General features: G+C 66.7%; 95 protein-coding genes, 2 pseudogenes and 1 riboswitch (2 of these 98 only partly in view). Of the genes and pseudogenes, 48 read left to right on the top strand and 49 right to left on the bottom strand.

Translation table 11 applies throughout. The annotated features are described in order from the left end of the window. The 6 genes from ACIBGM_RS15160 to ACIBGM_RS15135 all read right to left on the bottom strand — a co-directional run. On the bottom strand, nucleotides 1-818 hold the start of the coding sequence (locus tag ACIBGM_RS15160; RefSeq protein ID WP_396385825.1) for a hypothetical protein. 1846 nt of this gene lie to the left of the window's left edge; 818 of the gene's 2664 nt are visible here — the first part of the coding sequence; its start codon is at nucleotides 816-818; its stop codon lies off the left edge, out of view. Between the two features lie 65 nt (nucleotides 819-883). After that, nucleotides 884-2305: a hypothetical protein gene (locus tag ACIBGM_RS15155; RefSeq protein ID WP_396385824.1), complete on the bottom strand. Its 1422-nt coding sequence runs from the start codon at nucleotides 2303-2305 to the stop codon at nucleotides 884-886. A gap of 547 nt (nucleotides 2306-2852) precedes the next feature. Further along, nucleotides 2853-3326, bottom strand: a complete 474-nt coding sequence (locus ACIBGM_RS15150) for a hypothetical protein (protein WP_396385823.1) — start codon at nucleotides 3324-3326, stop codon at nucleotides 2853-2855. Between the two features lie 280 nt (nucleotides 3327-3606). Next, a complete protein-coding gene (locus tag ACIBGM_RS15145) occupies nucleotides 3607-3972 on the bottom strand; it encodes a hypothetical protein (RefSeq protein WP_396385822.1) in 366 nt (121 codons plus the stop codon). A gap of 103 nt (nucleotides 3973-4075) precedes the next feature. Beyond that, a complete protein-coding gene (locus tag ACIBGM_RS15140; RefSeq protein WP_396385821.1) occupies nucleotides 4076-4516 on the bottom strand; it encodes an Imm1 family immunity protein in 441 nt (146 codons plus the stop codon). Next, nucleotides 4513-4803 (bottom strand): DddA-like double-stranded DNA deaminase toxin, encoded by a 291-nt coding sequence (locus tag ACIBGM_RS15135; RefSeq protein WP_396385841.1) that lies wholly within the window; start codon nucleotides 4801-4803, stop codon nucleotides 4513-4515. Before ACIBGM_RS15135 ends, ACIBGM_RS15140 begins: the two co-directional genes overlap by 4 nt. Before the next feature lie 217 nt (nucleotides 4804-5020). Between ACIBGM_RS15135 and ACIBGM_RS15130 the strand changes: the two genes are divergently transcribed. Then, entirely contained in the window at nucleotides 5021-5401 is a 381-nt protein-coding gene (locus ACIBGM_RS15130; protein WP_396385820.1) for a hypothetical protein, read from the top strand. Here ACIBGM_RS15130 and ACIBGM_RS15125 read toward each other — a convergent pair. Then, nucleotides 5398-5658, bottom strand: coding sequence for a hypothetical protein (locus tag ACIBGM_RS15125; RefSeq protein ID WP_319043645.1), 261 nt, complete (start codon nucleotides 5656-5658; stop codon nucleotides 5398-5400). The genes ACIBGM_RS15130 and ACIBGM_RS15125 overlap by 4 nt on opposite strands. A 107-nt stretch (nucleotides 5659-5765) precedes the next feature. Here ACIBGM_RS15125 and ACIBGM_RS15120 point away from each other — a divergent pair, with 107 nt between their 5' ends. Further along, the gene (locus ACIBGM_RS15120) at nucleotides 5766-6290 is read left to right on the top strand and encodes a hypothetical protein (RefSeq protein ID WP_396385819.1); all 525 of its coding nucleotides are present in this window, start codon (nucleotides 5766-5768) and stop codon (nucleotides 6288-6290) included. A gap of 33 nt (nucleotides 6291-6323) precedes the next feature. Here the strand turns inward: ACIBGM_RS15120 and ACIBGM_RS15115 are convergent, their stop codons facing one another. The 3 genes from ACIBGM_RS15115 to ACIBGM_RS15105 all read right to left on the bottom strand — a co-directional run bounded on the left by ACIBGM_RS15115 (nucleotide 6324) and on the right by ACIBGM_RS15105 (nucleotide 8135). Beyond that, complete coding sequence (locus tag ACIBGM_RS15115) at nucleotides 6324-7166, bottom strand: class I SAM-dependent methyltransferase (RefSeq protein ID WP_396385818.1); 843 nt, start codon at nucleotides 7164-7166, stop codon at nucleotides 6324-6326. Nucleotides 7167-7525: 359 nt separating this feature from the next. Beyond that, on the bottom strand, nucleotides 7526-7852 hold the full coding sequence (locus ACIBGM_RS15110; protein WP_396385817.1) for a hypothetical protein: 327 nt from the start codon (nucleotides 7850-7852) through the stop codon (nucleotides 7526-7528). 82 nt (nucleotides 7853-7934) lie between these two features. Beyond that, entirely contained in the window at nucleotides 7935-8135 is a 201-nt protein-coding gene (locus ACIBGM_RS15105) for a hypothetical protein (protein ID WP_396385816.1), read from the bottom strand. A gap of 216 nt (nucleotides 8136-8351) precedes the next feature. On the opposite strand from ACIBGM_RS15105, the gene ACIBGM_RS15100 reads away from it, so the two are divergent. The 5 genes from ACIBGM_RS15100 (at nucleotide 8352) to ACIBGM_RS15080 (ending at nucleotide 12773) form a co-directional block, all read left to right on the top strand. Then, entirely contained in the window at nucleotides 8352-9671 is a 1320-nt protein-coding gene (locus ACIBGM_RS15100) for an XRE family transcriptional regulator (protein WP_396385815.1), read from the top strand. Between the two features lie 17 nt (nucleotides 9672-9688). Continuing rightward, complete coding sequence (locus ACIBGM_RS15095) at nucleotides 9689-10555, top strand: phosphotransferase family protein (RefSeq protein ID WP_396385813.1); 867 nt, start codon at nucleotides 9689-9691, stop codon at nucleotides 10553-10555. A 104-nt stretch (nucleotides 10556-10659) separates the two neighbouring features. After that, nucleotides 10660-11058 (top strand): Imm1 family immunity protein, encoded by a 399-nt coding sequence (locus ACIBGM_RS15090; protein WP_396385812.1) that lies wholly within the window; start codon nucleotides 10660-10662, stop codon nucleotides 11056-11058. A 182-nt stretch (nucleotides 11059-11240) separates the two neighbouring features. Next, entirely contained in the window at nucleotides 11241-11810 is a 570-nt protein-coding gene (locus ACIBGM_RS15085) for a GNAT family N-acetyltransferase (protein ID WP_396385811.1), read from the top strand. A 189-nt stretch (nucleotides 11811-11999) separates the two neighbouring features. Continuing rightward, a complete protein-coding gene (locus tag ACIBGM_RS15080; RefSeq protein ID WP_396385810.1) occupies nucleotides 12000-12773 on the top strand; it encodes a DUF5131 family protein in 774 nt (257 codons plus the stop codon). On the opposite strand, the gene ACIBGM_RS15075 is transcribed toward ACIBGM_RS15080, so the two are convergent. Next, nucleotides 12774-13895: a three-Cys-motif partner protein TcmP gene (locus tag ACIBGM_RS15075; protein WP_396385809.1), complete on the bottom strand. Its 1122-nt coding sequence runs from the start codon at nucleotides 13893-13895 to the stop codon at nucleotides 12774-12776. A 77-nt stretch (nucleotides 13896-13972) separates the two neighbouring features. Between ACIBGM_RS15075 and ACIBGM_RS15070 the strand changes: the two genes are divergently transcribed. Both ACIBGM_RS15070 and ACIBGM_RS15065 read left to right on the top strand, forming a co-directional pair. After that, complete coding sequence (locus tag ACIBGM_RS15070; protein WP_396385808.1) at nucleotides 13973-14242, top strand: hypothetical protein; 270 nt, start codon at nucleotides 13973-13975, stop codon at nucleotides 14240-14242. 220 nt (nucleotides 14243-14462) lie between these two features. After that, nucleotides 14463-15773, top strand: coding sequence for a hypothetical protein (locus ACIBGM_RS15065; RefSeq protein WP_396385807.1), 1311 nt, complete (start codon nucleotides 14463-14465; stop codon nucleotides 15771-15773). A 392-nt stretch (nucleotides 15774-16165) separates the two neighbouring features. On the opposite strand, the gene ACIBGM_RS15060 is transcribed toward ACIBGM_RS15065, so the two are convergent. From ACIBGM_RS15060 to ACIBGM_RS15000, 13 genes and pseudogenes are all read right to left on the bottom strand, one after another. After that, on the bottom strand, nucleotides 16166-20881 hold the full coding sequence (locus tag ACIBGM_RS15060) for a DEAD/DEAH box helicase (protein WP_396385806.1): 4716 nt from the start codon (nucleotides 20879-20881) through the stop codon (nucleotides 16166-16168). Then, entirely contained in the window at nucleotides 20878-24114 is a 3237-nt protein-coding gene (locus ACIBGM_RS15055) for a hypothetical protein (protein WP_396385805.1), read from the bottom strand. Before ACIBGM_RS15055 ends, ACIBGM_RS15060 begins: the two co-directional genes overlap by 4 nt. A 758-nt stretch (nucleotides 24115-24872) precedes the next feature. Then, nucleotides 24873-27011: a DEAD/DEAH box helicase gene (locus ACIBGM_RS15050; RefSeq protein WP_396385804.1), complete on the bottom strand. Its 2139-nt coding sequence runs from the start codon at nucleotides 27009-27011 to the stop codon at nucleotides 24873-24875. Between the two features lie 5 nt (nucleotides 27012-27016). Beyond that, nucleotides 27017-28366 carry a BREX system ATP-binding protein BrxD gene (brxD, locus tag ACIBGM_RS15045; RefSeq protein WP_396385803.1) on the bottom strand — a complete coding sequence of 450 codons (1350 nt, stop codon included), beginning with the start codon at nucleotides 28364-28366 and terminating at the stop codon, nucleotides 27017-27019. Then, the gene (pglZ, locus tag ACIBGM_RS15040; RefSeq protein ID WP_396385802.1) at nucleotides 28366-31119 is read right to left on the bottom strand and encodes a BREX-2 system phosphatase PglZ; all 2754 of its coding nucleotides are present in this window, start codon (nucleotides 31117-31119) and stop codon (nucleotides 28366-28368) included. Before pglZ ends, brxD begins: the two co-directional genes overlap by 1 nt. Continuing rightward, nucleotides 31116-34847: a DUF6079 family protein gene (locus tag ACIBGM_RS15035; protein WP_396385800.1), complete on the bottom strand. Its 3732-nt coding sequence runs from the start codon at nucleotides 34845-34847 to the stop codon at nucleotides 31116-31118. The genes pglZ and ACIBGM_RS15035 overlap by 4 nt, the downstream gene beginning before the upstream one ends. Before the next feature lie 34 nt (nucleotides 34848-34881). Continuing rightward, nucleotides 34882-38436 (bottom strand): BREX-2 system adenine-specific DNA-methyltransferase PglX, encoded by a 3555-nt coding sequence (gene pglX, locus ACIBGM_RS15030; RefSeq protein WP_396385798.1) that lies wholly within the window; start codon nucleotides 38434-38436, stop codon nucleotides 34882-34884. Nucleotides 38437-38438: 2 nt separating this feature from the next. Next, nucleotides 38439-42698, bottom strand: a complete 4260-nt coding sequence (gene pglW / locus ACIBGM_RS15025; RefSeq protein WP_396385796.1) for a BREX system serine/threonine kinase PglW — start codon at nucleotides 42696-42698, stop codon at nucleotides 38439-38441. A 491-nt stretch (nucleotides 42699-43189) separates the two neighbouring features. After that, nucleotides 43190-44804 (bottom strand): annotated as a pseudogene (locus tag ACIBGM_RS15020) (IS1634 family transposase); the annotation flags it as partial. Nucleotides 44805-45040: 236 nt separating this feature from the next. Beyond that, nucleotides 45041-46990, bottom strand: a complete 1950-nt coding sequence (locus ACIBGM_RS15015) for a helix-hairpin-helix domain-containing protein (protein ID WP_396385795.1) — start codon at nucleotides 46988-46990, stop codon at nucleotides 45041-45043. Then, nucleotides 46981-47802: a PP2C family serine/threonine-protein phosphatase gene (locus ACIBGM_RS15010; RefSeq protein WP_396385793.1), complete on the bottom strand. Its 822-nt coding sequence runs from the start codon at nucleotides 47800-47802 to the stop codon at nucleotides 46981-46983. Before ACIBGM_RS15010 ends, ACIBGM_RS15015 begins: the two co-directional genes overlap by 10 nt. Then, on the bottom strand, nucleotides 47787-48467 hold the full coding sequence (locus tag ACIBGM_RS15005; protein WP_396385791.1) for a VWA domain-containing protein: 681 nt from the start codon (nucleotides 48465-48467) through the stop codon (nucleotides 47787-47789). The genes ACIBGM_RS15010 and ACIBGM_RS15005 overlap by 16 nt, the downstream gene beginning before the upstream one ends. A 1085-nt stretch (nucleotides 48468-49552) precedes the next feature. Next, nucleotides 49553-51715 (bottom strand): DUF262 domain-containing protein, encoded by a 2163-nt coding sequence (locus tag ACIBGM_RS15000; RefSeq protein WP_396385789.1) that lies wholly within the window; start codon nucleotides 51713-51715, stop codon nucleotides 49553-49555. A gap of 321 nt (nucleotides 51716-52036) precedes the next feature. Between ACIBGM_RS15000 and ACIBGM_RS14995 the strand changes: the two genes are divergently transcribed. The 5 genes from ACIBGM_RS14995 to ACIBGM_RS14975 all read left to right on the top strand — a co-directional run bounded on the left by ACIBGM_RS14995 (nucleotide 52037) and on the right by ACIBGM_RS14975 (nucleotide 56039). Beyond that, nucleotides 52037-52300 carry a hypothetical protein gene (locus ACIBGM_RS14995; RefSeq protein WP_396385788.1) on the top strand — a complete coding sequence of 88 codons (264 nt, stop codon included), beginning with the start codon at nucleotides 52037-52039 and terminating at the stop codon, nucleotides 52298-52300. Continuing rightward, nucleotides 52297-53472 (top strand): hypothetical protein, encoded by a 1176-nt coding sequence (locus ACIBGM_RS14990; RefSeq protein ID WP_396385787.1) that lies wholly within the window; start codon nucleotides 52297-52299, stop codon nucleotides 53470-53472. The genes ACIBGM_RS14995 and ACIBGM_RS14990 overlap by 4 nt, the downstream gene beginning before the upstream one ends. Nucleotides 53473-54471: 999 nt before the next feature. Next, nucleotides 54472-54615 carry a hypothetical protein gene (locus ACIBGM_RS14985; protein WP_396385786.1) on the top strand — a complete coding sequence of 48 codons (144 nt, stop codon included), beginning with the start codon at nucleotides 54472-54474 and terminating at the stop codon, nucleotides 54613-54615. A 277-nt stretch (nucleotides 54616-54892) separates the two neighbouring features. Further along, the gene (locus ACIBGM_RS14980) at nucleotides 54893-55774 is read left to right on the top strand and encodes a universal stress protein (RefSeq protein ID WP_396385785.1); all 882 of its coding nucleotides are present in this window, start codon (nucleotides 54893-54895) and stop codon (nucleotides 55772-55774) included. Nucleotides 55775-55853: 79 nt separating this feature from the next. Next, on the top strand, nucleotides 55854-56039 hold the full coding sequence (locus ACIBGM_RS14975; RefSeq protein ID WP_396385783.1) for a hypothetical protein: 186 nt from the start codon (nucleotides 55854-55856) through the stop codon (nucleotides 56037-56039). 133 nt (nucleotides 56040-56172) lie between these two features. Here the strand turns inward: ACIBGM_RS14975 and ACIBGM_RS14970 are convergent, their stop codons facing one another. From ACIBGM_RS14970 to ACIBGM_RS14950, 5 genes are all read right to left on the bottom strand, one after another. Further along, a complete protein-coding gene (locus ACIBGM_RS14970; RefSeq protein WP_396385782.1) occupies nucleotides 56173-56412 on the bottom strand; it encodes a hypothetical protein in 240 nt (79 codons plus the stop codon). 322 nt (nucleotides 56413-56734) lie between these two features. Further along, entirely contained in the window at nucleotides 56735-57463 is a 729-nt protein-coding gene (locus ACIBGM_RS14965; protein ID WP_360518493.1) for a DivIVA domain-containing protein, read from the bottom strand. Continuing rightward, nucleotides 57460-58671: a globin domain-containing protein gene (locus ACIBGM_RS14960; RefSeq protein WP_396385780.1), complete on the bottom strand. Its 1212-nt coding sequence runs from the start codon at nucleotides 58669-58671 to the stop codon at nucleotides 57460-57462. Before ACIBGM_RS14960 ends, ACIBGM_RS14965 begins: the two co-directional genes overlap by 4 nt. Nucleotides 58672-58673: 2 nt before the next feature. Next, nucleotides 58674-59150 (bottom strand): group 1 truncated hemoglobin, encoded by a 477-nt coding sequence (locus tag ACIBGM_RS14955; RefSeq protein WP_396385779.1) that lies wholly within the window; start codon nucleotides 59148-59150, stop codon nucleotides 58674-58676. A gap of 726 nt (nucleotides 59151-59876) precedes the next feature. Beyond that, the gene (locus ACIBGM_RS14950) at nucleotides 59877-60587 is read right to left on the bottom strand and encodes an alpha/beta fold hydrolase (protein ID WP_396385778.1); all 711 of its coding nucleotides are present in this window, start codon (nucleotides 60585-60587) and stop codon (nucleotides 59877-59879) included. 153 nt (nucleotides 60588-60740) lie between these two features. Here ACIBGM_RS14950 and ACIBGM_RS14945 point away from each other — a divergent pair, with 153 nt between their 5' ends. From ACIBGM_RS14945 to ACIBGM_RS14925, 5 genes are all read left to right on the top strand, one after another. After that, nucleotides 60741-61493 (top strand): class I SAM-dependent methyltransferase, encoded by a 753-nt coding sequence (locus ACIBGM_RS14945; RefSeq protein WP_396385777.1) that lies wholly within the window; start codon nucleotides 60741-60743, stop codon nucleotides 61491-61493. After that, nucleotides 61490-63196 (top strand): ferritin-like domain-containing protein, encoded by a 1707-nt coding sequence (locus ACIBGM_RS14940; protein WP_396385776.1) that lies wholly within the window; start codon nucleotides 61490-61492, stop codon nucleotides 63194-63196. Before ACIBGM_RS14945 ends, ACIBGM_RS14940 begins: the two co-directional genes overlap by 4 nt. Further along, a complete protein-coding gene (locus ACIBGM_RS14935) occupies nucleotides 63193-64068 on the top strand; it encodes an RNA polymerase sigma-70 factor (RefSeq protein WP_396385775.1) in 876 nt (291 codons plus the stop codon). The genes ACIBGM_RS14940 and ACIBGM_RS14935 overlap by 4 nt, the downstream gene beginning before the upstream one ends. A 199-nt stretch (nucleotides 64069-64267) precedes the next feature. Beyond that, nucleotides 64268-64384: riboswitch (TPP riboswitch) on the top strand. After that, complete coding sequence (gene thiS / locus ACIBGM_RS14930) at nucleotides 64375-64581, top strand: sulfur carrier protein ThiS (protein WP_360518472.1); 207 nt, start codon at nucleotides 64375-64377, stop codon at nucleotides 64579-64581. It overlaps the preceding riboswitch by 10 nt. A gap of 4 nt (nucleotides 64582-64585) precedes the next feature. Continuing rightward, entirely contained in the window at nucleotides 64586-65371 is a 786-nt protein-coding gene (locus tag ACIBGM_RS14925; RefSeq protein WP_396385774.1) for a thiazole synthase, read from the top strand. Here the strand turns inward: ACIBGM_RS14925 and ACIBGM_RS14920 are convergent. Then, the gene (locus tag ACIBGM_RS14920; RefSeq protein ID WP_396385773.1) at nucleotides 65368-67275 is read right to left on the bottom strand and encodes a DUF6807 family protein; all 1908 of its coding nucleotides are present in this window, start codon (nucleotides 67273-67275) and stop codon (nucleotides 65368-65370) included. The two genes, ACIBGM_RS14925 and ACIBGM_RS14920, sit on opposite strands and share 4 nt — an antisense overlap. Further along, the gene (locus ACIBGM_RS14915) at nucleotides 67275-68747 is read right to left on the bottom strand and encodes a family 43 glycosylhydrolase (protein ID WP_396385772.1); all 1473 of its coding nucleotides are present in this window, start codon (nucleotides 68745-68747) and stop codon (nucleotides 67275-67277) included. The genes ACIBGM_RS14920 and ACIBGM_RS14915 overlap by 1 nt, the downstream gene beginning before the upstream one ends. Nucleotides 68748-68868: 121 nt before the next feature. Between ACIBGM_RS14915 and ACIBGM_RS14910 the strand changes: the two genes are divergently transcribed. The 6 genes from ACIBGM_RS14910 (at nucleotide 68869) to ACIBGM_RS14885 (ending at nucleotide 76831) form a co-directional block, all read left to right on the top strand. Beyond that, the gene (locus ACIBGM_RS14910) at nucleotides 68869-70215 is read left to right on the top strand and encodes a sugar ABC transporter substrate-binding protein (protein ID WP_360518460.1); all 1347 of its coding nucleotides are present in this window, start codon (nucleotides 68869-68871) and stop codon (nucleotides 70213-70215) included. 258 nt (nucleotides 70216-70473) lie between these two features. Then, the gene (locus tag ACIBGM_RS14905; protein WP_396385771.1) at nucleotides 70474-73464 is read left to right on the top strand and encodes a pectinesterase family protein; all 2991 of its coding nucleotides are present in this window, start codon (nucleotides 70474-70476) and stop codon (nucleotides 73462-73464) included. Nucleotides 73465-73491: 27 nt separating this feature from the next. Then, nucleotides 73492-74421 (top strand): sugar ABC transporter permease, encoded by a 930-nt coding sequence (locus tag ACIBGM_RS14900; protein WP_360518454.1) that lies wholly within the window; start codon nucleotides 73492-73494, stop codon nucleotides 74419-74421. Nucleotides 74422-74516: 95 nt separating this feature from the next. Next, nucleotides 74517-75305, top strand: coding sequence for a carbohydrate ABC transporter permease (locus ACIBGM_RS14895; protein WP_396359329.1), 789 nt, complete (start codon nucleotides 74517-74519; stop codon nucleotides 75303-75305). Continuing rightward, on the top strand, nucleotides 75302-76411 hold the full coding sequence (locus tag ACIBGM_RS14890) for a hypothetical protein (protein ID WP_396385770.1): 1110 nt from the start codon (nucleotides 75302-75304) through the stop codon (nucleotides 76409-76411). Before ACIBGM_RS14895 ends, ACIBGM_RS14890 begins: the two co-directional genes overlap by 4 nt. 30 nt (nucleotides 76412-76441) lie before the next feature. After that, nucleotides 76442-76831: a RidA family protein gene (locus ACIBGM_RS14885; protein ID WP_396385768.1), complete on the top strand. Its 390-nt coding sequence runs from the start codon at nucleotides 76442-76444 to the stop codon at nucleotides 76829-76831. Nucleotides 76832-76983: 152 nt separating this feature from the next. On the opposite strand, the gene ACIBGM_RS14880 is transcribed toward ACIBGM_RS14885, so the two are convergent. Both ACIBGM_RS14880 and ACIBGM_RS14875 read right to left on the bottom strand, forming a co-directional pair. Beyond that, on the bottom strand, nucleotides 76984-77856 hold the full coding sequence (locus ACIBGM_RS14880) for a serine hydrolase (protein WP_396385767.1): 873 nt from the start codon (nucleotides 77854-77856) through the stop codon (nucleotides 76984-76986). After that, the gene (locus ACIBGM_RS14875) at nucleotides 77853-78734 is read right to left on the bottom strand and encodes a LysR family transcriptional regulator (protein ID WP_396385766.1); all 882 of its coding nucleotides are present in this window, start codon (nucleotides 78732-78734) and stop codon (nucleotides 77853-77855) included. Before ACIBGM_RS14875 ends, ACIBGM_RS14880 begins: the two co-directional genes overlap by 4 nt. A 117-nt stretch (nucleotides 78735-78851) precedes the next feature. On the opposite strand from ACIBGM_RS14875, the gene ACIBGM_RS14870 reads away from it, so the two are divergent. Next, nucleotides 78852-79826 (top strand): MBL fold metallo-hydrolase, encoded by a 975-nt coding sequence (locus ACIBGM_RS14870; RefSeq protein ID WP_396385765.1) that lies wholly within the window; start codon nucleotides 78852-78854, stop codon nucleotides 79824-79826. Here the strand turns inward: ACIBGM_RS14870 and ACIBGM_RS14865 are convergent. Beyond that, nucleotides 79816-80562 (bottom strand): GNAT family N-acetyltransferase, encoded by a 747-nt coding sequence (locus ACIBGM_RS14865; RefSeq protein WP_396385764.1) that lies wholly within the window; start codon nucleotides 80560-80562, stop codon nucleotides 79816-79818. The genes ACIBGM_RS14870 and ACIBGM_RS14865 overlap by 11 nt on opposite strands. Nucleotides 80563-80610: 48 nt before the next feature. Beyond that, entirely contained in the window at nucleotides 80611-82017 is a 1407-nt protein-coding gene (locus ACIBGM_RS14860) for a PLP-dependent aminotransferase family protein (RefSeq protein WP_396385763.1), read from the bottom strand. Between the two features lie 71 nt (nucleotides 82018-82088). Here ACIBGM_RS14860 and ACIBGM_RS14855 point away from each other — a divergent pair, with 71 nt between their 5' ends. From ACIBGM_RS14855 to ACIBGM_RS14845, 3 genes are read left to right on the top strand one after another with little or no spacing between them, the layout of a single operon-like run. After that, nucleotides 82089-83375 (top strand): FAD-binding oxidoreductase, encoded by a 1287-nt coding sequence (locus ACIBGM_RS14855; RefSeq protein ID WP_396385762.1) that lies wholly within the window; start codon nucleotides 82089-82091, stop codon nucleotides 83373-83375. A 16-nt stretch (nucleotides 83376-83391) separates the two neighbouring features. Further along, nucleotides 83392-83736: a DUF1622 domain-containing protein gene (locus ACIBGM_RS14850; RefSeq protein ID WP_396385761.1), complete on the top strand. Its 345-nt coding sequence runs from the start codon at nucleotides 83392-83394 to the stop codon at nucleotides 83734-83736. A gap of 16 nt (nucleotides 83737-83752) precedes the next feature. Further along, nucleotides 83753-84253: a tetratricopeptide repeat protein gene (locus tag ACIBGM_RS14845; RefSeq protein ID WP_360518424.1), complete on the top strand. Its 501-nt coding sequence runs from the start codon at nucleotides 83753-83755 to the stop codon at nucleotides 84251-84253. Nucleotides 84254-84256: 3 nt separating this feature from the next. Here the strand turns inward: ACIBGM_RS14845 and ACIBGM_RS14840 are convergent, their stop codons facing one another. Both ACIBGM_RS14840 and nhaA read right to left on the bottom strand, forming a co-directional pair. Continuing rightward, complete coding sequence (locus ACIBGM_RS14840) at nucleotides 84257-84730, bottom strand: rhodanese-like domain-containing protein (RefSeq protein WP_360518421.1); 474 nt, start codon at nucleotides 84728-84730, stop codon at nucleotides 84257-84259. Nucleotides 84731-84823: 93 nt separating this feature from the next. Then, nucleotides 84824-86701, bottom strand: coding sequence for a Na+/H+ antiporter NhaA (nhaA, locus tag ACIBGM_RS14835; protein WP_396385760.1), 1878 nt, complete (start codon nucleotides 86699-86701; stop codon nucleotides 84824-84826). A gap of 134 nt (nucleotides 86702-86835) precedes the next feature. On the opposite strand from nhaA, the gene ACIBGM_RS14830 reads away from it, so the two are divergent. After that, entirely contained in the window at nucleotides 86836-87552 is a 717-nt protein-coding gene (locus tag ACIBGM_RS14830; RefSeq protein ID WP_360518415.1) for a GAF and ANTAR domain-containing protein, read from the top strand. 22 nt (nucleotides 87553-87574) lie between these two features. Here the strand turns inward: ACIBGM_RS14830 and ACIBGM_RS14825 are convergent, their stop codons facing one another. Continuing rightward, nucleotides 87575-88402 carry an oxidoreductase gene (locus ACIBGM_RS14825; protein WP_396385759.1) on the bottom strand — a complete coding sequence of 276 codons (828 nt, stop codon included), beginning with the start codon at nucleotides 88400-88402 and terminating at the stop codon, nucleotides 87575-87577. A 78-nt stretch (nucleotides 88403-88480) separates the two neighbouring features. Between ACIBGM_RS14825 and ACIBGM_RS14820 the strand changes: the two genes are divergently transcribed. Then, nucleotides 88481-89041: a TetR/AcrR family transcriptional regulator gene (locus ACIBGM_RS14820; protein WP_396385757.1), complete on the top strand. Its 561-nt coding sequence runs from the start codon at nucleotides 88481-88483 to the stop codon at nucleotides 89039-89041. 231 nt (nucleotides 89042-89272) lie between these two features. Beyond that, nucleotides 89273-90415 carry an ROK family transcriptional regulator gene (locus ACIBGM_RS14815; protein WP_360518406.1) on the top strand — a complete coding sequence of 381 codons (1143 nt, stop codon included), beginning with the start codon at nucleotides 89273-89275 and terminating at the stop codon, nucleotides 90413-90415. Here ACIBGM_RS14815 and ACIBGM_RS14810 read toward each other — a convergent pair. The 3 genes from ACIBGM_RS14810 to alr are packed head-to-tail and all read right to left on the bottom strand — an operon-like array spanning nucleotide 90412 to nucleotide 93127. Further along, nucleotides 90412-91026: a M15 family metallopeptidase gene (locus ACIBGM_RS14810; RefSeq protein ID WP_396385755.1), complete on the bottom strand. Its 615-nt coding sequence runs from the start codon at nucleotides 91024-91026 to the stop codon at nucleotides 90412-90414. The two genes, ACIBGM_RS14815 and ACIBGM_RS14810, sit on opposite strands and share 4 nt — an antisense overlap. Further along, the gene (locus ACIBGM_RS14805) at nucleotides 91023-91988 is read right to left on the bottom strand and encodes a D-alanine--D-alanine ligase (RefSeq protein ID WP_396385754.1); all 966 of its coding nucleotides are present in this window, start codon (nucleotides 91986-91988) and stop codon (nucleotides 91023-91025) included. The genes ACIBGM_RS14810 and ACIBGM_RS14805 overlap by 4 nt, the downstream gene beginning before the upstream one ends. Continuing rightward, nucleotides 91985-93127: an alanine racemase gene (gene alr / locus ACIBGM_RS14800; RefSeq protein WP_396385753.1), complete on the bottom strand. Its 1143-nt coding sequence runs from the start codon at nucleotides 93125-93127 to the stop codon at nucleotides 91985-91987. Before alr ends, ACIBGM_RS14805 begins: the two co-directional genes overlap by 4 nt. 148 nt (nucleotides 93128-93275) lie before the next feature. On the opposite strand from alr, the gene ACIBGM_RS14795 reads away from it, so the two are divergent. Then, entirely contained in the window at nucleotides 93276-93818 is a 543-nt protein-coding gene (locus ACIBGM_RS14795; RefSeq protein ID WP_396385751.1) for a CGNR zinc finger domain-containing protein, read from the top strand. On the opposite strand, the gene ACIBGM_RS14790 is transcribed toward ACIBGM_RS14795, so the two are convergent. Next, the gene (locus tag ACIBGM_RS14790; protein WP_396385750.1) at nucleotides 93762-94439 is read right to left on the bottom strand and encodes a GNAT family N-acetyltransferase; all 678 of its coding nucleotides are present in this window, start codon (nucleotides 94437-94439) and stop codon (nucleotides 93762-93764) included. The two genes, ACIBGM_RS14795 and ACIBGM_RS14790, sit on opposite strands and share 57 nt — an antisense overlap. 1117 nt (nucleotides 94440-95556) lie before the next feature. Further along, nucleotides 95557-96426 carry an SDR family oxidoreductase gene (locus ACIBGM_RS14785; protein ID WP_396385749.1) on the bottom strand — a complete coding sequence of 290 codons (870 nt, stop codon included), beginning with the start codon at nucleotides 96424-96426 and terminating at the stop codon, nucleotides 95557-95559. Between the two features lie 122 nt (nucleotides 96427-96548). On the opposite strand from ACIBGM_RS14785, the gene ACIBGM_RS14780 reads away from it, so the two are divergent. The 7 genes from ACIBGM_RS14780 (at nucleotide 96549) to fdhD (ending at nucleotide 104291) form a co-directional block, all read left to right on the top strand. Then, nucleotides 96549-97157: a TetR/AcrR family transcriptional regulator gene (locus tag ACIBGM_RS14780; protein WP_396385748.1), complete on the top strand. Its 609-nt coding sequence runs from the start codon at nucleotides 96549-96551 to the stop codon at nucleotides 97155-97157. Between the two features lie 71 nt (nucleotides 97158-97228). Then, complete coding sequence (locus ACIBGM_RS14775) at nucleotides 97229-97723, top strand: NAD(P)H-dependent oxidoreductase subunit E (RefSeq protein ID WP_360518382.1); 495 nt, start codon at nucleotides 97229-97231, stop codon at nucleotides 97721-97723. Beyond that, nucleotides 97720-99240 carry a formate dehydrogenase beta subunit gene (locus ACIBGM_RS14770; protein WP_396385747.1) on the top strand — a complete coding sequence of 507 codons (1521 nt, stop codon included), beginning with the start codon at nucleotides 97720-97722 and terminating at the stop codon, nucleotides 99238-99240. The genes ACIBGM_RS14775 and ACIBGM_RS14770 overlap by 4 nt, the downstream gene beginning before the upstream one ends. After that, a complete protein-coding gene (gene fdhF, locus ACIBGM_RS14765) occupies nucleotides 99237-102050 on the top strand; it encodes a formate dehydrogenase subunit alpha (protein WP_396385746.1) in 2814 nt (937 codons plus the stop codon). The genes ACIBGM_RS14770 and fdhF overlap by 4 nt, the downstream gene beginning before the upstream one ends. Then, nucleotides 102047-102265 (top strand): formate dehydrogenase subunit delta, encoded by a 219-nt coding sequence (locus ACIBGM_RS14760; RefSeq protein ID WP_396385745.1) that lies wholly within the window; start codon nucleotides 102047-102049, stop codon nucleotides 102263-102265. The genes fdhF and ACIBGM_RS14760 overlap by 4 nt, the downstream gene beginning before the upstream one ends. Beyond that, entirely contained in the window at nucleotides 102262-103476 is a 1215-nt protein-coding gene (locus ACIBGM_RS14755) for a molybdopterin molybdotransferase MoeA (RefSeq protein ID WP_396385743.1), read from the top strand. Before ACIBGM_RS14760 ends, ACIBGM_RS14755 begins: the two co-directional genes overlap by 4 nt. Continuing rightward, entirely contained in the window at nucleotides 103464-104291 is an 828-nt protein-coding gene (gene fdhD, locus ACIBGM_RS14750; protein WP_360518367.1) for a formate dehydrogenase accessory sulfurtransferase FdhD, read from the top strand. The genes ACIBGM_RS14755 and fdhD overlap by 13 nt, the downstream gene beginning before the upstream one ends. Here fdhD and ACIBGM_RS14745 read toward each other — a convergent pair. Together ACIBGM_RS14745 and ACIBGM_RS14740 are read right to left on the bottom strand one after the other, a co-directional pair. Then, complete coding sequence (locus ACIBGM_RS14745; RefSeq protein WP_360518364.1) at nucleotides 104288-104716, bottom strand: MerR family transcriptional regulator; 429 nt, start codon at nucleotides 104714-104716, stop codon at nucleotides 104288-104290. The two genes, fdhD and ACIBGM_RS14745, sit on opposite strands and share 4 nt — an antisense overlap. A 43-nt stretch (nucleotides 104717-104759) precedes the next feature. Continuing rightward, nucleotides 104760-105794 carry an aminotransferase class V-fold PLP-dependent enzyme gene (locus tag ACIBGM_RS14740; RefSeq protein WP_396385742.1) on the bottom strand — a complete coding sequence of 345 codons (1035 nt, stop codon included), beginning with the start codon at nucleotides 105792-105794 and terminating at the stop codon, nucleotides 104760-104762. 148 nt (nucleotides 105795-105942) lie between these two features. Between ACIBGM_RS14740 and ACIBGM_RS14735 the strand changes: the two genes are divergently transcribed. Further along, on the top strand, nucleotides 105943-106986 hold the full coding sequence (locus ACIBGM_RS14735) for an aldo/keto reductase (protein ID WP_360518358.1): 1044 nt from the start codon (nucleotides 105943-105945) through the stop codon (nucleotides 106984-106986). Between the two features lies 1 nt (nucleotide 106987). Here ACIBGM_RS14735 and ACIBGM_RS14730 read toward each other — a convergent pair. Then, nucleotides 106988-107158, bottom strand: a pseudogene (locus ACIBGM_RS14730) (peptidoglycan-binding protein); the annotation flags it as partial. 108 nt (nucleotides 107159-107266) lie between these two features. On the opposite strand from ACIBGM_RS14730, the gene ACIBGM_RS14725 reads away from it, so the two are divergent. Beyond that, nucleotides 107267-107470 (top strand): hypothetical protein, encoded by a 204-nt coding sequence (locus ACIBGM_RS14725; RefSeq protein ID WP_360518355.1) that lies wholly within the window; start codon nucleotides 107267-107269, stop codon nucleotides 107468-107470. Here the strand turns inward: ACIBGM_RS14725 and ACIBGM_RS14720 are convergent. Then, a complete protein-coding gene (locus ACIBGM_RS14720) occupies nucleotides 107467-108288 on the bottom strand; it encodes a hypothetical protein (RefSeq protein WP_396385741.1) in 822 nt (273 codons plus the stop codon). The genes ACIBGM_RS14725 and ACIBGM_RS14720 overlap by 4 nt on opposite strands. Nucleotides 108289-108362: 74 nt before the next feature. On the opposite strand from ACIBGM_RS14720, the gene ACIBGM_RS14715 reads away from it, so the two are divergent. The 5 genes from ACIBGM_RS14715 to ACIBGM_RS14695 all read left to right on the top strand — a co-directional run bounded on the left by ACIBGM_RS14715 (nucleotide 108363) and on the right by ACIBGM_RS14695 (nucleotide 114086). Further along, nucleotides 108363-109367, top strand: a complete 1005-nt coding sequence (locus tag ACIBGM_RS14715) for a LacI family DNA-binding transcriptional regulator (protein WP_396385740.1) — start codon at nucleotides 108363-108365, stop codon at nucleotides 109365-109367. A gap of 124 nt (nucleotides 109368-109491) precedes the next feature. Beyond that, nucleotides 109492-110772 carry an extracellular solute-binding protein gene (locus tag ACIBGM_RS14710; protein WP_360518346.1) on the top strand — a complete coding sequence of 427 codons (1281 nt, stop codon included), beginning with the start codon at nucleotides 109492-109494 and terminating at the stop codon, nucleotides 110770-110772. A 15-nt stretch (nucleotides 110773-110787) separates the two neighbouring features. Further along, nucleotides 110788-111735 (top strand): sugar ABC transporter permease, encoded by a 948-nt coding sequence (locus ACIBGM_RS14705; protein ID WP_360518343.1) that lies wholly within the window; start codon nucleotides 110788-110790, stop codon nucleotides 111733-111735. Then, nucleotides 111732-112559 (top strand): carbohydrate ABC transporter permease, encoded by an 828-nt coding sequence (locus ACIBGM_RS14700; RefSeq protein ID WP_396385739.1) that lies wholly within the window; start codon nucleotides 111732-111734, stop codon nucleotides 112557-112559. Before ACIBGM_RS14705 ends, ACIBGM_RS14700 begins: the two co-directional genes overlap by 4 nt. Nucleotides 112560-112589: 30 nt before the next feature. Then, a complete protein-coding gene (locus ACIBGM_RS14695; protein WP_396385738.1) occupies nucleotides 112590-114086 on the top strand; it encodes an alpha-N-arabinofuranosidase in 1497 nt (498 codons plus the stop codon). Here the strand turns inward: ACIBGM_RS14695 and ACIBGM_RS14690 are convergent. Together ACIBGM_RS14690 and ACIBGM_RS14685 are read right to left on the bottom strand one after the other, a co-directional pair. After that, a complete protein-coding gene (locus ACIBGM_RS14690; protein WP_396385736.1) occupies nucleotides 114070-114522 on the bottom strand; it encodes a GNAT family N-acetyltransferase in 453 nt (150 codons plus the stop codon). The two genes, ACIBGM_RS14695 and ACIBGM_RS14690, sit on opposite strands and share 17 nt — an antisense overlap. Nucleotides 114523-114538: 16 nt before the next feature. Further along, entirely contained in the window at nucleotides 114539-115252 is a 714-nt protein-coding gene (locus ACIBGM_RS14685; protein ID WP_360518331.1) for a siderophore-interacting protein, read from the bottom strand. An 89-nt stretch (nucleotides 115253-115341) separates the two neighbouring features. On the opposite strand from ACIBGM_RS14685, the gene ACIBGM_RS14680 reads away from it, so the two are divergent. Beyond that, on the top strand, nucleotides 115342-115343 hold a 2-nt sliver of the coding sequence (locus ACIBGM_RS14680; RefSeq protein WP_396385735.1) for a GNAT family N-acetyltransferase. 2584 nt of this gene lie beyond the right edge of the window; a 2-nt sliver of its 2586-nt coding sequence is all that appears in the window; its start codon straddles the right edge of the window (only 2 of its three bases are visible, at nucleotides 115342-115343); its stop codon lies off the right edge, out of view.

Genomic DNA, 115343 nt, shown 5'->3' with positions numbered 1-115343 from the left:
CGGGAGAGGTTCGCCGAGCCGGTGAGTAAGGTCTCCGATCTCGACTGAATGAGGTGCACCCACTTGGCGTGGATGTATGCCGCCGGCTCGTCCTTGACGTGGATTCGTTCCACGACCCCGCTTATCGCGGCGCTGAGCACTCGCTGGATGGCGACCGGATCGGCCGAGGTCGCGTCTGTTACCAGGAGTCGGACCTGCTTGGGGCTGAAGGTCGCGATGAGTTGCTGCAGGGCGACACAGTCTGAATCGTGGAAGGGAGCATGCGCGATCAGCTCGTTCACCGGTCCGGTTACGGTCGAGCGCAGTCGCTCGAGGACCGGTCGTGTGAGGTTCGCGCCGATGGCTGTCGGCGCGCTCGGCGATGCTGGTAGCCAGGTTGAGCTGCCCCATGCTGTTTGCAGAAGCTCGACAACTGGGGGGTCCACCAGTTGACGAGTAGAGAGACTGTCTACCAACGACCGAGCCGCTGCGAACTCGTCGGTGTGCTGAGGTTGCTCGTCGCTGTACGCGAAGACATGCCACAGCTCACCTGGTGACGCGTAGCCGTCATAGCCGAGGTTGCCGGAACCGACGATGAGCCGGCCGCTGGCAGGACCAAGTAAAAGGATCATCTTCCCGTGTGCGGCACCCGTGTGGCGGACTGGCGCGGCAACGTATGCCTTGTTGGCCAAACGGTGCCGCTGACCGGTGCGCGCAGCCTCCCTGAGGCTATTCGCCAGCTGGTGACCGTCCGCGAGGATGATCCGAAGAGGTACTTGGGCTAGTTGGCTCATCAGCCGGGTCTCAAAGAACGTCAGGTTGGCGCCGAACGTGCACACGAGCGCTGTCGTCCACTGCCCCTGCAGTAGTTCAGGGACAACGAGACGTGGACGAGGAGCGGTGCTCACGCGGTGCCTGGTCCCGAGATCTCGTAGACGGCGGCCGCCTCTTCCAGTGCGCCCGATGGCAAGTCGCCGTTCTCCAGCAGCGCTCGACCAGTGGCCGTGAGCGAGCGATTGGGCTCTCGGAATGTGGTGACCCAGCCAAGCTCGTGAACAGTGGTGCTAAGCGCCAGGAACCTGCTGTCGTTGAAGACCGCGGGTACTTCCTGGGCGCAGAAGCGGAGACTGTCTCCGACCCTCCTGACCCGATATGTGTCGTCGGGGAGCTTGGCTGTGGCAACGCGCTCGTGCTGGACGACCACGAAATCCTCGATCAGCCATTCTGCAAGCTCGACGAGTGTGGGTTGCCGGAGCAATCGTTGGTTGAGAGCGTGCATGAAGCGGGCCATGCCGTTGCGTAACGCGCCACCCTCGGAGAGCATTTCCTGCTCCTGTGTGTATTCCGCGGTCCGCGCCGGAAGCCCGAACCTCTCCCGCACCAGTAGGACCAGGGCTATGAGCGCTAGGAGCGTTTGTCCGTCGTCGGCGTCGTGGTCGCGGCACGCGACGTAGAGTGCGTGCTCGTCGAGGGCCTCGTTCCGGGGCCAGATCTCGTCGCCTGACGCATCAAGCGCGACTTCGCCTTTGAGGTGGGCGACGAAGTCAGACACTGCGGTCTCCGCCTCGGCTTCCGGGAGGTTCAGTCCGAGGTCGTCATCGTTCACGCTGTCATTCAGCGATTCAGACAGAAGTTCTCGCAGTCTGATTCGCGGCAGGAGCGTGAGGCCCGCATCGGTTTCAAGTAGCCCGCGTCGCGTTATCCAGCGAAGCAGCCGGTTGAACACGTATCCGAAGTATTCGCGGCCTTGATAGACCCGCCATCGCCGGGCCACGTCGAATAGCCCGGTGCGCGGTGTGTAGCTGGAGCCGTCAAGATCTCGGAAGTAGATGAGCTGGCGGAAGTCCTCCTGATTGATCGCCTCGTTGGGTGTGCACTGGCTGAGATCGAGCAACAAGCGCAACGTCTCGCCGCGAGAAGCGATCTCAGCTGGAGTGCCTGAATGGAGGAAGAGGTCCTGCAAGAGGGGAAGGTCGTAGTTGTCGGCGACACTGAGCTGGCACAGGCACGCCCTGCGGGCAAACTCGACTAGGACATCGCGTGTGACTGGGGTGGTGAGGTCGCCGTCATCGAGCCTGGAAGCGAGTTGCGTGTCCGTCACGGCATCACGGAATGCCCCCGCCAGGGCTCGCCCGATCGGCGTTGGCGCGTCGAGGGGAAACCCGTTGGCGGGGCCTGCCACGATTAGCGCGCCGGTGAGTTCCATCGCGGATCGGTAATAGAGGCCGTATCCGCCGAGGGCTTCCTTGATGTAGTCGAACTGCGGATCGAACTCGGTGTCGTCGGCTCTTGAGCTGACCCTTCTGGTGCCAACGATGTTGGCCACCAGAGTTTTGTGTTCTGGAGCGTCGCAGACGTGGCAGGCCATGGCGAAAAGAGCTTCGCGCGGTCGGTAGAAGTCTTGGAACCCCTGACGCGTGCGCAGATGCTCCGTTGCCCAGAAGTCGTCTAAGATCCATGAGTAGAACGACCAGTAGCGTGGGTGGATCGTCAGCACGTTGATTCCGGGTGACAAGCTCGGGAGAATGCGATCCGAACTAACCGAACCGAGACCGAGGTGATCCTGCCCCGACTTTGGAGCGAACGCGCGCGCTCCCCAGACTGGGCCAGTCTCGGCCCAGCCCCAGTCTGCGCTCCTAGGCTTACGCGTCGTCATCTAGATGTCCCGATTGTCTTGCAGCATCTGAACCGGCCAATCCACTATGTCATCGTCGTCAGTGCACCTGATACCGCTCCGGTCCGTCCAGTGCTGGGGTCGTTGTGCCCCATACTGCTGGGCAGTTGGTTGCCAGACCTCCGCGATCGGGCTTCCAGACCGGCTATCGCGAATGCGACGTGAGTCGTTACGGAGCTCCTCGCGTATGAAGCGAATCTCAGCTGCGGGAGAGGACGAAGACGCTTGCCCGTTTCTCGAGGGCCACGAGCTCGAGGATGAGCCGGAACGGATCTACTTCCGTGGCGAGGTTCCGGCTCGCCGCCCAGCCACATGATCGAGCTGAGGCTGGGCAGGGCAAAGTGCTCATATGCAGGTCCTCGCGAAATGCCGTCTCTAGGCGGGATCGCCCACGCGGCCAATCCGGTGCATGCGCGACGAATTCACGGCTGTTGTAGATGGTGGTCCGGATGAATCGCTCGGCTACCAGTCGCGTCGGCTTGCCGTCCCGCGTCAGCAATAGACCGAGCTCCGGCGTCAGCGGCATGTTGATACGGGCGCAGGTCTCGACGCCGACCCCGATGCCGTGTCGAGCCCGTGCCTCGTTGTATTGCGGGTTGTGCCCCGGCGCGGTTCCAGAGAGACAGACAGTGGTGTCGCCGATGATGAGCGAACCTGGTCTGTAGCGGAGCAACCGCCATTTGAATTGTCACAGCATGGAGACGATGTGGTTCCACCGCTCCTTCGGCCTCACAGTGGCACCGTTGGGCGCGGCCCACGCGCTGAGGAGCGGAAGGAATGCGACCCGCAGGAGGTCCCATCGGCGGATCTGCGGGAGGTGGTGCGGGAGACGTGCATCGCAGAGGCGTTGATCAGGCTGGTTGGGTCGTTCAGTGTGACTCGCAAGTCGAATACCAGACGGCACTGGGGAGGCGATGCTGCTCCTGGAGCCTCCCGGTGGGACGTCGACCGAGTTAGCTCACGCCTTCAATTCGTTCAAAGATGTCGGAGTCAGTTTCTCGCTGCCAGGCCGGCAGGTCGTCCCAGTCAGCTACATAGCTGGGCTTGGGGTTGGGGATGTGGCGGTAGATCTGAGCGATCCAGCACAGCGCCACAAACCGGCCCTTCTGCTCGCGGCTGAGCCTGCTCGTGCTCCCTTCCGAGACCTTGACAAACGCTCGCACCTGTTCATACACGGCTGCGGCACTCTCCCGCTCCCAGTCAGGCGTGTCTTCCCACGGCGCGACGTACCCCGGCTTTGGCGCGCCGGGGTAGTGCTTCGTAACACCCGCAATCCATGCCTCACGGAAGATGCGGCCTTGTTCGTTCGACAACAGCATTGCTCCTTAGTGAGAGGGACGTACAGCGGCGAACGCGAGACTGCGCACGCCCAGTACTCACATTCCCAAATGGAGTCGCCGCACCTGATCTGCGATAGAACCCTCAGTTGACGCCATCGGGCCACTCGCGCCACTCGAACGACTCAGGACGCGCGCCGTCGCCTTCAATGAACTCCCGTACTGCTTGACGAACCTGCCCGATGCTGACCTCGGAATCCTGCGGCCAGGCTTCGCCATGCGTTGCGTAGACATAGAACATCTCGTCACGCTGGCTGATGGCACCGGGTACATAGGTCACGTCCTGATCGTCACCACCGGCGTAGCGAATCCCGCCCACGTCAGCCTTGGCGTTCACCGCTATACGCATCTCATGGTCGGGCAGCCCGGCCATGAGCGGACGTCCGTCCGCGTACAGCGTGGCGACGGAGTAGTCGAACGATTCGCTCAGTAGTGCATCCACTAATGCATCGGCATCGCCCGCGTTGGTGAGCACGACAGGATCGTCGTCGTGCTCGTGCCGGAAGAACGCTTCCACCCTGCTCATGGCTGCTCCTGTTCTGATGGTGGCTGGGGATAGGTCTTCTTGAATCCGTCAGGACCGAATACTGTCAACGTTGATCCTCGCGGAAGGATCAAACCAATCAATGCCCGACATCCCCACTTACCTGGGCATGGCAATTTGTTGACCATGATCGTTTCGTGCTTCAGGCCTTGGATTCGCATTCGCATGGCGAACTTTGTTTCCACGTGACGGCGTGGTGATGCTATCACCGTGCCTCGGCGGAATTCCCCGTCCCCGGAGGAAGTCCGTCGCCTTCTGGAACCACTCATCATGCTGGCCGCTGACCAACTCCTCCTCGTTGCCATCTTTATCAACCCACAGACCGCGGGTCTTCGGCTGAGTCAGCTCGGACTCTTCCCGGCGGGGTAGCTTCTGCTGCAAGCGGTGGCCCTCCTCGTCGCTGATCCGTCGCCCCGGCGATGCTTCCTCCGGGCTCGTCTCATCGCCGGCGCCTGTCATCCGGTCAGGCTTGTCCGCTCCAGGCTCATGGTCCTCGTCCTGGCGGCGTTCCGCGGGTCGCGTGCTGCCACCTGGACCGACCGGCTGGCCAGCCTTCGAGCCGCCGCTTGGCTCGGCGGTTCGGGTGCCGCTGACCATCTGCTCGACCCACTGCTTTGCCCGAGCCTCAGCCTGAGACAAGTAGTGAGCAGCTTCCTCGCAGCGTCGCGCTGCGTCGTCGAGCTGCATGGCGGCCATGCGGGCATTCGGGTTGTTGCTCTGGTTGCCGATCCATGCCGCGGCTTCGCGGCACTTCCTGGCTCGGTCATGCAGATGGCCGACCGCCCGCGGTGCCTCGTTCAGGCAGGCGAGCAGCTGTTCAGCGACCAGCTGCATCTCGGAAGGCATGCGACGGCCTCGGCCGGCTAAATCTGGTCGGCGTAGCTGCGGCAGCCGGCTTCGGCGATCTGTAGCGATTGGACGGCTTGGTCGACCGACTTGGCGGCAGCGTCGAGCATGGTCGCGATGTCCTGGTCGGCCCGTGTCGCTGTTCCGCGGATCAGCATCTGTACTTGTTGGCTGGACTGTTCGAAGCGCTGCTTGAACCCGGCCAAGCTGGCGGCACCTTGGCGTGACTGATCGGCCAGGCCGTGCAGCTGCATCTTCATCTGTTCGACTTGGGACATCGAGAGCTCCTCACTTGGTTGGACTTCAGCGGTCTGCTGGGGACGGATTGACAAGCCTCTCGGTAGCGAGGCAATGATGTTCCCGATACGGGAGGACGATCAGGCAGATGATTCGACGCAAGAACGCCTTGTTGGACACGGCTCTCGCCTGCGTGGAGCGCGGCATTCCGGTGCAGGCAGCAACCATTTCCGGTACGCCGGACGGCGACTGGATCACGGATGCCGACGTAGCCCGCGCGGCCTGGGGCGTCGACGAGCCGCCGAACTTGGCGATCACGTCGTGTCCGACCGTCGCGATCTGGCGCCTGCCGCGGATCGCTGGCGCTTATGGCAAGCGCCTCTACGAGCAGGAGCGACCTGGCATCTGGCCGCCGACGATGAAGCTGCCGAACGGCGACTGGATCACCTGCACGTTGCAGCCCGACACCGACCTCGGCCCACTGGCCACCGGTGTCGAGTACATCGAGCCCGGTACGCCCGTGGTCATCCCGCCTTCGACGACCCTGGATGACCGGCTGCGGTGGGACGGGTCGAAGTTCCCGCTGCATCCACTCCCGAGCGCAGAGGCTGTGTTGTCTAAGGTGCTCCGTGCCGAAGAGGAGTACGTCGAGCTGCACGGCCGGCCCGGCTGAGGTCTGACCAGCCGTGCAGCTGGGCGCCACGATTCAGCCCTTTTGACCTACGGCCAGGAACAGCGAGCTTGCCGCCACCAGCTCCGGCAGGCGGTCGGCCAGGCGGGAGCACTCCAGTGCCGTGTCGAGCGGGTCGTGTTCGGCAAGCTTGTCGGTGTAGGGCTGGTTCTTGAAGTGGGCGTCGATCATGACGGTCAGCCAGCCACCGGGACCAGTGAGGCCGAAGATGTTGACCGGCCGTAGCCCGGCGCTGACGAGTTCGCTGCGTAGCTCGCTCTCGCGGTGGTAGTAGCAGTGCGCCATGCGCTCGTTGTTGGCGCTGTGGCCGGTCTCCAGGATGTCGCGCACGATGCCGTGCCGTGTCAGGAGCGTGTTGGCGAGCGTCGAGCCGATCAGGTTCGCAGCCCGGTTGATAGCGACGGTTGCGAGTACGCCGCCCGGTCGCAACACTCGCAGCGCCTCACGAAGCGCCAAGCGCCGATCGCTGGCGTCAGGCAGGTGATACAGCGGCCCCGCCATCAGCACGGCATCGAATGACTCGTTAGGCCACGGCAGCCGGCGCCCGTCGCCGAGCTCGGCGGTGATGCCTGCTGCGTTGGCCTGGTCGACGTGACGCTGGACCGGATCGAGCAGCACAACGTCGTGCCCTTGGTCGCGGAGCCAGCCAGCGTGCACACCGGGACCGCCGCCGATGTCGGCGATGCGGGCCGGAGCCGACGGGAACCACTGGCCGAGGAAATCGTAGAGCCGGGCTTGCTCCAGTCGGCCTTTGACAGTCGAGTTCAACCGGGCGGCCTCGTCCCAGCGGCTCGAATAGTGTCTCTCGATCGCTGGATCGACGCGCGGCCGATCTAGCGGGATTACGGGCGTATCCACTGCGCTCCCATCGTCGAGGTGGAACAGCGGGTGGGCGTCCGCTCTGCAGGCTGTGCGCCCGCCCGCTGGTCTTGAACGGCGCGGGCCGGGTGGTCGCTCGCCCCGGGCGCGGAGGCCCAAACCACCCAGCCAGCTGTGACCGAGGCACCCGTCCGGGCCTCGGTGCCTGAGCGGCTGACTCGGAGCGGACTCGCATTCACGTCCCGTGCCAGCCGGCATCTGAGCGGGCCCTGGCCGAGCCCTCCACAGGGGAGAGGAGGACTCGGACAAGGACCGCGGTACGACGGAGTCGATGGGTGTGCAGCGATCTTCTGCACGTGAGGGGCTGAGGACGACGACTCCCCACCGACTCCGCCAGTTCATGGGGTGACCTCATGCAGCACGATGCGAGCCCCCGTGACCCGCTCGAACTGCGCACGCACCTCTGCCGGATCTCCCACCAGTGCCAGGTGGCGCAGACTCGGCAGTACAACCGCCGTGATCTCGTAGCGATTGACCGAAGCGACCAGCGCCTCGAAGGCTTGCGGGGCAGTTTCAGGGTCTTCGACGTACACCGAGCCCATGAGAAAGCCTTCGAGCTGGCCGAACTCGCCGAGTTCACGCTTGAGGTCGTCGACGTGTCGGCCGGACAAGTACAGGTCACGCCGGGCGTATCCGAGCAGCAATGGCCGGCTGTAGTCGGTCACCGGTCCTCGTCCATCCAGCGACGGAAGGCCGGGATCAAGCGCTCCCAGAGCCGGGACCACCAGCCACGTCGGTGCTGGCCGTTCACGAGTCAGCAGCACTCGGTTTCACCGCCGCGGTCGCCGGCTCGATGGTCACGCGAAGGCTCGCGAAGCGTCGCGTCATGCCCGCCTGGTACTTCATGGCCGTTGCTGGCTCGGCGGTGTAGTCCGCGATGACATGGTCACCGAACCAGACGCGGACGCGGCGTTCGGTTGGTTGCGGGACATCAGCAAGCATCGTCATTCGCCGCGTACCTCCTCGATGATGTCGCGGATCATGAAGCCGTAGAGCACTACTGCGATGAGCGTGAGGACCCATGTACTCGCTGTCATGGCGACCACCTTCCCGTTCGGGAGGGATCCCGGGAAGGGAGGTTGGGAGGGATGCGAGAGGGAGGAATTGGGGAGGAATCGTCGCCGTTAGGTGCCCGATGGTCACAGCCTGTGGCACCATCGATGAGTGACGGAGGCGAATGATCAGCTTCGCCACGCGCGCGAGCGCGTGGAGTCGCCTCACGCTCCGGGCCAGCCGGCGTCCCGCCAGGATCTCGCTGAAATGGTCAATGAGTGGATCTGGCAGCACCGTGGCCGCCGGACCGACATCGACGCCAACTACATCGGCAAGCTCGAACGGGGACTAATTCGAAGCCCTCAGGCCGACTATCGGGCGGCCCTGAGGGCTATCACTGGCGTACGCACTGATCCTGACCTGGGGTTCCGAGTGCGCCGCCACTCATCCCCACCGGTGGAGAACGTGGATCGAAAAGAGTTCCTCCGAGCAGTCATCGGCGTAGGTGCTGCCGCAGTGTCCTCGGCACCACTCTTGGAATTGTTAGCGCCTGATCAGGCAACACCGGTACCGAACATCGTCACGCAGGCCGACATCGATGGCGTCCGTACGGCGGCGCGAGTCTTCGGCTCGTGGGACAACCACTACGGCGGCGGGCTGGCACGCGAAGCGGTCATCGCCCAGCTCCGTCACTCGGCCGAGATGTTGGACTCTCGTTGCCCCGAGAACCTACGCGGCGAGCTGTTCTCATCGGTTGGCTTCCTCGGTCACGTCTGCGCCATGATGGCTTTCGACGCCTACGCCCACGACGACGCACGGCGGATGTTCCGCTTCACGCAGGCCTGCGCCGACGAAGCCGGCGACTGGAATCTGCGCGCGAAGACCCTCTCTTCAATGGCGCGCCAAGCCATCTGGTGCGGTGACCCAGATCAGGGCTTCACGCTTACTGAGATGGCGCTGGTGCGGGCCGACCGCCTGACGGCAACGGAACGAGCCATGCTGTTGGCTGCGCGAGCTCGGGCGTTGGCCAAGCTCGGCCATGTGCAGGAGACGCTGCGGACAGTTGGCCTGGCGGATGAGCAGTTTGCCCAAGCCGATCCCGCTAACGATCCCGACTGGATGCGCTACTACGACCAGGCGCAGCACCTTGGCGACACCGGGCATGCCTTGTGGGATCTCGCCGTTCGTCAGGGCGAAGCTGAACAGGAAGCAGCTGCCAGACTGGCTAGCGCCGTCGCCGGCCACACCGAGACCTACGTGCGTTCGCGCGCCATGAGCGGCATCAAGCTGGCATCGCTGACCATGACAGTCGGCGATCCCCAGGAGGCGGCTGTCATCGGCGCGCAGGCACTGAAGGACGCTCGGTCCTTGCGTTCACGTCGGGCAGCTGACGACCTGCGTGACCTGGCGCGCCGGGCGACGGTGTTCGAGCGGGTCGATGAAGTCGACGAGCTGCGCCACGACATCCGTAATGTGCTGGCCGCCTCGTGACACTGCCACCTTCAGAGGTGCTGCTCGAGCGGGCGTGCAGTCAGGTTGGCCTGTCCTCGTCGGGCGCCGAGCCAGTTCGGCTGGGCGAGAATGCCATCTACCGTCTCCCCGGCGAGGTGGTGGTGCGCATCGGACGAAGCGGGCAGGTTGACGCCGCTAGTAATGAGGTCGCTGTCGCACGATGGCTCGCGTCTGTAGAGGTGCGAGCAGTTGAGACCGTCGCCCACATTGACCAGCCGGTCGTCATCGATGGCTCGCCGGTGACCTTCTGGCGTGAGCTCCCCGAGCACCGTCATGGCACCCCGACCGAGGTCGCCGCCGTGCTCAAACGCCTGCACGCCAGTCCACTACCGAACGACGACTTCGATCTTCCACCGCTTGCCCCGTTCGTTCGCCTGGCCGAACGTATCGACGGAGCGACGACCTTGAGCGAAGACGATCGAGACTGGCTGCGTGGGCAACTCGCCCGACTCAGGGAGGCGTTCGATGACCTTCCAGCTGGCCTGCCACGGAGCGCGATCCACGGCGATGCCTGGGCTGGCAACGTCGTGGTCACAGTCAATGGCCCGGTGCTCCTGGACCTCGAACGTTTCTCGCTCGGACCACCTGAGTGGGATCTGGTCAGCACCGCGGTTCGGTTGAGCACGTTCGGCACAATGACGGCCGAGGAGTACCAAGCCTTTGCACAGGCTTACGGACATGACGTGATCAAGTGGGACGGCTTCGATGTGCTGCGCGACATCCGTGAGTTGCGCGTCACCTGTTACGCGGCCCAGCGTGCGAGCGAAGAGCCTTCACTCGGTGTGCAGGCCGATCTGCGACTCGCCAGTATTCGCGGCCTACGCGGACCGAGACCGTGGCCCGACTGGAAGCCACTGAGCTGAGGCCAAAGAACGAGATTGTGCTGGTCCGAGGAGGCGTGTGCCAAGCTGACGATCTATTGGCCAGGCGGCTATAAGGTCTACATCGGTGATGGGAGAGGACTCGCATGAACGACTTCTTGACGGCCCATTACGACGATGACGCGGGGCAGCAGCGCATCGGCAGCCAGGCCGAGCTCGACGAGCTGCTCGACCGAGTCGCAAGTCTGCCCCGGCCGACCTGGATCGAACTGGTCAGCGCGGACGAGCTCGCCACGTTGAACATTGGGCTAGGCGCGGCCTTCAGTTCCTTGACGCTCTACGATGACGTCGACGGCTCTGCAAAGTACCGCTCAGCTGGCACGCTCGACGAGCCACAGGAAGCCACCTTCGACTATGGCGGCGTGCCGACGACCATGGGCAAAGGCAGCGCAATCACCGTGAAGGAGGCGCGTGCGGCGGGCTCCGAATTCCTCGCCACTGGCAGACGTCCTGAGCTGGTGGCCTGGGAGCTGGCGGTCGACTAAGCGCCCACGTCGCGACGATCGAGCATGTGTGTTCTGTGCTGTGGCCGGTCGGGGCTTCGTCCTCTCGAACGGTCGCCACTCGCTACCAACGATAGGCTGATCGCTCGGGACAATCTGACTTCCGGTCCAACCATTTGATACCTGCCCCAAGGATGTCAGCGGCTTACGCCGAGGGAGCGACCATGACCCTGACCTTGACCCGCTTTACGGGGACCGAGACGCTCGAACTCGTCCCGAGGCTCAGGCCGCTATACGCGAACGCCTACTCGGAACCTCCGTACGAGATGTCGGACGCCGACATTGAGCAGTTCGAGATCCGGGTCACGAAGCATGCCGGCCTGGATGGTTTCGCCCTGGTCGCCGGGAAGCTCGACGGGCGACTTGTAGGATTCTCGTACGGATTTACCTTCCCGCCTGGACGATGGTGGACCGGTGTGAAGACTGACCCGCCACCTGCAGACGTTGCCTCTGGCCCTCTTTTCGCGGTGATCGAGCTCGGTGTACACACGGACTTCCGTGGCCGCGGCTTCTCCCGCCAACTCGTCGACGCCCTCCTCGCCGGCAGACCAGAGCCCTTCGCAAGTCTCATCTCCCGCCCAGGTGCACAGGCTCACGCGATGTATCAACGCTGGGGATGGAAGAAGGTCGGCACCACACAGACGTACCCGCACTGGCCCGTTGAAGACATCGATGTCCTCCCCTTGGACGACAGCAAGCTCCGCCTGACCTCCGAGGACGAGCCTCTATCATGAGCAATCCGTCTGTTCGGCATGTCCCCACCTCGTGCGTTCCGCCGTCTAGCAGACGATGCGGGACGAGGCACAGTACGACCCGGAAGCGCGATCACCACGACCTCCGACGGTCAGCCCAGGTCAACCCGGCAACTCGCCTCTAGTCTCGGGTCGAGTGACGAAGTGCTGAATGGTCCGTTCAGTATGGTGATGGCCAAGGAGGACCCGTTGAGCGATCGTTCGAGTATCGAATGGACTGAGGCGACGTGGAACCCGTCGACCGGTTGTGATCGGATTTCGGCTGGTTGCGATCACTGCTACGCCCTAACACTGGCCAAACGCCTGAAGGCGATGGGCTCCGAGAAGTATCAGAACGACGGCGATCCGAGGACCAGCGGTCCCGGGTTCGGTCTGACAGTTCATCCGGACTCGCTGGACGTGCCGCGACGGTGGCGTCAGCCGCGATTGGTCTTCGTGAACTCGATGTCGGATCTGTTCCACGCCAGAGTCCCGCTCGATTTCGTGCAGCAGGTTGTCCAGACGATGAAGGATACGCCACAGCACACGTATCAGGTGCTGACGAAACGAGCCCGTCGACTCCGATTGCTGTCAGATCGGATCGAGTGGCCCGCGAACGTGTGGGTTGGTACTTCGGTGGAGTCGGCCGATCAGCTGCATCGGGTTGATGATCTCCGGCAGGTTCGATCGGCCGTCCGCTTCTTGTCACTGGAGCCTTTGCTTGGTCCGCTTCCGGACCTGGATCTGTCCGGGATCGGCTGGGTCATCGTCGGCGGTGAGTCGGGCCCCAATGCCAGGCCGATCGGCGCTGATTGGGTACAGGACATACGCGATCAGTGCTTGGAGCAAGATGTGCCGTTTTTCTTCAAGCAGTGGGGTGGCCGCACGCCGAAGGCGGGTGGGCGGGAGCTTGACGGCCGGACCTGGGACGGGATGCCGGGGCTAGCGGCCCAGGTTGCGATCTGATCAAGGGCCCTGCAACAACCGGATGGTGCTGGTTTTGGTGATCCTGCCGGACGGCTGAACCGCCGCCTGCCCCTCCTCGCGCAGATGCGCCACGGCCGCTTTCGCGTCTTTGCTCTGCCACCTTGCTGTCTCCAGCAGCAGCCACTTGCCGAGTTCCTCGAGCGTGGTCAGCGGCTTGTCGGCGAGGTGCTGATGCACGAGCTCCAGCAGTTCCTGATCAACCACCCCTGACGAGGAGAAGAGGTCCAGTTGACCGATCGCCGGTGCGCCCTGAACGCGTGGATCTGAGAAGCGCATGCCGTCTGAGTCGTCGACTTTCCACATCGCAGCCTTCATCGCCTCGACGCCGCTCTCATGTTTGCTGCCGAACACGAGGTAGAGCGGTTGACCGGTGCCCGGCACGACCATGAATTGAAGCTGGTACGTGAACCCAGCTCGTCGCAACGCAGCCCGATACGTGTTGAGCCAGCCGCGCCAGCGCCCATCGGGGCTCTGGTCCGGATCCGACGCCCGCCAGAACTGTCGGCCTCCGAAGACATCGTCGAGCTGCCCTGGATCTTCATTCTCCCTGCGGCTGAACCAGTTGGGTCCGAAAGTGACGATCACCTCGCTGGAGGGGTTGCGGGCGATGCGGGTGATCACTGGCGACAGCGGCACGTTCACGTTGCCCCAGCTGTCGAACACCGCCAGGATCGGGTTGTTCCATGCGCGGGCCGCGGTCAAGAGTGGCAGGGTCAGCTGCGCGGCCTCGCCGTGGCGGACAACGACGGTTACCGGCAGGGATTCGAGGTCACCGAAGCGCGTCGTGAGCTCAGAGACGAGATGGTCGTAGCGTGCCTGGTCCTTCTCGATGAAGATCAACCGGACCCGGTCGCGGCTGAGGTGCATCCGGCTGAGCGAGCCGTGCGTCAGCAGCCGTTCAAGAACGAACACGGGTGAACCCACCTCGCCGCCGAGGTAACGTCCAGGTCCGGCAAAGGCGTCGAGATAGGTGACGCGTGGCCGCAGGTAACCCGTCGAGGTGGGTTGCAGCATGATGGGCCACCAGGCGTCGAGGTACCGCTTGTACAGGCGATGCTTGGCAGCGGTCGCCGGCTCGAGCTTCCAGAGCAGGTCGGTCACTTCGCACCCTCCCTTGTGCGCTAGTGAAGACCCCATTACGGTACGTCACCGCGGATCGACGTGCCCGACTTCTCGTGGTGTCGCGTGTCAAACCGGACCCCTTCGCCGAACTGAGCGACGCTCATCGCGAGAGCTTCGACGACATCTCGATCCGGTTCCAGCCGTACGTGTCTGGCACCGGTTACGGCCTGCGCGTCGTCGGCTCGCAGGTGTTCGCGTGCAGCACCATGACAGCCGCCGTCGGCTACTGCTTCGCCGCACCGATCAACGCGACCGATTTATTTTCGGGCCACCCGGCGGTCCCGCCACACCGAAGTCACCGACAGACCCTCGTAAGCGAGGTCTAAATTGGTGCGACGCTACCGCCGGCGCCGGGGGGAGCGTGAAGTCGTGGCCAATAGCCTCAGCCCGGAGGAACGGGAACCACGGAGTCCACAAGCTGCTACCGGGCGTCCGACTCACCCCAGCGAGCACCTTGAGCCCGGCGTGCTGTGATCTCAGTGGCAGCGAGCACAACATGTCGGTGCGTCGCGCTATCGTGTCGGGCATCATCTGAGGGGGACATCAATGAGCGACGTAGCAGACGTGCCTGTTTGGACCTTGTCGACGTCCGACGCGTCGAACGTGCCGGGAATTGCTAACGGCGGTGCTCTGACGCCGGAACGCTTGGCTGAGCTTCGTACGGCGCTCGCCGCCTTCTCCTCGGTCCCGTTGGTGACCTTGGAGGCCCATCCGCTGCCGAAGAAGCGCGACCGTTCGGCTGGCTTGCCTCTGGACGCCGTGAGTCCCCTCGCGCAGGAGCTCTCGCGTCTGGTAGCCGCGAGCGCCAAGACCGTTCCTGCGGTAGGGCAGGTCGCAGGTTCCGGAGAGGTGCTTTACCGGATGGTGATGCCGGCGAAGGTTGCTGCACAGGTTGGCAATGGCCTCGTCAAGCCGATGGTGTCGAAAGCCGCCGCGAACGGGGTCTATGGCACGTTGGTCGACAGCGCGACTAACGTGGCGGTCGCCAACGCAACCATGGTTCCCGTCGGACGCGCGGCCGCGGGCGCTGCCAGTACCGGTGCCGCCGGAACCGCCGTTGGTGCGATCGCCGCAGGTGGAGCCATCACTGTCGCTGCTCCGCTGGTTCTGATGGCAGTCGCCGTCGGTGTGAGCGCGTACGCCGATCATCAGCGCCAGAAGGCGATCGAGCATATTGCGGAACTCCTGGGGAAGCTCCACAACGACAAATTGGAGCACGAGCGCAACGAGCTCGACGGCTGCAGGGACGCTATCGACAAGGCGACCGCACTTCTCCTGGACCGTGGCAAGGTCGGAGCTTCGCTCGGGCTGGATTCGGCAGTTCACGCCATCAGTACTGCCACGCAGAACGCCGAGCGCCGCGTGAAGAAATGGGAAGCCGCGCTCGACGAGATCGTCGACAACCGCGCCGAGGTCGCCGACCTGGAGGCTGATTTTCCCGGGATCGGCGAGGAGGGCGGCGAGTTCCGCACGCACCTCGAGTTGGCCGCTCTTGCAATCGCGCTGAAGCGCCGCGTGGTCGTCCTTCAGGGAGTGGAGGCGGGCCAGAGCGACCCGGACAACCCCTTCGAGAACTTCGTGCGGAGCCTCAAGGCCGATCAACAGAGAATCGACGAGCTGGACGCGCGAATCAGCAGGGTGGTCCTTCGACTTTCAGCCCTTGAGTTGCGATCGCCCACGCGGCTCATCGACAAGTTCATGACGCGCGGGCAGGTCGACGGACTCCTTGAGACGTCCTATCGGCTCAGAGCTCTGGGCGACTCGATCAGCGCAACCGGTCGAGCGTCAGAGGTCATCATCGAGATCGAGAAGCACAGCGACGGGACACTCCTGGTGCTTCCAGCGCACGCGTCCTGACCGGCGCCGGCACCACCGGCACCGCGGATGCATAGGAGATGCACCGAGCGCGAGGTGAGCGTCATGCGAGCAGGTCATCGGTAGGCGTCACGGCGCCCTCAAACGGTCCTGTCGGCCGATAGCCCTTTCGGTCAAGCGCATATCGACCTGGCGTAGACCCGGCGACGGTCGGTCACACGGCTCTGATCATTCGCGCCCAACCACCCGTGCGCCGGTCCAAGGAGCGAGATCGTAACGACCCCCGAAACGAGCGACACCATGGAGGATTCGATCGTCCGCGCCAACCCTGGATCGTGCAGGACATGGTTGGCGAGATACCGGACCGACGATCTGGTGACGTCGCTACCCGCTAAAAGCCGTCCCAACTGCCGGAGGTCCGGTCCTCCGAGATTCTAGGGAGCGGAGTCGCCCGGGGTCACGCTCGCCGTTCCTGAACGGGCCGTGCTCGGTCGGAGATCAGTCGTGCCCAACATCATCTCAAGGAGTGCGAGAGCAGCACCTCGGGACAGTACGTCGTGGTCGCGCTGATTTCCGTAGCTGCGCAAGCATCCGTAGCAGGAGGTCTCCGGGCCGCACTCGCAGGAGGCGACCCGCTTCAGGGCTGCCTTCAGCACGCGCTCCAGATGTTCTTCAACGAGAAGGACGTGTCCTGCTCCACCGGGAACGGTGTCGAACAGCACGATCGACCAGGTGGATGCGCCGGTCGGAGCCAGCGATCCACCGATGTCGTCACGGGCGATCTGCAGCTCGTCGCATGCTGCCTCCAGCACGGCGTAGAGGAGCGACTTCCAATTTGCCTGAGTCTGGGACGCGGCAGGGAGCCTGATGTCGATAAAGAGCAGGTCTGTCTCATAGTTGTGGGCGAGATCGAGCCACCGCGACTGACCAGTGCATGGCTTGCCCGTCAGTAGATGGTCGTGCGCAGGTGGCTTGCGCGGGTGAAGGGCTCGGGCCGAGCCGTAGCCGCACCAGGTGCAGATCCAGAAGCCTGAGCTGCCGGGGCCGTCGGCGACGGCGACCAGTCGTCCCCGCGGACCGACCCAGACATCGCACGTTCCGTGCTTGACGCTGACCTTGCGTGCCTTGACCTCGTCGGGTTCCTTAAGGACGTAGGTCGACCCGCTCCAAGAACGACGCGGAGGCCGCGGCCCTGGACGCGCGGGGTTTCGAGCGGCGACGAAGCCGAACTCCGGGACCGTGATCGTGCGAGCCGCGTCCGCTGACGCTTCGCCGCAGTGCGGGCAAAGCGGATCGAGGTCGGCAAGTGCTTGCCAGAAGCCCAGGCATCGCTTGCAGATCCGATACTCGAACTCCTCGAGGTCACGCCCGGGCATTCGGTAGATACCCCTCGCCGTCCACAGCATGCCGCCGGCAACGAGGGTCGCGTCTGGTGCGTACTCGTGGATGGCCTGGGACAGGTCGCGGGACAAGTCGAGCTTTGCGCCGGCTTGGTTCCCGGAGTATGCCGTGCGCAGCTCGACCGAGTCGACCGGAAACCCGTACTTGGGCAGCACGTTACGCGTCGCGAGGAAGCCGAGCAGGTCCCGGGTCTGCAGGGTGCGGCCGACCATCCTGTATCGCTCGGCGAGCTTGTAGTTCTTCGCGGCCGCCGCCTCAAGCTGGAGCGCTTCAAGGGCCGCCACGTCGCCGGAGAGTTCCGTCCGCACGCTCTCGAGGAGAGCGAGTAACACCGGCACCCAGTCGTTGGTCGCGAGTCCCAGCTCCCCAGCCACCGGCTTCGGGACAACGCGTGCGAGAGCGTCCGCGATCTCGGATGGAACGGGATCGAGGAAGGCCTTTAGCAGAGAAACCGGCGGATCTTCGCTGCTGTCGCCGGGAAGAAAGAACTGCCCAGCGGTCCGCGCGATGTGCTGGTGCTCTTCCAGATACCAGCGGAAGAATGCCGCCATCACAACCGAGTGTGCATGGCGGCGGTCGACTCGGGCATTTTCGAGCGGGACGTAGGGGGCGCGGACCGCGCCGGACATCATCACCTCGGGTTCGGCGAATCTACTGAGGTCGTGGGATCTGCGACTCGCGTATGTGACCACGAGGGCAGCAGCCCCTGAGCGACGGCCGGCGCGGCCAGCGCGCTGGACATAGTTCGCCGTCGTCGGCGGCATGTTCCGCAGAAGTACTGCCTGAAGCTCACCAACGTCGACACCGAGCTCGAACGTCGTCGAGCATGACAGGGTGTTCACCTCGCCACGGATGAACTGATGCTGGACGTGCGCTGCCTCGACGTTGGTCCACTGAGCCGTGTGCTCCTGAGCCTTCAGGGGGACGGCGAGCATGGATCGATACAGGGCACGATAGTGGTTTCGCTCGGCATTCACGGGTGGAGGCACGAACTCCTCGAGTTGGCCTTCGCAGCCCAGAGCCGGGCAGACGCCGCGCACGGAGAAGGCCGTAACGCGGCGGCAGACCGTGCAGTGGTGGACCGGTCGATTGTCGGTTGCCCACAGCAAGCGCAGGAGCTCGTGGTCGATCTGGTAGACGACTCCCAGTCCCTGTTGTGTGCTCGCCCTGAGCCAGTCGACGGGAGTCGCTGGTGCGGTGAGGAAGCTCCAGATTCCTTTGAGGAGAGCGGATGGATCGTCGTCACGTCCCAGGGCCAATAGGACTCGGCGGACGTAGTCGATGCGGCGGTTTGTTCCCGCGCCGGGAAGCCAGGACAGCACCTTACGGATCGCCTGTGGTCCTGACTCGCGGGCGTAGATCGGCCCGAGGCGCGGCGTGAAGATCTCGTCTTTTGCGTCGACGTCGGCCGGCATTGTGACGGCACCCTGCTGCCGCAGAGTGCGAACGAGCTCCTGTAGGAATGCCCACGCATCATCCTCGCTCAGCCCGAGCGCCACGAGTGGCGCGGGTGCTGCCCAGGAGGGATCGCGGTCCATCACGATGGACAGCAGCCCGAGGCCTTCTAACGACTGGCGGTCGTCCGTGGCCACGACCTCTGCCATGACCCAGGGGCCGACTGCACGCCCCTGCTGCTGTGCCGTCATGCGGCGGGGGAAGGTCTTGACCTGCTCGGCTGCCTTGCGGGTCGAGAAGACGAGGTCTTCGATCATCACCGCGTCATTGGCTGCACCAGCGTCGACGAGGCCCTGGCTGATGAGCCGGCGTCGTTTGAGCCGTTCATAGGAGTCTTCGAGGTAAGGCGCAAAGTATGCGGCTGCCTGGCGGCTGTCGCTGAATGCTAAGAGCTTGCGGCCCTCGCCCGGCAGTTGCTGTTCCGCGATCTGCGGGCTGGGTGGAACGCTTTGGTACAGCGAGGTTGCAATGACCGCACCGCTCGCATCAGCACCGGTCTCGAAGACGCGGACGGTCGCCGGGCCGCGGGCGCCACACACGAGGCAGCCGGCGATCTCTTCGCCGCGCTGCTTCAGCTTTCGGACTCCCCGGAGGTGTGTCGAGTCGCAGGCAGGGCAAGAGTTGGCTGAGGAACTCGCAATGGCTCCACACGACGTGCACAGCTTCGCGTCGTCGGCACTAACCTCGGCGCCGTCGTCGGCGGCTGCCTGCTCATCCTCGTCGACCTGCGCGTTGTGGTCGGTCAGCACGAGCCACTGGTTGGACTTGGTTGCCGCGCGTGGAAGGAGCTTCGTGACTCCGCCGGATGACACCACTTTCCCGACGACATGCACGGCACCACAGCGTGTGCAGGAGCCGATCTCGAACATCGGTGCCTCGCACTCGGGGCACGAGGCATGGCGGGCGAGCTGCACGTGCGGGCCAGAGTCCGAGAGGCAGGCGAACGCGCCCTCGGTCGCGCGAAGGAATAGGTGGTAGCGGGCCGAGATCGGGGTAGACCCATCCCCGCAGTGAATGGAACTGCCGAGATCGATGAGTGCCGCGAGGCCGGCCCGAGCTTCTTCCTGGCCAGTGAACACGATCGCGGCCACTCTGTCGAAGGGCGCTGGCCTGGCGCTTAGCGTCTTGCGTACCTCGACGAGGGCTGCCTCGTGCAGCAGGGCCTCGTAGGCGGTGCCTGCGGAGAAGCCGGCCTCTTCCGCCTTCGCAAGCACAGCCTGTTCGCGATCCACTGCGCTCGCCACTTCGACATACTCAGCTGCGGTCAGCGGACCCCAGTGTGGGCCGGGCGGGGTGTCGACACGCTCTGCGGTGACGAGGTCCTGTCGGCTCGTGTCTGCGTCGACCCACTCGAATGGCTGTCCGAACAGGTTGGATGCGAATCTCATGACCGCTGCCGGGTCAGCATCGGCACCGACCGTTGCCGAGGTGGCGATGCACTGGATCGGGCGATCGGGAGCGACGCGATCGCGAACTCGACGAAGCAGCATGGCGATCTCTGCGCCCTGTGTGCCGTCGTAGGCGTGCGCCTCGTCGACCACGATGAACCGCCAGGTTTTCTGGCCCTTAGGGAAGAGCGCCATGTCCTGGGGGCGGAGCAACAGGTACTCCAACATGGCGTAGTTGGTCAGAAGGAGCTGCGGTGGTGTTGCTCGCATCTCCTCGCGACTCAGCAGCTCGTTCGGGAGTATGGGCTCGCCGATGTTGAGCTGTGAGAACATGTCGCGCGCCGTCGCGGGGTCGTTCTCGGTGTCGCCTGTGTAGCGGCCGAAGGTGACATCCGGATACCCGGCCAGCAGCTGTCGAAGTCGTTTCAGCTGGTCATTGGCCAGCGCGTTCATGGGGTAGAGGAGGAGCGCGCGCACCCCTGGGCCGAGCGTTCCTGCTTCTTTCTCGTGCACCAAGCTGTCGAGGATCGGGAGGAGGAACGACTCGGTCTTGCCGGAGCCTGTGCCGGTCGCAACCACGACGTTTCGACCGGCCGCGACCTTGCGCATGGCCTGTTCCTGGTGCACGTACAGCGGGCGGTCGGGGGGCAGCGCGGCGCTGCTCAGCGCGCCGAACGAAGGCGATAGGAGCCCATCTTCGATGAGCTCGTGAACCGTTGACCCTGGCGCATACGGAGGCGTGGCTTCGAGGTACGGGCCCTTGTCGAGCAGCGGCGTCGTCTCAATGGCTTCGCGGAGGGCGGCGTCGAGCTTGGAGTCCCGTACGGCGAGCAGCGATTGGAGGTAGCGTCGGTACGTCGCCTTGATATCGGTACTGGTCCGGACGGCGTCGATGTTGCCGATCACGAAGACTGCTCCTTTGTCCTGGCTGCGGCTGCGGCTACGAGCAACTCGGCCAACACGAGATCGATGGTCACCAGCTGAGGCACGACGGTGGCCAGGTCCACCCAGCCGCGCCGCAGATATTCCATGTGCTTCACAGCCAGGTCGTTACCTCGCGCTGCGTATCGGGCGGCGATAGCCAGGCCGATGGAGATAGCGGGAATGGCGCGCCAGCCGTCGTTTCGCGCCGGGTGTTTGCGCGCTTGGAAGGACGCGTAGACCTCGGGGGCAGCGATCTGGGCCAGGAGCTTCTCCGTAACCGCGAGCACACTGCGCGCATTGCGGAGCAGCCAGTCGAGTCGCCTGTCGTTGCGCCGTGAGATGAGCTCCATGGCTGCGATTACACGAGTGTCACTGCCGAGAAGACCCTGGGGAACGAGTCCCATCATGGCGACGAATGCATCGCGTTGCGCGGGATTGTGGGCGTAGATGTCTGCGCCATCATCGAACCTGCCCGATTTGGCGTACAGGTCGGAGCCTTCCAATACCGTGGTGACGACGTCGCCACAGACCTCGATCGCGGCATCGACCTCTTCGGGCGACCACTCCGCATCAGCGGCAGACAGAAGGACAGCGGCAAGTGCGCCACGAGGGGTCCATGTCGGAGGCGTGTCGTCGTGCGCAGCTGCCAGGTTCGCCCATGCGAGCCCTGACCGGATCACCAGCGCTGGAATCTCTTCAGTAGGCACCGATGACTGTGCCATCGCCATAAGCGCTGGCCTTGGCTGACGGAACATGGCGGCCTCGACGGTATCGCGCACATGAATCTCGCGGTCGCCCAGACCAAGTCCCGGGAGGGTGGCCCGAATCGTCCAGAGCCGAGTGAAGTCAGTGATGTGCTCGGGCAGACCACGGACGCCCGCCAGGAACGCCGACACAGCAGACTCCTCGGCGTCGTCGCTGAGGAGCCACCCTTGCGCATTGACGAATCGAGACTGTCCCAGTTCAGGCCAGTCGGGAACCGGCTCGGGGGCCCAAGGGTCGTCAACGCGTGCCGTGACTAGGAGCGGTCCTGCCTCCTGTAGGTCGTCCGGAAGGAGTGCGGCGCCGTTTTCGATCGGGACCACCGCGGCCGTTCGCCATGGTGCGCGGGACGCATAGATCAAGGCAACCAGCCCACTGACGTCAGCGCAGTCGTCGAACTCCAGGCGCGGGCCGGCCATGCTGACGGCGGAGAACAGTCGCTTGGGGCGAATCGAGGCGATCGGCAGTTGACCCTCCGCGCCAAGGCTCAGAGCGAGCTGCTTGTGCGCGTTGAGGGTGTCGACGATCTGCGCCAGGTTGAAGCGATAGACGCCCTGTCGGCCGGCGTCCGGTTCAAGGGTCTGAAGGGACTGCGATCCGGTGAACACCGACAGAGCCGGCTGTGCGTTGGCCCCGACATCGAGGATCAGTGTGCCGGCGTCAGCGACGACGTCCTCAGTGTAGAGAGTCAGCGCACGCACCGACGGCCGTGTGGTCGTTTCAGTCGACTGATAGGCGATAGTCATGTGGGGCGGCGACACCGCGAGCGTCGTGCTCTGACTGCCCGCGCTCACCGTAATAAATCGGTCTCGTTGGCGAGGACTCAGCGAAACCGATCTATGGTCAACGTCCATCCCGGCAGGAGTGCTAACGGTGACGGTGGCGGGGACGAGTCCGTCAGGACTCAGCCTGCGCCATGACGGCGAACTCCGCACCTGGAGTCCCTCGGCAATGGACACCATGCGCGATGCGCCGCGTCCCCACGGTCCACGAGCGCGGATCGTGAAGGAGCCGAGGATCGGGCGCTGCTGCTCAGTCCACAGACTGGTCGTTGGCTGGCCAGACTTGAACGTCGTACGACGAATGAGCGATCCCTTGCTGTCGAGGATCGACACCTCCCAGTTGGCATCCGCGCCAAGCCCCTGCGGTAGCACAATCTCAGGGAGCTCGGTAAAGACAGGCGCTCCGCTCAATGTGCGTACGCCGACCAGGGGCTGGCCCACCTCGATGTGGGCAGCGCTAAAGGTGCGGATCGTATGCGCCTTCCCATCCGTCCCGAAACGCACCGAGCGGACATCCGCCAGGTCGACGAGCGTGAGAGACCACTGCGACCAACCGGGAGGAAGTGCGGTCTCGGTGACCACCCTCGGCTCGCCCTCGAACACCAGGCCACTGGAATCGCCCGGCACGAGAAGCCACACAAGGCTGCCCGGCAGAGCAAGGCCCGACGGAAGACACACGCCGTCCTCGCCGAACGCAAGGAAGGGATCGTTGTCATCGACCACCGATACGTTCGCCGTCAGGTGCTCGCGGCCTTCGAGCGCAGCCGAAGCAACACGGATCGGGCGCGGGATTGGTACAGATGTCGCGGGAGCGGGTTCAGACGACCCCGGCCACAGGGCCTGCGTGCCAACGCGTTGTGGGTCGCCATCGAGCGTGACCACCCAGGTAGCGCGCCCGTCGGGTGCGTCGCCGACCGGCGGAAGCTGGAGCAGTGGGCCGCGACCGTACGGGTCCAGGACGAGGTGCGGATAGAGCTTCCCCCCGCGGGTGCCGCGGGTTCGGACCTGCTCAAGCCTGCCGGCCTGATGCAGCTCCAACGCCTTGAGGCGGAATCGGTCAGGCAGTGGGATCTCGCTGCCGTCGCCGCCGGCACCGACGATGTCGAGCAACTCGAAGATCCGGTCGGTTACATCGATCGCGAACTCGCCACCGAACCGCAAGAACCGGTTGACCGGCATGTCCACGTCGTAGAGACGGCCGGCCGCGGCACGGTTAGCGGCCCACGCGACGAACGACTCAGCATCGAGCGCAGGGTGCCTCCCACGTTGCGCGGTCACAATGCGGTAGAAGTCGTCCAGACACTTCGTCGGCACGCCGCAGTGGAGAAGGATCCGGCCGAGGTATTTCGTCCCGGCATCGGCGTCAGCGTTCGCAAACGTGGGCAAGCCCAACGTTGCGAGGTTGTCGAGGAAGGCCTGACCCCACTCCTGCTGGAAAGCAGGCGAGTTGCTGATTTGGAGCAACCCGGCCAGTTCGGGCCAGAAACCGTGCCCGTCGTACTTCCCGATTGCGGCATTCGTCGTCGACAGCACATGGACAGCCGGATACAAGCGGAGGGCGAGCGAGCGGCGATACCCGTCGTAGCGGAACTTGCGGTAGTTCGTGCCAAGTACGCCGAGCATCTGCGCCGCATGATCTGGGTTCACCTGATACTCGGCCGCCAAGGACACGGCGGCGAGGCGCTTCGACCATGCTTCTCGCGTACCTGAAGCGCCTCGGTCGGCGTTAACACGCGCTGCTGCTCATGCTCCGATATCGACCCCACTGCCCCCACCCCCAAAATCCGTGTCTCCAACACTGGCAGACCCCTCCGACACTCATGCGCAGAGTGCCTGCTGAGTCGCAGTCGGGGTTCAGATCGGAGTCTGCGCGCTGGCAAATGTTCTGCCAGGCGAGGAAGTGGCGGACCGCTTGCTCAACCCCACCGAGCCAGCCACCGCGTCGCCCGCCCCGGCGCACTCTCCCGGTCGGCACTATCACACCCGTGTTCATCAAGTTCAGGTGTATGGCTAGGACAACAGTGAGGCCTCGGCCCCGAGGGCGGGTGCGCGAGCGTGCAGTGGCGGGGACCTCGCGGAGAGCCCCGGCGCCGCGTAGAGCCGTCCGGTTCAGCCATCGGGCATTGAACGTCCGCTCGACATAATGAAGCGAACAGTCAGGTCTGGCTCGGTAGAGCGCATGACCTAACGCACGCTCGCGCCGACCTAGCGCCTGACCAGAAGGCGGCGGTCCAGCAGCCGACTTCATCTAACCCCCTCACCCTGCTGAACGACCTATCGTCCAGAAGTCACCTGTCGTTACAGGTGACGAGCCGAGAGTTGCGCCGGTGGGGTCCCTGCCTGCTGTCGCCCCTTATCCTCGGTGGCAGCTGATTCCTGGGGCGAACGCTCATCGTCGACGCGTTGGCTCGGGGTGGGAAGTCACGGCTTCAGCTCGTCCTGCCGGTCGCATCAATGACGGGTCGGCGTCCGACGGCGGCCGCACTCTTCCAGTCGGCGCCGCGGGCAGCCAAGGTCTGCAGGGCAAGGTCCGGTGGCAGAAGCTCGGAGAACTTGAGCTTCTTCAGCGCCTGCTGGCTCACCTCCGGTGCTACTGCGGACAGATCATCACCGAAGCGGCGGCGAGCCTCGCGGAGCGCGGCCCTCAGGGAAACGGCTGTCGCCTCGGGCTTGAGGGAGATGTTGAGGTTACTGAAAACGGACTCGTCCAGCAGATCTGGTGCGATCCGGCCGAGGGCGGCAGTCAGCACTGCGTTGGCCTGGCCCCCCGCGAAAGTCCACCAGCGCACTCTCGTTCCGTCCTTGGCGATCACGGTGGCCTCATCGCTGACCCACGACTCGAAGTTCCCGCGCACGCGCTCTAACCGCTCGACAGCGCGCCGGCTCAGCTCTACCCCTGCGGGTTGGTCCCCGAGCAGCAGGCGCCGGATCGCATCGGAGAGATCGTAGGAGTACGGCCGCGGATCGCCACTCCACTTGGACCTCCCGAGCTGGTCACTCAACTCGACGTATGCACGGCGTCGTTTCCAGTCGACGTGGGTCACCTGCCACGGCCGTCCAGCGAGGGCGATGACTCGAGGACCGTCCGTTTGCGATGTCAGCACCACTGGGTCGACGCTGCCGATCTCAGTCCGTCCATGTATGACTGTGATCTCGGGTGCGGCAGTGAAGATTGCGAGCAACTCCATGAAGTTCCGCGGCCCGTAGCGCCTGTCAGCCGTCGGCCCGACGAAGGCAAGCCCCGAGTCGACGTCCAGATGCCCGGTATCGAGCAGCCACTGCTCGATTCGAGCGAGCTCATCGACGGTCGCCAGACCGAGCCTCGCCATCCATTCCGACTCGCTCGCAAGGTCGATCTGGCTTTTCTGCAGTGCCGACCCGACGAGTTGCTGCGCCGCTACGTGCCTCGGCTCGGGCGGTGCTACTACTGACTCGACGAAACCTTCACCGAGGAGCAGTAACAATGCGGCAGATCGCACGAGCTCCGCATCGTCCAAGGCCAGGAACGTCATATTCCGAATGGTTCCGGGGCGGCGTCCGGTTCGTCCGAGTCGTTGCAACAGAGATGAGACAGTGTTCGGAGCTCCGAGTTGGATGACGCGATCGAGGTCTCCGACGTCGATCCCGAGCTCAAGTGTGGACGTCGACACGATGACGCAGTCCCGCCCCTCAGCGAAGGCAGCCTCGGCTCTGCGCCGCTCGTCGAGTGACAGGGAAGAGTGGGAGACGAACGTCTCGACAGCATGCCCGCGAAGCTGAACCGCCAGATCCTCCACCGTACGGCGTGAGTCAGCGAACGCGAGGCGCTTCTCGCCTAGGTACAGCAGGGATAGGACCTTAGCCGCATTGCCTATGTTCCCAACGAAGTCGAGCGCGAACTGTGGTAAGACAGCACTCTCGGCTGGCGGTGCCACGATCGCGGTCGGCTTGGATCCACGATCGGATCCCTGAAGCCACCCGAGCAGTTCAGCAGCGTTGCCTACGGTCGCGGAGAGGCCGATTCTCTGGAGCGACCGACCCGCCAGAGCCTCCAGCCGCTCCAGTACTGCGAGCAGGTGCCACCCACGATCATCTCCGGCGAGTGCATGGACCTCGTCCACGACGACCGCGCGTAGGTCCGCGAACATCCGACGTGCGTCCACCGCCCGCGAGACCAGCATCGCCTCGATTGACTCCGGCGTCGTGAGGAGGATCGAGGGACGCTCGTCGACCTGCTGTCGACGTATGCCTGATGAAGTATCGCCATGCCTCGTGCTGGCTGCACGGCCGAGCCACCCGGCGTACGTTTCCAGACGTGGCTGAAGGTTGTTGAGCAGTGCCTTGAGGGGGCAGACGTACAAGACCGACACCCCTTCCCACTGCTCTCTTTCCATCCGGGTGAGCAACGGGAACAGCGCGGCTTCGGTCTTGCCGCCGGCCGTAGGGGCGAGCAGTATGGCGTCTGCCCCGTTGAGCACAGGTTCGATAGACTCACTCTGCAGAGACCGTAATGCTGGCCAGCCTAGAGTGTTGACGATGTGGTGCTGAAGGACCGGGTGAAGCCGATCGAATGGCTGTCCTGCGGCCACCTTGGTCAGGCCTCATCCCCGACATCCAGGTGGATGTCATTGAGCGAAGTCGCGCCACCACGACCCTGGGCAGCACGCTCTACCTCGGAGAGCTCCGATGCCTCGACGGTCAGGGCGTAGTGGACTCGTGGATCGAAATCCTCGAACTGATCGACCCGGTCGAGTACGTCGGCGACGAGCTTCTTGAGGAACACTCGAGGTGCGATGCCGACCCTGCCGCCAAATGCTCCGGCCACTGCATCAGCCAGGATCCCGATGTAGGGATCATCAACGGTCGAGCGAATGCGATCCCCACGGTTGCTCCCTGTCGCGTACAGGTCGCGCACTTTGTGCCCCAGGGTCACCAGCGAAGCATGGTCGAATCCCGGAAGGCGGATCTGGACCGCCCTCGGGTTGTCGAAGCGTGCCTCGGTCCCGAAATCCGTCGACAGCCGCTGAGCCAATGGTGGCAGCCGCGTTACTCCGGATGGCCCGTCGTAAAAGGCGGGTGTCCCGGTGATGAGCAGATAGAGCCCGGGAAAGCGTCCAGCGTCGATCTCGTCGAGCAGCTGCCGTAGCGCGTTGAATGCCTTGTCCCGCACGTCTCCGCGGACCCGCTGGAGGGTTTCGACCTCGTCGAGGACGAGGACGAGGCCCGGGTGCCCTGCATCGCGCAGCACCGTGAGCAGTCCCTGCAGGAAGCCCATCGCACCGAAGTGATCCAGCTCCCCGCGGATGCCGGCAGCGCGTTTTGCCAAGGATGAGACCTGCGGCTGGCCGCCCATCCAAGCAGCTAGGCCGTCGGCGGTTGCGCCATCGCCGACAGCCGTCGCGTTCCGATAGCCCCTAAGTGCCTGGGCGAAGACCGGCGTCTGTGAGCTGACCGCGCCAAGGCGTTGCTCGAGTAGCAGGTCCACTGCCGCGCCTACAGCTGACTCGCTGGCAGAGCCAAGCGACGGATCAGCTTCCAGTACGTCGGACTCGACTGTGAATAGCCAAGAGTCGAGAACCGACCGGAACGCACTCGGCGGGATGGATGAGACTCGCATCGACTCAGTAACCCGGCGATAGACGGTCTCGAGCCGGTGCAGTGGCGTCTGCGTCTCGGAGATTTGCACCTCGGCGGTCGCGAAGCCACGACGGAGCGCACGTTCTGCCAGATGGCGGGTGAAGAACGTCTTACCCGCGCCGTACTCGCCGCGTACAGCCTTGAACACGGCGCCGCCGTCGACGACGGTATTCAGTTCTTCGTCGATGGCGTCAGCGAATCGGTCGAGGCCGACCGCGAGGAGATCGAGGCCGGACTCGGGCACCGTTCCGCGCCGTAGGGCGCTGATCACCTCCCGGCGTCGGCGGCTCGAGACGTCCAGTGCCATCACCGCACCTCGAACTGCTCGCGAAGCAGTCGTTCGTCCAAGAGAACAGTGGCTGCCTGCGGGTCAGTTCCGACGACGGCGTACCCCTCGACGTTGAGCAGTTGCTGTACCTGTGCCAACGCGCCACGCAGGCGCGTCTCGTTGACCGACAGAGCCCGCGCCGCGATCGTCATCGGCAGGCGACCCGCTGCAGCGGAGGCGAGCGCATCCACCAGAGCCGCGACTTGGTCATCCTTGACGATCAGCCGGCCCGCGACCTTTCGCTGCGCACGGTAAATGGCGGAGCCGACGACCGCGCGGCCAAGTGTCTGCGACGGCGAGGAGGTTTCCACCGCGGAAGCGACTTCGTCGAAGAGAGTAGGCCCGAGGTCGGGCCTCTGCTTCTTCGATGTTGGAGCAACTGCGCTCGGCCTGCTCGGTTCGGCGACCACGTTCTGCGGGGTGAGCCACCACGTCGGCACTTGGGGTGGCAAGAGCGTCAGGCCGAGCGGATTGCTGTCCTCATCGGGAATCAGGACGGCGATGGGCACGACGACCTCGGCGGCACTGGCGCCTCCGTGGTACCCAGCCTTGAGCGGGCCGTAACGCAGGTCTTCATCCACTGCGAGGACGGCGCGGTGGTCGGGTGTCAGGACGCGGCTGCCGGAAACCTCGATCTCGCCGTCCTCAACGGTGCCAGTGACGGCCCGCGAGCGTCCACTCGTAATCTCGGCGTACGGTCGCTGTTGTCCCCGGCGCCGCTCGACGATGTGGCCGTGGTCGGCCGTGAGCACGACGGTCCGACCCGCCCAGCGGGCCCGGGCCAGGATCGGGCGGAGGTGCTTGACCGCATCAGTGGTCCACGTCGTACCTGCCGGGTCGCTGCGGTCGAGTGCGTCGTCGATTGTGTTGAGCACTACGGTCACCAGGCCGACCGACTTGTCGTCGATTGCCGCACTAACGTCAGCGCTAACGGAGAAGCCGGCGGCAGTCGAGTCGACGCCCTTCTTGTGGAAGAGTTCAGCCTTGATCTTGCCTACCTTTGCCGTCAGCTCTTCGTAGCCCTGCCGCTCGACATCCTGTTGGCCCCGGCAGAGCCGCCCGCAGAGAAGCGACGCCCTGCTCACCTCGGTCAGTGAAGGCAGAACGGACAGACCGATGGCCCGGCGTCCGGTGGTTACGTTTGTCAGCGCACCCTCAAGCCAACCGAGCTCTCCAGTTGCGTCGGCGAGGATCTCGGTAGCCACGGCGGTACTCATGCCGTCCAGCACCACGAGGAGAATCGGTGCCTTTCTCGCCATGGGCAAGAGAAGCTGAGGAAGTACCGCCTCAAGTGGCCACACATCCGGCGCAATTGCCTTGGGCTCGATAGCGTCTGAGCGGGTCACCTGGGCGAGCGCGACGGCGAACTCGCGCTCCTCAGTCCGACGGCGTCTCATTGCTGCTTCGGTGATCAGACCGATGGAGGTCGCCTGCCCGGGGTCCTCGACGCCACGATGCGCATTGTTGATCGCGGCATCGACCCAAGCGCCTTGTGCCATCTGCCGACGGCTGAGTGCGACCAGATCGGTTGCCTGTGGATCTTGTGGGGTCGCCAGCCATCGCGAGAGCCGGACAGCGGCGGCAAAGGCCATCATGACGGAGTCTGTGGGGCTACTTAGTCGGTGGGAGCAGACTAGAGCCCAGGCGGATTCAACGTCCCGTTGTGCGGTCGGTGCGGGTGTGGGTACGGCGGCAATGGTGAGTGCGATGCCCAGGCGGTTGAGTCGTTCGTTCAGACCGCGCCTGAGGAAGTCGGAGTGTGCGCCGAGTTGCCCGCCCTGAAGCTGATCCAGGATCGTGTCGGCGCGCTGCAAGGCCCGGTCGACATGCGCCCCTTGCCGCTCGTCAGAGATGAGCTCTGTCAGCAGCGTCGTGGCCCCGATGCCGTAGGCCCTCAGAGCTTGATTCGTTGGCGCTTCTCCACCCCATCGCTGTTCCAGCCGTGCGAGCGACAGTTGGGCTACGTGGCGCTCCTCCGCGGTGAGTACCTCGTCCGCTGTGAGCAGCTGGAGCACTATTCCCAGTGGCACGAGGTCGCCCATCTCGCCTTGCCTGAGCAGAATCCCCACCGGCGAAGCGGCAGCACCTGTCCGACCGGCGATCCAGGCGAGTGTTTCGTCCGTGAGCCGATCTCCGAACTCGGCCCTGAGGTCGGCGACAGCGGCAACACTGGCGGGGCGCATGCTCCAGCGCAGTACTCCGAGCACATCGGCGGTGTCGCTGTCCAGACCGAGGTGGAACCTTGCCACCGAGGCGAGCGCGTGTGACCGAGTCAGGATCCCCGCGGGTGCCGCAGGCCAGCCAGTGGGAGGTGTTGCCGCAAGCAATGCCGAGGCAAGGTCCCTCGTGTGCGTGATGCCGGTCAGCGCTGGGTCGATGCCCGTGGCGGAGAAGCGATGCCGGACAGCTTCCCACGGGTCGGGCGTGCGCAGACGCTGCCAGATCAGGTGCGCGAGCAGTCCGGGTCCCAGGTCGTCGCCGGACCGATCAGTAACGACGACCATCCAATCGCCATCACGGTGCTCGGTCAGCGCTTCCCGCACGGCGAGTGCAGATTCAGCTGGCCGCACCCGTACGACGCGACCGCCGTGCTCGAGGTCCTCGGTGATGGCTCGGTCCGGGATGCCCGCTAAGCCGATCACGCCGGTAGAGTAGTTCTTCTCTCGGGCCTCGTCGATCATGGCGAGTACCATCGACCGGCTGACCGGCGTCACCGCAACAGTGGTGGTCATCCAAGCACCCGCCAGGTGACCTCGACCTCAGCATCCTGATGCTCATCGAGGAATTTGCCCAGTTCGGCGATAACGGCGTCCTTGGGCATGTCCTTGTGACGGGTCGTGCGACCACCTCTGACTTGCGGAGGAAGTGGCGGCTCGATCGGCCCGACCGGAGGTTGCGTATGGCTCGCGAGCCAGCTGAAGATGGCGCTGTCCGTGTCTTCGAGCGCCCGGCCGATCGCGGTGACGATCTCGTCCGATTCGAGCGCCGAGCGAAGCCGGTTCACAACCTCCGCTGCCTGGTCAGCGGCCGCGCCCTCGGACTGCATCGCCTTCATCAAAGGGCCAAGCCGCTCCCAATGGAACCCATCGAGCGCGCTCGCCACCGACGCCGCGGAAGTGAGCGACTTGCCTGCAGCCGCGTGCGTTCCGTCGAGATCTGCTCCAGCAACCCGACGCACGAGCTCGACACCGGTCAAGTGCCGTAGCTGCTGCACCAGCTCGGCGGCCGAGCGAGCGGTCTTGAGCCGAGCGCCGTCGGTCACGCCGACACGGGGGTACACCGCCTCCAACGCCCGGACAAGATCGGGCGCAGCTGCAGCGAGCTCTTTCGCACTCTCGGTCACCTGGCGGACGAAGTCGGCCACGGCCGGCGCAGTCAGATGAGCGGCGCCGTGCACACCAAGGAGGGCACCGGCGACAGTGGTGGCATCGGTCCATTCGGTCGCGGTCGGCATGGGCTGGGTCCTCAGCTCCATGCTCGGCGCGAGAGAACCAGGCTCGGGCACAGTGCCCATCGCTTGTCCGTGCTGGAACCACGCGCGCTGACGCAGCGCCGCCCAGGTGATCACGACAAGGTCGCTCACTTCCTGTCGCAGGCCCTGGGCAGGCTTGACCTCGTCGATCCAGCGTCTCAGCTCAGCGACGGTGACCGAATCGTGTGGACCTGCACCACCTTCATGATCTCGTCGTCCTAGGGCCCTCTCGATCTCCTGGCCCCATGGGCTGAAGCGGTCGTCTCCGAGGATGTAGTGCGTCTCGGCGGCTGTGCCGACACCAAGCGGCCCGGCGATCCGTCGTACGGCGGCGGTGTCTCCCTGCAGCTCGACGCGATTCTCGCGATCGGCGACAGCTCGTGCGACGTGTGCAGCCACGGTGCGCAGGTCCTTGACCCTGACCTCGACATCTCCAGGCTCGAAGTTCGGGTGCCCCGGATACGTCGCGTCGAAGGCCTGCGTTAGAAGGTTGCCGAATGCGGCCGCCAGCGTTGCCCCTACCGGGTTGGCCGGAGCGAACGATCGATCGAGTGAGATCAGGGTCCGGTCGTGTGATGCATCCTCGACGAGGACACCGGGCCGGACAGAGGCCGCGCCGTATGCCTGTTGGATGGCATCCTCGAGGCTGCGACGCAGGGTGTTTCGTTGGGATTCGAGGATTCCTCGCGCGAGGGCTCGGTCCGCCTCGTTGAGGTGGTCCGCGTGGCTCTGCCACCGGTCGCCCGTGCCCTCGAGCAGCCAGTTGAGGATAACCAGGCGACGCAGATCGCGAAGCTTCTCGTCAGAGAGGAACCTCGGCAACCAGACGATGGTGCGCGACTGAAAACCCTTGCTCTGCATCTTGTCGAGCCGGTCGAGGTCCTCGGAGGCGGAATGGCCGGCGTCGTCGAATGGATGGTCGACGATGACTCGCCAGGTTTCGGGACTGGCGGTGAAGTGGTCATCGGACAGCCAGCTGCGGTCGCGGACGTTCCCGAAGATGACCTCGACAGCGCGCTTCGAGCCGCGCCAGATCAGCTCGTGATGGTAGGCGCCCTGGATGTCGGGCTTATCGAGCTCGATGCCGAGCCCGTCACTGACGAGGCTCTTGATGAGCTCGCGGCGACGTCCGTCGTTGTCCTCTCCCTTAGCTCGCTCGACGATCGACTCGTAGTCGACGTCGGAGAGCTGCACGCGGATGGTCGGATCGCGGTCCCCTTCATCGAGGTGGATCTCCGGCACGTCCCGGGCCCACGTACGAATTTTGGACAGGACGAGAGGCGCCTCGCCCCCCGGCAGCGGCGACACGATCGATCCGTGGTTGAGCGAGGCCAGCCGGGATGCTGTCAGGGACTTCAGGGCAGGGACGTTTGGTGCGACCGCGGAGAGAAGCAGCGTCTTCGCGAGGCGGTCGTCGGTCCTGAAGGCGGTCGGTACCCGATCCGGATGGTTCGCAACGGTCTCCTCGTCGATGCTGTGTAGGTTCAGCAGGAGGGGCCGGAGCTTCTCGGCGTACAGCCTATTTGCCGACCGGAAGAGGGCCGCAGCCTGTGCGTCAAGGGCCTGACCGCTCTGGCCTTGCACGATCAGGTCGAACGAGTCACCAACGGGAATGATCTCGTCGATTGTCAGCGTGTCGCGCCGGTCGACCAGCATGTGCTGCATGACCTTGAGCGCCGTGCGTTCACGCTGCATGACACTGGCCAAAGACCTCAGTGTCGACACAAGTGCTGGTGAGAACGGATATGTCAGTTCGAACGCCTTCTCGTCAGCCCCCCGGTGTCGCTCGTCGACGTTGATGCCGTCGAGCAGTACGTCCCATACCGCCGGGCGCCGGTCGATGGCCCTAAACGCCTCCTCGAGCTGCTGCTCTGCTTCGGCGCCCTTGGGCTGCAGCAGACGTTGATGCGCGACGTACGGCAGGTTCTCGTCGCCGAGGACGACGGTCGCGAAACGGCCCTCTTGATGACGGAACGCCCGATCGAGTGCCTCCTGCTCCGAGCCGCTCGCTCCAGAATCAGCGAACCACCGGCGCAGGTCCATCTGCCGCGCGACGAACGAGATGAGCGGGATGGCGCGGCCACCGATCGCGGACTCGACCAGCTTCGTCAGCTTCTGCGACTCACGGCGGAAGAACTCACGGTCCTGCACCGAGAAGGCGAGCCAGAGCACGAGCTCGTCCAGGAAGAGAACCACCGCGTCGTAGCCGAGGCTCTTGGCATGGGTAGCGATGGCGGCCAGGCCGGTATCGAGATCGACGTACTCAGCCTGCTGCGTGTACGCCGTGAAGTACGTCTCGACCAGCGCAGTTGCTACCTGCATGCGCAGGTCCGAAGCGGGTGACGCAGCCCGAGCTTCCGCGTACCGCTCCGCATCCCAGGAACCTGCACCGAGGATCGCGGCCCACGGGTCGCCGCTGTCGGTGTCGTCGGATGTGCTGCGATTCAACCCGTCGAAGAAGCGCTCATCGCCGAGTCGGATGCGCATTCGTTCCGCGTCCTCGAGGAGAGCGTCGGACTTGTGGATCGCCGGCAGCGGCGCACCAGGATGAAGCTGACGGATCTGCCGAATGTAGCCATCGAAGAGCGCTTGCTCCATCGTCCGCGCACCGAGCAGGTGGAAGGCCAGTGGCAGGATCTTCCGCTCGTACAGCTCATGGTCGTGCTTGGCGATGACGGCTTGCAGCTCCGCCTTCGCCCGGGCGGCCGGCTCGTGTTGGAGCAAGGCATGTAGCACAGCCATGAAGTGCGACTTACCGGAACCAAAGGATCCGGTGAGAAATGCGCCCCTGCTCACGCTGGAACTGACGGCTTCGCTGATCAGACCAAGCGCAGCGTCGAATGCGTCGGCGATCGCCTCGGTGACGACGTACGCGTCGATCGTCCGACGTGCGACATCATGCCCGACCGAGTCGGTCAGGCGCAGGACGTAGTCCTCCGCTCCCGCACGCTCGGGAATGTCGATGACGTCCCGAAGCAGGATGCTCACGTCGCCTCCTCGGTCTTGTTTGTCGACATGTAGTTCACACCTTCGCCTTGCGTCGACGGGTGGCCGGCTTGGGCTGCCATTTCTTGAGCTCGTCGAGAGTCTTGTGCACCTGCAGCGCACGATCCCGCAACTGCTCCTCGCAGAAGTCCGCGAGGTTCAGTCCGTACGTGTCGTCGACTTCATCGTGCCACTGACGCACCCACGGCTGGAGCTCGGCGAGACCAGCCACGAGCGGTTCGAGCCGCTCTTCCGACCAGCCTTCCTGCTCCCTCTCGCCAATGACCATCGCTAGAGCCAGAGCTTGCTGCGCGTGGTCCCAACCAGCCCAGCCAAGCAATTCGGTCGGGTCCGTCTCGCGGCCGGCATCCGGGTAGAGGATGAACCGTTCTTTCGGCACGTCGAGCTTGCCCCGATGCTGCCACCACGCCGTCTTCCGAAAGTCAGCTGACGTGTACTTCGGTGGCACAGGGATGTCGTCGATCCTCTCGCCTGCGTCTTCCCGACGCTGCAGCTCCCAGGTCTGCTCCCACGCTTCACGCTTGCGCAGGCCAGACACCTTGAGCCGGTGAGCCGCGAGGAAAGGCACACTCTCACCGTCAAGCAGCGCCGCGAGCTGCTGCGTCACGGACTGATCCCTGCGGCCCGACCAAAGATCCAGCATCGACACGAGATCCGCGTCCCGCGAAACCATATCGGCCAGCTGCGCAACTGATCGGGCGGCCGGCCGCTGCTGGGCATCGAACCAGAACTTCTGGTCCTCCATCCGGTCGAGTAGCCAATGGCCAAGGACGCGCTCAAGCTGACTCTCCCACGATTCACTGGCCCAGCGGCGCTTGTACTCGGGCCTTTCTAGAAGCTGAATGAACTTGTCGGACTCGATCAGGTCGATCCGTCGCTGAATTAGATTCTGGTATGTCGGTGGCCATTGCGACGGGATCTCAGTGGTCAGTGTCGACCCATGGCGTTTGAACCAAGCGGTCTCTGCCTTGCCTGAAGCAACCCTTCTGGCTAGGGAAATTTCGAAGGCACGCTCGCCCAACCGTATCTCCGGAAGGTCGTCACCGCAGTAGATCATGGTTTCGTCGATTAGCCCGTACGCCTCATGGTAGACTTCCCAATCCAGCTCTTCTTGCTGTGCGACCATTTGGCCGCGCAGCGACTCCCATCGCTGGCTGGCCTCCGCGAGAGTTGCTACGGTCGGAACGCCCGCAGCAATAACTCCTTGCGGACTATGCTGAGCGACATAATGAGCCAGCGCATCCAGCTTTTTTCCGCGCGCCAGCGGCAGTGTAGATCCGACAGGGATGTCGGCCACGTTGGTCGAGTTGTAATTGAACCGCTCCATCCAGGCCTCAGGCTGGATCCCGCGTCCAATTCCGGATCCGCCCTTTCCGCCACACACTTGGCGGAGCCAAAAGAGTACAGATGACGAGTTGAGCAACGCAAGGAGAGCGACATGGTCGTCCTCCTTCGCCTCTTTTGGCAATTTGATCACTGGGGCGGATCTGTTGAATACGCGCCCGTCGCGATCCAATACGAAATGATTGTGTGTCGCTACCTCGGCAAATGCAATTGCCCATCGATTGGCGAGCCGGTCGAGAGGGAGTTGATGCCAATCAAGCCAGTCGCGACCGCTGGATCTGTAAGTCTCACCGCCGAAGGTTCCTCGACTCCAAAGTTCGGTACGCAACGGCCAATATAGGCGGATGGCACGCCCGAGTGCATCCTGCGTCGATGGCTTTCCAGTGAGGGTGCGCGGCAGAAGTGCTGCTTCTGCGAATTCTGCCCTCCAGTCGCGGACGCCATCACCTCGGGCTGTGGCCTCTTGCAGGTCATTACTAACACCGAAACGACGCATGACGTGCTTCGGCAGGAAGAAAGCTTCATCTGCGTGCGAGTCGCCGAAGAACCCAATCCGAATCGCCTTCTTGCCGACCGTAACCGCCTTAGCATTGATCGCCGACAGCAGGTCGCCAGTGCCGCCGCCGGCCAGGCTCCACGGGTGCCCCTTCAAAGCGGTTCGGTCAAGCTGCGTGATGTTGATGAACTCATTCAAGTAAGCGTCGGATCGAATATTATCCGCAATAGAAGACCACACCAATCCATTTTCTGGGATTGCGGGCTGAGCTGGCTCGCCGCGTACACCAAGTACAGCCTTTACCGTTGATTCGGTAGGCGCTTGCGGTCGGCCAATAAGAATCACTGTAGGCGTGCCATGCCCTGGAATGTATGCGCCTGCGCTGTCAACAACGAGTCGCAGGTCCATCCTTACAAGAAACTCCTCGATGAGCTTTGACCCAAACTCGCGCTTCATGAATGAGTTAGACGTGATCTGACCCATCCATCCTGCCGGTCGGTCGCCGGACGATGGCTTCGCGAGTTGGAAGAATCGCTCCATAAACGGCACGGTTAGCGCGTAAGTCCCCTTGCAGGTTGGATACAGCTTCCTATATGTAGTCCTGAGCTTCCTATCCTCGACAGGGATGTACGGAGGGTTGCCGACAACAACGTCGTACTGGCCGGGTGCGAGGATCGTGCGGAGCGCGTCGAGGTCCTCGGTGTCATAGGCGAAGCCGCTGATCTGGGAATCAGCATCGAAGTCCTCGATTGGCAACTCGGACTCGTACGACCAGTGGAGGAGTGAGTCGCCGGCCGCTAGGTTGAAGTGGAAGTTGGGCGCTTCCTCCAAGGATCGCTCCCCGCACGCCTGGAGGGCTGCGACCATCAGGCGGAACTTGGCGATGGCGACGGCGAACGGGTTCAGGTCCACACCGTGGATGGCTTTGAGGACTTCACTGACTCGAGCGCGTGTCTCTAGATCGGGAGCGCGATTTGCCCACCGAGCGTCCAGCCGGGCGAACGCTCCGAGGAGGAAGTGGCCTGAGCCGCAGGTCGGGTCGATGATCTTGAAGCCCTCGAGCGGCCGCTCTTTGAGGGCGGGTTCCATGCTCTGGTCGAGGATGAACTCCTCGACGAAGACGGGTGTCTGCAGCAGGGCATACGTCTTCTTGGCGTAGTCCGAGAGATCCTGGTATAGATCGCCGAGGAAACGGGTCGAAAGCTCAGGGTCGGTGAAGTCCCAAACGAGCTCTCCGGACTCGGTCTTGGCGCGCCAGAAATTGATGAGGCGCTTCGCGGCCTGACCGGACGGCGAGACGGTCCAGAGGGACGAGTGCGATTCGACGAGCTCGAGGGTCGCCTTCGTGGTCCGCAGGTGCTCGACCGCCTGCAGCAGCCATTCGCGATCCGTGTCCTCGGGGTTCTTGCGGAAGTATGCGAGCTCGGCATCCAGTGCCTCTTGCCGCCGATTGTCGGGACCGGCGATCCACACCGGCTTGAGCAGACGATTGTCCTCGCAGAATCGGATGAAGACCGTCGTCAGCACCCACGCCACCGCGGCCATGGTGACGCGGTCGTCGCGCCACTGCTGCCACGACATCCCGGTCCGCTCTTTGGCTGCAGCGGCAGAGTGCTGTTTCCTCCAGTCAGCAAGAACGTCCGGCTGGGACTCGACGCGCTCGCGCAGGTCGTTCTCGAGATCGATCACGACCTTCTTGAGTGCCCCAGTGAGGTCCGGCGAGACAGCCACGGTCACAGCTCCTTCTGTGCAGCCGCTGCCAATGCGGCCGTGTTGTCGATCCAGTCGTTGTCAAGGGCCACAAACTGGCTCGGCGATGCCAGGGGTACTGGTTTCCCGTCGAGGACAGCACCCTGGTTGGCGCCGAGCTGGGGGACGACCAGCCAGACTGCTCGCCTGCGTGAGATGCCCAGGTCGGTCCAGCGGGCGAGCAGCCCGATGTTGTCGTATCTGGCGAGCGGCGATGCCTCAGCGACCAGTACGGGCGCATCTGGGCCTTCGGCAGCTAGCGCAGTGTCAACTGCGTTCTCGACCTCACTCCATGATCTCTTGACGAGCTCGTGGAGACCTCGCCGGCCGCGGCTAGCCTCCGCCTCGGCATCGGCTGCGCGCACGAGATCCCACGGCACACCGGCCTGAGCCGATGCGGACCGCAACGCATCCAGAAGTACAGCCGTAACGTCGACAACATGAACGTCGTACCTGTCCTCGACCGCAGTCAAGAAGCGCGCGAGGCGGTCGGCGCGCACGCCAAGAGCGAGGAACGATCGGCTCGCGATCGAGCTCTCGAGTCGGGCACCAGCCGCACCAGTCGACTCAACTGGCGAGGTGGCAGCTGCCAAGCTGGTTGGTCTGCGAGATTCCAGGCCGGTGGTCCCGCCGAGATCTGGCGAACGATAGATGCCAACGCGGTCATCAAACACGAGCCCGAGGCCGGCGTCCTGGACGAGGACATCGAGCGTCGGACGCCGCGGCATGTCAGGTACGGCGGGAAAGCGGACGCGCACTCGCTCACGGATCTCGTCCGGACTCAGCTGCTGGCCGCCACCGAAGCCCCGGAAGGTCAGCTCGAGGGCCGAAAGTTGGGAGAGATCGCGGTGATGCAGCTCTCCTGCGCCAGACGCGGCGGCCGCTGTCGACAGCGCGGCGCCGAGCTGGACCAGCCGCTTCGGGTCGCTCAGCTCGGCCGGCAGCTTGGTGTCGCGAACGGCAGCGGCAAGGCGTGCTGCGGTGCGGCCGGCTGGAACAAAGGCCTCTGCGGGCTCGCCAGCGGAATCGACCAGTTCGTCAGCCACGTCGGCCAGCGACTGAGCCAGATCGAAGAGCGATTGATCCTCCGACAGCAGGACGACCTCGCCGCCGCGTCGGCGAGTCCACATCGGGGCTGCCGAGCCGTCGGCACGATGAAGGGCACGGCGGCGATCGAGCGCGAGCCGCAGGAGACCGCGTGCTAGCCGCTCGTGAGGTTCATCGGCCGGGCTGAGTGTCTGAAGTACCGCGCGCCCGAGTTCAGCAGGGGTAGCGATCGCGCCGAGCTCGGTCAGACGCGCGCTGACGGCGTCTGCGAGCCGGTCGAGCAGCGCGCGAGCGTCATCGTCGGCTGCCCATGTTTCCTGAAGTGTCGCGAGCAGTTGGCCGGCTCGGGCAGGAGTCACCGGCACTGGCAAGTGCGCTGCCAGCTCGGCTTGCGTGGCAAAGGCGTCCAGCTCCGTGTCAATGCCCAGGATCAGCCTGGCCAAGGCCGCCCGTCTCGGCGCCCGGGGGTTCGCCACCCTGCTGACGAGCAGTGCCGCCGCCTCGTCCGGCGTGACCGGGCGACCATCCCGCGCCGGCGCTCGGTTGCCGTCACCCAGTCGAGCCCGCCACTCCTTGATCCGGTGACTGATCTGTTGGCGGGTCGAGTTCGCGACACCCGGCATGCGAGCCAGGCGGACAGGATCGACAGTGAGGAGTTCGCCGACAGTCTGAACGGCATACGGCTCAAGGGCAGACAGGGCGCGGGCAGTGAGGCCGGACTCGACGAGCGGGGTCGTCAGTTGTGCCTGCCGGGCCAGCTCCACATCGGACTCGGATGGCTCGGTCGTGGCCTCGGTCGTGAAGATCGCCTGCCACGCAACGCGCATCGATTCGGCCGTGTGGTGCCGAGCGGACGCTTCCCGTGCGAGCGCCGTACGGAAGAAGTCAGCGAGTAGATCGGCGAGCGCGGGATCGAACATCCGCCGCTCGATCGTCGCCTCGTTCGGGATGGTCGAGGGATCTGCTTGCCCATCGCCGTACACGGGCGTGGAGCCCGTGGCCATCTCGAAGAGCACGACAGCGGCCGCGTAACGCTCGGCCGCGGAGTCGAAGCGGTCTCGTTTGCCGGTGAGGAACGGGTCGAGGTACGGCGGCGTGCCGGCGGATGTGGCCGACGCCGCGGCACGCGTCAGGGAGAAGTCGAAGAGAACCAGGTGCTTCGTGCGGTCGCCGCGGTTCTCCCGAACTCCCAGGTTAGAGGGCTTGATGTCGCGGTGGTCGATGCCTGCCTTGTCCAGCGCGACGAGGCAGTCGAGGAGGTCGATGCCGAAGCGCTCGAGCAAGTCCAGGGAGAGGCGGTCACGAGTGCGTAGGACCTCGCTGAGTGTTTCGGGACCGGCGTTCTCGAGGAGGAGTGTCTGGCGGCCGCCGACGACCAGCGGGCCATCGATGAGCTTGACTACGCGGGGAGTGTTCAGGCCGCGCAGGACCTCAGCCTCGTCCACGAGCCGGGTGGCGGCGTCCGCGTTGAGGCCGACCTTGAGGACCCGCTCGGCGTCGCTGCCGTGGGCGTGGAGATCGGTGACGAGGAGGCCCGCAGCGGTAGAGCCTTGGCCGAGACGGCGCTCGAGGCGGAAACGACCATCAAGGATCGTCCCGGGCGTCGCCTCGAGCGGATCCTCCTCGGGCGTGTCTGTCGTCGCTTCGCGTTCGGCCGCAGCGAGCTGGGAAAGGAAGGTCGCGACGTCCGGCGTCCGCTGCGTCGGAGCGGGATGCGTCGCCTTGAGAACGAGCGAGCGCAACGGCGAGGAGATCTGCGGAAGCTCGACCGCGACGTCCAGACCCTGCTGCGCGTTGAGGCGCATCTTCAGGGCGTTGGCGTTGGATGCCGGTGGCTGTCCGGTCAGCAGGAAGAACGCGAGGGCGCCGATGCCGAAGACGTCCAGGCGGATTCGGTCTGCTGACGGGTTCCACGTGCCTTCGGGGGCCCGGAAGGACTCGGTCAGCCAGCGTTCGGACTCCTGATCAGCGCTGGTTTCGGCGCCGCCCGGACTGTTGGGATGACCTGGAGCGACACCCAGGAGAGAGGTCACACCAGGGACAGCCGAATGCGTCTGACCGGAAGTCTCGAGGAGGCCGGCGCCCTGCCAGTCTCCGATACGGACCTTGACGTCGTTGGCGATGCCGGGGGTCTTCCGGACCCAAACGGCCTTGGGAGACAGCCCGCGGTGGACGACCTTGTTGCCGTGGGCGTACTGCAGTGCCTCGCCGATCTGGCGGATCATCGACAATTGGGTTGCGAGCGGTACGCCGTTTTCCTCGCCGGCCAACCAGAGATCGAGCCGCTGCCAGTTGGCGTCGTACGGGTACACGAGGCCAACACCGAGATCGGACTCGACGAGGTCCCGGGGCCTCAGCAGACCGTCGTGCTGAAGGCGCGACATGATCCGGAACTCGTGCTCGGCGATCCGTCGGACACTGCTGCGAGTTTGGTCGTCGGCGCCCGGCGGCGTGACCTGGAAGCGGATCCGGGCCCGTTCTTGCTGAGCGAACTTGTGTGATGCCAGCCAGTCCTGCCAGCTCTCGTCCGCGTCGATGGCTTCGTCCTCGATCACCCATGAACCGGCCTCGCGCTCCCTGCGCTGGACCAGGCCGATGCGCCTCAGTAGGGCGACCAGGATCTGTTCTTGGTTCGGGCCGATAGCACGCCGGCCGACAGGCTCGAGGACGAGGTCGGTGATCGGCGGTAGATGCGTCTGCGCTTCGGCACCTGGCAGACCGTAGAGGTTCCTCGCGCTGGCCGGGGAGAGGAGGGAGTTGAAGTTGGGATGGTGTAGGAACACCGATTCCTGAATGAAGGGGATGACGTCCCGCTCGTTCGGGATCCGAGTTCTTGTCTCGTTGGCCCACACGCGGAGCTCGTCCAACAACCGACTAGCGAAGTACTGGGCTTTGCGGCGGGCGAGCTTGAGCGGAGACTCCTCCGGACGCTTGCCGTCGCGCAGCCAGTTGTAGTCGTTGCCACGCAGTGTGCCGGAGTAGTACTTCAGCTCGATCAGATGCATGCAGTCGCGGCCGAGTAGGAGCAGATCCACCTCGTGCCAGCGACCACGCGAGTCACGGAACTCGAAGTTCGACCAGGCACGGAACGGGCTCTCGTCAGGCATGATCGCGCGGACCAGCCCGAGCCCCTCCGCCTCGTGTGGGAACTGCGAGGGGGACACCTCGACCCATCGGTCGTCCCCTAACTGCGCCACCCCAACTCCTCCTACGCCCCGTCGCTTCTGGACCGCATCAGGACACCGCCAGGATGCGTGCCCCCGGCGGAGTCAAACCCGTAGCGCCGACATTCCCATTTCAAAGCCGGTACGTCTGGGCTGGTCAAGGTTGCCAAGACTACAGCCGGTGACACAGCGCAGTCGATACCGGTGCATCAGGAACTGACGGTCGTCCGCCCTGCATCTGACGGCAGCCGTCGCCACTGCTCAGGCGTCCTACTTCTCGGGGGCGGCGCGACCAGGAACCTGTCTGCTCGACTCCCGCGGCAGGACCGGGCGACGGCGGCAAGACCCTAATTCAAGACCTCTAATTGACGAGCGACAGGTCCGATTGAGCTTGGGCGAACTGCGCGGCCGCCTTGGCCAATTCAGGATGAAGCGCCCGGGTATTCGCCTCTGCTTGACGAGTCGCGGTTTCTCCTGAGTTGGGCCAAACGCTTTAGTGCCCTTGCGGTTGGGGCTTGCATTGCGCTGAGGATCGCGGTGTCGTCGGGGCTGAGCGCGGGCGGGATGGTGGTCGTGACGCCGTTGATCTCGACGGTTGCCGAGCGCAGTGGCCTGAGGGTGCGCAGGACCCGTCGTAGCGACAGCCCGGTCCGGTTCTGCACGGTGCGGCTGACGGCGAGGGCGGTGAACACGATGGTGAGGTGGGCTTCGATCGCGTCGCGGGTGCGGGCGAACATCGGCCGGGCACGCAGGTCGGTCTTGGACATTCGGAAGGATTGCTCCACCTGCCAGAGATCGTGATAGCTGGCGATGACCTCGCCTGCGGGCATGACGTCGGCGGAGATGTTGGTGACGTAGCCTTTCAATCCGACTAACCGCCGCGCCCGCGCGAGCGCCTTTTCATCGAGTGTCTGCGCGCCGTTGGTGGTCTTGACGAACCGCGGGGTGCGTGCGGTCTTCTCCCCGGCAACGACGGCCTTGGCGCGGTTCTCCTGCAGGGTCAGGGTCTTGGTGTCGCGGACCGAGCGCTTGGTCGAGTAAGCCCACACCGCCCGCCAGGACCCGGGATGCTGGCCCGGGTCCCAGACGGGCTCGGCCTTGGTCTTCGGATTGCTCGCCGCGTCCTTGTTGTGCCCGGTGCGCGGGGTGATGGTGTCGATCACCTGCCCGTCAACGAACGCGTCGCCGTGCCAACGGAAGTGGGACTCGAGGTCCTTCGGCGCCTTGGTCGCCCGGGATCCGACGATGAACCGCAAACCCGCGTTGTCGAGGTCCTTCAGATTGCTCGAGGACAGCATCCCGGCGTCGGCCACGACGACGATGCCGGCCAGGTTGTGCCGTGCCTGGAACGCCTTCACGATCGGGACGATGGTGAGGGCCTCTGCCTTGTTGCCCGCATAGCAGCCGATCTCCAGTGGGAACCCACGCCGGTCCACCAGTAGCCCGACCACGATCTGCGGGTCGACGCGGGCGTTCCTTGGAGTAGCCGACCTTGCGTAGTTCGTCTTCGGTGTCCGCCTCGAAGTAGAGCGTGGTGACGTCGTACAACACCAGGCTGACGTCGCCGCTGGACAGGACGTGGTTGAAGCATGCGGTCGCGATCTGGTCGCGGTAGGTCCCTTCCTGAGCGCGCCGCAGCGTGCGTTTGCGCGTCGAGAGGCTCGCTGAGACCCGGCCCATCTCGGCCAGGACGCGGTCGACGTCACTCAGACTGGTCGGCTCGACCACGCGTGCGATCACCAGGTCACGGAAGACCTCGTCGTCCACGACGTCGAAGCCGAGGCTGGAGTACACCCCAGCAAGAGCGTCGTAGAGCAGCCCTGAAGAGCTCTTGAGGACACGCGGGCGCGGCACCATTTGTCGCGATGGTGGTGGGGTCGCGGCGCGAGCGAACAGCCCGGGCTGCGTCGATGGCGGGAGCAGCACGGCCTTCGGGACGGCCGGGGTGATGCCAAGGTCAAGGACTCCTTGACGATCATCAGCAAGCAGCCGGTTCGCTTCTTCGATCAGCAATCCAAGCTCGGCCTCGTCACGCGCCGAGCCGACGTGACGAACGATCCGGCGCCGGCCCGCGACCGACTCAGCGATCTGCACCGCCGTGGCCCCAGACGCCGTACGAACCCTCCGAACCCAGGCCACCGGCCGATCATACTGACCCGACTTAGTGCCTTGACGACGCACTAAACAACCACAAACCCGCAGGTCAGCACGTTCCAGCCCCCGAAAACCTCCTCACCTGACCCAACTCAGGTCTGACGGCAGCCGTCGCCACTGCTCAGGCGTCCTACTTCTCGGGGGCGGCGCGACCAGGAACCTGTCTGCTCGACTCCCGCGGCAGGACCGGGCGACGGCGGCAAGACCCTAATTCAAGACCTCTAATTGACGAGCGACAGGTCCGATTGAGCTTGGGCGAACTGCGCGGCCGCCTTGGCCAATTCAGGATGAAGCGCCCGGGTATTCGCCTCTGCTTGACGAGTCGCGGTTTCTAGCAAAGTCTTTCCATTCATCAAAGTTCTTTGAATCTCGGCTCTGCGAACGCTGTACCTTGCCTGTACTTGCGTCTCGTCCGCCCTCAGGGCAGGATCCGCTGGGTTGAATTTGAACCGTCTTTCGCAGTTTGCCCGCCAAGCGAGCATGTTTTGTGTAAGCCGCTCTCCGAATCCGCGGATCTGCATTACCGTCGGCCCGCTGACATCTGCGGCGGTTTCGATTCCGAATGATCTCAGTGCTGCCTTCTTCACGGGTCCAATGCCGGGAATGTCCGCGCTGTCGATGAAGCATCCCCGAAGATGACGCTCTTGCGCCCGTTGGTGCGCGGTGCGTTGGAGTTCAGCAAGATCATGAGCCTCCATCGTGGCCAGATGCGAAAATTCTCCGCGCAGGTCAGCCATTGTCCTCTTCTGTCGTTCAAACGACATGGCGACCGACTCATACTGGCTATTCAGACGTTCAAAAACGTCCTTGGCGCTATCGAGAGCCGCCTGTCGCCGCTGCCTCTCAGCCTTCAGAGGCTTCGCTACAAAGGCGATGATGACCAGGACAGCGAGGGCGGCGCCGGCGAAGAGCGGCCAGAACGTGCCGACGGAAATCGACAGAACTATCGTCGTCATCACCGTGGCCCACCTTGCCCAAGCAATTATTCGCTTCGATGGCACACCGGCCGGGCGAGGCAGCGGGCTGCATGCGGAAGGCGATGGAACTGGCGCCGCGGCAACCGCCGGTGGCCTGACCGACTCGATCTCGCGCCACACCTTAGTGATGTCAAATGTTGACGGGATGCCTGAAGGTCCGCGCGGTATAACCAGTGGGAGAAAGAAGAAAACGCCTTGCTGATCAAGGCGGCACCACGGACAGTTTGCAGCGGGCGCGGCGAATACGTGGAGGGGATTTCTGCTGCATGCCTTCACCGACTTCAGAACGCGATCGAGTTCCACGACCCATTCGCTCGCTGTGGGACGTACGGTGCGCACTCCTTCCTCGGTAAATGCGCGAGTCAGCAGCGCACCAACGGATTCTGGAAGGAGCGACACCGCGATACTCCGCGGCGGCGGCGTAAGGCCGCGAAGTGAGCTGTCTCGACTGTCCGCGTACCGGAATGCTCGGATGTCGTCGGACATGTCGTTGCCGACGTCCGACCTAAGAGGAACTCCACTAAATGGGTGTCTTCCGCCGAGGAGGAACTGGAATACGAGGACGGCCAATCCAAAGTTGTCGTGATTCGGCGTCCGGTCGAGAGATTCGAATGAGTCCAACCCCTGAAGCTCCGGCGGGGTGAACTCGGGAACACCTACTCGACACCTGAATGTCTTCCCGTTCGCGCGGATCTGAAAAGAATCACTGTCGATTAGAGCAGCTCGACCATCATTGCCGATGAGCACTCCGTTCTGATTCACATCGCCAATGACGTGTCCGCGCGCATGAACTGCCTCAACTGCGGCCGCCGTGTTCCTGGCGGCCAGCAGGAGAAAGTCCCATTTCCGGTTCGGCTCTTCCCGCTTTCTATGTGCCGGACTGTACACGGCGTGCGCCGGTTCCCGGCCGCCCATCTTGGGCATGGTAAACCCGATGATGGGTCCGCCTGGCCGCTCATGCAAGGTCTGTTGCGGCCAGGCCACGAACGAGTTCAGAGTCGCGTCACTTCGGCCAACCATCTCTCGCAACTTAACTTGATGCGAATCGTCTGGCACCTTGTGATAGACCTTCGCAACCTGGCCAGCGTTGCGTTCGATGACGAATACAGACCCCTCACCCCCGCGGCCCAATTCGGTACCCAGTTCGATATACTCGCCTTGTGCGTTGATCAGCCGGCGCCGCGTTAGAGGCACGGTACTTCTCCTATGCCTTCGTGTGAGGGATTAGGCTGCCAGATAGCGAGAGCAATTGACTTATCGTCGTCAGTGCGCGCGTTCACTAAATCACTCCTCAGGAAGCGGGTCAGGGCTCCTTGAAGCGGGTGTTTAGCGTCAGGCGGCATCTCCGTTGACTCGAGCGCCTCGAAGAACGGGCGGAAGAAGGGGGCGTGTGGAGTGTTTGTGGCCTGATCGACGCCTAACGACTGCAGGCCATCTGTAAACACCGCAGCGCGTTCGATCCGCGCCTGCACGCATTGAATTTGGACGAGAGTCGATGCATCGACGTCAGTGAGGAAGCAAGTCGAGTTCGCGTACTCACCATTCATTGGCTGCGTTAGGCACACAAGGCCTCGACCGAGGTCTACCACTACGCCACCATCGCCTAATTGGATGACGATAGTCCCGAGCGAGTCTTCCGACAGCAATGCCAAGTAGGTGCAGGCATAATCCCTCGGCTTGAGTCCTGCGCGGAGGGCATGCTCCTCCACCTTGTTACGGGCAGCGCTGATCAGATCCTGCGCAAGTTGCTCATCGAAGTCGAGGGCACCGGCCGCTGAACGTTCGCTTAGCAATCGCAGTGATGCTTCGACCGCCAATTCAGCTCCCGTGCCACCCTCTGATGCGCTGCCGGCGCCATCGCACACAAACATGGCAAGCACGGGTCCGCCGTCCGCCGTCCGCTCGACGCTTACTGCAACCTCATCTTGGCAGGGAGTGCCTGCACGAGCATGGGATGTGCCGATTTCGGTGCCGAGCAGGTAGCGCCAACTCAAACCGACGCCCATCCGCTCGGCGGTGTGAGCGGAACGTCCGTACCTGGCACAGATTGCGACACGGATCGCAGCGAGGCTGACAGCCACATGAACAACTCTCTGAATCGCATGCCTTCAAGCTTGAGCGCCGCTCGAGCTGCGATTGCGTCCAGTGTCTGCATTTCCGCGCCCTCAACGCCAACCGCGAAGAAGGCGAAATTCTTCGAATCCTCGCCCTGTTTCACCAGGCCGGCCGCATGTTGCCAACTGTCTGTGGGAGCGCCATCAGTGATTAGAAAGATCCAGGGTCGGTAGTATTTGACCCCGTTCGCCCGATACTCGGCCTTACGGTCGTTGACCAAGCCAATCGCACGCTCGATGGCGGCGCCCATGGGCGTGTCTCCCTGAGGAATCAGGGTCGGGGCATCCCACGCGCCTGCACCAACGAAGTCATGCAGTGTGGTGACGGGGCCGAAAGTGACCGTCGCGATTTCTACGCGCTTTTGGGCCAGATCGTCACTTTCGAGGTCCTCCTTGAACTCCTTGAGCCCTTGATTCAATTCAGCAATCGGGCGACCTCTCATGGAGTACGAAACATCCAGGAGGAGGACGCAGGGACATCGGGGTTCGGGGTTCATGGCGAAGTCGGAGTCGCCATGAGCGAAGTTGAACTCTTCGTATGAGATCTGGTCAGACATAGAACTTACCCCTCCGGTTACGGCGTCAAGCTGATCACGATGTGCCAGCCTCGACTGCCACACCCCGCCCGCTACATCGTTGAGCCGGATGCGTTCGTTACGCTGTGTCGCCCCGAGCAACGCGAAGGCTACCCGGCCAGCGTCTTGATGACTGTGATGACGAAGGTGGCGGCTGCGGCAACACTCACTCCGTCCACCGTGACCTTCCCGACTAGCTTGATGCTCCATTGGGTTCCAGGCCCGGTGACCGCCGACGCGAGGTGGCTTGATCCATCCGGGTTGAAGCAGCCATATGCCGACCAGCAGCGCGAGGCGTAGAGCCTGTGTCGTCACCGGGTCGGCTGCGACGGGCTTCCTTGACTCCGCGAGGCTAGCGAGATCACGAAAGGTCAGCTGTGCGGCGTCGAACAGTCCTGACCGATCACGTCGCTTGCGAGTCCGTTGCCGCAGAGTCCGTTGCAGGATCATCGAGGCGCTGCGCAATGCTGCGCGTTGCGCGTTGCCGCGGCATGCCAAGTTGCCACAGGGTGTTCGGGGACAGATCGGGCACCGGGCGAAACCTGATCGACGTCGGCTACCGGCCAAGTTCTGGGTAACAGGGCGAACTTCATGTACCGCAGGAGTTGGTCCGCGAGCCGGAGTTTCTGTTCCAGCCACACGCCGCCGATGACGAGTGGTCTCATGAGCAGCCCACTGGCCAGCGACGGCGGGCCGCATGGTGGTGGCCGGGCTCCACCGCGCCGGCAGCACGCCGAGGAACCACCAGGGTCTGCAGGCCATGGTCGCTGTGGAGCTCTCACTCCCAGAGGCTTTCCGCAGCTTACGACCTGCAGCTACGTCCAGACGTTGCGTCCGCTTCAACTGCATGGAGCGGCAACTCTGCAATCGCGGCGGATAGACGCCATGAGTCGGCATCCGGGCCAACCAGCCCTAGGGCAGAGCGGGTTCTGGGGTCCTGGCAACGATGGGTGGGGCTTGCGCTGCGCTTCGATAAGGATGCACGTCGGAGTGGCCGGCCGACATTTGTGGCCACAGTGTTTTCCGGCCGGCACGTTCTCCGATACACGCACAGTGCTTGGACTTCTTTACTCGGGCGGCGGCATCCCTTCCTCGTCATCGTTGTCGACCTCGACACCGAACTGGACCGAGTACTGGCCCCTGAGGTCGTCAAGCCTGGTGCCGTTGCCAGCATCGACCTCCCAGAACGTCCACCCATTCGTGCTTCTCTTGCATACGGCACGACCGGCGCCGGAGGGGCTCTCGTAGATCCTGTCGCCCACCTGCAGCGATCCGTCCGGCAAGACCGTCGCCTGGACGTCACTGAACCGTCCCCGACCGGTAAGGGCTTGACCGACTTTGAGCAGCCCTTCGGAGATCAGTGCATCCAGACCGATGTAGGACGTGGGTTGAGTAGCTGCCCCCGAGTGAGCGCCCGTGTGCCCGGCTGGGGTGGGCCAGATCTCCAGGATCGCACGCGCCATTTCGGTGGTCCGCGTGTCGATCTTCTGCTCGTCCCACCCGTCCGCGCCGGATGCCCGCACATTGTTGTTCATCAGCATCACGTCGTGCTGCGCGAGGTGGGCAATCTTTCCGTTCACGCCGAGCCAAGGTCCGTTGCTCACCTTGCTGTTGAGACCGCGCGTAAGGAGAGTCAAGTTGCCCAGAACGTGAACATGGTTGTCTCGCCGGAGGCGTGCTGCAAGGTCTTCGACCGGCCAGTGGGTTTGCCAGTGCTGGGGCAGGATGTGTTCGATCGCGTGGTGGTCGCGAGCTATCCGTTGCCCGGCGTACGACGGTCGGTCGCTGTCGTACCCCCGGAAGTGGTCCTCGATCGCTTCGAGCACCATGCGCAGCCGACCACGACGTAGCCGCCGGTAGATTGGCGCGGTGGCTAGCCATGTCTGCACTTCTTCGTCTGCGGGCCAGTAGAGGTTGCCCGAGGTCTGCTCTCGGAGGATCCGCTCGGTGACGATTGCGGCTTCCTGCCTAGGGCTGTCCTTGAGCTCGTGGAGCAGGAGTGCGATCAGGTCTGAGTAGCTCTGCGTCGAGAGGCGGAGCAAGGACCTGCGGACGAGCCAGCTTTCCAGATGCGTGAGAAAGCGCTCCTCGACGGCAGGAGCGACCGTTTCCAGGGCAGGGTCTCTCAGCCAGATGAGCAGGGGTTTGGTCGCTTCGGAGTCCAGGGCGCCGATTCGGTAGACGAACAATGTCAGGCGGTCGAGGGCGCCGTCCTTGATGCGTGCGGCCTCGGTCCACGACTGGTAGTTGAGGGCAGCACGATGGATCGTGGGCAGCAGGTCGCCCATCGGTGCGTTCGAATCGTGTGTCGTGAAGTACTTGAATCGGGAGAACACCTCCCGCACGCCGATAGGCTCGGCGGTCTGGGCGATGAGCCACTGGTTGAGAAACAGTGAGCTGCGCGCCATAGCGTTGCGGCCGGCTCCGACTTCCTTCTCCCAGAATGCAGTCTCGAAGAGCTTCCAATACTTCTCGTAGGCGGCCTCGCTCTCGTTGGCCGGAAGGTCGAGGCGCTGGAAGACGAAGTTCTTGATGAGATCAGCAGCGGTCAGCGGCGTCCCCCTGGCGTTGAGCGTCTCGAAGATCTCTTGGCTGTCCTCGTCGGCCTCGAGTTGGATCACCACCAGCTGCAATCCGTTGAGCAGCACCTGGGTCAGGGCCTCGGCGCGGGATTCGCTGTCTTCCCTCGACAACCAATCCGTCATCTCGTCGCTGAAGAACTGGTGCGCCTGCGTCATGCGGCTGTCTTGGTGCGAGAGCCGTGAGTAGGCCACCGGAAGCGTCGCCGCCATGACCTCGTTGAACGCGGCCCGGTCACGGTTAGTAGGCCAAACCTTGAACCTGTCCTCGGCGGTGCGGCAGAAGTGCTCAGGATTGCGAATCAGGTCCTCTACCTGGCGTGCCAGGGTCTCCGAGCCCACCAGCGTCAGAGCTTGATGCGCAGCGTCGAGAAGCAGTTGCATCGTGGTGAGCCGCTGCTGACCATCGATGATGGTCCAGTACGGCAGATTTCCCACGGACGCCGACTGATTCTGCAGGACTACCGCCCCAAGGAAGTGAGGGCTGGGACGCATGCCCGAGTGCCTCAGGTTGGCGTGGCGACGGATGTCGTCCCACAGCATTGTCCACTGGTTCTCGCGCGTCCATACGTACGGACGCTGGAACAACGGGACAAGCAGACGCTGAGGCATGAAGAACACCTCATGCGGCGTCCTGACCTTGGTCTCCACACTTCCTCCACACGAGTCTACCTTGCTCACACCCTAGTCAGGTCGGATGCCCATCTTCGCCGAGCAATCCCATACACGAAAGGGAAGGCTCTGAGGTCAGGCAGGCCTAGCGCCTTCCTACAGCGCTCGAACGCGGCGTTTCGAGTGCCTATTCACTGCGCGACGAGCATCAGGAAGAGGCCCGCCGATCCGAATTCCTCCCCGCGCGTCGTAAACTCCCGCGGCCGATGAGACTGTTGCTTGGTTGACGAAACGCCTGGTCTTGTCGGAGGCGTCTGTCACCATGCGACCAGCACAACGTGGAGCGACGCCAGGACAGAGATGACCGACGAGATCGAGCCGGATCCGAACACCGAGATCTCCGGTGCCGCCGAGGATGGCGAACTCGAGTACGAGGCTATGCCTTCGACTGCGCTTGTGCAGTTCGAAGATGGACTCGCGGTTCTCTATGGCGACCATGTGCCCGACGGCGTCGAGCTCATCCCGTTCACACTCATCGGCGACGCTACCCGCGCCTCGATTTCCACCGTCATCCCGGACGCCGTCGGCTTCGGCAACAACCGTCGCTCAGGGAGTGAACGGTGATGCAGGCGCAGGGCCTCGTACGTCTAGCTCCGCAGACGCTCGAGCAGCTCAAGACTGCGGCTCCGCTCGTGAAGGACGGCTGGAACCTCGGCACGCTCGCCAGCGAGGGGAAGTTCGTTGCGCAGGTGCGGTGGGTACCCGCGGGCGCGGCGACCGCAGCATCCGTCATCGCCTCGATGGCGCCGGCGCTGACCTTGATGGCCATCCAATTTCAGCTCAACCAGATTGCCGACCTTGCCCAACACAGCATCGAGCTCACCTCGAAGGTCCTGCAGGTCGTGCGCCAGGAGAAGTGGTCGAAGGCGGCCGGCTACCACAACACGCTCCTGAAGGAATTCGGCCATGCCTGCGAGGTTGGTGATGTCACCGATGCCATCTACAAAGAGATCCGCGCTGGTCATCTGATCGACAGCGCTAGGGCGAACCCAAGGGACGCGACACTGCTAAACAAGCTGGTTGCTGATGCTCAGGTGCTCCACGACAAGACCCTGGAGGAGACAGACTGGCTGCTCGAACAGCTCGCTCGCGAGTTCGCTGTCATCGGCGAGTTGCCGGGCAAGCGGACGTTCAGGATCGGCGGGACCGCGATGCCCGAGCAGCGAAGGACGCGAAGCAAATGGTGCGGCAGCTGCAGCGGGCACTGGCGAGGATCCGGGGCAAGAGCCGTCCAGTGGAGCCAGAGCCACTCGTTCTGCCGTCGATTGGGGTCTTCGACGGAGCCGTTCCGGAAGCCCTTAAGCGCACCCTACCGCTGCGACTGGAGCCGGGTGAGCGGGTCCTTGCGCTTGCCGATCTATCGTGCGACCGCTGGGACCTGCACTTCCGCGATGCTGGCTGGGTTGCGATCACCAACCGTCGTGTTCTCATCACTAAGCAGGACTCGCTCCGTCGCCTGGGCGCCATCGACATCCAGCTCAACATCGACGACATCCGCTAACGTCCGTAGGCCAGACCGAAGCGACAAGGCTCCCGCCGTGGACGTCATCACAAAAGACACGAGCCTCACATTGAAGTTTCACTCCTGGGCGAAGAGCGGCGCGCAACGTGCCGAGGCCGAGCGCTTCGGTGAGCTTCTCGCGAGTTTCATGGAGCTCCCGGCGTCTGAGGTGCCGACGGTTCGAACCCCTGAATTGGACACCGGTGAGCAACTGCCCCGCGCCATCGAGGCGTGAGCACCCGTGTTCGTCCATTCGGACGACCGCGAGTCCAGCGAGTTCTACGCGGCGGGTGGGTCGCCGATCTTGCGCACTTTGAGGGGAGCCAGAAGCTTGCGACGTGGTAACGACCGACGACCTGGTCGCGCTGGGTTCAGCTCTTCCAGAGTTGCTGTCGTGGCGCTGAATCTTCCGCACCCCGATCCATTCGGAATGGGGCCGTTCTGTCGCCTTCGCGCAGACGGCGGCCCCGCAGGAACCAGGGGTCTATGTCTGGGTCGTCGACGGGTAGATCCACTACGTCGACACGGCGGTTGGAGGATTCGGGCTGGTCCAGAAGGTGAAGGGCCAGGTCCACCGCCTTTACTCGGCAGAATGAACGGAAGCTGCCGGCTGCGCGTGGTTACCGATGAGAAGTCCGGCGCGGTGAGTCCGCAGGTCGCGGGTAGGTTTGGCAATTGATGACAAATGATGAACGCATTCTTGCTAGTGTCCGCGGGTTGTGGGTTCGAGTTCCCACCGGGCCTACCGTGTGATGTCTCAAGACATCGGCACAGCTCCGAACCCTCGGTTGTGGTCGGGGCTATGTCTGGACGATGTTCAGGGCGCGCAGCCGTCTCCGGGCCGTTGCGGCCGCCATTCCCGCCCGGTGACCGGGTCGTATAACAGTGCCGTTGTCGGTCAGCGTGGAGGCCGGGATCCCGTGCTGCGTAACGGTTTCGCGGAACGTGGCCACCACGATCGGGCCGGTGATCCGGACGTGGGCGGTGCCCGACAGGCATACCGGGCATAGTCGTCCAGCCAGGTGACGATCTCCACATCGGCGCCGGGCGGGCCATCGGCGCGGGTGTGGCGGAAAGTGGGTGAATTCGACTGCCAGCACTTGTTGGGTTGTTCGGCGGCGAACCGCACGTACGACCGCGGCCGCTTCCCCGGATCCGGGACGACCGCGCCCGAGCGGGTCAGGATCCGGTAGACCGTCGCCCGCGACATCCTCATGTCGTGGTGGTGTTCCAAGTGCCAGCCGATCGTATCCGCCCCAGCATCCGGACCCTGCTCGGCCAGCTCGTGCGCAAGGCCTACACCAGCTACACCGTCGGGGTCGCTGTCGCCCGCGGCGAGGTCTTCGGCCGCCGCGACCTAGGTTCGAGCGCCGCGTGACTCTCGACTCGGTACGGGCCAGCAACTCATACACCCACGACAGGGCCGGCGACCACCTGCGCCACCGACCGCTTCTTCACCACCACAGCCGTGATCACCAACCGGGTTCGACATGCCCGAACCACAACAACCCGTCCACGACCTCCCGAGACATCAGTCCGGTATGTCGTGAGAACCCCGTCCGGGATGTCCGGGGGGCTTGCTGAGCTGGCGGGTGTTGCGCGGGCTTGGTGCGGGCTAGGTTCGGGTTTGCGGCTCGATCGCGGGGAGGACGCACATGACAGGTCGGATCGTCGTTGGCATCGATGGATCGCAGCACAGCGGCAGCGCGCTCGAATGGGCGGTGGCCCGGGCACGCCTCGGAGGCGAGGAGCTCGAACTGGTCAACGCGTACAGCGTTGTTCCTGAGGTCAGCTTCTACGGCTACCACAGCATGGCAAGCCAGCCCGTGGAGTGGTACGTCGAGTTCTCCGAGCAGGTGCTCGACGCCGCGGCGGCGCGGGTACGCGAGCTCGCGCCCGACCTGACGTGCACCCGGAACTCGAGTATGGGCCACCCCGCCCATCTGCTCGCGGACGCTTCCGAGGCCGCGGACGTGGTGGTCGTCGGCCGACGCGGGCTGGGCAGCGTCGCGAGCGCTCTGCTCGGTTCGGTGAGCAATCGGTTGACGATCCAGGCGAAGTGCCCGGTGGTCGTCGTCGGGGAGGACGATTTTCCGGTGACGGGCCCGATCGTCGTGGGCGTCGACGGGTCGCAGTTCGGCACCAACGCGCTTCGCTACGCAATCACCGAGGCCGCCGTGCGCAAGACCTCGGTGAGAGCCGTCGCCGCTTACGACGTTCCGCATCACGCGTTTGCGGAGGACCCGGAAATCCTCGTACAGATGCAGGCGGAGGTCGAGGCAGAGGCGGCCGGCACCATCACCCGAGCGCTCGACGAGGTGAAGGGGACGGCCCCTGCGTCGGTGAGCGTGGACCACGTGGCAGTGGAAGGCGGCGCCGCCGAAGCGATCCTTGGGCACGCCGACGACGCGCAGCAGATCGTGGTCGGCACCCACGGCAAGGGGCTGGTACGACGGATCCTGCTCGGGTCGGTCAGCCGGCGAATCCTGAACGATGCCGACCGGCCGGTCGGCATCGTCGATCTTCCTGACAGCTGATCGTCGCCTCGGCAGAGACGTTCCTGTCCATCGTATTGGTCAGGTGCGCGGCGTACGACGTATCTGAAGTGACCGCGCTATGACTGCGATCGTGCGCGGGATTGCCTGGCTCGGGGTATTCGTCGGGATCTGCGTGGCGCCGCTGGTGTTCGCGCTGATGAGTACGAGCCAACCGGGGCAAGGTTTCTGGGCCGCGCTGGTCCAGGTGCTGTTGGTGGACTACTACGTCGACAGCATTTGGAACCGGTGCTGTGGTCGATCATGACCGCGGCATTCGTCTGGCTGCTGGTCTGAGTGCGGGTGCTTCGTCCACTGCGGATACGCCGGCTGTCGTGGACGGTCGAACGGATCACACCGGAACGCGACGGTACGACGGTCCTCACCCTGCGCCCGGACGGTCACGACGGCATGCGCTTCGACCCCGGCCAGTTCGCGTGGATCACGATTGGCAGATCGCCGTTCTCGGTCACCTCCCACCCGTTCTCGTTCTGCTCTAGCGCCGAGCGGAACGGCAGCCGGGCACGGACGTCTATGTGGACGGGCCGCACGGCGTGTTCTCGATCGACCAGTACGAAGGCGCCGGCTTCTGCCTGATCGCCGGTGCCCGGCCCGTCGTCCTGTTCGCCGGCAGCCGCCACCGGGCTGGATCGGGGAGTCCGGGTGCATCGACGCGGACATCCTCTCCCGCCACCAGCCTGCGGGCCTTCAGCGCTTCCAGACGTCGATGCTCGCCGCCGTGGAGACAGCGTTCGTCCGAATCGGCGCGCCGGCTGACCGCGTCCATACCGAGCGTTTCGACTGGGTCTGAAACAGACAAGAACTGAAGGCACCTCCGCGCCGCTGTGCTGGGTGTTTCTTGCGAATTGGGTTGTGCCGGCGCCGTTATCCGAGCGGGTGGCGGACGGCCAGTCGCTCAGGGCCGGCCGGCTCGGCGACGGCTGGGTACTGGAGTCCCTGCCATCATGGCTTCTCGGGCGACTCGAAGCGGGCGGTGTCGGCGCTGACGCGCCAGGAGATGTTGACGTTCGGGTCGCGCGAGCCTGCCGCGCCGGCAAGGCCGTCCTGAGTTGTCAGGATGGTGTCGGCGAGAGAATGCGAGCCACGTCGCACGCTATCTGGTTGGTCGGTGCTGGTCACGTCGGTGAGCCTGTCGACCTGCTCAGCGAGTGCGTCGAGCACCGATTTGAGTTGAACCTGCGCAACCCGGGCGAAGGTGCGAACGTACTCGACCTCCGGCACGTGCGGAACCGGATCTGCACCAGGCTCGGCGGACAGGCTTGCAGCTGCGGAGTTGTCGCGGGCGGCGCGCTGCGCCTCGCCGCGGGCGCGCTCGAGGATCTGGCGCTCCTGGGCCCGGGTGGCGGTCATCATGTCGCGGGCATGCTCGACCGCCTCGGCGACCAGACTGTCCGCCACTTGCTGTGCCTGACTGAACAAAGCGATGGCCTGCGGGCTGATCCCGGCCGAGTCGGCCTCGGGGCCGGCGCTGCCCAGCTTTTCGCGCAGTGACTCGATCTCCGCCCGCAACCGGGCGCGGTCGGCGTCCGCCTGCTGGATCTGGTCGGCCAGCCTGTGCAGATAACTTCTCACCTCGGCCTCGTCGAGACCTCGCATACGGTGCGAGAACTGCGCCTCCCGCACCGAGCGCGGGGACAGTCCCGCCGTGGCTTCGTGAATCGCGTGTGTCATCGGTCCCCTCCCTGAACCAGCTGCTGCCCACTCATCCGGCCGCCGGTCGAGTCGAGTGGCGGCTCGATCGGCCGACTGACCGGCGTGGTGTCGCCGGCGAATTCCTCTCGGCGGATCCGCTCGGCCGGCACACCGGCTGCGGTCAGTTGCGCAACAGTGTGCCGCACCATGCCGGCTGAACCGCACACCATCACCAGCCGTCCGTCGGCGGAGGCGTGCTTCGCCGCCACGGAGCCCACGGCGCCCCGCAGACCCGGGTACGACGGGTCGTCGGAGATCACCTCGCTGTAGTCGAACCACGGCCGGGCGGTGAGCTGACCGAGCAGGTTGCGCTCGTACAGACTCCACGGCATCCGGGCGCCGTGGAACAGGTGGACGTTGGGGGCGACCCGGGTCGCCTCCCACTCCCGGTCGATCTGCTCCAGCACCGCGCGCAACGGAGCCAGCCCGGTGCCGCCGGCGATCATCTGCAGGTCGCGCTGATCCTCGGCCGCGCGAGTCAGCGCCTGCCCTACCGGGGCGCCGAGGCGAACGACCTGGCCGGGCATGAGGCTGCGGACGACGGCCGAACTGACCTGGCCGCCGTCGATCAGCTGGACGTGCAGCTCCACCGATCCGTCTTCGCGTGGCGCGTTGGCCGGACTGAAGTACCGCCACAGCCGCGGCCGCTGCGGGATCTCCATGGCCACCGACTGGCCCGGGCGATACACCAGCGGCTGTCTCGGCAGCAGTTGCACGACGCTCACATCGAGGGTGCGCCGCTCCACCGAGACCACCTCGGCCTCCCACCACGCTGGGGTCCGGTCGGCGGCCTCCTCGGCTGCCTGCACCATCACCTTCGCGATCAGCCCGTAGGCCCCGGCCCAGTCCTCGGCCAGCTGAACCGTCCAGGCCGGCCCGAGGAAATGCTGCAGCGTGGCCAGCAGCGACGCGCCCACCGCGGAGTAGTGCTCGGCGATCACCGAGAACCGCCGGTGATCCCGCCCGAGCTGCTCGATGAACGGCAGTACCTCGTCGACTTGATCCACGTTGCTGACGATCCGGCCGAGTGCGCCCACGAGCTTGTCGCGCTGCGCCGACATCGAGGTCGGGAACAGCGTCCGCAGCTCCGGATGCGACAGGAACAGATGCGAGTAGAAGTGCAACGGCACCTCATCGCCGGACTTGGCCACCAAAGCCCAGCTGTCCTTCAACGCCGCGGTATCCATCGTCAGTCGGCCCCAGCCGAAGTGTGCTGCTCACCCGCTTCGACCCGACTCGAGGTGCCCGATTCGCCGGACGTGGTCGACTGCGTGACGACATCACGCTCTGTCCCCGCCAGCGCGACCCCGACCCGCTCAATCACCTCCGCCGGGACGCCCGCCTCCTGCATCGCCATCACCAAGTGAGCGACCACCCGGTGAAAGTCATCTCGAGACACCTTCAGATCGCGGTGCGCGTCGGCCAACTCTCGGCCGTCGTACTCCGCCGGGCCACCCAGCACCTGAGACACCAACAACACTTGATGCCGCCGCAGACGGGCCAGGTCCACACCGTCGAAGTAGCCGCCGAGCTGCGGGTCGGCCAGCACGATCTCGTAGAAGCGGTGGACAACTCCCGACACCGCCGGCCCGCCACCGATCAGGTCGTAGTCACTCACCCCGGCGTCCGGCCGCTCGCCACCGTCGATGTCGTTCTCGTTCCCCATACGTCTCCTCATCCCGGATCCATACACTTTCAACAATCCCCGAGCCGTCGAGCACGCCGGTGACGCTACCCCACCCCGGCGCCACTCACACCTGCTTCGCGACTTCCTTACACAGCAGCGCAACAGACACAGCGAAACCCCACTACACCAGGAGGATTGAGCCGCGCAACACTCCCGCGCGAATGCGCTGGTGCGGCCTGCGCCGAGGCGAGTCTCGTGTCCGAGTCCGGGTCATCGACCTCAACGTCGCAGGCGATCCGAGCCCGGTGGGCAGCTGGCCCGCGACGCCCGGCCACTGCGAGTCCGCCGCGGCCCCCTACCCTAGCCTGGTCCACGCCTGACGGCTCAACCCGCGACACCGAGTTCCTCGCTGGTCTCCACTCGAGGAGCCGGCACTATTCGTACCATTGCTGCTCACCCCGGAACCCTACCGTCCAAGCCCACGAATCATCCGGCGCGGGTAGGCGCGGTCAGCACGGGGAATGCCCGGTGCGGCGAGGGCACTGATGGCTCGTACGGCGCTGTCAGTCCAAATTCATCGCGGGTGCGGCGGTAGCGCTTGTAGATCACGCGCGAGCCGAACGTCGGCCGGGTCCTTCGTCGCCGACGGTGGCGCCGTACGCCGAGTCCTCCACGGCGGCCTACCCGCCCAGACGGGTGATCAAGGGTCACCAAACCCCTGCCGGGGCGCCTGCCCAGGGTGCTGCCGGCAGGGGTTTGGTGGGATCAGGCGCCGAGGGCTTCGAGGATGGTCTCGGTGACGGCGGCGGGCTGGGAGACGCTGAGGGCGTGCGAGGCGCCGGCGATCTCCTTGTGGCCCTTGGCGGCGGCGCGCTCGGCCAGGTAGCGGTGCAGCTCGACGGGGATGTTGCGGTCGCCGTCGCTGAATACGAACCAGGACGGGAGCGACTTCCAGGCGGGCGTCTCGGCGGGCAGGCCCTCGGTCAGGGCGGCCTCGGTGACCGGGCGCTGGGTCGCGGCCATCACGGCGGCCTGCGCGTCCGGGACGTCCGCGCAGAACTGCTGCTGGAACACGTCCTGCCGGATGGCGAACTCGTTGCCGCCCGCGACCGGGTAGGCGTTGAGCGCGTCCCCGAGCGTGCTGCCCGGGAACTTCACCGAGAGCTGGAACGCGTTCTCGCCGTGGTCCGGGGCGAACGCGTCGACGTAGACCAGGCCGACGACGTTGTCGTTCTGCGCCGCCGCCTCGGTGATGACCATGCCGCCGTACGAGTGGCCGACGAGCAGCACCGGCCGGCCGATGCCGGCGATCACGTCGCGGACGTAGGCCGCGTCGGTGGTCAGGCTGCGCAGCGGGTTGGCGACCGCGACGACCTCGAGACCGCGCTCGAGCAGTCGTTCGACCACGCCGTTCCAGCTGCTGGCGTCGGCGAAAGCGCCGTGCACGAGTACGACGGCAGGACGTTGGTCGTTCATGGGGAACTCCTTCGGGAATCGGTGTCGCAAGCTCAGACATGGCAGCTTGCGCGTTTGTGACCGGAGCTCGATGTCACGGCTGTCACACGCCGCCGGGCTGGCCTGTCTTAGCTCGCGACGGACAGCAACTGGGGTGCTCTTGGAGAGGTTCGGATGACCGCTGCGGCGATGGTTGCCGAGTTCGACGACGTGGCCGGGTGGACGGCGGACGCCGTACGACAGCTGGGCGACCGGTACGCCATCCCGGCCGCATGCCGAGGAAGCGCCAGCCCGACAGCGCTGGCCTGGCTGGCCGAGGCCTGCGAGTTGTCCGCCGGCATGCGCCTGCTCGACGTCGGCGCGGGCGTCGGCGGACCGGCCGCCTGGGCGGCCGAACGATTCGGCGTCAGCCCGATCCTGCTCGAGCCGATGCCTGCCGCGTGCCGGGCCGCGTCCACATTGTTCGGCTTGCCCGTCGTACTGGCGGACGGTCGTCGGATTCCCGTGCGTACGGCGTCGGTCGACGTCGCATGGTGTCTCGGTGTGCTGTGCACGGTCGAGGACAAAGCGACTCTCCTCAGTGAGATCCACCGCGTGCTGGTCCCGGGTGGGTCCGTCGGCCTCCTCGTCGTAATTGCCCAGGGCAAACAACTGCGACGGCTCCCGGACGGCAACCACTTCCCTGGCCAGCGCGAGCTGGACACCCTGCTGGCGGAAGCGGGGTTCGACGTCCTGGAGCAGATCGAGCGGCCGGCCGACGTACCCCGGTCATGGTCGCTCAGGGCAGCCGAGGTCGCCGCCATGGTCGAGGCCCGGCACAGCTCGCACTCCGCTTACACGCTCGCCGCTCGACAGGGGCGGCGGCTCGCCGATCTCTTCGAAGGCGGACACCTGTCGATGCAACTGATTCACGGGAGAAAAGCATGACGTGGACCTTGGAAAGCCTTCGGGAGCACCTGCAGTGGGCGGTCGAGCTCGAGCACGCGACGCTGCCGCCGTACCTGTGCGCGCTGTACTCGCTGGACCCGCAGCGGAACCCGGAGGCCGTCCAGGTCGTGGGCAGTGTCTTCTCTGAGGAGATGCTGCACCTCGCGCTCGCGGCCAACATCCTGAATGCGGTCGGCGGCCGGCCGCACCTGGACAAGCCCGAGATGCTGCCACCGCATCCACGGCGGATGCCGCACGGCGACCGCTCGCTGCAACTGTCGCTGGCGCCGTTCGGGCCGGAGGCGCTGGAGATGTTCCTCCGGATCGAGCGGCCGGCGCCGCCCGGCGGCCCGGCAGAGGGCGACAACTACGAGACGATCGGCCAGTTCTACGACGCGATCGAACGCGCGCTGATCGAGCTGTGCGACGAGCTCGGCGAGGACGCGGTCTTCTGCGGCGATCCGGCCCGGCAGGTCGGCAAGGCCCACTTCCGGCACAGCGGCGGCCGGTTGATCGTGGTCGACAGCCTCAAGTCCGCGCTCGAGGCGCTGGAGGAGATCGTCGAGCAGGGCGAGGGTACGGCGCGTGGCGAAGTCTGGGATGGGGATGCGGACATGTTCCATCCCGACCGTGACGAGGTGGCGCACTACTACCGCTTCCAGGAGCTCAAGCTCGGCCGGCGGTATCAGCGTGGTGACACCCCGGAGTCCGGTCCGACCGGTGAGCCGATCGGCTTCGACGTGAACGGCGTACGCCCGATGCGGCCGAATCCACGGCTGACCGACCACCCGGAAGGACACCCGATCCGGGTCGCCCAGGAGGAGTTCAACCACACGTACTGCGCGGTGCTGCACCTGCTCGAGCAGACGTTCAACGGCAGTCCGCGGATGCTGTCCGTTGCCACCGGCACCATGTATGCGCTGAAGGCCCAGGCCGAGGCGCTGATGCAGATGTCCGACGACGACGGCTTCGTCGCTGGTCCCACGTTCGACTACGTCACGCCGGCGGCGCGTGAGTGGTCGGTCGGCGAGTCGCAGCGGGTCGCCGTACTGCCGAATGGTCCGTACGTCGTCTACGGCCGGGTGCCGCTGCGGCGCAAGCTCAAGATCGTTTCGGAGAACAACGACTCGCTCACCTGGCAGACGTCGGCGGCCATCGAGACCGAGGACACGTACGCGCTCTGCCGGTGCGGCCGGTCCGGCTCCAAGCCGTTCTGCGACGGGACCCACGCAGTGGTCGGCTTCGACGGCACCGAGGCCGAGCCGATGGCGCCGTACGGCGAGCTGCAGCACGTCCACGACGGCGTCGGCATCTCCGCGCAGCGGGTCGGCGAGCTGTGCATCCACGCCGCCTTCTGCATCGGCCGGACGCGTCCGATTGCCAAGATGCTCGCCGACACCGAGGACAGCGACGTACGCTCCGATGTCATGGGACGAATCGACCACTGCCCCTCGGGGTCCTACAGCTACGCGCTCGAGCGCGGCGGTCAGTCGATCGAGCCCGACCTGCCGCGGGCGATCTCGGTGCTCGAGGAGGAGGACGGCCAGGCCAGCGCGTTGTGGGTCACCGGCGACCTGCCGGTGCACCGGGCGGACGGGCGGCTGCAGGAGACCCGCAACCGGGCGACGTTGTGCCGGTGCGGTCACTCGTCCAACAAGCCGTTGTGCGACGGCACCCATCGCGAGATCAAGTTCCACGAATGACCTCGGCCGACTTGGAGCAGGCCGCGGCGGTGTTCGCCGAGGTCCGGGGCCGGCTGTTCGGCATCGCCTACCGGATGCTCGGCAGCGCCGCCGAGGCCGAGGACCTCGTCCAGGACGTGTGGTTGCGCTGGCAGACCACCGACCGCAGCAAGGTGACGAACCCGGCGGCGTACCTGGCGACCGCGATCACCCGGCTGGCGATCAACGCGACCCAGTCGGCACGGGTACGGCGGGAGACGTACATCGGCCCGTGGTTGCCGGAGCCGGTCGACACCAGCGCGGACCCGTACCTCGGCGCCGAACGGAGCGAGGCGCTGGAGTTCGCCGTACTGCTCATCCTGGAACGGCTGACGCCGACCGAGCGGGCGGCGTACATCCTGCGGGAGGCGTTCGACTACCCGTACAGCCAGATCGCCGAGATCATCGGGTCCACCGAGGCGGCCTCGCGCCAACTGGTCAGCCGGGCCCGCAAACGCATCGTCGCCGAGCGGCACAATCCGGTGACCGGTTCGGAGCAGCGCGAACTGCTGACTGCCTTCGTCACCGCCGCGCAGTCCGGCGACCTCGAAGAGCTCGAACGCCTGCTCGCCGCCGACGTCGTCAGCTACTCCGACAGCGGCGGCGCCGCGCGGGCCACCCGCTACCCGCTGGTCGGCGCGGACCGAGTGGCGAAGGTCCACAAGGCCTACGCATCGACGTTCTGGGAAGGCGCCGACGTCGAGCTCGGCACCGTCAACGGCCAGGCCGCCGCAATCCTCCGCCGCAACGGCACCACCTTCGCCGTACTGACCATCACCGCCTCAACAGCCGGCATCGAACAGGTCCTCTGGGCCCTCAACCCCTCCAAACTAACCACCTTCAACGCCGCCTAGCAGCCTCCCACTCGCCCAGACCCGCCGCCGAGCAAGACCGCCCCCGACCCGCCAACTCCTGCTCGCTGACCAGCGTGAGAACCGGCGTACCCGGCCGTTAGCATCCGCGTCGGCTGCACAGAGAGGTCACCCTGCGCGGCTGTGACATCGGACCGGGGTTTGGACCTGGGTTGTTTCGGTGAGGTGCGGTGGTTATCGTCGAGGGAGCCGCGGGAGCTCACGCCAGAGTGGGCTGAGAGGGCGACTGACCACGGTGTCGCCGACCGCTGAACCTGTATCGGGTAATGCCGGCGTAGGGAGGACGCGATGGCGTACGACGTGTGGGTGAACGGTGAGGCGACGACAGTCCCGCCGGATCGATCCGTTGCCGAACTGGTCCGGGAGTACTCCGACCGCGAGACCGGGATCGCGGTCGCGGTGAACCAGACCGTGCTGACGCGCGACGAGTGGGCCGGTACGACGCTCACGGACGGCGACCGGGTCGAGATCGTCAGTGCGGTCCAGGGTGGTTGAGGACATGGTTGAGCACATGGACGATCCGCTGGAGCTCGGCGGCCGGATCTACACCTCCCGGCTGATCATGGGGACCGGCGGCGCCGCGAACCTCGAGGTGATGGAAGAGGCATTGCTTGCCTCAGGCACCCAACTCACCACGGTCGCGATGCGCCGGCTCGGCACCGGCCACGAGGGCTCGATCCTCGACGTACTCAAGCAGCACGGGATCGACGTACTGCCGAACACCGCCGGCTGTCACACGGCGGCAGAGGCCGTGCTGACCGCGAGGCTCGCCCGGGAGGCGTTGCAGACCGACCTGATCAAGGTGGAGGTGGTCGCCGACGACCACCTGCTGATGCCGGACCCGATCGAGTTGCTGGATGCGGTCGACGCGCTGGTCGCGGACGGTTTCACGGTGCTGCCGTACACGAACGACGACCCGATCCTGGCGCGCCGCCTGGAGCAGGCGGGGTGCGCGGCGGTGATGCCGCTGGCGGCGCCGATCGGCTCCGCGCTCGGCATCCGCAACCCGCACAACATCGCGCTGATCGCCGAGGCGGCCAACGTCCCGGTGATCGTCGACGCAGGCATCGGTACGGCGAGTGACGCAGCGCTGGCCATGGAGCTCGGCTGCGCCGCCGTCATGCTCGCCACCCCCGTCACCCGCGCCGAAAAACCCGCCCTGATGGCCGCCGCAATGCGAGACGCAGTCACCGCAGGCCGAGCCGCCCGCCTGGCCGGCCGAGTCCCCCGCCGCTGGCACTCAGCCCAAGCCTCCTCACCGACGACCGGTCTGCCTGCTTTCTAGGTCGACTGCTGCAGCCTCTCGGCCAACTCCGGGGCTTCGGTGAGGTCGATGGAGCGGTCGAGGAGGAGGGCGGACAGGGTGAGGTGGAGTTGTTGGTCGGGTTGTAGGGCTAGGGCGCTTTGCCAGGCTAGGGCTGGGCCTGCGCCTACGTAGTCGGTGGCGCGGAGGAACCAGGGGCGGACATCGGCGGGTTGGGCGAGGAGCAGGGTGGTGACGGTGTCGCCGCGTTGCTGGACGAAGGCGAGCCAGGGGCTGAGCGAGCCGTAGGCGGCGTCGGCGCCTTCGCCGGCCTCGCTCAGTACGACGGTGTTCTCGGCGGACGGCAGTCGCCAGAAGATGCCGCCGTACCCGGCGCCGGGACGTCCCGCGGTCGCCGGGCTGTCGATGCGGATCGGTCCGTAGCGCGCGGTGAGGACGCTGTGCCAGTCGAGGCGCCAACCGCCTTCGGCGAGCGAGCCGCTGAGCTGTCGGCGTTCCACCAGTTGCGGCCGGCCCTGTTCGTCGTACCAGGTGATCTCGTCGGTCAGCGCGTTGCCGGGCCCGTCGTCGACGGTGACTCCGCGGCTGCGCTGCTGGCCGTGATTCGTGAGCAAGGTCGGACCACGTCCGGGGAGGAAGGTACGACCGCCCCAGTGCGACGTCCCGTTGACGCCGGCAACGGCCAGCGACACACCGTAGTGGTGCCGGTGATCCACTGGGCTCACCTCGGTCAGTGGATGGCCGCCAAGCGTCCGCACCGGGTGCAGATACGGACGCGGCGAGTGCACCTGTGGCATCCGCCGTCCGAACTCGTAGTGCGCGAGCAGCCCGGACTCCGACCCCAGCACGAAGATGTCCCCCTGCTGCTGCCAACGCACTGGCCCCAAGCGCCCCCGAGGCGCGTCGGACTGCAGCCGCGTCGCCTGCGGAACCGGCCCGGTGCTCGCCCGCAACGCCAACCGCAGGTCCGGCACCCCGTCCAGATCCACCTCGGTCCCGGCGATCTCGGCGTACAACCGCCGCCAGGCCAACTCCCCCATCCCCTGCTGCGGGACCCGGACAGTCGTCAGCGACGGTACGGCGAACCGCGACAACCCGATGTCGTCCATCCCAGCCACCGACAGGTCCGCAGGTACGGCGACCCCGACCTCGTTGAGCCGCGCCAGCAGACCGAATGCGACCAGATCGTTGAACGCCACCACGGCGGTGACATGTGAATCCAGCACCTGCTCGACCGCGCCGTAGCCGTCCTCGATCGACGAGCCGCACTCGAGCCGGACGAGCTCGAGTCCGGGGATCTCGCGTTCGGCGATCTCGAGCGAGCGCAGGCGGTCCGTGTTCGACGCGCTGCCGACCGGCCCGGCCAGGTAGGCGAGCCGCCGGTGCCCGAGGCCGACGAGGTGGTCGACCACGATCCGCACCGCGCGACCGAAGTCGACGCCGACCGAGGCCACATCGGACGGCCCTTCGCGGTTGACCAGGATGACCGGCTTCACGTCCGGCAGCAGCTCGAGCAGCCGCTCCTCGGCCAGCCGCGGCGACACCAGGATGAGCGCGTCGCAGCGGCGGCGGGCCTCGATCGCGATGTCCGCCTCGGCCAGCGGGTCCTCGTCCGTCTCGGCGACCAGGACGCGGTACCCGGCCGCGGCCGAGGCGTTCGTGATCCCGCGCATGATCTGCTGGAACAGCGGGTTGCCGAGGTCCGGCACCACCAGCGCGACCATGTTCGTCCGGCCGAGGGACAGGTTCCGGGCGAGGTCGCTGGGCCGGTAGTTCAGCCGGTCGGCGGCGGCGCGGACGCGTTCGGCGATGTCCGGCGCGACCGTGAGGCGCCCGTTCATCACCCGGGACACGGTCGCCCGCGACACCTCCGCCGCACGCGCGACGTCGGCGATCGTGATCGAGTCCTTCGGTGTCCTGCCCATCAAGCCGTCTCTCGCTCGGTGACCCGCACGGGACCGAACACAGCCCCGCCACCGTCCATCGTGCCCTGCGGGGCCGCCGCGAACAGCCCCACCTCGGCCCCGATCCACCGGCCTTCGACGGCCTGGAAGACGCCGGCTTCGACCCACTCACCGCCGGTCCGGTACGAGAAGCGCACGAGCGCATTGTCATCGACGTCGGCGGCCAAATCGACGTACGGCGTCTCCAACTGAGCGTGATGCAGGACGTCCTCATCCGGTGTGCCCCGCTGCCGCAGTACGACGTCGACGCCGGTCGGAGTGCGGTGGAGCCCGAGCCACGCATAGCTCTGACCGAGTACGACGAGACCCGCGCGAGCCCCCGGACCGCCGCCGTCGAGCCGGACCGAGGTCTCGAACCGGCGCCGGTGACCGGGCAGCTGCTGCCCGAGCACCTGCGGGAGATTCCGCAGGTCGCCGTCGTCCTCCGGGAGCACGGCCAACCGCAGTGCGCCGGCCTTCGGGGCGTCGTACCACTCCGGCCGTGGGTTCGCCTGCCAGTGCCAGATCGGCGACAACTCGGGGCCCTCGAAGAGATCAGTGCGATCCGGCTCGCCGAGGACGACCTCGCCCTCGCCATGTCGCAGTACCGGCTCGCCGTCAGTCCCGATCACCGGCCAGCCGTCGACCCACCGCATCGGCTGCAGGTGGACGACGCGTCCCACCGGTCCGCGATCCTGGAAGTGCAGGAACCAGTCCTCGCCGTCCGGCGAATCCACCCACGCCCCCTGATGCGGCCCGTTCACCGGCGTCGACCCCTGCGCGAGGACGACGCGATCCTCGTACGGACCGTACGGCGACCGCGCCCGGAACGCCGACTGCCATCCGGTCGCGACGCCACCGGCGGGCGCGAAGATCCAGTAGTACCCGTCCCGCTTGTAGAACTTGGGTCCCTCGAGGGTCGTGTAGCCGGGAAGCTCGTCGCCGTCGATCACCGTGCGGGCCGGCCCGACCACCCGGTCCAGCGTGGGTGAGACCTCGCGGACGGTCAGCCGGTTCTTGATCCCGGCCCGGCTCTTCGCCCAGCCGTGGACGAGGTAGCAGCGGCCGTCGTCGTCCCACAGCGGGCACGGGTCGATCAGGCCGCGGCCGGCCAGCAGCAGGTGCGGCTCCGACCAGGCGCCGGCGGGATCCGTGGCGCTGAGCACGAAGATCCCGTGGTCCGGATCGGGGTAGACGATCCAGAACCGGCCGTCGTGGTGGCGGATGCTCGGCGCCCAGACCCCACCGCCGTGCCGCGGGATCTTGAAGTGCTCGACCGGCGGAACCTCGCGCAGGGCGTGGTTGACGAGCGCCCACGAGACCAGGTCGCGAGAGTGCAGGACCGGGAGCCCGGGCGCCCGGTTGAAACTCGACGCGATCAGCCAGTAGTCGTCGCCGACCCGGATCGCGTCCGGGTCCGGCCAGTCCGCATCGAGCACCGGGTTCACGTACACAGGTCTCGCCCTCCGATCGGGAAACCGCCTTCCGAACCCTATTGCGAGCCCGGTGCGCTGTGTTACTTTCTCACGAAGAAACCGGTTTCTTCAACTGTTCCGGCGTGGAGAGAAGGACAAGATGAGGCGTACAGGTTGGCTGCGGACCACGGCGGTCGCAGCCGTGGCCGCCTTGGCGATCGCGGGCTGTGCCGGCCCGACGAGCGGCGGCGGCGAGCAGGCCGCGAGCAACCCCGACGACTGGGGCGAGGCCAAGGGCACGGTCCAGTTCTGGGACACCAACGCCAATCCGGCGCTGTCCAAGAAGTGGGAGAAGCTGATCGGCGAGTTCAACGCCGCGAACCCCGACGTCAAGGTCGAGTACGTCGGCCTGCCCAACTCGTCGTACCTGCAGAAGGTCGACAACGCGCTGGCCTCCGGCGAGATCCCCGACGTACTGCTGATCGGCAACGACGTCGCGCACCTGATCGCGCAGAACGCGCTGGTGTCGCTGGACGACGCGTACGAGAAGTCCGGGCTGACCGGCAAGGTCGACCCGACGATGATCAGCAACGAGCGGCGGAACTCGGCCGATTCCAAGCTCTACAAGGCGCCGCTGAGCGCGCTGTCGGACGTGATCTGGTACCGGACCGACTGGCTGAAGCAGAAGGGCGTCGCGGAGCCGAAGTCGTACGACGAGTTCTTCGCGATCACGCAGCAGCTGACCGAGAAGGACAAGAACAAGTTCGGGTTCGCGTTCCGCGGCGGGCCGGGGTCGATGCCGCCGATGTTCGCGATGACGTACGGCCAGGCGGGGATCGGGACGTTCTTCACCGACGACGGGAAGGCGACGTTCAACGACCCGGCGGCGGTCAAGGCGCTCGAGCGGTACGTCGGGCTCTACGGGACCGTCAGCGCGCCGGCCGACCTGTCCAACGACTACGCGAAGATCGTGGCCGCATTCGACGGCGGGTCCGCGTGGGCGACGCACCACAACCTCGGCTCGACGCAGGACCACTTCAAGGCGCTCGGGCCGGCGAACGTGGCCGGCGTCCAGCCGTTCCCGAACGCCGACGGGGTGGTCACCGCGACCGCACCGGCGATCTCCGGACTCGGGATCCTCGCGAAGAGCGAGAAGAAGGCGGCGGCGTGGAAGTTCGTCGAGTACATGAGCACGACGGCCAATTCGGAGTGGTGTGAGGCGGTCGGCCAGGTGCCGGCGAACACCGAGGCCGCGAAGGCGTCGTGGGTGCAGCAGTCGCAGCCGCTGCGGGCGATCGTCGAGACGTCGAAGAACCCGAAGACGCAGTACCTGCAGCTGCCGACGTACCTCCCGGACTGGTCGAAGATCCTGAAGACCGAGATGGAGGCCGACTTCCAGAAGCTCCTCCAGAAGCAGCTCACCGCCCAGGCCTTCGCCGACAAGTACGCCACCCGCTTCGAAGCCGCGAAGCAGGAGTACGACGCCTCCCTCAAAACCGGCAAGTAAGCCCACAACCTTCATCAATTCTCGGAAACCGGTTTCTCTCACTAGGAGACCCGCATGCCGCCCACCCTTCGCATTACCTTATCCACACTCCTGACGACCGCACTCCTGGGTCTCGCACCGAGCCCATCCGCCGCCGCACAACCACTCGCACCACCCGCCAACCTCGACGCGTCCCGACAAACCCTCCCGCCTGGTGATGGGTGGGGTTCTGAAGGAAGCGGTACTACGGGTGGGGCTTCGGCTCAGCGGGTCGTGCAAGTGCGGACGGCGGCTGAGCTGCGGGCTGCTGTGGGTGGGGATGAGCCGAAGATCGTGCAGGTTGTCGGGAAGCTCGACGCCAACACGACCGACGACGGACGGGCGATCGCGTGCCACGAGTACGACGTCGCGCCGTACAGTCTCGCCGGCTACCTGCACGCCTACGACCCGGTGCGGTGGAGTGGCCCGGCGACCGGGCCGATGGAGGAGGCACGGAAAGCGTCGTCGGCCAAGCAAGCCGAGCGGGTCAAGCTGAACGTCGGCGCCAACACCACGCTGATCGGGCTCAGCGACGCCCAGTTGACCGGCTTCGTCGTCAACATCGAGTCGGTCGACAACGTGATTGTCCGCAACCTGCGGATCTCCGACGCGTACGACTGTTACCCGGGCTGGAACGGTGAGACCTGGAAGACCGAGTGGGACAACGTGGTGGTCAGCCGCTCGACCCACGTCTGGCTGGACCACCTGACTCTGGACGACGGCGAGACCGTCGACACCGAGCAGCCGAAGTACTTCGGCGAACCGTTCCTCCGGCACGACGGTCTGCTCGACGTGGTCCGCCAGGCCGACCTGGTCACGATCTCCTGGAACAAGCTCAAGGGCCACGACAAGTCACTGCTCTGGGGCAACGGCGACGGCGTCGTCGCCGACCGCGGCAAGCTGCGCGTGACCATGCACCACAACGAGCTCACCGACCTGGTCCAGCGCGGCCCGCGGGTGCGCTTCGGCCAGGCCCACGTCTACAACAACCTCTACAAGGTCACGAACCCGGACCGCTACCAGTACTCCTGGGGCGTCGGCGTCGAGTCCTCGATCATTGCCCGTAGCAACTGGTTCCAGGGCGTCACGCCCGAGCGCGTCATCTACGACTGGGGCGGCACCGGTATCACCGAGTCCGGCAACTGGGTCAACGGCCGGCCCACCGCCGTACTCGACGCCTACAACGCGGCACACCCCGACGACCAGCTGCTGCCGACGGTGTCCGGAAGCTCCGGCCCGCACCTGCGGATCGACCCCGCGCCGAGCGTGCCCGCCCTGGTCGGCGCGGGGGCGGGTGCGGGCCGGCTGGACCAGGACAAGCAACTGCTCCAGCTGATGAACGCCCCGGCCACCACGACCACCGACGGCCCGGTCTGGTCGTCGAAGGCAACCGGCATGGCCTCGATCCCGACCACCGGGCTCCCCGACGGCACCACCGGCGGGCTCGGCGGCCGGATCGTGGTCGCCGGCACCGCCGAGGAACTGACCCGGTACGCCGGAGCCGCGGAACCGCTCGTGATCGTCGTGCGCGGCAGCCTGCGGATCCCCTTCGGCACCCAGGTTCCGGTCGCCTCGCACAAGACCATCGTCGGCGCCGGAACTGTGGCCGAGCTCGTCGGCGGCGGCCTGTTCCTGAACGGCACGCACAACGTCATCGTCCGCAACCTGCGGATCCGCGACTCCTACATCCCCGGCGACTGGGACGGCAAGTCGCCGGAGAACGACAACGACGGGATCCGGCTCGACACCGCGCACCACGTGTGGATCGACCACGTCACGTTCGAGCGACTCGGTGACGGCCTGGTCGACGTCCGCAAGGACTCCGACTACGTGACGCTGTCGTGGAACGTGTTCAGCGCGCACAACAAGACCGTCGGCGTCGGCTGGACCACGAACGTGATCACCAAGATCACGATGCACCACAACTGGTTCTCGAACACCTACCAGCGCAACGCGAGTATCGACAACGTCGAGGCCGCGCACGTCTACAACAACTGGTTCCGCGGCATCGGCCAGTACGGCACGATGTCCCGCGGCGCCGCCAAGGTCGTAGCCGAGAGCAACTACTACTCCGACGGCGAGGACCCGGTCGTCGCCAAGGATCCGGCCTCGCAGATTGTCAACAAGAACAATGTCTTCAATGCGATCCGCGGCCGTCGCGACAACGTCGGTACGGCGTTCGACCCGGCGACGTACTACGCCTCGATCCCGGACGCCGCGAGCACCGTGCCGAGCCTCGTCGACAAGTACGCCGGGCCGACGACGAAGGACCGCACCTACGGCCGCACGGTGACCGTGGCGCTCGACGGCACCGGCGACTTCGGCAGCATCGGCGCGGCCGTGGCCACCGTGGGCGGCAAGGGCCCGGTCACGATCGTCGTGCAGCCGGGCGTCTACCGCGAGGTCGTCCGGGTCTGGGCCTTCCAGGACGGCCTGACCATCCGCGGCGCGACCGGCAACCCGGCCGACGTCGTCCTCACCTACGACCTCGCCGCCGGCCAGGAGAAGTTCTACGGCGGCACCTTCGGCCACACCGGGTCCGCCACGCTCGGCATCCTCGGCGACGACGTCACGATCGAGGACCTGACCGTCGAGAACGGCTGGGACGAGCAGGCGAACTTCCCCAGCCAGGCGATCGCCCTGCGCACCGCCGGCGACCGGATCCGGCTGGACAACGTCCGCGTCCTCGGCAACCAGGACACGCTGCTGCTCGACACCCCGAACCGGGAGGCGATCGCCCGGACCTGGATCACCGACTCGCTGATCCAGGGCGACGTCGATTTCATCTACGGCCGGGGTACGGCGGTCATCACCGACAGCACGATCCGGTCGGTGGACCGCGGCCAATCGGTCAACGGCTACGTAACCGCCGCGGCGACAGTCGACACCAACCCGCACGGCTACCTGATCGAGCACAGCCGCTTCGAGTCCGACGCCGCTGCAGGCACCGTCTTCCTCGGCCGGCCGTGGCATCCCAGCGGCGATCCCGGAGCCGACCCGCGTGTCGTCGTACGGGACTCCTGGCTGGGCGCCCACATCGGCACGCCGGCCTGGACGGACATGAGCGGCTGGTCATGGCGGGATGCGCGGTTCGCCGAGTACCGCAACACCGGGCCGGGCGCCGGGACCGGTGATGGGCGGCCGCAACTGACCTCAGAAGAGGCCGCCGCGGCGAATCGATCCGCCTGGTTGGCCGGATCCGACGGCTGGCAGCCGGTCGACGACGACTGAACCCCGCGACAACGAGGAGATTCCACGATGGCAGTTCTGCAGGCTGATCCGGCGCCGCCGGACACCCCGGTCCGGCGGCGACCGAGAGAGCGCTGGACGCCGTACGCGTTGCTGGCGCCGACGCTGGTGCTCGTCGCGATCTTCCTGCTCTACCCCATCGGCAGTGTCGTGTACTACTCGCTGTTCAAGTACAACGTCACCAAGCCGCGCAGCAACGGCTTCATCGGTTTCGAGAACTACCGGAACATGCTGAACGACCAGATGTTCTGGGACTCGCTGCGCTTCACCACCCAGTGGGTCGTCGTCGAGGTCGGGCTCCAGCTCGTGCTGGGGCTCGGCCTGGCGCTCGTCATCAACGAGACGTTCCGCGGCCGCAGCCTGGCGAGGTCGCTGGTGTTCTCGCCGTGGGCGGTGGCCGGCGTGCTGACGACGACGATCTGGCTGCTGATCTACAGCCCGACCACCGGGTTCTCCCGGTACCTGGCCGACATCGGCATCGGCAGCTACGGCGAGAGCCCGTTGATCGAAGGTACGTCGGCCTTCTGGGCCGCCGTACTCGCCGAGTTGTGGCGTGGGGTGCCGTTCTTCGCGATCCTGCTGCTCGCCGATCTGCAGACGATCTCGCAGGATCTCTACGAGGCTGCGGAGGTCGACGGCGCGGGACGGCTGCAACGGTTCTGGTCGGTGACGCTGCCGCATCTTCGCAACGCGATCGTGCTGTCGACCCTGCTCCGGGCGGTGTGGGAGTTCAACAATGTCGACCTGCTCTACACGCTGACCGGCGGCGGCCCGGGCAACGCGACGATGACGTTGCCGCTGTACGTCGCCCGGATGGCGGTCGACGCGAAGGAGTTCGGCTACGGCTCCGCGCTGACCGTGTCGGCGTTCCTGATCCTCGCGATCTTCTCGATCGCCTACCTGAAACTGTCACGCGTCGGCCGGGAGGACCAAGCATGACTACTGTTCTCGAGGCGCCGGCGCAGCGGACTGCGGCTGTCGATCGTCGACAATCCGATCGTAGGAAGCCGAACAATCGCCAAGCTCCGCGGTGGATGATCTACGCCCCGCTCGCGCTCTATCTGCTCTTCACCCTGGTCCCCTTCTACTGGATCCTGCTGTTCAGCCTGCGGCCGGCCGGATCGACCTCCGTCGTCCCGTGGCCGATCACCTTCGAGCACTACGCGACCGTGTGGAACGGCGCCGGCTTCGCGGTCTTCTTCAAGAACTCCGTGATCATCGCGCTGTTCACGCTCTTCGGCACGACGGTGCTCTCACTGCTCGGCGGCTACGCGCTGGCCCGGTTCCGGTTCCGCGGCCGCGGCGCGTTCATGGTGATGACGCTGTGCACGCAGTTCATCCCGGGCGCGATGATGCTGATCCCGCTGTTCGACATCTTCCGCACCATCGGGCTGATCAACACGCCGTGGAGCATCGTCGTCGCGGACACCGTGTTCGGGCTGCCGCTGTCGCTGATCATGATGGCCGGGTTCATCCGGAACATCCCGATCGAGCTCGAGGAGGCGTCCTGGGTGGACGGGTGCGGCCGGTTGCGCGGGTTCCTCACCGTGGTGCTGCCGTTGCTGCGGCCCGGGATGGTGGCGATCAGCTCGTTCGCCTTCATCGGTTCGTGGAACAACTTCCTCTTCGCGCTGATGTTCCTCAACGACCAGGACCAGTTCACGATCCCGGTCGGGCTGAGCTACATGCTGGGTGAGTACAGCGTCGACTTCGGTGCGCTGGCGGCGGGTGGCGTGGTGGCCGTCGTACCCGTTGTGCTTGTCTTCGCCTATGTGCAGAAGTTCCTGGTCCAGGGCCTGTCGGCGGGAGCGGTGAAGGGTTGAGACCGAGTGCGCTGGGCGGTTACGAGGACTGGCCGGGCTTCGTCCGGGACGCCTCCCCGCTGACCGGGGACGAACTCACCACTCGGGTCGCCGAGCTGCTTGGCGTGCCGGCGCCAGGTGAGCCGCCGGCCGTGCGGATTGTCGACGATTGGCAATCGGACAATGTCCGCGGGAGCGTCCTCGAGTGGAACAACCCGTTCGGCCCGCCGACTCGGGCCTGGCTCCTGCGCCCGCTCAACGCATCGTCAGCACCCGGTGTGCTCGGATTGCACTGCCACGCGGGCGTGAAGGCGAGCGGCGCCGAGCGGCTTGTCGAGACTCCTGAGCCCAGCGCCGGCGCGATCCGGCTGCGCCAGGAGCTGTACGAGGGCCGAGCCGTCGCGAACGCGTTGGCCCGCGCGGGTTTCGTCGTACTGTGTCACGACACGTTCGCCTGGGGATCCCGGCGCTTCGGGCTCGATCCGCTGCCGTGGCGGTTGCGCGACGTGATGGCGACGTACGAAGCCGCCTGGCTGGCCGCGGACCACTCCCCTGCTGACGACGAGTGGTACGACGTCGCCGCGAGCCACCACGAGCACTCGATCGCGAAGGCGGCCGGGCTGCTCGGGACGTCGTTCGCCGGGATGGTCGCGTACGACGACCTCGTCGCGCTCAACGTGTTGCGTGGGCTCGACGAGGTGGACGCGGACCGGATCGGCGTCTTCGGCTTCTCGGGCGGCGGCGGCCGCTCGGCGACCCTCACCGCACTCGACCCGGGCATCAAGGCGTCCGCGATCGTCTGCATGATGACCACGTTCGACGCACTGCTCCCGGCGTACTTCGACGCCCATTCCTGGCTGTTCACCACGCCCGGCCTGGCCCGGCACGTCGACCACCCGTCCCTCACCGCCGGCCGGGCCCGCCACCACCAGCTCGTCGTCTACGCCGAGGACGACGACCTCTTCCCACCCCAAGGCATGCTCGCCGCCGACCGCGAGCTCACCGAACACTTCCACTACGGCCCCGGCACCTACCAAGCCCACTTCCTTCCCGGCCCCCACCGCTTCGACCACCAAATGCAGCAAGCGGTCGGAAACTTCTTCGCGGACCGATTGGCACCAGGGTAAGAATGGGTCGACTACGACTGGGAGGGTGTCTTGAGCGAGTTTTCTTATCCGAGGCCGGAGGGGGTTGCGGCGGGGAATGGGTACAGCCATGTGGTGACCGGGGCGGGGCAGTGGGTGGCGATTGCGGGGCAGGTGGCGTTGGATGCTGAGGGCAACTTTGTGGGAGTCGGGGATGCGGCGGCGCAGGCCCGGCAGGTGTTCGCGAATCTGGATGCTTGTCTGAAGGCGGCCGGGGCCACGTTCAAGGACGTGGTGAAGCTGAACTTCTACGTGACCGACATCGGGTACCTGCCGGCCATCCGCGCCGCGCGGGACGAGTACGTCGACACCAGCAACCCGCCGGCCAGTACGGCGGTGCAGGTGGTGGCGTTGTTCAAGCCTGAGGCGCTCCTCGAGGTGGAGGCGTACGCGGTCATCTGACCCAAGGCTTGTGTGGGTGTGCAGATCGACAGGACGTATAGACCCACTACGGCTACAGGCCCGGTCAACTGAGCGTGCGTCACGCCGTCTGCGCGCGACACCTCCTGTCGATCTGCCCGGCCAGATCCGCTGGCGGCGGTGTCCCACAGCGCTCAGCGCAACAAGTCCACCGCGAGGCGAGCGGCCTCGCCGATCGCAGCGTCGACACGAGGTTGGCGGAAGTCGCCGCGGGCCGCGAGCGTGTAGATGGCGATCGCGAAGGCGGCCCCGCCGGGCAGCGTGACCACACCGACCTCGTGGCGCAGTGCACCGAACGTTCCGGTCTTCCCGGCGACGCGTACACCGTCGTGCGGGAAGCCGGACGCCATCCGGTGCTGGAAGACCTGCCGATGCATCGTCGCCTTCACGAAGTCTGTCTGCGTATCCGACAGCAACTCCCCCGCCCACAACCGCCGCAGCAGCAACGTCATGTCGCGCGGACTGCTCGCGGACGCGGTCGCCGCCTCGTAGACCCCGTCCGGATCGGTCCGGTCGTTGTCAGCCAGTACGGCGAGTGCGGCATCCGGATCGTTCAGCCCGGTCCGCCGCTGCAGATCGCGCAGGCTCCCCTCGGTCCCCCGCCGTACCCAGGTCCGTTGCAGGCCGAACGACTCCAGCAGCTCGGCCAGCCGCCGCAACCCGACCAACCCCAGCAGCGCATCGGCCGCGGCGTTGTCCGACACCGTCATCATCGAGAACGCCAGATCGCGCAGTGACATCGTCACCGGATCCGCCAGCGCCGACAGCCCGGTCGGCCCAGGCGTCCGATCGGCCGGAGCCAAGGTCACCTTCGACAGCGGATCGAGCTCCCCGAGATCCACCAGCCGGCAGAACCCGGCCAGCAACGGCAGCTTGTACACCGACGCCATCGGTACGACGCCGTCCGCGTCGACCTCGACCGTCGACTCCGGCGCCTCCAACGCGACCGCATGCAACCAGCCACGCACGCCCGCGTCCGTGAACACCGCCCGGATCCGCCCGTTCACGACACCACCAGCGCGTCCGTCAGCCGAGCCATCACGTCAGCGGGCCGCAGGAACGGCGTACGCGTCCTCGCCCACACCAATCGCAACCGCAGCGGAAGTGGATTGTCGACAATCAGATGACGCCCGACGCCCGGCGCGGTCAGCGTAGGATCCGCTGTCACCACGATCGCCTGACCCGCCGCGGCCATCGCCAACCCGGCCCGCTCGTCGGTCACCACGACCGTCCCGCCATCGGGCCGATGCAACTCCAACGTGTCCAGGAACAAGTCCCGAGCCGCCGGCGCCTCCGCCCGCGGCCGGACCGCCACCGGCAACCCGCCCAGCTGCCGCAGCTTCACCTCGCCACCGTCGTCCGGCAGCACCGACACCGGCGCCAACGCCCACGTCGGCACCAGCGTCACCGGACCGGCCTCGAGCCCATCCAGCACGGCGGGATGCAGTACGACGGCCAGCGTCAGCCGACCCGCGGACACCTGGCCGACCAACGAGCTGGTCGGCGCCGAAACCACCGTCACCCGGCTGCCCGGAATCGCAGCACCACACGCCGCAGCCACCGCGGCACCAGCACCCGGCGGAACCTCCGGCGCCAAGCCGAGCCGGATCTCCGGCCCCTCCGGATCCCGCGCGACCGCAGCTTGGTGCAGCTCCTCGATCGACGTCAGCGCACGCCGCGCGTACGGCAGCAACGCCGCGCCCGCGGGCGTCAGCTCGACCCGGCCCTGGCCGCGCTCGAACAGCTTCGCACCGACCAGCGCCTCCAGCCGCCGAAGCCCCTGGGACAGCGGCGGCTGGGTGATGCCGACCACGCGTGCAGCGTCGCCGAAGTGCTGCTCTTCGGCCAGCGCGATGAAGATCTGCAGATGCCGTTCAGTCAGCATGACCCAGCTGACCTGCGGCGATATCACCAGGCAATCGGAGCATGCCTAAGAGCATATTCGACACCCTCCGGCTGCCTCGCCTTGACTGAGGACTCGGTTCCGGCGAGAGGAGAGAGCGTGAAGGTAAGTCGCAGAGGGATCATCACGGGGGCGGCCGCGGCCGGCGCGGCCGGAGTCGCCGGGGTCGCCGGCTTGACGACCCGCAGCGACGCCGCGACGGGTGCGGAAGCGACTGCGCAGGCGGCAGCAGGCGAGGTGCCGGCGAGCGCCACACAGGAGGAAGCCGGGGTGGAGCTCACCTGGCTCGGCACCCACGCCTGGCAGATCCGCTGGGGCAAGCACGTCGTGCTGACCGATCCGTGGATCACCCGGTTCAAGACCGGCACGTTCACGCCCGAGGGCGCGGACCCCAAGACCAAGCTCGTGATCAAGCCGGACGTGATCGACCGCTACATCTCCACGGCCGACGCGATCCTGGTGCACCACGGCCACTACGACCACATGGCCGACGTGCCGTACGTCGCCGAGAAGACCCAGGCGACCGTCCTCGGCACCCAGTCGCACGTCAACATGCTCAAGGCCATGCGCACCCCGGCCGGCCTGCTGTCACCGGTGCGCGGCGGCGAGTACCTCCCGTTCGAGGGCTTCACGATCGAGGTCTTCCCGTCCCTGCACTCGTGCAGCGGACGGCATCACACCTACGCCTACCCGGGCTACCGGCTCGACGGCGTCCCGCCGCGCCCGCGGGTGATCGAGGACCTGCTCGAGGGCGGCACGCTCGCGTACGTGATCACGATCGGCGGCGTCCGCATCCTCAGCCTGAGTACGGCGAACTTCGACCCGAACGCGCTCCGCGACCTGCAGGTGGACGTCGTCTTCGCCGCCCCCGGCGGCGAGCCCGGGATCACCGACCGCCTGCTCCGCACGATCAAGCCGGTCCGGAAGGTCGTCGCCACCCACTGGGACGACTTCGACCAGCCGCTGGACAAGCCGTCCGTGCCCTGGGCCGACCTGACGAAGCTCCGCACCGCGGTCGAGACCGCCGGCGCGGAGTTCGTCGTCCTGGATCACCTGGAGAAGCTCACGCTTTGACCCGGTAGTGGTACTGCGAGACGGTCCGGAAGCCCAGGCGTTCGTACAGGGCCCGGGCCGGCTCGTTGTCCGCCACGACCTGCAGGTAGACGTACCGGACTCCGCGAGTCGTTGCCTCCTGCAACAACGCGCGGATCACCGCGAGCGCGAGCCCCTGCCGGCGGAAGCGCTCGTCGACGGCGAGGCAGTACAACCCGGCCCAGTTGCCGACCAGCGCGAGCCGGCCGATCGCCGTGATCGGGCCGGTCGACGGCACCACGGCGTACAACGCCGGGCCGCGGTTCAAGATGCCTCGCGCCGTCGCCTGCTTCCCGGCGTCCCCGCCGCGGCCGTCGATCGACCACCAGAAGTCCATCCAGTCGTCGTCCGGCGCCGCAGAAATATTCACATCGCCCGGCACATCGGGCAACCGGTCGAGCACGTCGGCCACCTCGGCACACTGCACCAGCGTCGGATTCCGAACCGAGTAGCCGCGGGCCTCCAGCTGGGCGTCCAGGTCGGCCGGCTGCGCCGCCGGGCTGACGTGGAAGGACGGCGTGATGCCGTGCGCCTCGTACAGGGTTTCCACGTAGTCCAAGGCCTTGCCGAGGTCGAACGGCGGACTCGTGGGCAGCACGGAGTTCGCTCGCAGGGTCACGCCGCCGTTGCGTCGGATCACCCAGCCGTCCAGCTCGGTCTTGGCCTCAGCGGGCCACCCTTGGTTCATCAGACTGTCGATGCGAGCTGCGCTGATCACTCCACACAGCGTAGGAGCAGCCGAATCAACTTGCAAGCGAATGGATAGTTATTCATCCAGTCCGGCGACCGCGTCCGCCAGCACGTCGATGCCCTCGGCAACAGCCTTCGCGGTCAGGCCGCCGTACCCGAACACCAGCCCGGCCGGCCCGGCACCCGCCATCCAGTACGGCGCCAGTCCGTAGACCCCGACGCCTCGCTCCAGCGCGGCCGCCATCACAGCCTGCTCCGGCAACCCGTCCGGCAACCAGGTCATGACGTGCAGGCCGGCCGAGATGCCGACCGGGACAAGCTCCGGCAACCGCTCGGCCAACCGGTCGACGAGCGTGTCCCGAAGCAGCCGGTACCGCGGCCGCATCCGCCGCAGGTGCCGGTCGAACTCACCCCGGGCGACGAAGTCCGCGAACGCCAACTGCTCCAGCACCGGCGAGCCGCGATCGTCGACCAGCTTCGCGGCCGTCATGTCCTCGACCAACCGGTCCGGCAGGACCAGCCAGCCGAGCCGGAGCCCCGGCGCCAGCGTCTTGCTCGCGGTCCCGGCGTACGCGACCCGGTCGGGCGCCAGACCCTGGATCGCGCCGATCGGCTCCCGGTCGTACCGGTACTCCGCGTCGTAGTCGTCCTCGACGATCAGCGCGTCCCGCCGCGCCGCCCACGCGACCAGCGCAGCCCGCGTCTCCGCCGACGCCACCGCCCCGGTCGGGAACTGGTGTGCCGCCGTCACCAGTACGACGTCCGCCCCGGACTGATCGAGTGCGTCGACATCGATCCCCGACTCCAGCACCGGTACGCCGACCACCTCGAGCCCAGCCGCCTTCGCGACGTCCCGCAGCTCGTTGTCGGACGGGTCCTCGAGCGCCAGCCGGTGGTAACCCTGTTTCGCGAGGACATGCAGCAGCAGTCGTGAGCCCTGGGCGAAGCCGTTGCTGATCAGCATGTTCTCGGGCCGGGCGGCCGTACCTCGCACTCGGTTCAGGTAGTCGGCGAGCGCATGCCGGAGCTCGAGGGCGCCACGGCCGTCGAGGTAGGCGAAGCTCAGGTGCGGGGCTTCGTTCAGCACCTTGCGCAGCGAGCGCAACCAGGCGGCCCGCGGGAACTGGGAGACGTCTGGCCGGCTGTACTTGAAGTCGATCCGCGGCGGACCGCCGGCCGGCGCCTGGATCGCGGAGGCCTCGACGACGGCGATGTCGGCGACCTGGGTGTAACCGCCGCCCCGGCTGATCAAGTATCCCTCGGCGACCAGCTGCTGGTACGCCTCGACCACGACGCCGCGGGACAGACCGAGGTCCTGAGCGAGCGCGCGGGTCGACGGCATCACCGTGTCCGCGCGCATCAGGCCCTGCCGGATCCGGTCCCGGATCGCCTTCTCCAGCTGCTGGTGCAGCGGCACCCCGGCGTCCCGCCGGAGCTCGACCAGCAGCTCACCGGCGCCGGAACTGGTCCTGTTTCGGCTCACACAACTGGACCTTATCGGAGTACCGCTGCGCTGTCAGGGTGATGCAAAGACCAGAATCCAGGAGGGGAACGATGACCACGCTGCTGCAGAACGGCGACGCCGGCTACGACGAGGCCCGGAGCGTCTGGAACGCGATGATCGACCGCTACCCGGCCGCGATCGCGCGCTGCCACGACACTGCCGACGTCGCCGCCGCGGTCCGGTTCGCCCGGGAGGCAGGGCTGGAGATCGGGGTCCGCTGCGGCGGCCACAGCATCGCCGGCCACGCCGTACCGGATGGTGGGCTGATGATCGACCTGACGCCGATGAACGCTGTCCGGGTCGATCCGGACCGGCAGCTGGCCTGGGTTCAGGGCGGGGCGTTGCTGGGTGAGCTGGACAAGGCGGCGCAGAGGTTCGGTCTGGCGACGACCGCGGGGAACGTCTCGCACACCGGCGTCGGCGGGCTCACGCTCGGCGGCGGGATGGGCTGGCTGGCCCGGCAGTTCGGCCTGGCGTGCGACAACGTGGCGTCGTACGAGCTGGTCACCGCGGACGGCTCGGTGATTCGGGCGAGTGCGGACGAGAACCCGGAGCTGTTCTGGGGGTTGCGTGGTGGCGGCGGGAACTTCGGCATCGTCACGTCGTTCGAGTTCCGGCTGCACCAGGTCGGGACCCGGGCACTGGTGGCCGAGTTCAGCTATCCGATGGCTGCCGGGTTCGACGTACTGCGCGGATGGCGGGAGCTCAACGCGACCGCGCCGCGGCAGGCGACCTTCACCGCGAACATCACTCCGGACGGCGTGACGGTCGGCTACGTGTGGATCGGCGAGGGTGGGTACCAGCTGCTGCCGGCCCTCCGCGCGCTCGGTCCCGTCGCCGACGAGCACGTCGAGGAGATGTCGTACCTGACGCTGCAGAGCCGCGACGACAACGTGCAGGGGCACCGCTACCGGCGCTACTGGAAGGGCCACTACTTCAAGTCGCTGCCCGACGACGCGATTCGCGCGCTGCTGAACACCCCGGGTGTGTCCGCGAGCCTGCAGGCGTACGGCGGTGCGATCGCCGACGTGCCGGACGAGGACGCGGCCTTCAGCCACCGGGACACGCTGTTCGAGTTCGTCACCGCGACCCGCTGGGAGGACCCGGCCGAGGACGCGACCCGGATCGCCCGGGTCCGCGAGTACGCCGCCGGACTGGCACCGTACGCGAGTGGCGCCTACCTGAACACGCTGAACGGCGACCCGATCAACCGCGCGTTCCCGCCGGCCAAGCTGGCCCGGCTGACCGCGCTGAAGACGGCGTACGACCCGGCCAACGTCTTCCACCTGAACCAGAACATCCGCCCCGGCGAGGCGACCACCGAGACCGCGGCCTGACTGGTACTCCTGGAGGGTGGAGTTCGAGGCGGTGTTCGCCGATGTCGCCCGGGTGATCGAGGGCATCGGCGTGGTCATCATGGCCATCGGCCTCGCCGTCTGCCTGATCCGCTACGCGTACGACGTCCTGCGCAAGGGCGCCGGCAGCTACCAGCAACTGCGGGTCAACCTCGGCCGGGTGATCCTGCTCGGCCTGGAGATCCTGATCGTCGGCGACATCGTCCGCACGATCATCGTCGACACCTCCGTCGAGAGCGTGCTGGTCCTCGGCCTGATCGTGGTCATCCGCACCGTCCTCAGCTTCGCCCTCGAGGTGGAGATCTCCGGCGCCTGGCCGTGGCAGCAACGCCCCACCAAGTAGTTGGCATGATGGAGGTGTGCACACCGATCTGACGCCCGAACTGGCGGCGACGATCGAGGAGGCGTTCAACCGGCGGGACCGGGCGAACATGCAGCCGACGATCGACTTCTTCGTGAACCTGCTGAAAGAGCACCCGGACAACCCGTACGTGTTGTACGAGGTCGGCGGGTCGTACGACACGGACGGGCAGGAGGAGCAGGCGGTCGTCTACTACGAGCGCGCGCTGCCCGGGCTGACCGGCGAGACCCGGCGCAAGTGCCTGCTGCAGTACGGCAGCACGTTGCGGAACCTCGGCCGCTTCGACGAGTCCCTGGACATCTTCAAGGCCGCATGCGCCGAGTTCCCCGAGTCCGACTCGCTGCGGGTGTTCAAGTCGCTCACCCTGCACGCGGCCGGCCACAAGGACAAGGCGCTCGCCACCCTGCTCCTGGTCATCGCCGACCGCCTCGGCACGCCTGAGATCAAGCGCTACGAGGCGGCCATCCGCGGCAACGCCGACTACCTCGCCAACCTCTGAGTCTCAGCAGGCGCAGGCGATCCCCAGCGGCGCGGTGAGCGGGTCGGCGGCCCGGCGTTCGATCCCCGCGGCGGTCTCCACCGGGAGGCCTTCGCGGGCCCAGTACTCGAAGCCGCCGATCATCTCCTTGACCGGGTAGCCGAGCTTCGCGAACTCCAGCGCCGCCTTCGTCGCACCGTTGCACCCAGGCCCCCAGCAGTACGTCACCACAGTGACCCCCGCGGGTACGACGGACGCCGCCCGGGCAGCGATCTCCCGGGTCGGCAGGTGGATCGCGCCGGGCACGTGACCCTGGTCCCAGCTCTCCTGGCTCCGGCTGTCGACCAGCACCCACCCGGTCACACCGGCCCCGATGTCGGCGGCCACGTCCGACACGTCCGCCTCGAACGCGAGCCGCCCGGCGAAGTGCGCCACCGCCGCGTCCCGGTCGGCGGCGGGCGTCTGCAGAACAGCCGAAGTGTGCAGGTCAACGGACATTCGGGGCTCCTTCTCGATCAGCGGAGCCACCAGCGTCCGGCATCGGGGCCTAGCGCAACAGTGGCAGAAATGCCCTAGTACCACAAAATACTGTCATCCCTGGATCTTCGCCCGTGCCCGGGCCACCTTGATCGCTGCCTTCAGCGTCTCGACGTCGTACGCGCCGTAGTGCCGCTGTCCGTTGACGAAGAACGTCGGTGTCCCGGACACCCCGCTCAGGTCGGCCGACTCCACGTCCTGCGCCACCCGGGCCGCGGCCACGTGCCGCTTCACGTCATCGTGCAGCTTCTGCTGGTCGAGCCCGAGCGCCTCGGCGTACCCGAGCAGGTCCTTGGGCTGCAGGTTCTCCTGGTTCGCGAGCAGCAGGTCGTGCATCTCCCAGAAGGCGCCCTGCGCAGCCGCCGCCTCCGACACCTCCGCCGCGATCTGCGCCCGCGGATGGACGTCACTCAACGGCAGGTGCCGCCATACGTACCGCAGGTCGTCGTCTTGCAACAGGTCGCGGACGACGGGCTCCGCCATCCCGCAGTACGGGCACTCGAAGTCGCCGTACTCCACCAGGGTCACCGACGCCGTCTCCGGACCGCGGATGTGGTCGCGCTCGGGATCGACCGGATCGGCCAGGTCCACCAGTTGCTCCGCGTCGCCGAGCAGAGCCAGCGCCTTCTTCGGCGGCGAGAGCAGCTTGGCCGCGCGGAACACCAGCCAGGTCAGCCCCGACGCCACCAGGACCGCCGACAGCAGGCCGAGCTTCGCCTCCGCGAGCGCCGGCCCCTCGAACGCGATCGTTGCGATCAGCAAAGAGACGGTGAACCCGATGCCGGCGATGGTGCCGCTGCCGACCACGGCCGCCCACCCGACCTGCGGCCGGTAGCGCCCGCCGGAGAAGCGGGTCAGCAGCCAGGACACCACCGACACCGCGACCGGCTTGCCGACCACGTACCCGACCAGGATGCCGAGTGTGATCGGCGAGGTGTAGGCCCGCCCGAGGAAGTCGAGGTCGATGGTGATGCCGGCGTTTGCGAGGCCGAACAGCGGGACGATCAGGTAGCTGGTCCACGGGTGGTAGAGGTACTGCAGCCGCTCGTTCGGCGAGATCGTCGCGGTCAGGCCGACCGTCGCCGAACGGGCCAGCTCGGGGGTCGGCTGCTCGCGGAACAGCCGGAACAAACCGGTCGCCTGCTCGAGCTCCTCCCGCCCCGGCGAGTACGCCGACGCCGTCAGGCCGATCGCCAGTCCGGCCACCACGGGATCGACGCCGCTGGTCAGCAGCGACGCCCACGTGACGACGCCGAGTACGACGTACGCCCAGGCCTTCCGCACTCGCAGGACCGCCAGCACCACGACGGCTCCGAAGGCGACGATCGCCATGGCCAGCGGCATCAGCTCGATGTTCTCGCTGTAGACGACGGCGATGACGAGCAACGCGATCAGGTCGTCGACGACGAAGACCGTGAGCAGGAACACCCGGACCCGGTCGGGGACGCCGCGACCGACCAGTGCGAGCAGGCCGAGCGCCAGGGCGGTGTCGGTCGACATCGCGACACCCCACCCGTGCGCACCCTCGCCACCGGCGTTGAACGCGAGATAGATGAGGACCGGGAGGATCATCCCGCCGATCCCGGCGGCCAGCGGGAGCACGAACCGGCTCCGGTCGCGCAGGTCGCCGAGGTCGAACTCACGCCGCGCCTCCAGGCCGACCACCAGGAAGAACAGCGTCATCAGGCCGCTGTTGACCCACTCCCGCAGGTCCATCGCGAGCACCTCGCGCCCGAGCCCGATCGACAGCTCGGTCCGCCAGAAGTCCTCGTACGTCCCGGGCGCCAGATTCGCCCACAGCAGGGCGACCAGGATCGCCCCGGCGAGGACGCCGGAACTGCCCGCCTCGGTCCGCAGGAAGGCGCGCACCGGCGCCGCGAACTCCCGCCGCCAGCTCGTCCGCCCACTCAGCAGGCCGGCGAAGTCCGTCATGCGTTCACTGTATCGTTCTGGGTTCAACGACCCAGAAAAAATCGGCTGCCGATCCGGCTAACAGTTTGGGGGGTGCGGGCTGCATGATGTCTCCTGAGGATCACTCCAGCCACGGGGTGCCCGATGGTTCGAGCATGCCTGGAGTCCCGTTGACCGACCAAGATGTCGCTGTGACCTCGGCAGACGCGTTCGCGCGTCTGGCGATCGAGTTGCACGACGCTCCCGGGGTGGAGGAGACGGTCGACGCCGTCGTCCAGTTCGCCCTGCAGGCGCTGAGCTGCACCTATGCCGGCGTCGCCCTGTACTCCCGTGGCTCCCGCCCCGAGGTGGCGGCGGTGACCGACCCCGTGGTCGCCGACGTGTACGACCTTCAGATCAGCACCGAGACCGGTCCGCTCGTCACCGCGCTCCGCGACCGGTCCACGATCCTGATCCGCGACACCCTCACCGACGACCGCTGGCCGGAGTGGGCCGCCAAGGTCGCCGCTCTCGGCGTCCGCAGCGTCCTGGACGTGCCGCTGGCCACCGGAGACGGCAACCGCTCGACAGTCGGCGTCCTCGGCCTTTACTGCCCGACCCCCGACGCCTTCAGCCCTGACGACGAGGCGATCGCCCACATCCTCGCCCGGCACGCCTCCGTCGCGGTCGCCTCGGCCCGGCACGAGGAGACCATGGCCCAGGCCGTCGACGCCCGCAAGCTGGTCGGCCAGGCGATGGGCATCCTGATGGAGCGCTTCGACGTCGACGGCGACCGGGCCTTCGCCATCCTCAAGCGCTACTCCCAGGACACCAACACCAAGCTCCGCGACGTCGCCCAGCAGCTCATCGACACCCGCAAGCTCCCGCACTGACGCTTGCAGGCGGCAACAAACGTCAGCGGACGCCGGTGGCGCGCTTGATGGTGAAGTCGAACGCCCGGTCGGGCAGGACACGGCGCAGTGTGACCAGGGGCTTGGCGGCGAAGCCCACCAGGTAGCGGGTGCGCGGCCGGCGAGCCGTGACGGCCTTGGCGATGGCGTCGGCGATCACCGAGGGCGGCGACGTACGGCGGTCGGCCAGCTCCGAGTCCATCGACCTTGCCATCGGCTCGGCCTGGCCGGCGTACGGGCCCTCGGCCGAGACCTTGCGGAGGTTGTCGGCCGCGATGCCACCCCACTCGGTGCGGATGCCGCCGGGCTCGATCACGACGACGTCGATGCCGAACGGCTTGACCTCCAGGCGGAGGCAGTCGCTGAGCGCCTCGAGGGCGAACTTGGTGCCGTGGTACCAGCCACCGAGCGGCGTGTAGATCTTGCCGCCCATCGAGCTGATGTTCACGATCGTGCCGCTGCGCTGCGCCCGCATCCCCGGCAGCACGAGCTGGATCAGCCGCGCGGCGCCGAACACGTTCACCTCGAACTGGTACCGCGCCTCCGCCAACGGCACGTCCTCGAGCGCGCCGTACGAGCCGTAGCCGGCGTTGTTCACCAGTACGTCGATCCGCCCGGCCTCGGCCAGGATCCGGTCGATCCCGGCGCGCATCGAGTCCTCGTCGGTGACGTCCATGGCGATCGGGTGGATGCCGTCGGCGGCGAGCTTCGCCATCCGGTCCACCCGGCGGGCGGCGCCGTACACGGTGAAACCGAGGCCGTGCAGCCTGCGCGCGGTGGCCTCGCCGATCCCCGACGAGGCACCGGTGACAAGAGCGATTTTCGTGGTCATGACCCGTCCTGGAGATAAGATGAACCCTGGTTCACGATTATCATGAACCATGGTTCACGATATTGCAAGGGAGACCGTATGAGTCCGCGTGCCGACGCCGTCCGGAACCGGCAGAGGATCCTCGACGCCGCCCGCGAGCAGATCACCCGGCACGGGCCGGACGCCGGGATGGACGAGATCGCCGCCGCGGCCGGCGTCGCCGTCGGCACCCTCTACCGGCACTTCCCGAACAAGACCGACCTGGTCACCGCGGTGATCGCCGAGCACCTCGGCCATGTCGCCGACGACGCCGAGGCCGCGCAGGCGCGGGTCGCGGCCGGTGCCGACCCGATGGCCGAGATCACCGCCCTCGTCGAGCGGGTCCTGGAGGCTTCCGCCACCGATGCCGCCGTCAAGGCCGCCGCCCGCACACTCGGCGCCGGGACTGCCGACGAGCCCGCCGAGATCCGCGCCCGGGCCGCGGTCGACGCCCTGATCGAGGCCGCCCAGCGCGACGGCGATCTGCACCCCGACGTCACCGTGGACGACTTCTACCTGCTGATCTCGTCCGCCCCGATCGACCAGCCTCCGGCGGTCCGGGCACGCTGGCTCACTTTGGTCTTCCCCGGCCTCACCACTCGCGGGCGCCACAGCGGTTGAAACGTTCCGAAAATATAGGAAAAGTAACGACGCCGGGCTCCTTCATCGGGTGCATACTTCAAGAAGAATTGGGTACCCCGCCCGTCAGTGGTCACATGTCTCCAGCACTGATGGACATCTGGGGATCTTGGGGTTGAGCTTGACGCCGGGGCTTGTGCGGCCAGAACCGCGGACCGGGTCACGTCCCGGCGTCCAACTCCTCTTCTCCCTCCCCGCCATTACCCTTGTCGCGTGGGTGAGTGGCGGCCATTGACGGGTCCGTCTCGGCAGGTGGCGCTGGAGATCCTGCTCGACGGCCCGTTGTCGCGCGCCGAACTGTCCCGCCGCGTGGGCCTGTCGCCCGGCAGCCTGACCCGGTTGACCAAGCCGATGGTGGAGTCCGGGCTGCTCGTCGAGGTGTCCGCCGGGCCGACCGACGCGCGCGTCGGCCGCCCGTCGCAACCCCTGAACCTCGATCCGGCCTCACACCACTTCGTCGGCATCAAGCTCACCGGTGACTCCGCGATCGGCGTCCTGACGACGCTGCGGGCCGAGGTGATCGCGAGTATCGAGCGTCCGCTCAGCGACCCCACGCCGTCCGCGGTGTGCCGGCTCGTCCTCGAACTGGCCGACGATCTCGCCGTACAGGTGCCTGGGCAGCGCCCGATCACCGGACTCGGCGTGACCGTCGGCGGCCGGGTCGGGAGCAACTCCGAGGTCCGGTGGGGCCCGTACCTGAACTGGGTCGACGTGCCGCTCGGCGAGTTGCTCGCGGCGGCCACGGACACGCCGGTCGTGGTGGCGAACGACCTGAACGCGTTGACCGAGGCCACGCACTGGTTCGGCGCCGGCCGCGGCTCGGACCGGTTCGTGCTGCTGACGATCGGGGTCGGGATCGGGTACGGCCTGGTCGTGCACAACCGGGTCGTCGACAGCCCCGACACGAGCATCGGCCTGATCGGGCACCACCCGCTGGTTCCCGACGGACCACGCTGTGACCGCGGGCATCGCGGTTGCGCACTGAGCCTGTTGACCGTCGGCGCGATCACCGACCAGGTCGGCAGCGCGCTCGGCCGGAGCGTCGAGTACGAGGAGTGCCTCGACCTGGCCGCAAAGGGCGACGCGGCGGCTGTTGAGGTGGTCGGCAGGGCGGGCCGTGCACTGGGCCGCCTGATCGCCGCGGCTGCGAACTTCACCATGCCCGAGCTCGTCGTCCTCGGTGGCGAGGGCGTCCGGCTGGCCGAGGTCGCCCAGGACGAGCTGCTCGTCGGCCTGCACGGCGACCGTCATCCGTCCGGCGCGGAGCTCCCGATGGTCCTGCAACCCGCGGACTTCTCCGAGTGGGCGCGCGGCGCCGCGGTCGTGGCCATCCAGACCTTCGTCCTCGGCCGCTAGATTCCCATCGGTCCGTAGATGGCGTGCGGGCGGTCCTCGACGTGCGCCCAGTAGCGGTCGCCGAACGACCAGTGCCACCACTCGGTCGGATAGTTCACCAACCCGGCCGCGCTCAGGACGTCGGCCAGCAGCAGGCGGTTCGTCCGCGCCTCCCGGCTGATGTTGGCCGCGTCGAAGAAGCACGCGCCGCTGCTCTGCTCGGGTGTCGCGTCGATCGGCGTCCCGAGGTCGAGCGGACCGTGCGCGCCGATCAGCGTCAGATCGACCGCTGCCCCGGCGACGTGCGGCGCGACCTCGACTGGCGAGACGAACCGGCTGGCCAGCACGTGGACGTCGTGGTCGGAGATCCCCGGATGCAGCCGCTCGAGCTCGGCGCGGTACCGGTCGTAGATCTCCTGCTGGTTCTCGATCGGCCGCAGCCCTTCCACGACCTGCAGCCGTACGCCGGTCGGCAGGAAGGCGTCGGCCATCGCGAGCCGGTCCGCGACACTCTCCCGGGCGAACTGGCGATCAAGCGTCGCGAGGTTCCGGGTGAACAGGTCGACCAGTGGTTCACCGCTCTCGATCGCCGGGAGTTGGGTGATCCGGTCGTCGCTCAGCAGCACGGTCATCCGCGGGCCACCGCCGTACGCAGCAAGGTGTCGACGACCTCGGCGTAGCTCATCCCGGCCGCCGCCCACATCCGCGGGAACTGCGACGCCGGCGTGAACCCGGGGAACGTGTTGATCTCGTTGACCACCGGCTCACCCTCGGTCGGCACGAAGAAGTCCACCCGCGCGAGCCCTTCGCACCCGAGCACGTCGAACACTTCGATCGCCGTACGCCGAAGCCGATCGGCCAACGCCGGGTCCAGCGGCGCCGGTACGACGAACCGCGTCGCACTGCTGTCGTACTTCGCAGTCGCATTGAAGAACGGTTGGCCCGGATCGCTGTGGATCTCCAGCGCGGGCGCGGTGTCGACCCGCCCGTCCGGGAACTCCAGCACAGCAAGGTCGATCTCCCGCCCGACCATCTCCCGCTCCACCAGCACGTGCGGATCGAGTACGGCGGCGTCCGCGATCGCGGGCGACAACGTCGGCAGGTCGGTCGCCCGGGCGACGCCGACGCTGGAGCCGCCGTTGCCGGGCTTCACGAACACCGGGAAGTCGAGCCCGGCCGCCTTGAGCTTCTGCATCGCGGCCTCGGTGTCGGTCAGGTCCGTGCCCCGCAGCGTGACACCGGGCGTGACCGCGATGCCGTGCGCCCTCAGCACCGACTTGGTCAGGTGCTTGTCGAGCCCGACCGCGCTGGCCGCCACGCCACTGCCGACGTACGGAACCTTCAACTGGGACAGGAATCCCTGCAGCGTGCCGTCCTCGCCGCCTTCGCCGTGCAGGGCCGGGACGGTGACGTCACAGGCCTGGAGGATCTCGATCGCCTCGTGCTGACCGTCCTCCCAGTTGCCTTCGGCATCGATCACGAGCGGGATCGGGGTGTGGCCGAGGATGCTGATCGCCCTGGCGATCCCGCGTCCGCTGGCCAGCGACACCTGGTGCTCGGGGCTCGCGCCGCCCATCACGACTGCCACCTTCATCGGGCCGCCCCCTCGTAGCGCCGCGGCACGCGGGATCCGATCCCGCAGTAGATCTCGTGCGGGATGGTGCCGGCCCACGCGGCCCAGTCCGCCGCCGTCGGCTCACCCCGCGAGCCGTCGCCGAAGATCGTCACCGGCTCTCCTGGTTCGACCGGGAGATCGCCCGCGTCCACGACGAACTGATCCATCGCGATCCGCCCGATGACAGGCATCCGGACGCCTCGGCACAAAACGCTGGCCTGCGCACCGGCGACTCGCGGGATGCCGTCCGCGTAGCCGAGTGGGACGAGCGCGACCGTCGTATCCCGATCGGCGACGAAGTCGTGCCCGTACGAAACCCCATCGCCTGCACGGATCCGCCGTACCTGGGCCAGCTTGCTCATCAGCCGCATCGCCGGCCGCAACCCGAGCCCGGTCTCGTCGATCCCGTACAACCCGGCGCCGATCCGGACCAGGTCGCAGTCGGGCGCATCCAACGTGATCGCCCCGGCGGAGTTCGCCAGATGTACGACGGTCGGCCGCAGACCAGCGCGATTGGCCAGCACCAGGCCCGTGCGGAGGAGCCGGAGTTGATGACGACTTTGGACCGCATCCGGGCTGTCGCCGTGCGAGAGATGCGACCAGATGCCGCGGACCGCGACTGCGCCGAGCGCCTCGTAATGTGCGGCCGCTCGGGTCAGCTCGATCCACTGATCGGGTGCGCTGCCGGAGCGATGCAGTCCGGTGTCGAGCTTGAGGTGCACGTGGCGGACCGCCGGGTTCGAGACCACTCGCTGCAGCTCGGCGATCGTGGAGACGCTGACATCCACGTCGACGTCGCCGAGCAGCATCAGCTCGGCGGCGTCGTACAGCCAAGTCAGGATCGGCACGGTCAGCCCGGCGGCGCGCAGTTGCAGCGCCTCGTCGGCGCGGGCCACGCCGAGCCAACTTGCACCGGCCTCGACGGCTGCCCGGGCGACCGGTACGGCGCCGTGGCCGAAGGCGTCCGCCTTGACCACGGCCATCACGCCCTGCGGGATCACCCTGCGGAAGGCACGAACGTTGTGGCGAACCGCCGAGAGGTCGACGACCGCCTCGGACAGGCCGGCGATCCCACGTGCTGCCGGGCGGTGGCGGGACAGGCTCTGGACCAGGTTCATGGTCGTCATTGTTGTTTCCGGCAACGGCCGGATACGTCGGCTCGCGGAACGAACTGTGCGGCACGCTGCTACGACCGTGGTATGACCCGGCTCCTCCAGATGAATGAAATCCGCCCGTCCGGCGAACTTTCCCGGGGATACTGGAGCTGTGGAGGCCACGGATCACCTGAAAGCGTCGCTGCTGGCGGCGATCGCGCTGGCCAACACCTTCGGGTCCACCTGGCGCCAGGGCCGCCCGGCCGCCGAACCCGACACGGCTGCGGTCGACGCCGTACTGCGCCTGACCACCAACCAAGCGGTCGACTCTGACGTCTCTCAGTGGGCGCTGGGTGGGCGGCGACTTTATGACGCGCTCGTTTTCCTGCCCGAGGGGCGGGTCGACGAGGCGGTCGAGGTGGTGAACGAGCTCCTCAAGGCGACCAAGGCGGCGCCACAGCTGACCCGGCACGCGGACGCGCCCTGGCACCTGCACTTCGGCGACCCGGACTCGGCGACCGGCTGGATCGCAGAGTTCGCCACCGCGACAGCCACCCTCCTTGGCAGCAACGACATCCACCGCCTCCGCCGCTGCGAGGCCACCCGCTGCGAGGACCTCTTCCTAGACTCAACCCGCAACCACACCCAACGCTTCTGCTCAACCCCCTGCCAAAACCGAACCAAAGTAGCCGCCCACCGCTCCCGCACCACCTAATCCCTTTGCGGTGACCATGGTTGCTTCTGGCCTCCATCCGAGCTTTCGGTACAGGTGGGCGCCTTCCGCTGTCGCCATCAACAGGCCCGTCTCGGCGCCACGCTCAACCGAGCGCCGGCTCAACGCACCCATCACCACGCTCCCCAGCCCCCGCCGCCGATGCGCCGGCTCGGTCTGAATGTCGTGCATCACCGCGTCCCGCCCAACCACCGCCGCCATCCCGCGTGCCGCAACCGAGCCATCCGACGCCAGGACCCGCACGTACTCCAGCGCCCCTTCCGACCTCAACTCCACCCCGTACTCCGCAGTCACCGGCCTCGGGTGATCCCGCAGCCCCATCGTCATCAACACCTTCTGCTCCGGAAACACCGCCAGCCCACCCGCCGCCAGCCGCCGAGCCACCCCATCCCCGTCCAGAGTCGTCACCGTCAGCCAAACCCCCTCAACCGCCAGCCCCACCAGCCGATCCACCACCCCCGGCGCATCCGTCAACGCGAACAACTCCCGCTCCCGCCCCGGCAACCCCAGCACAACCCCCAACGCGTCCCGGTCCTCACTCACCACCCCCAACCCCCGACACAACCGCCACCCCTCAACCCACCGCCGCAACACCTCACTCATCCCCGCATCGTAACTGCTTATTCTAGATTAGTCAGTTACACCCAGATCAGGCCCGACGGCTTCGGCGAGGGCGGAGGTCGGGGGCCACGGGCCGGGGACCGGGGCCCGGAGGCCGGGGCGTGGGGCCGGGGGCGTGGGGGCGTACTGCGCCAGCCTTCAACTGCGACGCGGTTGCCGCAGTCGTCCGCCGGGCGGCGTCGCCCTGAAGACTGCCGCGGCGCTGGGCCTGGTGGAAGTTCGCGGCCGGAGACGGTAGGCCCTGGCGGTACGCAGTGTGCGAGGCGATGCTTGCCGGGCTCAGCGTCTGCTACTTCGAGCTGCGCCCTCCTGACATGCGCTCGGTGTTCGTAGACGGCGTCGGCTGCGTCGAGGAGGTCGCGACGGTCAGGACGTGCTCCAGGCCAGACTGGTCCCGTGGACATCGGGCCGATCGGGGTCCTCGGGGCGGGATCGTAGGAGCCGGTGTCGGGCGGTCGACGAGCTCCTTCAGCCGTCGACCAAGGCGATGGGTGACATCGTGCCGAGCGCAGGTCGTACGGGCTGGGGTGTCGCCGCCGGCACCAAAGGCCTCCGGGACGCGGTGACACGTCCTCGGCGACGCGGTGACGCGTCCTCTGCGATGCGTTGGCAGACCTCTGCGGAGCGCTGGCACGGATGCGGCTCGGTGCAGCGGACGAGGCCGATCCTGGGTTTCGCCAACGCCTCTCGGGCGCGGCTGCGCATACGGACATCGAACGTACGCGCGGCCGCCGCCGACGTGATGCGCCGCGTCGACTGGCCGGGGATCCGCTGCCGGCCGAGCTGTCGGGCGATCTCCACCGGAAGCTCGCGGCCGGTGCTGCACACCGACTTCCGCGGCCCGATCGAGAGCGGGCTGCCGTCCTCGCCGGAAGGTTCGAGTCGGCGCCCAGGATGCGATCAACAGCGCAGGTCAGGCGACCGGCTCAGCAGCTCACCCAGCCCGGCGTCCTGAGCTCTTCGACGCGGCCGGCGCCCCGGAGATCCACGAACTCGACGCGCTCTGCTGTTCGCCGTACGGCGCCTGCACGCCGATCCGGTCGCGCCGTGCAGCTACTCCGGGAATCCGTGGCCGGGCGCGTGTGAGCGTCGCTGGTGGTCAGGTTGGGGCGGGGACTGCTTTTTCGGCGGCTCGGCTTACGTCTTCCCAGGCGGACCAGGTGGTCATGCGTTGGTGGGAGATGTCGAAGGCCAGGTCATAGACCATGCTGCCGAGGAGGAGGCGGAGGGGTGGGGTGTCGCTGGCAACCAGCTTCATGAGGGCTTCGGCGGCGAGGCGGGGCTCGCTGTCGATGGAGCCTTCGGCCCACTGCTTCTCCAACTCTGCACGGAGTGGGTCGTAGACCGGGTTCGGAGTCGTGGCGGTTGTGTTGGCGTAAAGGTCGGTCCAGTAGCCGCCGGGTTGGACGATGGTGAGTTTGACGCCGAAGGCAGCAGCCTCGGCGGCCAGCGCTTCGCTCATGCCTTCGAGGGCGAACTTGCTGGCGCTGTAGAGACCAGTGCTCGGAAAGCCGCCAAGCGCGCCGATGCTGGAGATCTGCACGATGTGCCCACTGCCCTGCGCCCGAAGCTGCGGCATGACGGCTTGACTGACCCAGAGCGCACCGAAGAAGTTGAGGTCGAACTGGGCTCGCGCCTGCGCCTCGGAGAACTCCTCGACCATCCCGGCATACAGCGCGCCGGCGTTGTTCACGACGATGTCGAGCCGGCCGAACTGCCGGACCGCCTCTGCAACCACGTCGAACACGGCCGACCGATCGGTCACGTCAACTGACAGCGGGAGCAGCCGGTCCGGATGCAGCTCGGCAAGGTCGCCGAGGGGCGATGTATCGCGAGAGACGCCGACGACCCGATCGCCGGCAGCGAGAGCCGCCTCGGTGAAGGCGCGCCCCAGCCCGCGGCTCGCGCCGGTGATGAACCAGACCCGACCCTCGACCGCACCGGATGCCGTTTGACCAGCGGTTTCCATCTCGGGCCCCTCTCTTTAAGCGAGACGGTCCGTTCCGTCTCGCAACAACCAGAAGCTTGCCTGACCAACGACATGACTGTCAAGACGGACCGTCTCGTCTCGTTGACTGGTAAGGTGGCCGCATGCCCAACCCGAGTCGCCGCAGCGAGACCTCTCGCCAGGCGATCCTCAACACCGCCCTGGACCTGGTCGCCGATATCGGCTACCCCAAGGTCGCGATCGAGATGATCGCCTCCACCGCCGGCGTCGGCAAGCAGACGATCTACCGCTGGTGGCCGTCGAAGGGCGCACTGCTGTTCGACGCCTTCCTCACCCTGGCCGGCACGCCCGACGGCGAGCTGGCCGCGCTACCCGACACCGGCGACCTGGCCGCCGACCTCAAACTGGTCCTGAACGCCACCGTCGAAGACCTGGACAACCCCCGCTACCGGCAGACGATGCGTGCCCTGCACACCGAGATCGTGCACGACCCCGCGCTGGCCGCCGACTACCACGAGCGCCTCGACGGGCCGATGCGCGAAGTGAAGAAGGACCGCCTCAGAGCCGCCCAGCAAGCCGGCCAGATCTCGAAGGACGCCGACCTGGACGTCGCCGTCGACCTGATCTTCGGCCCGATCCTCAACCGCTGGCTGCAACAGACTGGCCCACTGACACCGGAGTACGTCGACACCCTCGTCGACACCGTCCTGTGCGGCCTGCAACCGCGTGAGGCGGCCGCTCCGGCTGTTTGATAGACGGCGTCTATCAGCTCATAGGCAGCATTGCTTTGACCCTGCGGGTCGGGCGACGGAATGTTGTATACATGACGAGTGAGGTCGTGGCCGCCGCCCCCGTCCCGGTTCCCGGGCGTGCCCAGCGAGTGCGCGAGATAGCCACCGAACTACGTGGGCTCCGCGGGGCGGTGATCCCGATCCTGCACGCGATCCAGGAGGAGCTCGAGTACGTCGACCAGGGCGACGTCCCGGTCGTCGCCGACGTACTGAACATCGCCGTGGCCGAGGTCCACGGCGTAGTCACGTTCTACAAGGACTTCCGTCGTACGGCGGCCGGACGCACGACCGTGGCGATCTGCCAGGCGGAGGCGTGCCGGTCGGTCGGCGCGGTCACGCTGGCCGAGCACGCGAAACGCAGTACCGGCTGTGGGTTCGGTGAGACGACGGCGGACGGGCGGCTGACGCTGGACGAGGTGTTCTGCTTCGGGAACTGCGCGCTCGGCCCGGCGGTCCAGGTCGGCGGCAAGCTGCACGGACGGGTTACGCCGGCCCGGCTCGACGCGATCCTCGGGGAGGCCCGATGACCAAGGTGTACGTCCCCAAGGACTCCGCCGCGCGGTCGGTCGGCGCCGACGAGGTCGCCGAGCGGATCACCGCGATCGGCGGCGTCGAGGTCGTCCGGACCGGCTCCCGCGGCATGCTGTGGCTGGAGCCGATGGTCGAGATCGAGACCCCCGAAGGCCGCGTCGGCTACGGACCGGTCGCGCCCGAGGACGTCGACGGACTAGTCGCGGCCGGCATGCTGCGCGGCGAGGTTCGCGACATCGGCGCGTACCTCGGCCTGGTCGAGGAGCTCCCGTGGATGAAGCGGCAGCAGCGGCTCACGTTCGCCCGGGTCGGTGTGGTCGATCCACTCTCCGCCGGCGACTACACGTCGTACGGCGGAAATGTGGGCCTGAGGCAAGCACTTTCGATGACTCCGGCCGAGGTGGTCGAGACGGTGGTCGACTCCGGCCTGCGCGGCCGTGGCGGCGCCGGCTTCCCGACCGGCATCAAATGGCGGACCGTGCTCGGCGCGAAGTCGGACCTGAAGTTCGTGTGCTGCAACGCGGACGAGGGTGACTCGGGAACGTTCGCGGACCGGATGCTGATCGAGGGCGACCCGTTCACGCTGATCGAGGGGATGACGATCGCGGCGTACGCGGTCGGCGCGACCGAGGGCTACGTCTACCTGCGCTCGGAGTACCCGGACGCGGTCGCGACGCTGAAGGCCGCCATCGAGATCGCCCGGAGCGAAGGCTGGCTGGGCGAGAACATCCTCGGCTCGGACCTGACGTTCGACCTGCACGTGCGCGTCGGCGCCGGGGCGTACATCTGCGGTGAAGAGACTTCGATGCTGGAGAGCCTCGAGGGCAAGCGTGGGACGGTCCGGGCGAAGCCGCCGATCCCTGCGCTGGAAGGGCTTTTCGGCCGGCCGACCGTGGTGAACAACGTGCTGTCGCTGGCCACGGTCCCGACGATCCTGGCCAACGGCGCCGAGGCCTACGCGTCGTACGGAATGGACCGCTCGCTCGGCACCAGCGTCTTCCAGCTCGGCGGCAACGTCGCCCGCGGCGGCATCGTCGAGACCGCCTTCGGGATCACGCTCGGCGAGCTGGTGAACGACTTCGGCGGCGGGACGTCGTCGGGACGCCCGGTGCGGGCTGTCCAGGTGGGCGGCCCGCTCGGCGCGTACCTCCCGGTCGAGCAGTTCGACCTGCCGATGGACTACGAGGCGTTCGCGGCCGCCGGCGCGATGGTCGGGCACGGCGGGATCGTGGTGTTCGACGAGAGCGTGGACATGGCCGCGATGGCCAGGTTCGCGTTCGAGTTCTGCGCCGCCGAGTCGTGCGGCAAGTGCACGCCCTGCCGGGTCGGCGCGGTCCGCGGGGTCGAGACGATCGACCGGATCGTCGCCGGTGACGACCGGAAGAAGAACCTCGTGCTGCTCGACGACCTGTGCGAGTTGATGACCGACGGCTCCCTCTGCGCGATGGGTGGGCTGACCCCCATGCCGGTGCGCAGCGCCGTCCGCCACTTCGGAGAGGACTTCCAGGCATGACCCTGCTCAAGGAAACGGACTACGGCACTCCTGCCCGCGACGGCGCAGCCACCATCAACCTGACCGTCGACGGTGTCAACGTCGCGGTTCCACCGGGTACGTCGGTGATGCGCGCGGCCAAGGAAGCCGGCCTGGACATCCCGAAGTTGTGCGCGACCGACAGTCTCGAGGCGTTCGGCTCCTGCCGGTTGTGCGTCGTCGAGATCGACGGCGTACGCGGCACACCGGCCTCCTGTACGACGCCTGTCGCGGACGGCATGGTGGTCCGGACCCAGAACGAGCGGCTCGGCAAACTCCGTCGCGGCGTGATGGAGCTGTACATCTCCGACCACCCGCTCGACTGCCTGACCTGCTCGGCCAACGGCGACTGCGAGCTGCAGGACATGGCCGGTGTCACGGGTCTTCGCGAGGTCCGGTACGGATCCGGTGTCGAGGCCGGCGCCAACCACATGGACCTTCCGACCGACACCTCCAACCCGTACTTCGACTTCGACGCGTCGAAGTGCATCGCATGTTCCCGGTGCGTCCGCGCGTGTGACGAAGTACAGGGAACGCTCGCGCTGACCATCGAGGGCCGCGGCTTCGACTCCAAGGTCGCCGCAGGTGCTGGTGTCTCGTTCTTCGAGTCGGACTGTGTGTCGTGTGGCGCGTGCGTCCAGGCGTGCCCGACCGCGACGTTGCAGGAGAAGTCGGTCGTCGAGCTCGGCATGCCGACGCGGTCGGTCGTCACGACCTGTGCGTACTGCGGTGTCGGCTGCTCGTTCAAGGCCGAGCTGCGCGGCGACGAGCTGGTCCGGATGGTGCCGTACAAGAACGGCGGCGCGAACGAGGGCCACTCGTGCGTGAAGGGCCGGTTCGCCTTCGGGTACGCCAGCCACCCGGACCGCGTGCTCGAGCCGATGGTGCGGGACACGACCGCGGACGAGTGGCGCAAGGTCTCCTGGGACGAGGCGATCAGCTTCACCGCCCGCCGGCTGCGCGAGATCCAGGCCGAGCACGGCCAAGGGTCGATCGGCGCGATCACCTCGTCGCGGACGACCAACGAAGAGGTGTACGCCGTCCAGAAGATGGTCCGCGCGGTGTTCGGCAACAACAATGTCGACACGTGCGCCCGGGTCTGCCACTCGCCGACCGGGTACGGCCTGAAGCAGACGTTCGGCGAGTCGGCCGGCACCCAGGACTTCAAGTCGGTCGAGGAGGCCGACGTGATCCTGGTGATCGGCGCCAACCCGACCGACGGGCACCCGGTGTTCGCGTCCCGGATGAAGAAGCGGCTCCGGCAGGGCGCCAAGCTGATCGTCGTCGACCCGCGCCGGATCGACCTGGTCCGCTCGCCGCACATCGAGGCTGCCCACCACCTGCAGCTGGCGCCCGGCACGAACGTCGCGATCATCAACGCGTTCGCGCACGTCGTGGTCACCGAAGGCCTTGTCGATCGTCCTTTTGTCGACAATCGGTGTGAGGACTTCGAGACCTGGGAGTCGTTCATCGCCCAGCCCGAGCACAGCCCGGAGGCGGTCGCCGACATCACCGGCGTACCGGCCGAGGAGATCCGCGCGGCGGCCCGGTTGTACGCGACCGGGGGCAACGCGGCGATCTACTACGGGCTCGGCGTCACCGAGCACAGCCAGGGCTCGACCATGGTGATGGGGATGGCGAACCTCGCGATGTCGACCGGCAACATCGGCCGGCGCGGCGTCGGCGTGAACCCGCTGCGTGGCCAGAACAACGTGCAGGGCTCCTGCGACATGGGGTCGTTCCCGCACGAGCTGCCGGGCTACCGGCACGTGTCCGACGACGGCGTCCGCGAGGTCTACGAGCAGCTGTGGGGCACGCCGCTGCTGAACGAGCCCGGTCTGCGGATCCCGAACATGTTCGACGCCGCGATCGACGGGTCGTTCAAGGCGCTGTTCGTGCAGGGCGAGGACATCGCGCAGTCCGACCCCAACACCCAGCACGTCTTCGCCGCGCTGGGTGCGCTCGACCTGCTCGTCGTACAGGACCTGTTCGTCAACGAGACGGCGAAGTTCGCGCACGTGCTGCTGCCCGGTACGTCGTTCCTGGAGAAGGACGGCACGTTCACGAACGCGGAGCGGCGGATCAACCGGGTACGGCCGATCATGGCGCCGAAGACCGGTAAGCAGGAGTGGGAGATCATCTGTGAGATCGCCCAGCAGATGGGCTACCCGATGCACTACGATTCGGCGAGCCAGATCATGGACGAGATCGCGCTGACCACCCCGACGTTCATGGGGGTGTCGTTCGACAAGCTCGACAAGATGGGCTCGATCCAGTGGCCCTGCAACCTCGAGCACCCGGACGGGACGCCGATCATGCACGAGGACGAGTTCACCCGGGGCAAGGGCAGGTTCATGGAGACCGTGTACGTGCCGACCAGCGAGCGGTCGACCCGGAAGTTCCCGCTGATCCTCACCACCGGGCGGATCCTGTCGCAGTACAACGTCGGGGCCCAGACCCGCCGTACGGCGAACGTCGCCTGGCATCCCGAGGACATCCTCGAGCTGCATCCACACGACGCCGAGGTCCGCGGGATCGAGGACGGCGACACGGTCGCGCTGTCGAGCCGGGTCGGCCGGACGACGCTGCACGCGAAGCTGTCCGACCGGATGCCGGTCGGGGTCTGCTACACGACCTTCCACCACCCGGTGAGCGGGGCGAACGTCGTCACCACCGACAACTCGGACTGGGCGACGAACTGCCCCGAGTACAAGGTGACCGCCGTCCAGGTCGACCTGCTGACCCAGCCGACGAGCACCACCGCCGAGCGTGAGGCGGTCGGCGCGAGATGAGCAGCACTCTGCCGCCGTACGTGCGCCTGGCGAACGAGATCGCCGTCCAGTTCGCCCACCGCCCCCCGGCCGACGCCGCCACCGCCATCGCCAACCACATGAAGGCCGCCTGGGACCCCCGCATGAAGCGCGCCCTCATAGCCCACGTAGAAGCCGGAGCCGAAAACCTGGACCCAGTAGCAGCCTTGGCAGCCCAACAACTGGCCCCCAAGTGACGCAACCGGACGAAACCCCGCACCTGGCGCGGCGGCATGCTGTTGATGTGTTGCCTTGGGATGTGGCGCGGGAGTTGGCGCATTCGGCTGGAGTGCCGGGGGCGGCTGTGGCGCGGGGGTTGGCGGAGGCCGAGGGTTGTGTGCTGGCTACTCCGTTGGTGGCGTCGGTTGCGGTGCCGCCCGTGGATCGGGCGGCTATGGATGGGTTTGCGGTGTGTGGGGCGGGGCCGTGGCGGGTTGTGGGGCAGGTGGGGGTCAGCACCACGACGGCGGTGGAGTTGAAGGATGGGGAGGCCTGCAGCATCACGACCGGGGCTGCTGTGCCGAGTGGAGCGACCTCGGTCATCAGGGATGAGGACGCGCTCCGGGTCGGTGAGTTGCTCCACGGTCCAGACGAGCCCGGCAAGCACATCCGACGGGCAGGCGAGGAGTGCCAAGCAGGCGAGCTGTTGCTGCCCGCCGGCGTGGTTGTAGACCCAGCAGTCCTCGGCGTGGCCGCGTCCGTCGGGCTCAACCGGCTCACAGTCATCCCGCAACCACGCGTGGCAGCAATCGTCACCGGCGACGAGCTCGTACACCGCGGCGCCTCCGGACCAGGCCGAGTACGTGACGCCATCGGCCCCATGCTCCCCGGACTGATCACCCGAGCCGGCGCCCAGGCCTTCCCCGTCACCCACCTGCCAGACGACCGTACGGCGCTCATCGACACCCTCCGGTCCACCGACGCCGAGCTGATCCTCGTCTCCGGCTCATCTGCCTCCGGCCCTGCAGATCACCTACGACCAGCACTGTCCGCGCTAGGCGCCGAGCTGATCATCGACGGCGTGGCCTGCCGCCCCGGTCACCCCCAAGCCCTCGCCCGCCTCAACGACGGCCGCCTCGTCGTCGGCCTCCCCGGCAACCCGTTCGCCGCCCTGACCGCCTTCCTCACCTTGGGCGTAGCGGCGATCCTCCGCATGCGCGGTCTCCCGCTCCCAGCGCTACCGGTCGCTCCGGTACCAGGCGGGCTGCCCTGCCACCCGCGCAGTACCCGCCTCGTCCCGGTCCGCGTCACCCCACAAGGCGCCGTACCGGTCGGCCATGGCGGTTCCGCCATGCTCCGCGGAGTCGCCGCCGCCGACGCGCTCGCCGTGGTCGACCCCGGACCGGCCGAGGCGATCGCCGCGCGGCTGCTGCCACTCGATCCTGGAGCGCGACCATGGGCCGTCTGATCGCACGTCGTCCGGTACTGCGTCTCGGCCCGGCCGGCGACCGCAGCCGACCGGACTCGATCGCCGTCGAGGAGCCGCTCGAGCTCCGCGTCGACGGCAAGCCGCTCGCCGTCACGATGCGCACCCCCGGCCACGACGTCGAGCTAGCGCACGGCTTCCTGCACACCGAGGGCGTGATCGGCAGCGTCGACGACATCCGCAACGCCCGGTACTGCGACTCGGTCGACGACGAAGGCCGCAACACCTACAACGTCCTCGATGTGGGTCTCGCGCCCGGCGTCCCACCACCCGTGACCGGCGTCGAGCGCAACTTCTACACGACCTCGTCCTGCGGCGTCTGCGGCAAGGCGTCGCTGGACGCCGTACGCCTGAAGACGCGCCACTCCCCGGCGGACGACCAGGTGCGCGTGCGGTACGACGTACTCAAAGACCTGCCCGACGCACTCCGCGAACGACAGCAGGTGTTCGACCGCACCGGCGGTCTGCACGCGGCCGGCCTGTTCACGTCCACCGGCGAGCTACTCGTCGTACGCGAGGACGTCGGCCGCCACAACGCCGTCGACAAGGTGATCGGCTGGGCCGTCCTCGCCGGTCACATCCCGGCCCGCGCCTGCATCCTGATCGTCTCCGGCCGTACGTCGTTCGAGCTCGCGCAGAAGGCGGTCATGGCCGGGATCCCGATCCTGGGCGCCGTCTCGGCCCCGTCCTCCCTCGCCGTCGACCTGGCGCAGGAGTCCGGCCTCACCCTGGCCGGCTTCATCCGCAACGGCACCATGAACCTCTACGCCCACCCCGACCGCATCACGGTGGACTAGGACGCGGCGGAGTCGGTGCTGCTGGACGGGGTCGTCCACAGGCAGTCGGCGGTGCCGGCGGCCAGGTGGCGGCTGTAGACGTCGACCTTGTGGGTGATGACGTCCAGGCAGTCGGTGAGCTCCTGGATCTGCGCGGTGACGTGGTCCTGGTGGCTGCGGAGCAGGGCCAGTCGGTCCTGCTCGTTGCCCGGGCCCTGGCGGACCAGATCCGTGTACTTGCGGATGGTGTCCAGCGGCATCCCGGACGAGCGGAACTTGATGCACATGCCGAGCCAGTCGACGTCGTCCTCGGAGTAGACGCGCCGGCCGTTCGACTCCCGCCGTACCGGATCCGCGAGCAGGCCCTCGCGCTCGTAGAACCGGAGGGCGTGCACGCTCAGCCCGGTCCGTTCCGCAACCTGTCCGATGCTCAGTCCCGTGCTCATACGCGGCACCATAACCCGGACCTAGACCACCCTCTAGCTGTTTTTACAGCAGCGGTTTGAGCGCCGTGAGGGCCTGATGTACGTCGGCCGTCGTCGTGTAGATGTGGAACGACGCCCGCAACTTCCCGCCCCGGACGGCCGCCCGGATCCCGGCCGCCTCGAACGCCTCCTGGGCGCCCGCGAGGTTGGTGCTGACGATGGCGGAGTCGGACGGCGGCAGGCCGAGCCCGGCGCGGAACTCGTTGGCCAGCTCGAGGTTGTGGCGGTGGATCGTCTCGACCCCGATCTGCTCGATCAGCTCGAGCGCGGGCGCGGCGCCGACGAAGCTGAACCACGCAGGCGACTGGTCGAACTTCCGCGCGCCCGGAGCGAGATCCATCTCGGCTCCGTAGTACGAGCTGTGCACGGTCCGGCCGGCGTACCACCCGGCGGCCGACGGGCGGCAGCGCTCCTGCAGTCGCGGCGAGAGGTAACCGAGCGTGGCGCCGCGAGGCGACATCAGCCACTTGTAGGTGTGCGCGACGAGGGCGTCGATGCCGTCCACGGTCAGCGGCAGCCAGCCGAGCGCCTGGCTCGCGTCGATCACCAGCAGCGCGCCAACTTCCTTGCTAGCGGCAACAACCGCAGGCAGGTCGAGTACGGCGCCGGTCGACGACTGGACCGCGCTCACCGCGACCAGGTCGATCCCCGGCCGGATCGCCGCCACCAGTTCGTCACCCGGTACGGCGATCACCTCGACGCCGCGGTCCTCGTGCACCTTCCACGGGAAGACGTTCGAGGTGAATTCGACGTCGTCGGTCAGCACCTTCGCGCCGTCCGGCAACGCGGCCGCGATCGGCGCCACCGCGGCGGAGACCGTGCTGCCCACGAACGCGTCGGCCGGATCGGCCCCGACCAGGCGGGCGAACGACTCCCGGGAGCGGGTCGTCGACTCGTCCCACGGCTCCCAACTCGTCGCGCCGACCCGCCAGTCGCCCAGCGCGGCCTGCAGCGCCTCCCACGCCGCCCGCGGCGGCAACCCGTACGACGCCGTGTTCAGCCACCCGGGCTCCGCATCCCACAACCCCTCGAAATCCACTCACCCACCCTACGCAAGCCCCACCTTGAGAACCCACCAACCACATTGCGGCGCCCGAAACGGTCGGTGGCTTCTCAAGGTGAGGCTTGACCTAGAGGGCGCTCTAGCTCTTAGCGTGGCGGGACGATTTGGAGTTAGGAGTTATTGGATGCGTTATCGCGTGTTGGGTGGGACTGGGATCGAGGTCAGTGCGCACTGCCTCGGGACGATGATGTTCGGTGCGGTCGGCAACCCGGACCACGCCGAATGTGTCCGGATCATCCACGCCGCCCTCGACCAGGGCATCAACTTCGTCGACACCGCCGACATGTACTCGCGCGGTGAGTCCGAGCAGATCGTCGGCAAGGCGCTGAAGGGCCGCCGCGACGACGCTGTGCTGGCGACCAAGGTGCACTTCCCGCTCGAGGACGGGTCGCGGAACCGGAGCGGGAACTCGCGGCGGTGGATCGTCCAGGAGGTGGAGAACAGCCTGCGGCGGCTCGACACGGATTGGATCGACCTGTACCAGATCCACCGGCCGGACTACAGCACGGATATCGAGGAGACGCTGTGGGTGCTGACCGACCTGGTCAGCCAGGGGAAGATCCGCGCGTTCGGGTGCTCGACGTTCCCGGCCGAGGACATCGTGAACGCCTACCACGTCGCGGAACGGCGCGGGTACGGGAAGTTCCGGACCGAGCAACCGCCGTACTCGCTGATCGCGCGCGGCATCGAGCGGTCGCTGCTGCCGACCGCGAAGCGGCTGGGGATGGGCGTGCTCACGTGGAGCCCGCTGGCGTCCGGCTTCCTGTCCGGCAAGGTGCGTAAGGATCAGCCGGTCGACCTGACCACCGGGCGTGCTGCGTTGACGCCGTTCCGCTTCGACCCGTCGATCCCGGGCAACGCGGCGAAGTTCGACGCGGTCGAGCAGCTGATCGAGGTTGCCGAGGGCATCGGTTGCACGCTGCCCGAGCTGGCGCTGACGTTCGTCACCACGCATCCCGCGGTGACGTCGGTGATCAGCGGCCCGCGCACGATGGAGCATCTGGACGGTCTGCTGAAGAGCGCCGACCTCACACTGGACGACGCCACGCTGGACCGGATCGACGAGATCGTGCCGCCGGGCACGGACCTCTACCAGCCGGACGGTGCGTGGCGACCGCCGTCACTCACTGACGTGACGTGGCGTCGGCGGCCGCCGGCGGACCGCTGAGCTACCTGCCTGCTTGTAGTGCCGACCAAGTGACCGGACCGACCACGCCGTCGACTACCAGCCCTCTGCTGGTCTGGTAGTCGCGGGCGGCGCTCTCGGTGAGCGGTCCGAACTGGCCGTCGATGGCGACTGTGCGCGCCAGAGCGGCTGTCAACAAGCGTTGCAGGCGGCGGACCGCCGTACCTGCGGAGCCGTTGCGGAGGGTTTGCGTCGTACTGGCTTTTCAAACGTTGAACATCGGGCACAGGGGCGGCAGAACCGCTGAAGGAATGTGAGGACGATGGGACTGCCACAGTCCATCCGCAACGCTGCGGAACCCTGGACGACAAAGGAACTGCGCAAACTGAAAGAGCTGGCCGCCGACAACCTTCCACCCTCGGTGATCAGCCTCCGCCTCGGCCGACCGGAGTCGGCCATCCTGAGCAAGGCCCTCCAGGCCGGTATCAAGCTCACCCCGCTGTACCGCCCGCCGTACGGCTGCTAGCGCCGCAAAGGCACCATCGCCACCGCACCCGCGGCGGCGCAACACAGCGCGGATACCGCGAGAATCACCGCCGGCGACACATGATCGACCGCAACGGCACCCACCGCGGCACCCAGCGGGAAGGCGATCGACAGCAACGCACGCTGCGTGCCGAACATCGCGCCGTGACTCGCCGGATCGGCCCAACGCTGCAAGGCCGTCGCCTCGATCGCCGAGTACGGCCCCCACACCGCGCCTGACACCAGGAAGATCGCCGCCGCTGCAGGCAGGCTGTCGGTGAGGACGATCGGCAGCGTGACGAGGCCCCACACGAGCGCCCTGCAGGCATTCACCAGGCCCGGCCGCCGATCAGCCAGCCACGGCGCGAACGGCAACGTCGCCAGCGCGGCCGCACCGAAGAGCACCCACAGCAGCGTGTAACCACCAACCCCGCTGTCCAACTGCTCGCGGGTGAAGTACGGCAACACGGAGTCGAAGGGACCGTAGGTGAAGTAGTACGCCACCGACAACCCGATCAGCCCGATCACCCGCCCCGACGCCCAACCACTCCGAGCCTCAGTACGACGAGGCAGCCCAGCACGACGAGGCAGCCATACGGCGATCGCCGCAACGCCAACCAGCATCGCCAACGGCACGAGGAACGCCCGTCCCGGTCCCAGGGCATTCGCCCGCGGGCCGGCCGCGGTCAGGCTGAGCTCCAGGACCCGGCCGCTCCGGGCGCGATCGACGTACCCGAGTCGCTCCAGTCGGTCGATCAGGGTCAGCGCCGCGAGATCACGCAGCGCGATCCCGGGTGGCGCGGTGGACGAAACATTCACGCGAGCCTGAGCGTGTCGGCCGCGTGCATTACGGTGTGGGGAAACCTGGGACCGGGTGACAAGGGGGTGACGCCGTGGCGGTGACGATGCGGGACGTGGCGCGGCATGCCGGGGTGTCGCCGAAGACGGTCTCGAACGTGATGAACGGGTACCCGTACATCCGCGAGGAGACCCGGACCAAGGTGCTCGCCTCGATCGATGCCCTCGGCTACCAGATGAACATCTCCGCCCGGAACCTCAAGTCCGGCCGGACCGGCATCATCGCGCTCGCCGTCCCCGAGCTCAGCAACCCGTACTTCGCCGAGCTGGCTGACGCGGCGATCGCGGCCGCCGGTGAGCACGGCCTGACCGTGATGATCGAGACCACCGGCGCCAGCCGCGAGCGTGAGCTGACCGCGCTCGCCCGCCCGCGCGGCCACCTGGTCGACGGCCTGCTCTACAGCCCGCTCGGCCTCGGCCCCGAAGACGTCGAGCAGCTCCGCACCCGGACGCCGATGGTGCTGCTCGGCGAGCGGATCTTCCACGGACCGGTCGACCACGTGATGATCGACAACGTCGACGGCACCAAGGCCGTCGTACGGCACCTGCTCGACCAGGGCCGCCGCCGGATCGCAGTCATCGGCATCCGTCCCCGCGAGGGGATGGGCACCGCAGCCATCCGGTACGGCGCCTACGCCGAGACCCTCGCCGAGTACGGCGTGTCCGCGCCGGAGCAGCTGGCCGTGTCCGGCGGGAAGTGGCACCGCTCCAGTGGAGCGGACGCGATGGAGGAGCTGCTTGCGACCGGGCAGAAGTTCGACGCTGTCTTCGCCCTCAACGACACATTGGCCCTCGGCGCGGTCCGGGCGCTGACTGCGCACGGCATCCGGATTCCGGAGGACGTCGCGGTCGCGGGCTTCGACAACATCGACGAGGCCAGCTACAGCAGCCCGACCCTGACGACGGTCGACCCGAACCGCGTGCACATCGCCCGCAAGGCGGTCGAGCTGCTGGTGCAGCGGATGGCCGGCGACGCCTCCGAGCAACAGGAGATCGTGGCGCCGTACGAATTGCACGTGCGCGAGTCCACGGCCGGCTGACCGGTCACGCAAAGCCACCGTCCCTGAGGGGTTGACCACCCGCGGACCACCCGGGCATCATCTCTACACCGATGTAGTACACCGATGTAAATCCGTGCTCCACCACCGCCAGGAGGACACGAAGATGCTCGAAACCCCACCCCTCTCACGCCGGGCAGTCCTGGGCGGACTGGCCGGCGTTCTCGCGCTCAGCGGCTGCGGCACGCTCGGCGCCAGACCGAAGGTCCGCGAGTGGAACCTGTTCGGCGGCGGCGACGGCGCCCGCCTGCTGCAGATCCACCAGCAGTACGTCGCCGAGCACCCCGACGTCCGGTTCGAGGCGCACACCCTGGCCTGGGGCCCGCCGTTCTACACCAAGCTGGCGATGTCCGCGGCCGGTGGCCGGGCGCCCGAGGTCGCCACCCTGCACCTGTCCCGGCTCAAGGGGTTCAGCCCGAGCACCATGCTCGACCCGATCCCGGTCGACCTGCTGAACGCCGCCGGGATCCGCGAGGAGGACTTCCTGCCCGCGACCTGGAGCCGCTGCGTCGTCGACGGGCAGCTGTACGCCGTACCGCTGGACCAGCACCCGTTCGTCCTCTACTACAACACCGACATCTGCAAGAAGGCCGGACTGCTCGGGCCGGACGGAAAGATCAAGCCGGTCAAGGGCGTGGACGAGTTCGTGGACATGATCCGGGCGGCCAAGGAGACCACCGGCAAGTACGGCGCCTCGATCGAGACCACGAACCCGTGGCGGATGTGGTGGACGCTGTACGGCCAGCTCGAGGGCGAGTTCTTCACCGAGGACGGCACTGAGCTGGTCCTCGACGACGCCAAGGCGCTCGAGGCCCTGGAGCTGATGGCGAAACTAGCCGCCGACGGGCTCGTCCCGCGATCGGCCAACTACCCGGCCCTGGTGGCCCAGTTCACCAGTGGCGACGTCGGCCTGAGCTTCAACGGGGAGTGGGAGGTGACGACGTACCAGACCGCGAAGATGCCATTCAGCATGGCGCCGTTCCCGGTCGTGTACGACGTCCCGGCGTACGCCGGTGATGCGCACACGTTCGTGCTGCCGCACCAGTCGAACCGGAGCGCGGACGACACCAAAGCGACGGTCGAGTACATCGCGTGGATGCTCAAGCACAGCGCGGACTGGGCGGCCGGCGGCCACATCCCGGCGTACCAGCCGGTGGCGGAGAGCCAGGACTACCTGAAGCTCAAGCCGCAGGCGGAGTACCGCAGCGTCGCGCCGCACGTGCTGTTCGACCCGGACGCGTGGTTCAGCGGCTCCGGTGCGCAACTGCAGAACGAGGCCGGGGCCGCCTTCAGCGGGGTCTTCTCCGGCCAGGCGACGCCCAAGGCGGCACTCGCACAGTTCAAGGCGGCGACTCAGACGCTGCTCGACACCCCGTCCCCGGTCTGACAGGAGGTCACCCCCATGGCCGTGCAGACACCACCTCGAGTCACCACCCCTGGCACACCGTCGACGACGGCGAAACCGGAGACCGGGCAGCCGTGGAAGGAACGCTGGGCGGGGCTGTTCTTCGTCGCGCCGTTCCTGCTGCTGTTCGCCGCCTTCCTGATCTGGCCGACGATCTCCGGACTGTGGAACAGCTTCTTCAACACCAGCCTGGCCGGCGTCCAGCAGGAGTTCCTCGGCCTGCAGAACTGGCGGGAGATGTTCGGCGACCCGGCCGTCTGGGCGTCGCTGAAGAACACGCTCGTCTTCACCGCGATGAGCACGCCGCCCCTGGTGGTCATCGCGCTCGTGATGGCCCTGCTCGCCAACCGCAAAGGCTTGCTCGGCTGGCTGCTGCGGTTCTCGTACTTCGCTCCGTTCGTATTGCCCGCGACCGTCGTGACGCTGATCTGGGTCTGGATCTACCAGCCCGGGTTCGGCCTGGTGAACGGCCTGCTGACAGCCGGCGGGTTCGCCGAGATCGACTGGCTGAACACCGAGAACCGGGCCATGCTGGCCGTCGTGATCACGACCGTCTGGTGGACGGTCGGCTTCAACTTCCTGCTCTACCTCGCCGCCCTGCAAGGGATTCCGGCCCAGGTCTACGAGGCCGCCGACATCGACGGCGCGAACGGCCGGCAGAAGCTGTTCCGGATCACGCTGCCGCTGCTCAGCCGGACCACCGGGCTGATCGTCGTCCTGCAACTGGTCGCGTCGCTGAAGATCTTCGACCAGATCTACCTGATGACCAACGGCGGGCCGAACTACGCGACCCGGCCGATCATCCAGTACATCTACCAGAACGGCTTCACCAACTACCGGATCGGCTACGCGTCGGCGATCTCGTACATGTTCTTCGCGATCATCGTGGTCGTCGCGATCGCGCAGTTCAAGCTGTTCTCCGGCCGGAAGGAGGCCGGCGCATGAGGACGACCTGGACCTTCCCGAAGGTGGCGACCATCGTCGGCGCGGTGCTGCTCGCGATCGTCTGGCTGGTGCCGCTGCTGTGGGCGCTGGACACGTCGCTCAAGCCGGAGCCGGAGACCACACGCTCACCGATCACCTGGCTGCCGCAGGACCCGACGGTGGACGCCTACCGCAGCGTCGTCGACCAGGGCGACCTACTCCGCTGGTTCATGAACAGCAGCGTCGTAGCGGTCCTGGTGACCGCACTGACCCTGCTCGTCTCAGTGCTGGCGGCGTACGGGTTCTCGCGGACCAGCTTCCCCGGCCGGCGGGTGCTGTTCGGCCTGATCATCGCGGGCATCCTGGTCCCGCCGCAGGTGCTGATCGTGCCGCTGTTCCAGGAGATGACCGGCCTCGGCCTGGTCGACACCTACTGGGGCATCGTGCTGCCGCAGGTGGTCGCGCCGGTGATGGTGTTCGTGCTGAAGAAGTTCTTCGACGGCATCTCCCGCGACTACGAGGACGCCGCCCGGGTGGACGGCGCGACCCGGTGGCGGATCGTCTGGAGCGTGATGGTGCCGATGTCACGGCCGATTCTCGTTGCTGTCGGCATCTTCACCTTCATCGGCGCCTGGAACAACTTCCTCTGGCCGTTCATCGTGACCACCGACCCGTCGATGATGACGATCCCGGTCGGTCTCGCCAACGTGCAGGGCTCGTACGGCCTGCGCTACGCCCAGATCATGGCCTCGGCCGTGCTGGGCGGACTCCCGTTGCTCGTCGTCTTCGCCCTGTTCCAGCGCCACGTGGTACGCGGGGTCGGCGACGCCGGCATCAAGGGATAGATCACCATCCATCACGACAGGAGCAACCTGGTGCCCGCTGCCAACATCACCCTCGACCCAGCCTTCACGATCGCGCCGGTGAACCGCCGTACCTTCGGCACGTTCGTCGAGCACATGGGCCGTTGTGTCTACACCGGTATCTACGAGCCGGGTCACGCCACCGCCGACGAGGACGGCTTCCGCAAGGACGTCCTCGAGCTGACCCGGGAGCTCGGGGTGTCGGTGGTCCGCTACCCCGGCGGCAACTTCGTCTCCGGCTACCGCTGGGAGGACGGCGTCGGCCCGCGGGAGGGCCGTCCGCGCCGGCTCGAGCTGGCCTGGCACAGCGTCGAGACGAACGAGTTCGGCCTCGACGAGTTCATCCGCTGGTGCGCCAAGGCCGGCGTCGAGCCGATGATGGCGATCAACCTCGGGACCCGCGGGGTGCAGGAGGCGCTCGACCTGCAGGAGTACGCGAACCACCCGGGCGGCACGGCGTTGTCGGACCTGCGTGAGCAGCACGGCGCGTCGCCGTACGGGATCAAGTTGTGGTGCCTGGGCAATGAGATGGACGGGCCCTGGCAGATCGGGCACAAGACGGCCGAGGAGTACGGCCGGGTCGCGGCCGAGACGGCGCGGGCGATGCGGATGGTCGAACCCGACCTGCAGCTGGTCGCGTGCGGCTCGTCCTCGTCCGCGATGCCGACCTTCGGCAGCTGGGAGCAGACGGTGCTGCGGGAGACCTACGACTTCGTCGAGTACATCTCCTGCCACGCGTACTACGGGAACGACGACGGCGACACCGCGTCGTTCCTCGGCTCGGCGGTCAACATGGACCGCTTCATCGACGCGGTCACCGCGACCGCGGACGCCGTCGGCGCGGAGCTGAAGAGCAAGAAGACGATCGACATCTCCTTCGACGAGTGGAACGTCTGGTACGGCGAGCGCTCCCGCCGGACCGACGGTCCCGGCGACCAGTGGGAGGTCGCGCCGCGGCGGATCGAGGACGAGTACAACGTCACCGACGCCGTCGTGGTCGGCAACCTGCTGATCTCGCTGCTGCGGCACAGCGACCGGGTCGGCGTCGCCTGCCTGGCCCAGCTGGCGAACGTGATCGCGCCGATCATGACCGAGCGCGGCGGCCCGGCCTGGCGGCAGCCGACGTTCCACCCGTTCGCGATCACCTCCCGGCTCGCGGCCGGTCAGGTACTGCGGCTGGAGACGGACTCGCCGACGATCAGCACGGCGAAGTACGGCGACATCGCGGCGGTCGACGCGGTGGCGACGTACGACGAGGGCAAGCTGGCGGTGTTCCTGGTCAACCGGTCCTCCGAGGGCCCGATCGAGGTGACCGTCGACGTCAGCCGCGCCGGTGTCGGCACGGTGGCGGAGGCCCTGATCATGCACGACGACGACCTGCTCGCGACGAATTCCGCCGAGCACCCGGACCGCGTCACTCCGCAGCCTGCCGACGTGAAGCTGGCGGACGGCAAGCTCACCGTCACCCTGCCCGCGGTGAGTTGGACCGCAGTCAGCCTGGCCGGCTGAACTGCGTGACGGTGACCCCCGGCGCAATCTCGACCCGCACAGTCTCGTGGTAGCCGCGGGACTTGTAGAGATTGACCGCCGGGGTGTTCGCCGTACCGGTCGAGACGATGCTGACCGGTCGCGGCTCGAGCTGGTCGAGGTGGTCCAGCAGCGCACGCCCGTGCCCGCGGCGGGCGTGCGCCGGGTCGACGATCAGGCGGGTGATGTCGACCGTGTCCTGGTCGGGGAACTCGTAAGCGACCGCGCCGACCAGGACGTCACCGTCGTACCGGCCGAGCCAGTGCTCGGTGGACGACATCAGGCCGTCCAGGTCCTCCTGGAGCGGCGGGATGCCGTCGAATCCGATCAGCTCGGCCTCGACGGCGTACGCGGCGTGCTGGATCGCGAGGACGCGTTCGGCCAGCGCGCGGTCGCCGAGATCGAGAGGTCTGATCACGCGCGCCAGGCTATCGTCAGGCCGTCTTCCAGTAGCCGAGCGCTTTGACCCGGTGCTTCGGCACGGCGAGATCCTTCAGCACGTACGACGTGAGCGTCCGCGTGGTGACCGTGTCGCAGGCGATCCAGACGAACGCGTCGGCCGGGTTGTCGCCGATGAACTTCGGCAGCTCCGCCTTCACGCCCTCGACCAGGTCCTGCCGCGGAACGGTCCGCAGGTCGTGGTGATCCTCGATCCGGAACGGCAGCTCGCGGTCCACGTCGTGCGTCGTCTCGAACCAGATCGTGGCCGGCAGCTTCGGCGCGACCGCGAGCAGCGAGTTGATCGCCGGCAACGACGCCGGGTCACCGATCACCAGCATCCGCTCCGGCAGCGGGTCCGGCACCTCGAATCCGGTCCCCTGCACGGTCGCCTCGATCGTGTCCCCCGGCTCGGCCTTGCGCGACCAGTCGCTCGCGCACCCGTCGTGCAGCGCGAACTCCAGGCTGAACGTGCCCTGCACCGGGTCCGGGTCGACCAGGGTGTACGCGCGCTGGTGCGGCTTGCCGGCGTTGTCGAACCACAGCCGCACCCACATGGTCGGGTGGACGCCGATCGCCTCGAGCAGCCCACCGTCGGTGAAGTGCACCCGGCGATAGCGCTCCGTGACCTGTTCGGCGCCGGTCACGCTGAAGGTGAAGTCCTTCCCGCGGAACAGCTTGAGTACGACGCCTTCCCAGCCATGCCTCACTGCTTCCTCCACGCGAGAATGGCCGTTGCGGCCGGATGTACCTGACTTGTAAATTAGCGCAGCCTAACCTAACTGAAGCGAGGACTGTAGT

Source organism: Kribbella sp. NPDC050470, assembly GCF_044458365.1.
In the GTDB taxonomy this organism is placed as follows: domain Bacteria; phylum Actinomycetota; class Actinomycetes; order Propionibacteriales; family Kribbellaceae; genus Kribbella.
Note: the sequence above shows the minus strand (reverse complement) of the source record. Positions and strands in the feature narration are given on the sequence as shown.

Bases quoted from the DNA above. Each gene is read 5' to 3' on its own strand.
- ACIBGM_RS14805 (WP_396385754.1), bottom strand. From the start codon at position 91,988: ATGAAGGTGGCAGTCGTGATGGGCGGCGCGAGCCCCGAGCACCAGGTG.
- ACIBGM_RS15005 (WP_396385791.1), bottom strand. From the start codon at position 48,467: ATGTCTGACCAGATCTCATACGAAGAGTTCAACTTCGCTCATGGCGAC.
- ACIBGM_RS14775 (WP_360518382.1), top strand. From the start codon at position 97,229: ATGACGAGTGAGGTCGTGGCCGCCGCCCCCGTCCCGGTTCCCGGGCGT.
- ACIBGM_RS14855 (WP_396385762.1), top strand. From the start codon at position 82,089: ATGACCACGCTGCTGCAGAACGGCGACGCCGGCTACGACGAGGCCCGG.
- ACIBGM_RS14900 (WP_360518454.1), top strand. From the start codon at position 73,492: ATGGCAGTTCTGCAGGCTGATCCGGCGCCGCCGGACACCCCGGTCCGG.
- ACIBGM_RS14840 (WP_360518421.1), bottom strand. From the start codon at position 84,730: ATGTCCGTTGACCTGCACACTTCGGCTGTTCTGCAGACGCCCGCCGCC.
- ACIBGM_RS14940 (WP_396385776.1), top strand. From the start codon at position 61,490: ATGACGTGGACCTTGGAAAGCCTTCGGGAGCACCTGCAGTGGGCGGTC.
- ACIBGM_RS14995 (WP_396385788.1), top strand. From the start codon at position 52,037: ATGACCGACGAGATCGAGCCGGATCCGAACACCGAGATCTCCGGTGCC.
- ACIBGM_RS14735 (WP_360518358.1), top strand. From the start codon at position 105,943: ATGCGTTATCGCGTGTTGGGTGGGACTGGGATCGAGGTCAGTGCGCAC.
- ACIBGM_RS14770 (WP_396385747.1), top strand. From the start codon at position 97,720: ATGACCAAGGTGTACGTCCCCAAGGACTCCGCCGCGCGGTCGGTCGGC.
- ACIBGM_RS14935 (WP_396385775.1), top strand. From the start codon at position 63,193: ATGACCTCGGCCGACTTGGAGCAGGCCGCGGCGGTGTTCGCCGAGGTC.
- ACIBGM_RS14895 (WP_396359329.1), top strand. From the start codon at position 74,517: ATGATCTACGCCCCGCTCGCGCTCTATCTGCTCTTCACCCTGGTCCCC.
- nhaA (WP_396385760.1), bottom strand. From the start codon at position 86,701: ATGACGGACTTCGCCGGCCTGCTGAGTGGGCGGACGAGCTGGCGGCGG.
- ACIBGM_RS14920 (WP_396385773.1), bottom strand. From the start codon at position 67,275: ATGGGCAGGACACCGAAGGACTCGATCACGATCGCCGACGTCGCGCGT.
- ACIBGM_RS15120 (WP_396385819.1), top strand. From the start codon at position 5,766: ATGATTCGACGCAAGAACGCCTTGTTGGACACGGCTCTCGCCTGCGTG.
- ACIBGM_RS15140 (WP_396385821.1), bottom strand. From the start codon at position 4,516: ATGAGCAGGGTGGAAGCGTTCTTCCGGCACGAGCACGACGACGATCCT.
- ACIBGM_RS14875 (WP_396385766.1), bottom strand. From the start codon at position 78,734: ATGCTGACTGAACGGCATCTGCAGATCTTCATCGCGCTGGCCGAAGAG.
- ACIBGM_RS15010 (WP_396385793.1), bottom strand. From the start codon at position 47,802: ATGGGCGTCGGTTTGAGTTGGCGCTACCTGCTCGGCACCGAAATCGGC.
- fdhD (WP_360518367.1), top strand. From the start codon at position 103,464: ATGGGCCGTCTGATCGCACGTCGTCCGGTACTGCGTCTCGGCCCGGCC.
- brxD (WP_396385803.1), bottom strand. From the start codon at position 28,366: ATGGCACTGGACGTCTCGAGCCGCCGACGCCGGGAGGTGATCAGCGCC.
- ACIBGM_RS14785 (WP_396385749.1), bottom strand. From the start codon at position 96,426: ATGGAAACCGCTGGTCAAACGGCATCCGGTGCGGTCGAGGGTCGGGTC.
- ACIBGM_RS14925 (WP_396385774.1), top strand. From the start codon at position 64,586: ATGGTTGAGCACATGGACGATCCGCTGGAGCTCGGCGGCCGGATCTAC.
- ACIBGM_RS14910 (WP_360518460.1), top strand. From the start codon at position 68,869: ATGAGGCGTACAGGTTGGCTGCGGACCACGGCGGTCGCAGCCGTGGCC.
- ACIBGM_RS14810 (WP_396385755.1), bottom strand. From the start codon at position 91,026: ATGACCGTGCTGCTGAGCGACGACCGGATCACCCAACTCCCGGCGATC.
- fdhF (WP_396385746.1), top strand. From the start codon at position 99,237: ATGACCCTGCTCAAGGAAACGGACTACGGCACTCCTGCCCGCGACGGC.
- thiS (WP_360518472.1), top strand. From the start codon at position 64,375: ATGGCGTACGACGTGTGGGTGAACGGTGAGGCGACGACAGTCCCGCCG.
- ACIBGM_RS14790 (WP_396385750.1), bottom strand. From the start codon at position 94,439: ATGAGTGAGGTGTTGCGGCGGTGGGTTGAGGGGTGGCGGTTGTGTCGG.
- ACIBGM_RS14820 (WP_396385757.1), top strand. From the start codon at position 88,481: ATGAGTCCGCGTGCCGACGCCGTCCGGAACCGGCAGAGGATCCTCGAC.
- ACIBGM_RS14955 (WP_396385779.1), bottom strand. From the start codon at position 59,150: ATGGGGAACGAGAACGACATCGACGGTGGCGAGCGGCCGGACGCCGGG.
- ACIBGM_RS15080 (WP_396385810.1), top strand. From the start codon at position 12,000: ATGGCCAAGGAGGACCCGTTGAGCGATCGTTCGAGTATCGAATGGACT.
- ACIBGM_RS14705 (WP_360518343.1), top strand. From the start codon at position 110,788: ATGGCCGTGCAGACACCACCTCGAGTCACCACCCCTGGCACACCGTCG.
- ACIBGM_RS15090 (WP_396385812.1), top strand. From the start codon at position 10,660: ATGAACGACTTCTTGACGGCCCATTACGACGATGACGCGGGGCAGCAG.
- ACIBGM_RS14825 (WP_396385759.1), bottom strand. From the start codon at position 88,402: ATGACCACGAAAATCGCTCTTGTCACCGGTGCCTCGTCGGGGATCGGC.
- ACIBGM_RS14960 (WP_396385780.1), bottom strand. From the start codon at position 58,671: ATGGATACCGCGGCGTTGAAGGACAGCTGGGCTTTGGTGGCCAAGTCC.
- ACIBGM_RS14965 (WP_360518493.1), bottom strand. From the start codon at position 57,463: ATGACACACGCGATTCACGAAGCCACGGCGGGACTGTCCCCGCGCTCG.
- ACIBGM_RS14725 (WP_360518355.1), top strand. From the start codon at position 107,267: ATGGGACTGCCACAGTCCATCCGCAACGCTGCGGAACCCTGGACGACA.
- ACIBGM_RS15105 (WP_396385816.1), bottom strand. From the start codon at position 8,135: ATGACGATGCTTGCTGATGTCCCGCAACCAACCGAACGCCGCGTCCGC.
- ACIBGM_RS14710 (WP_360518346.1), top strand. From the start codon at position 109,492: ATGCTCGAAACCCCACCCCTCTCACGCCGGGCAGTCCTGGGCGGACTG.
- ACIBGM_RS14700 (WP_396385739.1), top strand. From the start codon at position 111,732: ATGAGGACGACCTGGACCTTCCCGAAGGTGGCGACCATCGTCGGCGCG.
- ACIBGM_RS14950 (WP_396385778.1), bottom strand. From the start codon at position 60,587: ATGAACGACCAACGTCCTGCCGTCGTACTCGTGCACGGCGCTTTCGCC.
- ACIBGM_RS15145 (WP_396385822.1), bottom strand. From the start codon at position 3,972: ATGCTGTTGTCGAACGAACAAGGCCGCATCTTCCGTGAGGCATGGATT.
- ACIBGM_RS15125 (WP_319043645.1), bottom strand. From the start codon at position 5,658: ATGTCCCAAGTCGAACAGATGAAGATGCAGCTGCACGGCCTGGCCGAT.
- ACIBGM_RS15065 (WP_396385807.1), top strand. From the start codon at position 14,463: ATGAGCGACGTAGCAGACGTGCCTGTTTGGACCTTGTCGACGTCCGAC.
- ACIBGM_RS14980 (WP_396385785.1), top strand. From the start codon at position 54,893: ATGACAGGTCGGATCGTCGTTGGCATCGATGGATCGCAGCACAGCGGC.
- ACIBGM_RS14945 (WP_396385777.1), top strand. From the start codon at position 60,741: ATGACCGCTGCGGCGATGGTTGCCGAGTTCGACGACGTGGCCGGGTGG.
- ACIBGM_RS15085 (WP_396385811.1), top strand. From the start codon at position 11,241: ATGACCCTGACCTTGACCCGCTTTACGGGGACCGAGACGCTCGAACTC.
- ACIBGM_RS14830 (WP_360518415.1), top strand. From the start codon at position 86,836: ATGCCTGGAGTCCCGTTGACCGACCAAGATGTCGCTGTGACCTCGGCA.
- ACIBGM_RS14760 (WP_396385745.1), top strand. From the start codon at position 102,047: ATGAGCAGCACTCTGCCGCCGTACGTGCGCCTGGCGAACGAGATCGCC.
- ACIBGM_RS14745 (WP_360518364.1), bottom strand. From the start codon at position 104,716: ATGAGCACGGGACTGAGCATCGGACAGGTTGCGGAACGGACCGGGCTG.
- ACIBGM_RS15135 (WP_396385841.1), bottom strand. From the start codon at position 4,803: ATGAGTGGTTCCAGAAGGCGACGGACTTCCTCCGGGGACGGGGAATTC.
- ACIBGM_RS14780 (WP_396385748.1), top strand. From the start codon at position 96,549: ATGCCCAACCCGAGTCGCCGCAGCGAGACCTCTCGCCAGGCGATCCTC.
- alr (WP_396385753.1), bottom strand. From the start codon at position 93,127: ATGAACCTGGTCCAGAGCCTGTCCCGCCACCGCCCGGCAGCACGTGGG.
- ACIBGM_RS14975 (WP_396385783.1), top strand. From the start codon at position 55,854: ATGACTGCGATCGTGCGCGGGATTGCCTGGCTCGGGGTATTCGTCGGG.
- ACIBGM_RS15130 (WP_396385820.1), top strand. From the start codon at position 5,021: ATGGTCCTCGTCCTGGCGGCGTTCCGCGGGTCGCGTGCTGCCACCTGG.
- pglZ (WP_396385802.1), bottom strand. From the start codon at position 31,119: ATGACCACCACTGTTGCGGTGACGCCGGTCAGCCGGTCGATGGTACTC.